Below are 114,764 nucleotides of genomic sequence, written 5' to 3' on the forward strand. Positions count from 1 at the left end.
CCGAGCCGGACCTGGATCCGCCAATATTCAACGCCCACCGGGTCGCCGCTTTCTGCGGCAGACGCGCGTCGGCCGTCCCGTCCGGCGGTCCTTCCTAGCCAGTGCTGGGGCTCGGTCTCGGGATCGACGAGCCAGATCTTGCCATCATGGCGGACGGCGAGAGGTTTGCCTGCCGGGCCGGTGCGGACGTGCAGCTCGCGGGTCTGGATGGGGGCTTCGGGCGCAAGGGTCATGGGGTGGCGTTCTTTCGTGGTGCGGCGGTGGGTTGGTGTCTAGGCGGCTTTGACGAGGGGGAGTTCGTCCCAGTGGGTGGTGTAGCGGGGGGAGAGCATGTCCCGTTTCATGGTCCAGTCCGGTCCGCCGCGTATCCCGGCGTGGCCCAGGCCAATGGAGCCGCGCCCGTAGCGTCGGGTCACGTCTTCCAGGAGGGTGCCTATATGGCGCTCCTCGTGCGGGTTCTCGAACACGGCCAGGGGCGCCTGATTGCCGGTGGGCCGGAGATCGGTGACCATGATTCCGGCCCTGGCGTACCTCACGCCCTCGTGGATGCGGGGGAGCAGGGCGTGGGCGGCCTTGGTGAGCACGACCGGGTCCGCGGTGGGGACCGGCAGGCGGACACAGGCGGACGGGTAGGAGGTCTCTTTCGGATTGAAGTGTGAGGTCCCGGCGAACGCGGTGAGGACTTTGGCCTGGAGTCCGTGTTTGGCCAGCCGCGCCGAGGCCTGCTGGCCGTAGACGCTCAGGACCTGCCGCATCGCGGCCGCGGTGGTGATGGGGTTGGCGAAGGAGCGGGAGAAGATGAGCTGGTCCCGCCCGATCCTTTCTTCCTCCATGGGGATGCACGGGGTGCCCTGCAGTTCCAGGACCGTGCGCATCATGACCACGGAGAAGCGGTCCCGGATCATGACAGGATCGGCCCGGGACAACTCAAGGATCGAATGGATGCCCAGGACATTGAGCCGCCTGGTCAAGCGGGCGGCGACGCCCCAGATCTCGACCACGGACAGGCTGCCCATCAGGGCCTCCCGGGCGGCGGCGGGCACGGAGTCCCAGTGGCAGACGCCTTCGAAAGCCGGGTTGTTCTTGGCCCATTTGTTGGCCAGTTTCGCGAGGGTCTTGGTCCCGGCGATCCCGACGCAGACCGGTACCCCGACGTGGCGCCGCACGGCTGACTTCATGGTCCAGCCCAGGGCCAGGAGTTCGTCCGGGGCGCCCTTGACGCCGAGGAAGGCCTCGTCGATGCTGTAGACCTCAAGCCAGGCCGAGTACCGGCCCAGCAGTTCCATTACCCGGGCGCTGATGTCGCCATAGAGCTCGTAGTTGCTGGAGAGGGCAACGAGTCCCCATTCCTTGGCGCGCGGGGCGAGCTTGAACCAGGGCTCGCCCAGGGGGATGCCGAGGGCCTTGGCCTCGGGGCTGCGGGTGACGGCGCAGCCGTCGTTATTGGACAGGACAACCACGGGCCGGCCCTCCAGAGCCGGATCGAAGGCTCTCTCGGCCGAGGCGTAGAAGCAGTTCACGTCCACGTGCGCGATCTGCGGCATGCGCCGTATCGGGGCGGGCTTAGACATGACCGGCCTCAGACATGGTGCAGGCAGCGGGTTGCGACGCCCCAGATGACCAGGTCCGAGACGGACGGAACCCGGATGTCCGGGTATGCCGGATTCTCCGCCTGCAGTACGACGCCGGTTCCCGTGACACGCAGCCGCTTGATGGTCAGTTCCCCGTCCAGGACGGCGATAACGACCGACCCGTCTTTGGGTTCCAGGGCCCGGTTCACGATGAGTTCGTCGCCGTCGCTGATGCCGGCGCCTTCCATCGAATCCCCGGACACGCGGACCACGTAGGTGCTGGTGATGTCCTTGATCAGGTGCTCGTTCAGATCGATCCGGCCGTCAAAGTAGTCCTGCGCCGGCGAGGGGTACCCGGCCGCGACGGGGACCGGGGAGATCAGCACCGACAGCAATGACATCCCCGCGTCTATCACGCGGGGCCCGACTAGAACGCCCACAACACACCCTCATTAGAATATATGTTCGATACATTCAGTGTAGTGGTGCGGGCCGACAAAAGAACGATGCCAGCATATTGCATCCGCCGTTTTGTCGGTCAGAAGCCTGAGGCAGCTCCGTACGCGCCTGGGCCGAGGCGTGTCCCGGCCACGCGCAGGGGTTGAGTGTTGGGTCGAAGTCCTCCGGAGGCTGACCATTCGCGGCCCGAGCCGCTCCGGGCCCGCGGGATGATCCAGCCCGGGGGCCTGTGCCGGCACCCCCCCCAAATATGCGCGCCGACACAGCCGCTCATCGAGCGGAGCTCCCTTGGGATCTGCGACAAGAGTAGGTGACCCGTAAAGAATAAACAAGACGGTCATCCGGTTTCTGCCGGGGACCCGTCCGATGAGCAGTGAGATCGTGGCAATCAAGGCGATCACGGACCCAGCCTCGTGGGTCGTGCGAATCTGTCAGTGCGCCGGTAGGGCTGGGATTGCGGTGGAAATGAGTCGGGAGAGTGTCCGGGCGTCCTCGTGAAAATCCTCGTGCAGGATCCCGGGCAGTAAGATCTCCCACATTTCTTCGATGCGCTGCATGACGTCCGCGCGGCCGGTGAGCACGCCGGAGACCAGCTGAACGCCGGTGAATGAGGCAACAAGGTATCGGGCGAATGCTCCGGCATCGACTGAGGGGCGAATCTGCAATTCGGTCTTGGCCCTCCCGGTCAGCTGTTCCATGACGGCGATCCAGTCCTCATAAGGGCCGCGTACTGGTGCGCCAAACGCCGTCGCCTCGAACGTCAAACGAATGCCTGCCCTGACAACTGGCTCGTGGACCAGCTGGAGACCGAAAGCGCGGCACATGAGGATCATTGTCGTCAGGGCTGGCAGATCCTCGGCAACGATCCTCTCACCTTCGGCTGCAGCGATCCGGTGCTGTTCCTCGATGACCGCCCGTGCGAGATCTTCCTTGGACTGAAAGTGGAAATAGAGTGCGCCCTTGGTTACCCCGGCCGCCTCAGACACCTGGGTCAGGCTGGTACTGCCGTAGCCGTGCTCCTCAAAGACTGCAGCGGCACCGATAATGATTGCCCCGCGGGTGGCTTTCGCGCGATCCTGAAGGACCATTTATGAACCTCGACTCCTACGTGAAAACCCAACTATATTGCCTGCATCAGTGCGAGCCGTTTCACCGCAGCTGGTAGGGGTGCTTAGGCGCCGGCGATGCCGTCGATGTCGATCGGCAGGTGGGAGGGTCCGCGGAGGAACGGGCTGGGCCGGTAAGGAGGCGGGTCGGACACCAGCCGCGGATTCTCCAGCCTGGTGGCGAATGCGGTGAGGGCGATCTGCGCTTCCAGCCGGGCCAAAGGCGCCCCAAAACACAGATGGACGCCGCCACCAAAGCCGAGGTGTTGGTTATTCGGCCGATCCGGGATGAACAGATCCGGGTCAGCGACGTGGGCGGGGTCACGGTTGCCCGCGGCCAGGACCAGAGTGAGGGAGGCCCCGGCGGGGATGGTGGTCCCGGCGATGTCGATGTCGTCGAGGGCGGTGCGGAAGGGCACAAAATGCACGGGCGGCTCGTAGCGCAGCAACTCCTCCACCAGCGGGATGACAAGGTCCGGGTTGCTGCGCAGCCGTTGCAGCTCGGCCGGGTGGCGGAGCAAGGTCAGCGCGCCGTTGGAGATGAGGTTCACGGTGGTTTCATGGCCGGCAATGAGCAGGAGGAGCCCGGTGCTCACCAGCTGATCGTCCGGCATCCGGCCTTCCGGGCCGTCGTCGGCGGCCATCGCGGAGAGGAGGTCGTTTCCCGGCGCCCGCCGGTGGGCGTCAACCAGTTCTTCCATGAATGCCCGCAGTTCCCGGCCGGCTTCGGCCCTCTTTTCTTGCTGTGTTTCGGGATCAAGGCCGGGATCCGTGGACTGCAGGGCGACGTCCACCCAGACCCGGAAACGCTGTTCGTCGCCCGGGGGCACGCCGAGCAGTTCGCAGATCACCGTGACGGGCAGCGGATACGCCAGGTCATCGACGACGTCGATCCGCCCGGGCGCCGTCATTTTGTCGATGAGGTCGGTGACAATGTCCGTCATCCTTGCCTCCATCCCGGCGACCCTGGCCGGCGTCGTGGGTGGTCCGAAATGCCGCATGGTCATCCGCCGAAACCTGTCGTGATCAGGGGGATCCATGCTGAGGAAGGTCGGTGACATGCCCGGGCCGCCCTCGCCGTCGCCGGTGGCGCCTGCAGCAGCGGCGGCCGGGTTCCGGTCGATGTCGGAGCTGACCCTGGGGTCATGCAGCAGGGCGGCGATTTCCGCGTAGGTGCTCACGAGGTAGCTTCCGTCCGCGAGCCGTGTCACCGGGGTCTTGCGGAGCTCGTCGTAAAAGGGGTAGGGGTTAGCCCGGTTGGAGTAGTCGAGGATCTGCTCCCATGTGCTGGGCTGGGTCATGGTGAAGGCTCCTTGGGTCTTGGGTCTTGGGTCTTGGGTCATTGGGCCGGTGGGCCGGTGGGCCGGTGGATGCCGGTCTCCGGGCGGCGCACTATGGCAGGCGGCGATCCGTGAGCCTGGCGCGTCGCTCGTTGGGATAGTGACCGGTCACGACGACGGTCGCGTCCTGGGTGGGGTTGACGGCGGGCTGGAACCCGGCCGGAACCGGCCGGGCATCGGCTGGCTGGTCAAGATGGTGGAAGGCCGGCGGGAAGGGCGCCGCCTGATCAATCAGCGCTTCATAGTGGTCGAGCCATTTGTTTTGGTTGAAGGCAACCGCAGCCACGATCCGGCCCTTGTAGCCATAGACCGCAACGAACCTCCGCTGGGCGACTGACCCCTGCATGATGGCGACCTGATCGGCGGCGGAGGGCACGCCGACGCTCTTGATTTCCGTGCCGAACTGAACCGACCAGAATTTCGGCACGGCAAGGTGCGGCCACCGTTCGGTCTCGTGGCTGACCATGTTGTGCGCTGCAACCTCCGCCTGGGAGATGGCGTTGCCCCAGTGCTCGGTGGCGAGAAATTGGTAGCCGAACATCGGCTGCGGCGCGCGCGCCACGTCCCCGGCGACGAAGACGTCGTCGGTGACCAGCCCGTTTACGTCGAAAGCGCGGCAGCCGGCGTCGCACGCGACGCCCCAAGGGCCGCTGGCCAGTCCGGAACCGTCGAGCCATTCGCCGTTGCGGACGGTCCCGAGCGCGGCGACGGCGACATCGACGTCGAGGGTGGTGCCATCGGACAAGTGGGCGCGGCACAGCTGCCCGGTGGCATCGCCTTCGAGCGAAACCACCCTCACGCCGCAGCGCAGATCCACGCCGTTCTCAACCTGCAGCTCTCCGGCGATGGCGCCGATCACACCGCCGAGCGCCGCGCCGAGCGGCGCCGGACCTGCCTCCGCCACGGTCACCGGCAGACCTAGTTCGCGGCACACCGAAGCGACTTCGCAACCGATGAACCCGGCGCCAATAACCAGGACCCGGCGAGGCCGCGCCGCCAGTAGCCGCCGAAACTTGGCCGCATCCTCCCGGGTCCGCAGGGTCAGGACTCCTGCCAGCGCCGCCTCGGCGATGTTCGGCCACGGCCGGGCCCGCACGCCGGTGGCGATGAGCAGTTTGTCGAATCCGATGCTGCTGCCGTCCGCGAGGTGCACCTTCTTCGCCGCCAGATCCAGGCTCGTGGCCGCCACTCCCAGCCGCCAGTCGGCGTCGATTGCCCGGCGGCGGGGCAACGAAGTGTCGTCGGACGGCACGGATCCTGCCAGGACCTGTTTGGACAGCGGCGGCCGGTCGTACGGTTCGTGCGTCTCGTCTCCGATGAGGGTCAGCGAGCCGGTGAACCCTTCCTCGCGCAATCGCTCCGCCGCGCGGAGACCGGTCAATGAAGCGCCAACGACGACGATCCTGCCGGATTGCTTGAACGTGTCCCCGTTACCAGCGATAACGGCTGCCGTTCGTCGGGTTTCCGTGGGGAGCTGCGGGCTGTCCGGCTCGTCTAGTTGGATGGCCTGTACGGGACATGCGGCGGCGGCCCGCCGGATCCGCTGGCGCTGCGCCTCGTCAGGGTCTGGATCGTAGGTGAGTGCCTCGTCTCCCTGAATAGTGAAGACGTCCGGGGCGAGGAAGGCGCACTGAGCGTAACCCTGGCATTTGGTGAGATCGACGACGAGCCTCATGCCGCACTTCTCCGTGGTTGAGGGACCCTCACGGGCTGCACCCACCCTGCGCCGGTGGGCTGGCGGCTCGTTCGTGAACCGGGCGGCTTAGGTCCTGTCCGGACTTCCGGGTGGGCGCGCCGGCCCGATTCCTGCTCGAGCGAATCGAGTCTAAGCCTCGTGGGTGGGGCCGCGGAAGAGGCCTGCGACCGGATCGTGCGGTCCGGAACTCGATCGGTCCGGGTTTCAAAATCCTGACGACCTGACCGAATCTGTCCAGGGTTAGGGCGTGCGGACGCTGTACTGGTGTTCGGGACGCCCGGTCGATCCGTAGCGGAGGTTCACCTCGATCGAGCCCTCGTCCACCAGAGCCGACAGGTACCGTTGGGCGGTGGCGCGGGACACGCCTACAGCGCTTGAAACATCGATGGCCGTCAGGACCCCCGGGGTTTGGCCCAGCGCGCTGAGGACGGCGGTCTCTGTCACCGAGCGGACCCGGGCTGTCTGTGTGTCCGAGGTGTGCAGCTGGCGCAGTGCCCGGTCGGCGAGGTCTTGGTCCAGGGCGGAACCTCCGGCCAGGAGGCGCCTGTAACGCGTGTATCCGCGCAGCCTGTCGGAGAGGTGTTTCTCCGAGAAGGGCTTAATGAGGTAGCCCAGGGCGCCTCGGCGCATGGCCTTGCGCAGGGAGGCCGCATCAGAGGCGGCGCTGAGAACGAAAGCGTCGACGTCGAGCCCGCGCAGTATGTCCAGCCCGTTGCCGTCCGGGAGGTAAATATCAATCAGGACCAGGTCGGGGCGGTATGTCTGAATGGCTTCGAGGGCCGCCCCGCCGGATCCGACAGGTTCCAATGCCGTGAAGCCCGGGGCGGCGTTGACGTACGTGGCATGAAGCCGGGCGACGTGGAAATCGTCATCGACGATCAAGACCCTCAGATCATCCTTCATGCGTGTTCCTTCCATCCGGTCGTGTCCAGTACTTGGGGGAGTCGTGCACAGAATACGGCTCCGGGTCCGCCGGGACTGCCGGGCGACACCACCCAGACGTCGCCGCCGCCGCTGCGGGCGATCTGGCGGGACAGGGCCAGGCCCAGCCCTTCGCCTTGTCCGAATTCCTGGTCGTTTGTTCCCCGGGGGACGTCCCTCCCGTCCGCGGCGGAGGAGGTCGAATAGCCTTCGGTGAACGGCGCCTCGCGGTCGTCCGCCTGCAGCCCGTCGCCGGAATCTGCCACCGTGATGTAGAGCGTGGTGTCCTCGCTGAGAAGTTCCACTTCCACCCATCGGTCCCGGCTGGCGCCCCGGACAGCTGCCGTAACGGCATTGTCCACGAGGTTCCCAAGGACTGTGGTGACGTTTTGCGGGTCCGCGACGGTCCCGGCGACCAGGGTTGATTCGCCCAGCCGCAGCGGGATCCCGACCTCAGCGGCGCGCAGCGCCTTCGCGCCGATGAAGGCCTGCAGATAGGTGTCCTCCAGCCGGCCGGCAAAGTCCACCGGGTATTTCAGCGGGCCTGATTTCAAGGTTTCCTGCAAGTAGTCGGCGGCCTCCGCGGGGCGCCCGACATTCAACAGGCCCGAGACGGCGTGCAGGCGGTTGGCGAACTCGTGCCGTTGTGCCCTCAAGGCGGTCGAGAGCGCCCCCACGGCGTCCAATTGACGGCTGAGGGCCTCCACGTCCGTCCGGTCCCGGACCATGAGTACCCAGCCGAGTTTCCTTCGGCCGCGCACCACCTTTCGGGCGGTCATGATCAGCACTGAGTCGTTCACCATCATTTGCACACTGCGTTGATCGTCGGCGTTCCCCGGTTCCAGCAGTGCCAGTACCCGCGGGGGGAGCCCGAGTTCGCTCAGCGTGCGGCCCGAGGTGTCTTCCAGGCCAAGGAGCCGGCGGGCCTTGTCGTTGCAGACGGTCACGTGCCCGTCTTCGGCGATGCCGATGACGCCTTCCACCACGCCGTAAAGCACCACCGCCTGGTCCTGTACGAGTTCACCAATCTCCGACGGCTCCAGGCCCAGCGTGTGGGTCCGCAGCCGGCGGCTCAGGAGCATCGTCCCGGCAGCACCAAAGGCAAGCGCAACCGCGGCGATCCCGAGGATGGGGAAGATGGCTGTCTGCAGCCCCGTCAATACGTCACTCGTGGAGAACCCCACGCTGACCTCTCCCACCACCGCCCGACCGTCGGCGGACCACACAGGCACCTTGGAGCGGACCGATGGTCCAAGGGTTCCGATCTCCTCGACGGTGATTTCCTGCCCGGAGAGTGCCGCGTCCGGGCTGGTGCTCACGGGCCGGCCGAGTTCAGCGGGGTTAGGGTGTGACCAGCGCATGCCGTAGCGGTCCGTGACCACAACGAACAATGCGTCGGTGCGGCTCCGCAACGTTTCTGCCAGCTGCTGGACGGCGCCGGTGCGCAGCCGGGTATTCGCAGGGGTGGACGCTGCGGCCGAGCCGGCGCCTAGTTCCCGGCGGACAATATCCTCCACCGCCATGCTCTGCGCGACGGCCAGGGATTTGGAGCCGATCTCCGCGCTGAGCCGCTGGTAGGACAACCAGCCGTAGACGCCGGCGGTGAGGACGACAACCACAACCACGACGGTCAGTTGCAGGACCAGCATCTTGGTTGAAAATGCCATTCCGGTCTTGTGCGCCGACCGGCGGTCGCCTAGCTCAGGGACAACTGTGTCCGCTGCTTCCACGTGATCCTCATTCAGTTCTTGCACCGGACCCCGGTGGTCCGGGACCACGTTAGGGCCATTGCCGCCTCCGGCACCAACCGGCGACTGAGCACAATGCGCAAAAGGTGCACAACGGGTTGATTGGGGGCAATGGCATAAAGCGCGACGCCCCGGCTTTTCGCCCGTACGGTCTTGTGAGGCAGCCCACAGGAGCGTCTTTCCGTCCCTGATGCGGCAGCAATGCAAAGTGACGAAGGAGACACCATGCCAGGTAACAAAGCGCCGCTGATTGAACTGAAGGCGGCAACGAAGAGATTTCCCAAGAACGGTGGCGGCATTCACACGGCCATCCGGGACGTGAACCTGTCGATAGCCCCGGGCGAGTTCGTCGCCGTCGTCGGCCCCACAGGTTGCGGCAAGTCCACCACCTTGTCGCTGATCTCGGGACTGCAGCCCGCATCGGAGGGGGAGACCTATGTTCGCGGAGACCGGGTCACGGGCATCCCGGCCGGGGTGGGGTACATGTTTCAGGCCGACGCGACGCTGCCGTGGCAGACGGTGCTGGACAACGTTGCCTCGGGACCGCGCTACCGCGGGGCCTCGAAGGCCGAGGCCCGGGCACAGGCACGGGAGTGGGTGCAGCGGGTAGGGCTGGGCAAGTTCGAAAAGTACTATCCGCACCAGCTCTCCGGTGGCATGCGCAAGAGAGTCGCCCTGGCCCAGACGCTGGTCAACGAGCCCGAAATCATGCTCATGGACGAGCCGTTCAGCGCTTTGGACGTACAGACGCGCCAGCTCATGCAGCAGGAGTTGCTGCGCTTGTGGAGCGGCAGCGACGCGGCGGTCGTCTTCGTCACGCATGACCTGGAAGAAGCCATCGCCCTGGCCGACCGGGTGGTGATCATGACCGCCAGCCCGGCCACCATCAAGGCCGAATTCAGGGTGGACCTGCCGCGCCCCCGCGACGTGGAAGAGGTCCGGCTGACTCCCGAGTTCCTCGCCATCTACCGCCAGGTCTGGGACAGCCTGCGGGACGAAGTGGAACAGGCCCGGGCCACGGCCGGGCAACCCGATGCAAAGTAAGCAATCAGTGAGGACAACGACGATGACGTCACCAACTATCAGCGCGGCCCCGCCCGTGGGGCCTGGCTATGCGCTCAGCGCGGAAAACGAGGCAACCCTGCTCGCCGGGGTACGCAAATCGAATCGGAACGCCGCCCTCAAGGTCTGGGCCCTGCGCGCGGTCATCGTTGCCGTGTGGCTCGGCAGCTGGGAACTGACCGCCACCTATGTCATAGACCCGTTCTTCTACTCCAAGCCCTCACTGATCTGGGACCGGCTGATCCAATGGTTCTCCGCCGGCACGCAGTTCGGATCCGTGTGGGAGAACATCGGCTACACCGTCCTCGAAGCGACCGCCGGCTTCGCCATCGGCACCGTCGCCGGGATTGTGCTGGGCGTCCTGCTAGGCCGCAGCCGTTACATGGCGCAGGTCTTTTCCCCCTTTATCAAGGCCGCGAACGCCGTCCCGCGCATCGTCCTGGCCGCACTGTTCATCATCTGGTTCGGGTTCGGGATCAGCTCCAAGATCGCCACAGTGGTGGTCCTGGTCTTCTTTGCCGTGTTCTTCAACGCTTTCACCGGAGCGCGGGAGGTGGACGGCAATGTGGTCAACAACGCCCGGATCCTGGGCGCCAGCAAACGCAAGATCCTCACCTCCATCGTGCTGCCCAGCGCGACCACCTGGATTCTGTCTTCCCTCCACACCGCCTTCGGATTCGCCCTCATCGGCGCGATCGTGGGCGAATACGCCGGCGCCAAGCACGGCATGGGCATGCTCATCGCCAACGCCCAGGGCACCTTCGACTCGGCAGGCATCTACGCCGGCATGATCATCGTCACCGTGGTGGCACTCCTGGCCGAATCCCTCATCACCACCGCTGAAAACAAACTCCTCAAATGGCGACCCTCTCAGGTCCAGAATCAGATCAAGGGAATCTAGAACATGAAAACGAAACTACAGCGACGTAGCGTCCAGGCATCAGCCGTCATCCTCGCCTTCTCAGTTGCCGCAGGCGTGAGCGGCTGCCAGGACTCGCGGGCCGCATCCGTTGACAGTGCAGCCACGCCGGAAGTCAACATCATTGTCGGCGGCCTCGAAAAGGTCATCTACATGCCCGCCAAGCTGGCCGAAGGCCTCGGCCTGTTCGAGAAGGAGGGCGTGAAGGTCAACCTGCTCGGAGAACAGTCCGGCGCCACGGCGGAGAACTCGCTCTTGACCGGCAACGCGCAGGGCGTCGAGGGGTTCTACGACCACACGATCGACCTGCAGGCCAAGGGACAATGCATCACCTCCGTAGTCCAGCTTGCCAACATCCCGGGGGAGGCCGAGGTCGTCTCCACCGCCAAAGCGGACGCGATCAAGGGCCCGGCAGACTTTGAGGGCAAGAACCTGGGCATCACATCCCTGGGCTCATCGACGGACTTTCTGACCCAGGCGCTGGCAGGACAGGCCGGTGTGAAGAGCTACACCCCGGCGAAGGTCGGCGCAGGCCAGACGTTCATCGCGGCGATGGACAATAACGGCATCGACGCCGGCATGACCACCGACCCGACCATCGCCCAGCTGGTGGAAACCGGCAAGGGCAAAGTGCTCGTCGACATGCGCACCGAAGAGGGGACCCGCAAGGCCCTCGGCGGCCTTTACCCCGCCGCATCCGTCTACATGAGCTGCGACTTCGTGCAGAAGAACCCCCAGACCGTGCAAAAGGTGGTCAACGCCTTCGTGGGTGCCCTCCGTTTCATCAACAGCCACACCGCCGCGGAGATCGCCGCCAAGATGCCAAAGGAATACGCCAACGCGGGGCAGGCCCTCTATGAAAAATCCATCAACGACACCAAGACCATGTTCAACAAGGACGGCATGATGAACGCCGAGGGTGCCAAGAACGTCCTGAGCATCCTCGACAAGTACTCGACCAACGTCAAGGGCAAGGCCTCCACCATCGACCTGGCAAAGACCTACACCACCGAGTTCGCAAGCAAGGTCCCGGCACCCTAGCCTGAAACAGATGCGCAAATAAACAGCCAAACAGCGGACCCCGTGCGCCGCCGTCCCACCGGACGGCGGCGCACGTTTTGGCGTCGCGGCCGCTTCGGGCAACGCGGGGGCATGCGCCCTGTTGAAGAATAAATCCAGTGCCTATTCTGTTGCTTAGGACTGCTCGACTCGCGGTCCACAGGCCGCCGGCACGTCCCGGGAAAGCCTTCCCGCTCCGGGGCCGTCTCGAAGAGGAGGCGTTGATGTCAAGTCCCGATGTCCCAACGCGGGGTCCGGCCAGGTCCGGCCCATATATCATCACCGGCATTCTCTTGGGCATCGCAATTGTGGTTCCGTTGTTTGTGCCCGCGTATTCGGTCGATGAGCCGCGGTTGGCCGGTATGCCGTTCTTCTACTGGTATCAAATGTCGTGGATTCCGATTACCTCGGCGCTGGTGGGGATCTCCTTCTGGATAGTTAGCCGGGAGGACCGCCGCCGGCGCGAAGCCGTGCGCGGCGTCACGAGCCCCGAGGAGGAGCCATGAGCGCCGGATCAGTACCGCTGGCTGCTCCGGACCGCCCTGTTAACGGTGTTGCACTCGCCATTGTGATCCTTCTTTTCGTCCTGGTGGCGGTTCTCGGGTTCTTTGCCGCGCGGTGGCGCCGCGGGGAGGCGACCGGGCTGCACAGCCTCGACGAGTGGGGCCTAGGGGGCCGGGGGTTCGGGACCTGGGTGACCTGGTTCCTGCTCGGCGGCGACCTCTATACGGCGTACACCTTTGTCGCCGTTCCGGCGGCAATGTGGGCCACCGGAGCCGTGACCGGCTTCTTCGCGGTTCCGTACACGATTGTTTTGTACCCGATTGTGTTCCTGCTGATGAGCCGGTTGTGGTCGGTCTCGCACCGGCATGGGTTCGTCACGCCGGCGGACTTCATTGGCGGCCGTTATGGCAGCAGGGCGCTTACCCTGGCCGTGGCGGTCACCGGGATCGTCGCGACCATGCCTTACATCGCATTGCAGCTAGTCGGTATCAAGGCCGTGCTCACGGTGTTGGGCGTGGGCAGTGCGGGGAACGTGCTGCTGACTGACCTGCCGCTGATCCTCGCCTTCGTGGTGCTGGCCGCCTATACCTACACGTCCGGCCTGCGGGCTCCGGCCCTGATCGCCGTGGTGAAAGATCTGCTGATCTATCTGGCAGTGATCGTCGCCGTGATTTACCTGCCGATCAAGTTCGGCGGCTGGGGCAATATTTTCGACTCCGCCGAGACGAAAATGGGTACGGTCAACCCGGCTACCGGCAAACCCACCGGGATTTTCATTCCCGGCGCCGCCAGCTACTCCGCCTACTGGACGCTGGCTCTGGGCTCGGCCCTGGCGCTGTTCATGTATCCGCACTCCATCACGGGAGTCCTGGCGACCAAGAGCAGGAACACGATCCGGAGGAACGCGGCCGTGCTGCCGCTGTACTCATTGATGCTGGGGTTCTTGGCGCTGCTGGGCTACGCGGCCATCTACGCGGGGACCAAGCCCATCGACCTGAACGGCGCAGTGAACCCGCAGCTGGTGGTGCCGCAACTGTTCCTGGACTATTTCCCGGCGTGGTTTGCCGGTATAGCCCTGGCTGCCATCGCCATCGGTGCCCTGGTCCCGGCCGCGATCATGTCAATCGCCGCAGCGAACCTGTTCACCCGCAACATCTATCGCGATCTGGTCAGGCCCGAAGCCACACCCCGGCAGGAAGCACAGGTCTCCAAGATCGCCTCGCTCGTGGTGAAATTCGGCGCACTGATTTTCGTCATTGCCATGGACCAGTCGGCAGCAATCAACATGCAGCTCCTCGGCGGCATCTGGATTCTGCAGACCTTCCCGGCGATTGTGGGAGGGCTCTACACACGGTGGTTCCACCGGTGGGCCCTCTTCGGCGGCTGGGCGGCCGGAATTATCTACGGGACCGTCGCGGCCTATAACGTCGTCAACCCGGTCACGAAAGCCAACTTCGGCGGCTCCATCGCCGCCATCCCGGGCACCAATATTCAGGTCTACATCGCTGTTGTGGCGTTTGCGATAAACCTCATCGTTGCCGCCATCCTGTCTCTGCTCTTCCGCGCCATCAAGCTCCCTGACGGGCAGGACATCACCCGTGCGTCGGACTACGGGGCAGACGAGAACGATCCGAAGGTGGCCCAGATCCAGCGCGAACTCCCTATCGCCGAGCCCGGAGGTCCCACATACTGATCACGCAGGATGATGTCCGGCACGGACGGGGCAAGCCCGAACTTTTTGGCAAGCGAACGGAATTCCGGTGAGCGGACTTGTGGACAACATCTTGAACGTCAGCCCGCTGCTGGCGCTGCTCATCGTGGGCCTGCTGGTCTTCGCCGAGGATGCCCTCTTTATCGGCTTCGTAATTCCCGGCGAGACCGCCGCTGTCCTTGGCGGGGTGGTGGCCAGCCGCGGGAACGTGCCCGTGTGGGCGATGATGGTCCTGGTTGTACTCGCCGCGGTCATTGGGGACACGGTCGGCTACGAGGTCGGCAAACACTTCGGGTCCAAATTCCTGAACCTGAGCGCCCTGAGCAAACGCCAGGCCAAACTGCAGAAGGCGCAGGACTTTCTGCGCCGCCGCGGCGGCATGGCCGTCTTCCTGGGGCGGTTTGTTGCGTTTTTCCGCGCCGTCATGCCAGCCCTGGCCGGTACCTCGCGCATGCACTACCCGAAATTTCTGGCCTTCAACTTCGCCGGCGGGCTGGTGTGGGGCGCCGGTTGTGTCCTGCTCGGATACCTGGCCGGGAATTCCTACGAGGCGGTCGCCAAGACCGTGGGACGCGACGTTACCGCCGTCGTGGTGGTGGCCGTGGTGATTGCCGTGATCATCTGGCGTATCCGCAGGGCCCGCGTCGAACGCAGTGCCGGCGGCGCGCCTCATACTGGCCCCGCCGACGACAGGACGGAACCCTGAGACGAGGCAACCGGTGTCCCGCGGGCGGGAGAATCCCCGCCACGGGATCTCTGCGCACATGACGGCGGGGCTGTCATGTGCGGGGAAACGCCGGCAATGGTGTACGTTGGCTACCCGTCAGAACAAAAACATTAGGAATGAGAGTCACCGCAGTGGCAACCGATTACGACGAAGTCCGATCCGACGTCAAGGAGTCGCAGGACCATTCCCTGCAGGCGCTGCAATCCGCCAACGCCCCGGATGCCCGCAGCGTTGTCCGTGAGCTGGATGAAGCCGACGCGTTTGATGACGCCCTCGTCCCCGGCGGGGAATTCGTCTCCGAGGAGCTCGTCGTACAGGTCATCCCGCAGGCGCAGGACGAGTTCACCTGCTACTCGTGCTTCCTGGTTCGGCACCGTTCTCAGCTGGCGCGGGAGAAGAACGGCCACGCATACTGCATCGACTGTGAGGGCTAGCACAGTGACCTCCCGCGTGTCCGGCGCCGGCGCGCTGCCGCGCAGCCCGCGGTACACAAGCGCCCAGGGCGGGTCCGCCTAATCCATGCTCCGCGTGAAACGCCTTGCTGTGCTCGGTCTGTTCGCGTTCTGCGTTATCACCGGGTTCTTGTTTTGGGCACTCCATCTGTCCGGTGGGGGTGCCGACGGCGCCCGGCCTGCGCCCCCGCGTGCGGAGGCGAAACTTCAAACGCTGTCCACTGGCATCACTTCCGCCGTAAACGTCACGCGGAGCGCTGATGCGCAGTGGCTCACCCGTGCCTCAGCGCGGACCGGCATCCCTGCCCGCGCACTGGAGGCTTACGTTGCGGCGGCCGGTATGGCCAACGAATCTGCTCCCGCATGCCGGATCGGCTGGAATACGGTGGCGGCCGTCGGCTTCGTTGAATCCGGTCACGGAACCTTCGGTGGTGGAAAGCTGTCAGCCACGGGCCAGGCGAGCGGGCCGATTGTCGGGCCGAGCCTGAACGGCGACGGCTTCGCCGCGGTCGCGGACACCGATGCCGGGGCACTGGATGGGGATGCGCACTGGGACCACGCCGTCGGGCCGATGCAATTCATTCCGTCCACCTGGCGGCTTTACGGGCGGGACGGGAACGGAGACGGGAAGGCCGACCCCTTCAACATTGACGACGCCGCGCTGACCGCCGCCTCGTACCTGTGCGCCCACGGCCGTGATCTGATCACCGCAGACGGCTGGACCGACGCCATCTTCTCCTACAACCAGTCTGATTCGTACGTGGAGCATGTCCGTGACCGCGCCGTCGCCTACGCGGCACAGGCGGGTCCGCCAGGGTAATCCACGGTGGTCCCGGTCAGGCGGACCCTCCCTCGGGTGACCGCGCTCCAACGTCGGGTTCGGAATCCGCCGGTGGGGGAGCGGGTCACCCTGCGGGCGGTATTGCGTCCGGCTTGGTGCGACGGGCCAGCGCAATCGCGCCGGCATTCGTGGCGACCACCAGGCTTATGCCCAGCCATTCGTGCGGGGCGAGGATCTGCCCCAGCACGATCATTCCGGAAAGGGCCGCGAGAAGGGGGTTGATGCTCATGAACACACCGAAGAAGGCCGGGCGGACGCGGCGGAGGGCAACAAGGTCCGCGGCGTAGGGGATGACAGAGCAAAGCACGCCGGCAAGGACCGAAAACAGGATTGCCGGGCCGGTCAGCGACCCTTGCAGAGCGACGAAGGCGGCCACCGGCAAGTAGAGCACCATGGAGACCAAGGTTGCGGCCGCCGGTCCCTGGAGGCCGGGCAGCCGTTGGCCGACCACCCGGTTGAGCACGATGTAGGCCGCCCAGCAGCCAGCTCCGGCAACGGCGATGCCGATGCCGAGGTAGTCGCTGGACGGTCCTGGCAGCACCAGAACGTACACGCCGGCGCCGGCACTCAGCGCGCAGAGCAGATCCAGCTTTGATCCGGAGCGAAAAAGGGCGATGGCCAGCGGACCAAGAAATTCCAGCGTCACGGCCAGGCCAAGTCCAATGCGCTGAATCGCGACGTAGAGGCATATGTTCATCAACGCGATCGTTCCGCCCAAGAGAAGCGCGGGCCACCACTGTCTCCAGGTGAAGCGATGGACGGGCGGCCGGGCGGCGGAGACGAGCACGGCCGCGGCCACGAGTTGCCGCACGGCGACCACCCCCGCAGGGCCGAGCACCGGAAACGCGAGGGCCCCGAGGCCCGCGCCGATCTGATTGCTGATCCCGCTGCCAGTCATGGTCAACAGCCCGCCAAGAACTCCGGGCGGGGACTGAGCCGGCTGGCGGCGGTCTTGGCCGAAGCCGTCCTCTGCAGATGCCTCCATGGTTCACAGTGTGGGGCCAATTTCCGTCACCAATAAATGCCTCCGCCGATCCTTCTATACGATGACCGTATGAATCTTGAGCTGCGCCATCTCCGGGCACTCGTCGCCGTCGACGAGGCCCGGACCTTCACCGACGCAGCCATCAGTTTGGGCACATCGCAGGCAGGTGTCTCCCGTGCTGTCGCCGCCCTGGAGAGCACTCTGGGGGTCCGTGTTTTTCAGCGGACCACGCGCAGCGTGACCCCGACCGCAGCCGGGCAGCGGATTATCGAACATGCACGGCGGGTCCTGAACGAGGCCAAGCTGCTGGAAGAGGCCGCCAGGGATCACGCCGGCGAGCTCAGGGTCGGCTACGCCTGGTCAGCGCTCGGCAGCCGAACCATAGCCCTGCAGCGCCGCTGGGAGGAGGTGAACCCGGGGGTGCAACTCATCTGGGTTCAGTCGAACTCGGCGGCTGCCGGTCTCGCCGACGGGTCGGTGGATCTTGCCGTCGTCCGGCGCCGCCTCCATGACCCCCGCTTCACTGAGTCGCCGATCGGAACGGAGCGCCGCTACGCCGCGGTGGCTGCGACCGATCCGCTGGCGCGACGCCGATTCCTGCGGATGGCGGATTTTGCCGGGCGTACAGTCGCCGTCGACAGCCGGACCGGAACCACGGTTGAGGATCTGTGGGGGCCCGAGGCAAAGCCGTCGTCCCTGCGTCCAATCCAGGGCGTGGACGATTGGCTGACGCTGATTTCCACGGGTAAGGCCATGGGCATGTCCTCCGAAGCCACCGCGACACAGTACCCACGTCCCGGGGTCGCCTACAGGCAGGTGCGGGACGCACCCCCGATACCGGTCTTTTTGGCGTCCTGGAAGGATGACCCGTCAGTTCTCCTGGCGGATTTCGCGCGTCTGGCCCGGGACGTATTTGCGTCCCCGCCCCCGCTTTAGTCCCGTCAGCCGGAGCCCTCGGCATCGAAGGCGTTCCGGTCGCCCGGCCGGCCTCGTTCTGTGCCGGCTGCCGGCTACTGGTCCGCTTCGGGGTGCTCACGGTTCCCCGGGATGCGCGAGGGCAGACCTGGGGCCGCGCCGTACCGGCGCAGCCGGCCCGGCCCGGCATTCGGGCTGCCGGACCCGGCCGGCACATCCGCGCCGGGGTTGCTGCCCGTCATGCCCTGGGCCTCGCTGTAAGTCTGCAGGCCGCCGTCGCGCTGGTAGTGGCGGTAAAGCCGGTCCTGCTCGTCAGGTTCGAGTCCGCCCTCGGGCTCGATGCGGGGCGCGTCCTTGACGAGGGCTTTGTTGTACGGGATGACGAGGTTCGAGCCGTCGATCCGTGCACCGTCCAGCGGGAAAAAGGATTCATGGCTGCCGAAGAGGCCGGTGGCCACGGTCGCCCAGCTTGGCCGGTCTGTCGCATCGTCCACGTAGATCTGGCCGATGCCGCCGATCGTGTCGCCGTCGACGCTGATGACATTGCCCTTGCTCTGGATCAGGCCATCAATATCTTCCCTGTTCAGCATGACCGTAGTTCCTTGGATTCCGTAGGGTGGATTCCGGGTGCCGGCCGCCGCCGTCGGCTCATTGCCGGGCGTCGGAGCCGACGCCGGGGTCTCAAGATCCAGGGCGGCTTCCGTGTTCTCGCCGGCCGGCCGATTCCAGGTCGCGACGATGCTGACCCCGCCCCCGTCATCTCGTTCCGTGGCGACGGTGATCTCCTCAGGAGGCGCTCCCATCCGCAGGAGCTCGTCCCGGAAGCTGGCCACGAGCGAGGACAGTGTGTCCTCGGTCCATTCTCCTGGCCGGACTCTGGTGGAAATTTCAACAGGCTCTGGCTGATCAAGCGTCACCGAAGTGACCTCCTTGTCGAGATAGCGGCAGCCGGGCTGCTCCTTTGTCCAGAGGCCGGACGTGACGACCTGAGGGCGAGGCGGCCGCTGATAGGCCGTGCCCTGCACGTGCCGTTCAGGTCTTTCAGGCGACCCCGCCAGTACATCCTGAAGCGAGAGCCAGGAAGCGGTGCCGCCGTGCCGCTCGTTCTAGGCGGACGGCGCGGCTGGCGGCACCGGGCGACCGACCGGCGAGGCGTCGGACATGGATCTGATGAAAGCCTGGTCCTGTGGCGAAAGCGGCAGTTGGCCGTTCCGATCCACTCCCGCCGGGCCTTCCGGGTGGGCGTTTGCCTGTAGGACCAGCTCGGTCACGTTCCGTGGGAGGATCACCATGCCGGGATTGGCGCGGAGCCATTCTTGCGTCTTTGGACTCAGTTTGTTCCATGCGCGTTCGATTAATCCGCTGCTCATTGCGCCTCCTCTGCGGCTGTCTTTATTGGCGGGATCGTCCCCCGCTAGGCCCTGCTACGCCCTGCTAGGCCCTGCTACGCCGGCCTGCAACCGCGCCGTAGATCACCAGGACGATGACGGCGCCGAGGATGGACAGGAGCCAGGTCCGCAGATCGAAGAAGTTGCCGAGGCCGCCGCCGAAGATCAGCGAGCCGATCCAGCCGCCGAGGATGGCGCCCACGACGCCCACGACGAGGGTGATCACCCAGCCGCCACCTTGCGTGCCGGGAAGAATTGCCTTGGCGATGGCCCCCGCGATGAGCCCGAGAATGAGAAACGCGAGAATCCCCATGACTGTACTTCCTTTCGACGTACCGGCCGCTGGATGCGACCGTAACCATGATTCAATCAGCATGCTTAGTAACGCGCAATACCCGGCGCCGTATGAATATCCGGGACTCCCGAGTGCGCCGCCGCACCCGCGCGCCCTCCCAGTGCCTGCCGGGATGCGGATGGGCGGCGGGCGCCCCTGCGGCCGTCAGGTCACGTAGTTCTCTGGCGCATCCGGTGACTGATTGCGGCCGCGGCTGACGTGGACTTTCGTGGCGGGCCCGCCCGGGTGCTCCGGAAGCTGAACCCGGATTTCCAGGACGCCGTCGATGTAACTGGCCACAACAGTTTCAGGGTTCGCGCCCCAGGGCATCGGGACGCTTCGAGAAAATTCCCCATAGCGCACTTCGCTCCGATAGCCGGGCAGATCCTTGACGTCCGGTTCCGTCCGCCGGGCGGTGATGTGCAGGGTCTCATCCGTGACGCTGATGTCTATGTCATGGTCCGGGTCGATGCCGGGGATATCGGTTCTGACGACCAAGGTGTTTCCGTCCCGGTACTCCTCGACTCGCAGACCGCCTTCCGCCTCGCCCTGCAGAAAGCGCCGGACCGGTTCGGGCACGTCAATGCCCGTGCGGCGGAAGAAATTTTCCATGAGTGTCCCCTTTGCTGATTGTGGCCCTGTCAGCCTGCCCCGGTATCACGTGGCGGGTTCCTATGGTGCCCGATGTTACAACTGCCGGGGTGGCCGCACCAGCGGTTGCGGCGCCGGGCAAGTGCAGCCGGCCAGCCGGCCAGCTGCCGTGAGCCGGCCGACTCAGTCCTTGGCAGTGTCCGGCCCCCGCCAGGGGTCAGGGCAGAATGATAAGCATGACCCTCACGACGTTCGCCCTCGTCCGCCACGGCCAGACGGATTGGAATGCGCAGCGCCGGCTGCAGGGCTCCACTGACATACCTCTCAACGACGTCGGCCGAGCGCAGGCGCGTGACGCCGTCGGCATTCTGTCCCGATATGAGTGGGATGTGATCGTGTCATCGCCTCTGTGCCGCGCCACGGAAACCGCCGACCTGATTGCCGCCGGGCTGGAGCTCCGGGTGACCCGGCGCGTGGCCGAGCTCACCGAGCGTCGCTTCGGAGCCGCCGAGGGGCTCCAGGACGGCGCGGAGCTGGACGCACTCCGCGTGCCCGGCGGATTCCGCGGCGCAGAAACCGAGGAGGAAGCGGCCAGCCGTGGGCTCGCGGCGCTGGAAGGGCTGGCTGAGGAATTCCGTGGCCGCCGCGTCCTGGTCATATCCCACGGTTCACTCCTCCGGCTCAGCCTCAATCGCGTCGCCGGCCGCCTCCTGGACCGCATCGACAACGCCGTGCTCAACCTGGCCCACCATCATGCAGTGAACGGCTGGCAGCTGGAATACTTCAACGGCGAGCGCGTCATGGCGGACGCCCGGAGCTGATGGGTGGCGGATGCGGTCAGGCGTCCCGGTGCCTTACTGCCGTGAGGGCGCCGGCCTAATTCAGTGGCGCCGCGTGGCCAGCCTAGGGGCGTCCGTTTACGAGTACCCGTCCCGACGTCGGCCGGTCCAGCCCCAGGATCATGCGCATGGTGGTGGACTTGCCGGCTCCGTTTGGGCCGAGGAAGCCGGCGCCGGGGGTCTTTTCCCGAATGGAACTATTGGAGCCCGGCAGTCATCTGAATGCGACGACCGTGTCGGTCGAGCCCGAGTTGCCGCTCGATATTCGCGAGGTGCTGGTGAAAGGCGGTGGACGGCTCCGTTTCGATGAAGCCGGCGCGCGCGTAGAAGGGGCCGTTCCAGGGGACATCGGAGTAGGTGCGCAAACTTAGGCACTGGTATCCGCGACGGCGTGCTTCGCTCTTCGCGGCCTCGACGAGTGCCCGGCCGTGTCCGCGCCGGCCATGTCCGGGCAGCACCGACAACTGCTCCAAGTGGGCCACCAAATCGCGTTCGAGGACGTGGACGAATCCGATAACAGCGCTTGCCTCGGCCTCTTGCGCGACCAGGATGTAACCAGGGACCGCCGCCCTCGACGCACCGGACGGGGCTGGCTCCCAACTGTCGGGGGTCAGCCAGTCGATGAGCAGCTGGTCGGCGGCGTTCTCTATCCGTTCGATCACCGCGTAGTCGGTGGGCGCAGCGAGTCGGATATGAAGGGTCACCGGGAAAGTCTATGTGTTGTCCAATAACCAGAGTCCTTGTGCTTCCGGCCTGGCCACGCCGCGTGTCCGGAACGGCATCAGGCGCCCAGGCTCCATCGTCGGGAAGCTCTGACGGTCACCGTGCCGTTGCGGGAATGCACTATCGTTCTCTCCATGCCCACAGCACTTTTGTCCGAGTCCGCGCCTGCAGGGCTACAGCCAGCGCAGGCCAGGCGGCCCGCTTTTCGCACGGACATTCAGGCGCTCCGGGCCGTGGCGGTCAGCCTGGTGGTGCTGAACCATTTATGGCCCGCCCGCCTAACCGGCGGATACGTGGGCGTGGACGTGTTCTTTGTCATCTCCGGTTACCTAATTACTTCGCACCTGAATAAGGAGCTCGCGGCAACGGGCCGTCTGCGCCTCATCTCGTTCTACGCCCGGCGGGTGAGACGACTCCTGCCGGCAGCATTCCTGGTGCTGGCAGCAGCCAGTGCGGCAGTCATGATCTGGCTTCCGTTTTCCCGCTGGCTGGCAACTGCCCAGGAAATTGTGGCCAGCGCCGTCTACGGCGAGAACTGGGTGCTGGCCGCTAAATCTGTCGATTACTCGGCGTCGACGCAGTCCGCGACGGTAGCCCAACATTATTGGTCCCTGTCGGTGGAGGAGCAGTTCTACCTGCTGTGGCCGCTGCTTCTGGTCGGTCTTTTCCTCCTCGCGCGCCGGTTGAAGCGCAGCCCGGAGATGGTGCTTGGACTGGGCATCGGTGCGTTGTGCGTCCTAAGCCTGATCGTGTCTGTGCTGATGACTGAGTTTGCCCACAACCAAGCCTATTTTGCTACGCCGGTCCGCGCATGGGAGTTCGGTGCCGGGGCATTGATCGCTGTGGCAGGACGCCGGCTCGCCTTCGGACGGACGGCGGCCAATCTTGCATCCCTGTCCGGGCTGGCCCTGATACTGCTTTCCGGTCTGTTCTTCACCGAGCAGACCGACTTCCCCGGCGTCGCCGCGCTTCTGCCCGTGCTGGGGACGGCACTCGTCATCGCCAGCGGGGGACGCGGACCCCTGATGCACGGCAAGGTGACTGCCCTGGGGCCCGTCCAGTATCTTGGCAATATTTCGTATTCGGTCTATCTGTGGCACTGGCCGCTCATTGTTGTTGCCCCGTTCGTACTGGACAGGCAACTGAGTTCGGTGGACAAGCTGGCAATCGTGCTGGTTTCGGCTGTCCTTGCGGCCGTCACCAAGGTCCTTGTCGAAGACCGGGGGCAGAAAGCCCGCATCCTCGCCCTCAGTAACCGCCGCAGCTTCCTGGCGATGGCGGCAGGCATGGCGATCATTGGCTGCATCGCGGCTGGCCAAACCTGGGCCTGGGGGATTCAGAGCGCCGCCGCAGAGGAGGCCAGTGCCGCCGCCGACCGGTCGCCCTGCCGCGGACCCAGGGCCATGGAACCGGACGCGCACTGCCCTAACCCCTTTGGGCCGGCCACCGTTCCCGACATGACGAAGGCGAACCAGTACTGGAATTTGGCGCCCGAATGCGGAGCGCCCCTCACGGCCCTGATGGCGGGCGGAACAAAGACGCACGTTTCGTGTGATTTCTCCGCCGGCAGGCCGAACCCCAAGGTTGTCTGGCTGGTGGGAGATTCCCACGCCCAGCAGTGGCAAGGCGCCATCTTTGCCCTTGCCCGGCAGCGTCATTGGCTCGTCAAGACGGCCATGCTCGGCGGATGCCCCGTGGCCGACGTTCGCTTCGTTGGTTATGAGGGCAAGACGGACCCGGCCGAAGCGAAGCGGTGCATGGACTGGTCCGCGGCCGTTGCCGACGCCGTGGCCACGGACCGGCCGGCCGCCGTCTTTTCCTCCGCATTCGCCCGGGATGAAAAAGTCGACGACGGCTCCGGGGCCCCGGAACAGCAGCAGTTCGGCGGTGGGTTCCAGCGGACATGGAAGAAGTGGACGGATCGCGGCGCCAAGGTTTACGTGCTGGCGGACCCTCCGTTGAATGCCGGGGTGAGAAGCGCGGACTGCGTGTCCTTGAAGGCGGCCGATCCGGCCCAGTGCGCTGTTCCGCTGGCGGTGGCGCAGCCGCAGGATCCGCTCACCCTGGCGACCCGGACTGCCCGAAATCCCGGTGTTTCCCTGATCGATCTGACGAGCTACTTCTGCGACCGCCGGGACTGCTACGCCGTAATCGGGGGAGTGGTTGTCTACTTCGACACGAACCATCTCAATGATGAATTCAGCGCGTTGCTTGGACCCATCCTCGGAAAGTCCGTGCCGTCAACAGGTTCCCTGGGCTAGCAGCCGGTCGCCCTGCCATAAGCCGTTCGCTTCCTACCGCAAATGACGGGGTGTCTCACACCCGGTCAAGAACAGACCCGGAATGTATCTGCGGAAGCGCCTCGAATGCTGGCTTCGCAAACCAATATCCCTGGAAGAGGCGGATGCCGGTTGCCTTCAGAACCAGGAACTCCGCCTCTGTCTCGATGCCTTCTGCGAGCACCGTGATGTTGAGTTCCTTGGCGATCCCGACGATGCCAGCAGCCACGGCCTGACGGACCGGACTGGTGTCGATTCCTCGGATGAGCTTCATGTCTATTTTGATCAGGTCTGGCTGGAAATCGACCAGGAGCCCCAGTCCCGCATGACCGGCACCAAAGTCGTCGATGGCGGTGGTGAAACCGTGCTTGCGATACTCGGTGATGATGTTCCTAAGATGAGCGGTGTCCGAGACCTCCTCGTTCTCCGTGAACTCGAACATGATTGACGACGTCGGAAAGCTGCACCGCCTGGCCGCAAGCAGCGTCGCGCGAAGACATGCGGCCGGTTCGTAGACGGCGTTCGGCATGAAGTTGATCGACAGCATCAACTCCTCATCCGCAGGGAACAGGCGCGACGCCAGCTCGATTGCCTTGACGCGGCAGTCTTGGTCGAAGCGGTACTTCTGCTCCGGTGAGACCTTTGACAGGACGTCATAAGCACCCTCGCCCGACAAGCCTCTGACCAACGCCTCGTAGCCCCAGACGCGGCCGGCAACGGCGTCGTAAATTGGCTGGAAGGCCATGCTGAATTCGAAGTCGAGTTTTGCAGATGCGCTGCAGCCGTCGCATGCCATGTGGGGTCCTCTCGCTGGTTTAGTCCACCGTATTGCAAGACGGATGCTGCCCACATCTTCGCAGTCCGGGTTGGGGGCCGCGTCCCAACGCACGCAGGCCCGGTCCGGGCTTTCACCCCTAGGCAGAAACTGAGAAAACGAGGGAATCCTGCCACTGCCCGCGGATGAGCTTGTCCGCTTTCCGCAACCCGTTGCGGGACATGCCGATTTTTTCCAGAACCCGCGCGGATGCAACGTTCCCAGGCCTGCACGTGGCCGTGATTTCCGACAAACCGAGCTCTTCCATGCCAAATCTCAGCAGGGATTCCGCCGCCTCGGTAGCGTAGCCCCGTCCCCACAAGCCCGGGGCGATCACGTATCCGAGGTCGCCCCTGCCGCCGGTCAGCGACAGGCCGACCGAGCCAATTGGATCGCCGGGCGGGACGGTTACGGCGAGGGTGAAGTTTGCCCGGTTCGGGTCACTTTGCGCGACTAGGCAGGTTTCGAGAAATGTCTTGGTGTCGGCTGTGGTGTTCGGTCCCCACTCAACGAATTTGGCAATTCGTTGATCGGAGGCGAAGGCATGTACCGCATCGAAGTCGTTCGCCGTGTATTCGCGAAGCAGGAGGCGTTCGGTGCGGAGCTGCATTCCCCCATCATGCCGGACCTGGGTGAGGGCTAATCCCGTGGCCCGCCGGCTTCGCAGCAGCCTCTCTGGCCAAACAGACAGCCGCCCTCCGCAGCGAGTCGCTTTACTCCAGCCGACGACGCGCTGCACGAGGGAACGCGCCCGACGCCTCCCGAGCAAGTGGGAAGATCCTGTTATGACTTCAGCAACCCCTGCACCCGACCCCGGCCTGGTGCCGGAACTTCTCATCACGGATCTCGACAAGAGCCTGGATTTCTGGTGCCGGCTCTGCGGGTTTGCGGTGCTCTATCACCGGTTCCACGAGGGATTCGCTTACCTCGCCAGGGGAACGGTTCACATCATGCTCGAGCAGGCAGGAGTGGGGCGTAACTGGATCACCGGTCCCCTCGAACACCCATTTGGGCGCGGGATTAACTTCCAGATTTCCGTTCCATCGATCGATCCGCTCGTCAAAGCTCTGGAGGCCGAGGGCTGGCCGCTCTTCTTGGCGCCCGAGACCACATGGTACAGAACCGGTGAGCACGAAGCCGGCGTCACACAGTTTCTGGTGGCAGATCCGGACGGCTATTTGCTCCGCTTCCAGCAGACCCTGGACCGAAGACCCGTCCCTCCAGGGTCGGCATGAGGAGCCACTGGACCTGGGGCAGAATCGCTGCGGGGTGAGAGTCAAGCCCCCTGCGCAGCCGGGTTTGTCCTGTGTGAGGACCACAGTTCCGCATGAGATAAGCAGAACGAGGGTAACGTCCGGCCGTCGCCTGACTTGTATGATCTGGTCATGGGGGTGCGGCCATGACTGAGGACCTGTTGGCCGGTCCGCGAGGACGGCGGTTCTGCCTAGCAGTTCTCACGGCCGCGCGACCAGAGACTTGGACGTTGGCATTTGAATCTGCAATGGCCCCCGGTGATCAGGGGCTTATGGATGAACTAGCCCGCGCCCTCGGCAGCGCTCATGCAATTGCGGTGGCGGAATCCGCCGGAGGTGCCCTTCTGCTGGCCGGGCTCGCGGAGGCAGTTAATTCCGCCCGTTACTGGCAGGAACCCGACGAGACTGACGAGTTGCTCCTGCAGCGTCCCGTCGTGACGGCCCTGGGCCCCGCTGCCGCTTTGCTGTCAGGTTCACTGGCGGCCTGGCTGCGCCCAAACTCGGTGGCTCTGGACCGGCAATGTTTCGTGCAATGGACTGATGGACAACAGCTGCAACCGCCCAGCTTCACTGGTGCCGGTGAAAAGCTGGCCCGCTGGAAAGCCTCTACTCTCGCAGACGAACGTCAGGCAGCGGACCGTCCAAGGGATCCGGCAGCTCTCTGGAGCGGACGGTGGTGGTCCACGCCGGCCCTGTCTGATCTGGTGACAACTACCAGGAGCATCACCGGGCTGGGGCCATGAAACTGATGCTGGTCGAAGACAGCCTCGGATGGAAGCGCGCCATGGTCCGGCCGCTCGCACCGGCCTCAGGGTCGCGTATTTACGAAATATCGGGGCCGGCGGCGTGGACGGCCCTTGTGGCCCGGTACCCGCTGGACGTCAGCCTTGCGAAGCGCCACGACTGGTGGCGAACTACGGGGGTGGACGGGTCATGGCTGATCCCCGACTGGTCAGCCGTTGCCGCGGACTACGACGGCGTTCACCTCACCGTCTCCGGTTATCTCACGACCGCCGGGAGATACCTCCCCGTCGGTCAGTCCGGCACGGTTTTCGCGGGCTGGAACCCTGACGAGACCTACTGGCTCAACGACGTACTCCGTCCAGGGACCGTCCCCTCAGAGTGGCACAGCAACGAGTCCCAACCGCCCGCATGGCTGGGCGCAGCCACCAGACGGTAATAAGCGAATCGGGATCCCGGGGGATCCGGTCGAGGTGAACGGATGGTGTATTTAGCCGTCACTTCTTCTGAACGAACCATGAATACCATTCGGTTCTTCGGAGGCGGGGGCTGTATTGTGCTGGAACTTCGTCCAGTCCACAGGTTGTGTCAAGGTTGGGCTGTCAGAGTTCTCCGGTGACAACAACAGAACTCCGCCCCGCAAGTGGCGACAAGCTCGCAGACATCCACCACTACGCCGTCGACCTGGTGGCGTCCCAGACCCCCGAAGAAGTCCGCGTAGGCCGCAATCTCATGCTGATCCTCAGGGGCAAGAACAGATAGTCCAGTGCGGGTGCCACCTGGCTCGCCCCTCATACGAAGAAGGACCCCGGACCGATGATCGGTCCGGGGTCCTTCCGTGGTGGTTAACTCAGCCAAAGCGGGCTTGAGGCCGGCTGCCGTTCAGCGGTGGTGCTTCAGCAGGTATTCCCGCCCGGTCAGGTGGCCAGGGCCACACCGGGATCAGGCGGGTTTAGTTGCAGACGACGGAGCCGCCGATCTGGGTGCAGCCGTGCCCACCGCCAGCCCCGCGGGCGAGGGAGTTCAGCCACCGAGGTGGACCTGGACACCGTACCGGTAGCTGTAGTCGATATATCCACCCTGGTAGATCTGTCGGACGCCGCCGCTGATCGCGTACTCGTCCGACGTCGGGTAGCCCAGCTTGCCGCGCTCGTAGCCGAGCCGTGCCCACGCTGCGCGGATTGCCCCGGTGGAGCTGTGTGCTCCGGTGGCCGGTGCCCAGTAGATCGCGCCACCCTGGTACCTCTGGTAGACGCCGCCGTTGATGAGGCCACCGATCTCATCAGAGGTGGGGTATCCCATCTTCCCGCGCTCATAGCCCAACCGGCCCCAGGCTGAGCGGATGCCGCCGGTGGACATGTGCGCTCCGCTGGCCGGCGAGTAGTAGATGGCACCGCCCTGGTACCCCTGGTAGACACCGCCGTTGTTGAGGGAGACCTCATCAGTGGTCGGGTAGCCCATCTTTCCGCGCTCATAGCCGTACTGGCCCCAGACACTACGGATGCCGCCGGTGCTCATGTGCGCTCCGCTGGCCGGCGAGTAGTAGATGGCACCGCCCTGATAGGACTGGTAGACGCCGCCATTGACGAGTCCGCTGATCTCATCGGTGGTCGGGTAGCCCAGCGGGCCGTTCTCGGCCGCAAACGACTGCCAGTCGGCGCGGATGCCGCCGGTGGACATGTGCGCCCCGGTGGCCGGCGTCCAATAGATGGCACCACCCTGGTAGGACTGGTACACGCCACCCTTGTAGCCGGGGATCTCCTCGGAGGTCGGGTAGCCCATCTTGCCGTCCTGGGCACCGAACTTCTGCCAGACGCTTCGGATGCCGCCCTTGACGATCACCGCTATGGATCTCGGGGAGGTGAAGATCCCGCCGTTCTGGAATTCCTGGGACGAGCCGCCGTTGGCCAGGCCGGTCGTCAGATCAGTGGTCGGGTAGCCCAGCGGACCCGCTTCGGCGCCCGAACCCGTCCACCGGTTGTACACCTCAGAGAGGTTCACGAACTTGTGGGCGCCGGTCGCGGCGGACTGGTAGATCCTTCCATTCTCGAACTGCTGGTAGCTGCCACCGCTGGGCAGGGTGATCTCCGCGCCGGTCGGGTTGCCGAGCGGGCCGGATGCACCGCCGGCGGCGTTCCATTCGGTGGCGATCGAACCGCTCACCGGCGGCGTGCCGGTTGTGAGCATGCCGTTCCGGAACTGCTGGGTGACGGTGCCGGTGGAGTCGGTGACCGGTGCATTGACCGGGTAGCCGTACTGGCCGGTGGCGCCGCCGGCGTTGTTCCACAGCGTTTCGATCTTCGGGTCAACAGGTACCGCGCCGGTGGCTGCGGACCAGTAGGCGTTGCCGCCAATGAAGGACTGCGAGCAGCCGCCGTCCGCCGCGCAGGTGATGGCGTGTGTGGCAGCTCCGAGCCAGCTGTTCGTCGGATCGCTCTGCATCGCGGTGAACACTGAGTTCATGTTCGTGAGCGCGCCCAACCCGTTCGGAGTACCCATGCCGGTCGGGCCGTCGTAGCCGTAGCTGCCCGTGCACAGGTAATGGGGCAGGCAGAGGTTGGTGGCGCCTGTGGTGACGTCGTTGAGTGCCGACGGCAGGGCGTAGGCGTAGCTGGCGGGGTTGCTGGTGCTTGTCGGGGCCAGGGCGCCGGCAAGAGCGGAGAGCCCGGCGATGAACGGTGCCGAGGCACTGGTGCCGCCCATGACGAGCCAGCCGCTGGTGTTGCTGTCCGGAGTGCTGTCATACACAGCCAGGCCGGTCCGGGGATCGGCGACGGCGGAAATGTCCGCCACGGTCCGGTTCGCACACCCGGTGTCCTTCTGCCAGGCGGGTTTCGTTGAGTAGGTCGAGCAGCCGCTTCCGGCACCCGTGGTGCTTCCGGCTGCGCCCCAGACGGTTTCTGCCCAGCCGCGTCCGGGCAGGCTGCTGCGGCTCAGGCTGGTTCCGCCGACGGCGGTGACTACCGGGGAGGATGCGGGGTATTCGGCCCCGTAGCCGGAGTCGCCCGCGGCGACCGTGATGGCCACGCCCGGGTGGGTGTAGTACGGGTCGAAGTTGTTCAGACCGGCCGACTCGGCGGCGCCGTAGCTGTTGCTGACGGCGACGGCTCCCATGCTGACCGCCGTGTTCACGGACGGGCCAAGGTCATTGAGGAGGTCGGAGTTCGCTTCGACCACGAGGATCCTGCAGCCCGGGCAGGCGGCGGAGACCATGTCGACGTCCAGGGACGCTTCCTGTGCCCATCCGGTGTTGACCGCCGGAAGCGGGGAGGCCGCGCCGGTCTGGTTGACCTTCTGGAAGCAGCCGTTCGCGCTGGTACATGCGGGCAGGCCGAACTTGGCCCGGTAGACGCCCAGGTCAGCTTCGAGGGTCGGGGCGTCGAACGCCACGGCGACGGCGACCGTGCGCGGCGCGGCCAGTGACACCGCCGGCACGTTGTAGGCCGAACGCAGCTCAGCCGGCCCGTAGCCCTGAGGGGGCGCTGTTGTGGTGAACGGCTGGGCACGGACGTTCCGGTTCAGGATCGCGGTGCAGGCCATCTGGAGCGGCTGGCTGGCGGAGCAGACGTCGTGGAGACCGCCGCTGTCCTGAGAAGTCACAGCCGGGGTCACAGCCGGGACGGCGGCGGAAGAGACCGGTGCCGATGCCAGGCCAAGGACGATCAGGCCCAGGACAGTGATGATGGAAGGCAGGGCTTTGGGCACGCCCGCGAAAGGTGTTTTCAAGTGAGAATCCCCCGAGTAAGGTCCGTGCCTCGCATGGTGCGGAACCGGACAGGGCTGAATGGATCAAAGTCGTAGCCCCGGGCAACAGAGTACGCGGGGGAAAGGTTCAGCGAAAGTGCCACTGACATGCAGATTCACTGGAAATCCCGATCGCAGCTCGGCTGCGACTGCCTACCGAGCGACACTGGGCCCAAACAGCGTCCTCAAAGTAGCGAGACCAGCCCGGCGCGAACCAAACCCCAGGAAAGCCAGCACCCCGGCCTTGTGAACCGGCTCCGCACGCGCGCCCCCATGTTTTTCGTCGCACTCCATACCGTCGCCTGCGCTGTGCTGGGCGCCTTGGTATCTGTCCCGGCAGCCGAGGCGGCCGTGCGTGGCCTGCGGAGCGTTCATTCCGGGAATACTGTGGTCGCGGACCTGCACCTGAGTGCCCGGTCGTGCCACATTCAGACCGTGAACAGCCGTGCCGGCCAGTACCACACCTAGTTGCCGCCTAAGAGCCTTCCGCTTCGATGATGGCTTCCGCCAACCTTCTTCTCGCTCCGGCCGGGAGCCCATCGTGTGCCAGATGAACCGCTCAGTGACGGGTGGTGATGTCCTCCGGGTTCCGTGTCAGCTGAGGGTCACGATGAACTTGCCGAGCACGTGGCCTTCTTGGCTTTTTGTTTGTGCGGCCCCGACATTTTCCAACGGGAACGTTTCCGCGACTGGCAGTCGGAACTTTCCTTGCTCGAACAGTGCTGCTGCTTCAGCGCGGGCTTCCGGTGCATGGCCTGGCCCCCGGCCGCCGGTGAACCGCACGCCGTACTTGGCCGCCGTGCTGTCAGCGATGGTGATGACCTTCCCGGCACTGCCCGTGAGCTCAATAAGCTCCGGGAGGATGCCGGAGCCCACCGCGTCGAAGGCGACATCGATGCCCTGCGGGGCGAGTTCCCGCACACGGCCGACCAGGCCGGGACCGTACGTCGTCGGGCTGGCGCCCAGGGAGCGCAGGTACTCGTGGTGCCCGTCGCTGGCGGTGCCGATCACAGTGGCGCCTGCAGCGAGGGCAAACTGCACTGCGGCCAGTCCGACGCCGCCTGCGGCTCCGTTGACGAGGAGAGTCTGACCCGGCTCCAAGGGCAGCAGGTTCAACGCCCGGCGCGCTGTTTCGGTCGCCATAGGGTATCCGGCGGCCTCTTCGAAGGACAGCCTCTCGGGCTTCTTCGCCCACTCGGCCAGTACGGCGTACTGCGCCGCGGCACCTGTGGCGGCGGCGCCGAAGACTTCGTCGCCGACGGCGACTCCGTCCACACCATCACCGACCTCGTCCACGACACCCGAGGCGTCCATCCCGACGCCGGCGGGGAAATCGATCGGCATCAGAGCTGCCAGCGCCCCGCTGCGGATCTTCCAGTCGATGGCGTTCACGCCTGCGGCACGAACGGCGATGCGGATCTGACCGGCGCGGGCATGGGGTTCTTCGATGTCGACGACCTTCAGGACTTCCGGGCCGCCATACTCGGTGAACTGAACAGCTTTCATGGCTTTCTCCCTGTCTAGGTCCCGGCTGAGTGCTTTTTCCATGATGCCCACGACAGTCATTGGGGGCAATGATGCCGGACTCATATACGCGCTCGTTTCCGCCTGCCCCTGCCTTGGTAAGGAAGCGGCCTGCACGGGCGTTACCCGTGCAGAAAAGCCTTTCTCGATGGGGCCCATTGCGGAGTGCCAAGCGGGCCAATCTTGCCATCGCTGACTGCCAGTGATCCCTGCAGCATCTGAGCAGTTGCAGGAGAGGTGGGGCAATTGAGTGGAAGCGAGCGTTGAAGCCCGGGCGCCGGCGGAGGGTCAGGTGTCGGGGATCTGTTCCGGGAATTCTTCCCGGTACACAAGGTAGTGCCGGTGGGTCAGGGCGAGGGTGCCGGTGAGCATTCGGTGCGGCCGGTAGAGGTGTTGGTAGGGATCCTGCACGATCGTGTCCGGGAGGTCTCTGGCTTTGAGCAGCAGCTCATTGACCTCATCCAGGGATTGAAGATGGAGTGTCCGACCGGGCTGGCGCACCTTCCAGGTCCACCCTTCGGCGGCGCCGGTGGCTGTTTCTTCGAGCATTTCGAAGAGGGACGCCAGAAATTCTGCGTCCGAGTCCGGCATCACCCGTTCCAGAGGGTATCTCCAAGGCTCCTTTTGCTGGGCGGTTTCCCAGGCCTCCCGCAGCCATCCAATATCCGCTGTCCCCGAGGGAGGCGCGAGCTTGAGGTTCCCATGTTTATCGCGGAGCAGCGGATAACGGCTGCCTGCCCTGTCGATGATGACTTCTGTCCGCGCATCGTATTCAGCGTCGCCGACCAGGGACTCGGGGGAAGGCGTGTACTCGAATATTCCGCCATTCATCACAATGAAATCCGTGTCGCCCCTCGCGGGTCCCGCACCGTCACCGACGGCGGACCACGGTAGCGCCGGTATCAACACCCGGGTTGCCCTCAAAATCCCCATGAGATCCTCCAAATCCCGATGACTGACTATGACACGTTTGGATGGCCCCGGTCCTTCCTGGGCCGGAAATACTTGACACGATTATGCCGGGCGACCAGTTATGCCGAGGGGGATAACACCTCGAGTCACCTGGCGTTTCCTCATGGCTACCACCCCAAGGCGGTGGCGAAAGCTAGACCCGCCAGCACCAATGACGCCGGGACCATGAGCCGTCGTTCGTCCCTGCTCTTTGACGCAAGGTTGGGCAGGACACTCAGCAACAGGTAGGCCGCAATTACCCACATCGCCACCACATCCGCTGGCGCTGGCAGGACCGTAACCAACCCGGACCTGTCAAGGGCCACGGCTGCAAAGGCGGCGTAGATCAGGATTGAAACGGCGCTGCCCACGCGCAGCCGCGCCGGAAGGACTTCGTCTTTGCCGCCCCAGGCGAAACGGCCGAGGGGAAGCCCGATGATGAGCAGCACCTGGAAGACGGCGAGGATGCCGAGCAGTGCGCAGAAGGCCAGAGGAATTGCCAGCGTCATGAGCTGAAGACTAGCGTCTGAGACAAGCCGTCCAGCCTCCCGACACCCTTTGCCCTACTGCGTCTCTATTCCGGGGGACCAGGTACCGACACGCCCAGACGGTGATGCCTGGTGAGAGCGGCGTCGACTTAGGCTTTCTCGGATGTCGGCGGGAGGTCGTGCCGTTTTATGAATCAGCGGGGTGGGTGCAGGTCTATGCCAAGGAACGATGTCTATCCCCGGTTGGATCAGAAGTCCGTTGGCGTGTCTCAGGGCGGCCCGAACTTGATCTGCTCCGCCAGGTGCGACGCGAGCACGTGGTCGAAGGATGAACGACGTCGCCAAGTCACTCGGGATGGTGCAAGCTCTCGACGGCGGCGGCTCAACAACGGCCGTTGCACGTCAAGATAGCAACTGCAGGGATGGCCGGCAGCCGTGGGCTGCCGGCCATCCCTGCGGCGATTGCGGATTGCGGTCAGAGACCTGCGACCCCGTTTGGCGAGCCGACGCCGGTGGGTCCGTCCCAGCCAGTGCCGGCGAGGCACCACTGCGTTGCAGGGCAGCTGCCCGTGGAACCTGACGCGACATCGTTGAAATTGCCGGTATTTGAATAGGGGAGCGAGTTGGCCAGCGTGGAGGAGTTGCCCGTGTTGCCGGAAAGTGCATACATAGCGGCGATCAGGGGCGAGGACAGGCTGGTGCCTCCGTACTGGGACCAGGACGATGCGGTGCTGCTGGTCGGCGCATAGACGGACAATCCGGTCTGCGGATCTGCGACGGCGGAGACGTCTGCAGAGGCGCGCTTACTGCAACCCGTGCCGAATGAGGCCGCTGCCGGCAGCGCCGCATTGACGGTGGAGCATCCGGATCCCGAGCCGGACCATGCAGACTCGCTCCACCCGCGGGCACTCGTGTCCTTGACCAAAGACGTGCCACCCACCGCTGTGACGTAACTCGATGAGGCGGGGTAGGACGATCCGGTGTAGCCATTGTCACCAGTGGATGCCGTCACGGCGATGCCGGGGTGGTTGTAGTAGGCGCCGTAGCTGGAGTCAGCGGAGTCGCCGCCGCCGTAGCTGTTGGAGATCGCTGCGACTCCCGGCTGCTTGGCTGCCGTAGCTACAGCCGTTCCGAGATTGGCCATGCTGGCAGTTGACGCCTGGACAACGAGGATCTTGCAGCCCGGGCATGCGGCGGAGACGGCGTCGACGTCCAAGGCCGTTTCGTCGGCCCAGCCCGAGTTGAACTGGGGAAGCTTGCTGCCGCCGGTCTGATTCATGATGGTGAGGCACTGGTTGCTGACCGTGCACGCCGGCAGACCAAACTGGGAGCGGTAAACGCCGAGGTCGCGCTCAAGGTTCGGATAACCGTAGGCGTCCACGATGGCCACGGTGCGCCCGCCCGGGTTGAGGCCCGCGATGTTGTAGGCGCCCTGAATATCAGTAGGGGTCTTGCCGGTGGACGGTGGCGTGGTGGATGCGGGCTGGACATGCCCACCCTGTGCTGCGTTTGCTGTGGCTGAGTCATCGACAAGTTTCAGCGCAAAGCACGATGCGTAACCGCTAGGGACGTCGGCGCAGACTCTCTTCGCATGCCAATTCGCGGACGGAGCAGGCTGGGCTACTGCCGCCGGGGCGACCGATGAGAGCGCACCCACCAACAGTAGTAATGTCCCTGAGACACTAAGAAGCTTCTTCACAAAATCTCCCTGAGGATCAACAAGATCCGTGTTGACAAAACCTGTCATCACGTCATGACAGAGTGTCGCACCAATTGCAACAATTGTCACTCAGGTATCTCCTGCCGCTTTGGTGTCACAGAAGCGGCCAGGGAGGATCGCGCTTTCCGGGACTTGGGCTTCGCAATCTCGATCACTCCGGCCGTTGCCCCGAGGGAAAGAGAACGAAGCCTCCCTACAGGAACCCGGTTCAGGACCACTCGGCGCGCCTTGCCGACGGGGAGAAGCTGGAGCTGGTGCTCGCGGCCATTGCCCATGCCGGCGGAGATCACGAGCACTCCTATTCGGGCGAACGAAGACGGAAGCATGACGCTTAATCCCGGGCGGTTGTGCGACGCGGGATTCTGTCGATCGAAGCGAGACAGTTTTGCGGGCGGGGTATACGCGAATTTCGGATTCCAGCATCTGTATGGGCTTTTTCGCGGCGGGGGATCGGGCCGAGGGTGTCGCGGTGGGGGACCGGCTTACGGGACGGACCTGCCGGGCCCGCTGCGGCGTCTGCAGATTGGATAAGTTTTGCAGGATCATCTTGAAGCGTTAGCCTCGTCGGGACTCTGCGACACCGACGGGTAGAGCAGCCATCGCTTCACGGAGTCCGGAGGCGCATGTAACTATGGGGCGTGGTCGACGAAGAACTCAGTGGAGCGTTGAGGGCCTACTCCGAGGCTTGTTATCAGTACCATCACGACGCGATGCTCCGGCGCGGGGAGGCTGTGCTGTCAGAGAAGGAGCGATTTTTGGCGGCGGTCGGCTCCGATCGAGGTCAGGAGTTGTGGGCCACTATCCGTGCATTGCAGGCTGAAGCGGACCGTGTGCCTGACCCGGGCGGACCGATTTCCAACTATGTTGACGCGCTTCATGCTTGGGCAACTACCCATCCCGAGGTTGACCCCCGCGAAATGGGCGCAATCACCTCCCCCTTGATCCGGGATCACCGGTAAGACACTCTGGCTACTTTGACGATGTGACGGTCAAGATTCCGCTCGAGGATGATATCCGTGGGTAACGGCATGCAAGCGACCCAATCCATGTCACTTTCCCCTACCACTGGACGAGTAAACCCCTCCTTGGTCTACCTGACCGGTGAGGGATCCTTCACCGGGCGCGCTTATCAGGTCCGACTTGCCGTGCGCCCGCGCTGCCTAGCGGGTGTTCCCAGACATCAAAGTGCCTCAGTTGCCTCGGAGCCTGTCTCCGTCAATGAGGTCGATTGCGTGGTCGTAATTCATCGCTAGGGTCGGCAATCCCACATCAAGCCGTCGTTGAGCCACATGGATAACCGAAACGCTTGTGTTCCTGCTTATCCGGACCGTTGGGAAGCCCTCTTCGACAACTTCCCAGTGGGCTCCCGGGATGATGTGAGTAAGAACGTCTCCGTAGAACATGCCAATGGCCCTAGCGAGTCCCGTTAGGTCCCCCTTGGCCTCCGGGTGCTCAATCAAGGCATCAATTACGACAAGGCCCTCGCGCGAGCGGGGAAGGGCCACCTCTTTCCCCCGGCAGTAGTTGAGGAGCCCGTCATAGCCCCCAACATTGGTTGGTGCAGGCGAGGGCTTATCCGGGGCAGGCTTGTACTCTGCATATCTCCGGGCCATCCCAGGAGGCAGCGACTGAAGCGGCTCTTCGGTATCGTCCCGGTCAGGCATGCCGTCATGCTACCCCGCCGTGTTCCTGGGGCAGAACCGGCTTACGGGCAGCACCTCCGGATGCATGGTGCTAGTGAGTAGGGTCTAGCTGTGAGCGATTACGACGCCAGGTTGGTTGACCTGTATGACCAAGACAATCCGGATGGACCGGACCACGACTTCTACCGCTCGGTAGCTGACGATTACGAGGTGAAGTCCATACTCGACATCGGGTGCGGGACTGGCATCCTGACAGCTACTTTCGCCCGAGAGGGACGCACTGTTGTTGGAATAGACCCATCGGAGACGATGCTTGCTTTCTCGCGACGTCGACAAGGAGCGGATACCGTGGACTGGATCCTGGGCGACAGTCGCGCCATCCCTCCCAAGCAATTCGATGTCGCGGTGCTGACCGGCAACGTTGTCCAGCACATCCTTGATCCGGAGTGGCAACGCACGTTGCGGGACCTTCGCGCTCATCTGCGAACAGGTGGAGTGCTCGCCTTCGACAGCAGGAACCCCACAGCCCGTGCTTGGGAAACCTGGGGGTCACAGGAACGCTCTCGCCGCGACACCCCACATGGGCCGCTCGTCGAGTGGGCAGACGTGTCCGAACCCGACGATGGCATCGTAACGGCCAGGTTCCACAACCAGTTCCTGCGAACCGGTGAAAGCGTAACCGAGACGGCGCGCTTCGCTTTCCGCCACGCTGACGCCTTTGGCCGGCAGCTGGCAGCAGTCGGCTTTGAGGTGGATGCCGTGTACCAGGACTGGGTTCGCACATCATTCACACCGGAGGCATCCTTCATGGTCTTCGTCGCACGCGCCCGCTGAAGGATCCTCAACCGGACAGCCTTGGGCGGTATTCGTCCGGTGAAGGGTTGGGGCATCGGCCAGCAGATCGGCTGGCTCAACGCCCTCGAACCGTCGGACGGCCGGCGTGAATAATCGGAGGCGTACTGGATGATTCTTAGGATAGATTTCTTTCATCCGGGCGGGTGTCCGGGCATGGAGGGGGACCATTGCAGACATCAAATGAGGGCTCGGTTAAGGGACAGCCGGACAACGGCTCAGGTCGTCAGGTGACGGCGTTGCCGGCCGTAACGCACCGGTCGGCATCGGCTCGTCCGGTGGCAGCAGTCGTGTGGTTATTCGCCGTCGGCACGCTGGTGTGGTTGCTGGTTGCAGGCGCTACCAGTGCCGCGATACACGCTGCGCCATGGCTGGGTCTGCTGTCCTGGTGCGTTTACACATCCCAGTGGCGGCCGTGCCTGCGCGTCGACGGCTCCGGGTTTGGGGTGATCAATGGTCTGCGCGACCACCAGATACCGTTCGGGACCGTCCGGGACATCGAAGTCAGTTACACCACAGCTATCTGGGCAGCCGGGAAGAAGTACGTGAGCTGGGGCGCCCCGACCCCGCCGTCCGCTTTCGGCTCTGGATTTCAGAATGTCAGAGACCTGAAGACTCGTCCATACACCATGCTTCCGAGCAATGAACGCATCAGCCAGCCTGAGATGAAGACCGGACGCGATGCCATCGTCGCCGCGTGGCAGGATGCGCGCCATGCCGGATTCGCCTCCACGAGCGAGGTTGTTGTATCCACATGGAACTGGCCGGTGATCGTCGTCGGGGTTCCCGTGATTTTTTCGGTGATCGCATCAGCCATCGTCTAGATGGGGACGGTCTTTAAGCGGTCGAATCCGTTGCCGAATCCGTTGCGGGCCGGCTTGGGGGAGTTGAACCACGATGAATGAGATCCGCAGCGGCGGCCTGATTAAAGGACGTACGGCCTTCGCGCTGCTGAGGTTGCGCTATTGGTGCACCACCGTGGCTCTGAGGGTTCAATGCACCACCCCGGCACTCAACGTGCTCGGGATTCCGCAGTCGTGGTTCACCAATTCCATCGTGGCGGCCATGGGCCTGGTCGTGATTCCGGTGATCGTGCTGATCAACTGGGTTGCGGTCAAAGTCCGGGCGGAGCAGAAGGCCGGTTACACCACGCTGAGGAACAAACTCAAAGAGCTGGAGCAGCGCGACCCGTACCTGGGTCGGGTCATCCGGAAACCGGGTGAGGAGTACCTGCAGCGGGCGGACTTCTTCGCGATCAGTCAGGCTGCCAAAGAGGAAGCGGAACGGCTGCCGCATCTAGTCGAGGCCAGCAGCACATATGCGCCAGGGGGACTGAATGACCTCGGGAAGCAGCCCGGGCGGAGCAATACATGGATGAGATCGGCGGTCTACGCATGTTCGTAAACAGCCGCACAAGAAACAGGGGGACCGTGGAAACGCAGCAAGGAACAGCACTGAACAGGGGTTGGAAGTTCGCAACAATCGCCGTCCTGCTCTCGGGAGGACTGGCTGCGTGCTCCTACGACGGACCGTCTCCGCAACCGGTCCCCTCAGAGATCGGCACTCCAACCGGGACAGCGAGGGCCGCCGGGGCCGACGTCGGAATACGGTCGGCGCTGGGGCCGGTGGTGTCCGACTCGTTCGGCAATGCGGACTTCTACACGACCCTCGCCGGGGACACGACTGAGATGGTGGCCCATTCCTTCCGGCTCTCCGATGCAAAGCTTGCTGAGTTCAACGATCTCGACCACGAGGGAACCCTGGCAACGGGGATAAGACTTCGCCTCATCCCCGCCCCCGGTCCGATCATCGGCGCGAAGGGAACAGCCGTCGTCGACGCCAAGGGCATCCCCATCAGCTACGTTGTTGCACCCAACGACACCATCGGCGGGATCACATACCGGTTCGGACTGACCGACGAGCAGCTGGCAGAAGCGAACAAGGTCGCCATCACCTACGAGAAGGGCGGCGTCTATTTTCTCCTCGCCGGGAAGCACCTGCGGCTGCAGAAGAACCCGGTCGACAGCCGGTCCGGCACCGGAGCCAGCGTCAACAATTCATTCGGTAAGACCATCTTCTACACCACCGTGGACGGCGACTCCCTCGACAGTCTGGGCTACATATTCCGCTGCAGCACCGCACAGCTGCTGCAATACAACCCGTCCCTGGCCACGGACCGGCACATCCCCGCAGGCACCAGGGTGAGGCTGATACCCGGTGAACTCAAGATCGACGGCGCCCGGGGCTCCTTCACCGCCGACGCGGCCGGGATCCCGCTGACCTACACCACCGCACCCGGGGACACCGAGATTCAGGTAGCGCTCCGTTTCGGTGTCACAGATCTGAGATCAGCGAACCGCCCGCTCACCGGCGGCGCAGGGGCCTGGTACGACCTCGCCCCCTCCCTGGATGAGTTCGCCCCCGGCCAGACCATCAGCCTCGACCTCAACAAGCCCATCAACAAATAGGCCCCTCCCGGCTCAGGAAACTCTTCAACAGACAGGGATAAATGACGGCGTAAAACAGCACCCGGCCGGGTTGGTGGCGCTCCGGAAACGTATCGGTCAGACTGGGCTGCCTCGGCGGCCCTAAGGGCCCGTGATTTTGATGCCGGCAACCGCACCTGTCCAGGCGCCGTTGTAATCATGGCGCAGGAGCTGGGCGCCGATGTATCCCTCTTGCAGTTGCACGGTGCGAGTCTGGGTCGCAGTGCAGTCGATCTCGAAGGTCTTGTCATCTACTCCGCCCACGGTCCGCTGGGTGAGGAAGATCCGGGCGTGAGAGATGCCGACGCAGGCCAGGGTGACGGTGTACGGGCCGGCGGTCTTCACGGTTGCGGCTCTTAGGAAGCCGATACTCGGACCGTCTGCGGGGCCGGAGCCGCCCAGCAGCACTCTGCCCGGCGCCTTTGCCAGTCGCTGTCCCAGCTCAGTGTAGTTGCGGGCTTCCACGGCCACCACTGCCGGATCCTTCGCGGGGACGGTGTATACAGGTCGTGGACTGACCCCTGCTGACGTTGGCGGCGGCCTTCCCTCGTCCTCGTATGAGCAGCCGGCCAGGCTCCCGGCCAAAAGTGTACTGATAAAGAGCGCCGCAAAGCCGTGGACTGTTCTTGTTCCCCCAGAACCAAGCATTGGCCGAGTCTACGGGCCGCCCGATGGGAGTCAAGTCATCCCACGGTGCGAGCGTGCGCCGGCCGGGGGATTGCACCACCACGACGGTGCCACACGTCGCCGCCCGACCGGTTTGGCGTAAACGGCGCGGCATCGGCGATCGGGTTACCGCCGGCCCGGCATCTCCCGGACCGACGGGGTGACAAGCCGTCCTCAGTGGGGCACCACTGCACGGCGAAGGATCCTTGACCGGACCACGATTTGGGATGCGCCGTTACGATCTTGCCGTTCGGGAGTAGGCTGCGCGTGGCCCCTTGATGCTTCCGGGCCAGACCGGTTTGCGTCAATGCCATTCCCATCTTCAACCGATAGGAGCGCTGACTTGGCCGGAATCCATGAGCCGAACGTGATTGATCTCGTGACACACAATCCCGCACGTGACGAGTACAAGCTCATCATGATCGAAGGGCGTCCATGGTCGGACGCACCCGAAATCTAGGACACAAGCTGTTCGGGATGGCTGGCTTATTGTCGGGTCTCGAGTCGTCGATGATCCAGTGCGTGGGCTACTGGAGTGAGCGCGGGCCAGAGGTCCGCTTCGCTGGCTTGAAGCTCCGGGGGCAAACGCTTCTCGGGAAGGCGGCGGCGTCTGGCGCATGGGCGCATGGAACCTTCGAGATACTCAACGGCTGCTAGCAACAGCGCGGAAGTGACGCCGCTCGGGCCGTCGGGCCAGATAGCACGTGCTTGGCCGTATTGTTCCAGGTCACCGGCTCAGATCCCGACGTCGACGGCCTCCTCGGCGCTCAAGCGCACAGCGCGTGGGCAGGACCGGGCTCGCCCAACCGCCAAAGGTCGCGTGCGATCGACAGCGGGGGCTCGTGATCGTAAATGATCCCATGAAGTCAATGATTGCCAATCTTCTCCGTATTGGGCCTATTTGATGGCGGATCATCCACGGCCAGGCACCTATGAGGGCTTCGTAGGCTGCTTGCTGGCCTGCCTTGCGACATAGGCTGTCGGAATGAGTGTCAGCGCAGCGCATGCAACCGTCTTCTACGACGAGATCGTCAAGAACGGTGAGGTGTGGGGGATCCGGGATGCAGGTGGCCTCCCGGCACCGCTCAACGGGGATGGTGATCGCAGCATGCCTTTCTGGTCCCTTCGGAGCAGGGCAGAGCGCGTTATCGCGGATGTCCCCGTCTACGGGGGATTCGAACCGATGGCCATCCCCGTGGAAGTGTGGCGCACTCGCTGGATAGACGGCCTTGAGAGTGACGGGATTCTCGTGGGCCTCAATTGGACAGGTGCTCGGGCGAGCGGTTTTGACTTCAGACCAGCGGAAGTGCGCACCCGCCTGGGCGCTATCGAGAGCAAGAAATGAACGTGGACAACGAGCCGAGGCAGCGGGTGGACCCCGCCGGCCGTTCTCCCCTCCACTACGCGGCACTGGAAGACGATCCCGGGGCAATAGCACGGTTGCTTGCCGAGGGAGCATTGCCTGACGTGGTGGACCGCCCAGGCTTCACACCGCTTCATCTCGCAGCCCAGGAATTCGCCCATACGGCGGCTGCCTCCCTGCTCGATGCAGGAGCACGAGTCGACGCGGAGAACGTCTTCGGCAACACACCACTTTGGGTCGCCGTCTTCAACTCCAAAGGGCGGGGTGAGCTGATTGGCCTGCTCCGCTCCCACGCTGCTGATCCGCTGCACGTCAACGCGAGCGGGCAGACACCGGTCGGATTGGCAAGGCTCATTGGTAACTACGACGTCGTGCAGTACTTCCAGGACATACCCGAATAGCAGCCTCGCGGCATTCCTGATATCGCTTCCTCATCGGCACGCTGGGGCCCCACCGGACGCGTCCTACCGCATGGGCATTCTGTCGGTGCTTTGATCCAGCTTCTTCGAGATTGTCGGCACCTCCGGACCGCGGAGGACGACGCTGTCGCCGATGCGAACCATCCCGGTACGGATCGTGTGGGCCTGCAAACCTAGATTCGTGTTGTGGTGTGTGCCGAGCAGTTTAAGGGTTTTCGGTTCGGCGGGGACTCCGCGTTGAGGCTGGTCGACCATCACGCAGCGGGGCATGCCGTGGCCAAGTTGTACGCGGACCTCGTCTCCGATGACCAGTTCGGCGCCTATCCAATGATCTTCCTGGAAAACCGGCTCGGTCCCGGTGTCGATGATGATGTTGGCTCGGAATCGACGCTCGTCCACCGGTAGTCCTGACAGGTCGGCGAGCGCTGCCAGGGAGGACGTTGTCACCAGGTGCAGTGGAGTCTCATCGTGGTGCTGGATTGTTGTTTCGGGGCGCAATATCAACTGCTGGTTAAAGACTTCGGAGAGCTCATGCGAGGCTGCGGCATCATCGGCGCGGAACCGGGCGCCGTCGGGGCTTACCAGTATTGGGACGTCGTGTTCGTCTTCGACACGGGAGGACCATTGCATCAGCCCGGGGACGGGACGAAAACGCCGGGTACGTTTTCCGCTGGCGATGCCCCCGTCTTCGGTGTAGATGGCCCACTTCCGATCGTGCTGCAGCCCACCCGCCGTTACGTTGGCGACACGCAGCACCTGACCGGCGGTCGATTTGACGGGGTAGCGGTACAAGGCTCGGATTGTTCCGATTAGCGTTCCCTCGTGTGTCATTCTGGCATCCTTCCACAAGCACGCTGGATGGCCCCCCTACCAGATACTCACAGACTGCAAACGGTTTTCATCGGCCGGGCAACAACTAGTGTCCGGTGCGGGATCGGCTACTGCGCATCCGACGATGGTCAGCTTCAGCCCACCCTGTATTTGAAGCCACGGTGCGATCCAACGAATCCCAAACGCTCATAAAAGCGATGTGCGTCCTGACGTGCCTCGTCAGAGGTGAGCTGCACAAGCGACGCCTCAAGGGCGGGGGCTGCACTTCCAGTAACCCACCGCATCATTGCTGATCCGATGCCGCTTGACCTGTTGTCGCTGCGGACTCGAACGGCTTCTATCAGAAGCCGAGTCGACCCTCGTCGGGCCATGCCAGGTATCCGTGTGAGCTGCATGGTCGCCAGGGGCTTGTCTGTCTCGTTCACGACCACGAGTAGGTCGTTGGAGGGGTCTGAAACGATCGCAGTCAATGCAGACCGGTACGCGGCGGCATCCGAAGCGCTGGCCTTGTCACCCCTCGTTGCGCTGATTGGGTCGTCCGCGAGAAGGAGCATCAGTGCCGTGAGGTCGTTGTCGGCAGCCCTGCGCAGCGTGAGTTCCCGAGTCTTAGCGCTGAGGATAACGGGTAAGTTCAGAGTACTAATCACTCTTTTAGTCTCCCATTTATCGCCCTGTGAGCCCCCGGTCAAGGGTCGGCTAACACGCAGCGTGAGCAGGTGCTTAGACAACAGCCCCCTTATCGAACTGCCGTGTCCGGGAAGATCGGCGCGGCAGTCCCCACGCCCAATACGCCATCATCAGGCCTGCGGTTGCCGCTCCTCCTGCGTAGGTCAGGGGCGAGGACCGTGAGCCGTCAGGTGTGGGGATCACTAGGGCGAGAACGACTGCAGTTATGGCCAGGACAACCTCCGCGGCCGCCTGCAGTAACCTTGCCCACTACTCGGAGCAGGCCAACCGGACGAGCTGAATGATTGGCAGTAGGAACAGGCCGAAGCTAAAGACCGGCCAGAAACCCAAGCATTTAGGACCTGAGCTACCCGTTGGAGTCTCCGGTAAAGGATCCCCTCAGGTGCTGAAGGGTGAGAAATAGCGCTGCGAAAGGGCCGCCATTTGTTACGCGAGTTACAGCCCAGGACAGCAACCGCGCGGAACGTGACGGTAGGCTTCCGCGGCACGCTGATCGACCGTCTAACGGGCGCGATTCGACAACCGACACCGGTCCCTTTGTCGTGGCATTGAGTTGTTCGTTGTCTTGTGCGCCAAGATGGCAGCATGCCCCTTAACGATCTGCTCACCAGCCTCCAGGAAGTTCCTCAGTCAGGTTCGCGAGACGCTTATCTACGGTTCGTGACCTTTGCCGGGGACGCGGCGTTGCGTCGCGACGGCGGCCCGGAGCATGTCACGGGGTCCTGCTTCGTCTTCTCGCCCGCATTCGATCGTGTTCTTCTGTGCTTCCATCGCAAGGGGCAGTTTTGGGTGCAGTTCGGCGGTCACATCGAGTCGAAGGACGCATCGGTGGCAGAAGCAGCGCAAAGGGAGGCCCGCGAGGAGTCCGGAATTGGCGACCTTGTCCTGCTCTCTACTGCGATCGTTGATCTTGACCGGCACGATCTGCACGCGGGATTCTCATGCACCGCCCACTGGGATGTTGGATACGCTGCAACCATCGACCCTAATGTCGAGATCGCCGTGAGCGACGAAAGCGACGACGTCCGGTGGTTCCCAATCGATGAATTGCCAGATCACGTGCCAACAGGCTTCGGCGCGCGGTTGGAACACGTCCGGCGCAGGGCAATCACCCTGAGTCACTGATCGGTTGACGCATCGCACGCGAGCCGCCGTCGTCGTCCGCTGGGATTCTCCAACTGTCCGACGATACCGTCGGCATCGTGCTCCTCAGACTTTGAGTGTCCCGGTCATCCAATCTTTGAGGTAGCGCATGACGGTCGGGGCGACCCACACCCGGCTGTCATCCATGTGGTTCTAGGCGTAGGCCTCGTGATTTCCACTAAGAGACGGCGAACTGTTCGCCGTTGCCCGGCCGGATGGAGGAGCCCTTACGGCTGCATCCGTTTCTGCGCTTCCTCACCAAGGGCAGCGGCGATCTGCTGGTGGCCGGCGGCGTTGGGATGTATGCCGTCGGTGGCCAGGTAATGGGTTTCGTCGTAGGCGTAGTCGGGGCCTTTGAACGCCGCGCGCAGGTCGACGTACGCCGACCCGGTCTGCGCTGCAACTTCCCGGATCACCGTGTTGACCTTGTCGGTGACGCTAGCCGCCGCGTCCACGTAGGCCTGGCCCTGCTGGTGTGCGTACTGGCCGCCGAGCCAGACGCTCCAGTAGTCCAGCAGGACTACCGTCACGGCATGGCCGGCGGTGAGTTCGTGTACGCGGTGCACGATGTTGTGCAGGTTCACGTTGAGGTCCGTGATCTTGGGCTGGTAGCAGGCGGCGTCGGTTCCGCACGAGCTGGAAGGCGCGACGTCGTTCGCCCCCACTTCGATCTCCACCAGGCGCGCCGCCTTGACCGCGTCGATCGGAGCGCTTGCGCTGCTCAGCTGGTCAAGAACGTCGACGCTGATGAATCCGGCGACCGCCTCGTTTGAGGCCGTGACCGCGGGTCCGCCCGGTAGCGACAAGTCCGAGGCGCGCAGTTGCGGGTAAGGCGTGCAATCGCAGGCGGTGCCCGCCGGGATGGAATCACCCAATGCGGCCAGCGACCACGTGGGGGTGGGGGTGGTGGACGGGCTGGCCGCCGGTGAGGTGCAATCTGCCAGCACGAGCGTCAGAAGTCCCAGTGTGAGCAACGCCAACCCTCTGGCGATCCGGTGCCTGCCCACGCCGGATCCTGGTGCCAGGAGTTGGCGCCGGGAACGAAACGATGGCGGGCGGCCCGCTGTACCGGCCATAAAACGAGTCTACGCGCGTCGTGGGTCCTCGCCGCGGTTACCGGCGTCGATTCCCAAGGCTGCGGCCCTGAGCGGATGGTCGCGGGTCAGCCGTCATTCAGGGTACAGGAGCGCACAAGCTCAATGGTTTACTGCACGGTATTGTCCCGCCCGACAGCCACACGAGACTCGTGAAGCGTGCTCGCGAAATGGGGTGCGTGCCCCATATTGAGCGTCCAGGCTGCCGTCCGAGGAATCACATCGATGGGAGGACGTTGTCTTTGCCGAGGCTGGTGCGGGGGCGCCAGCCGCCTTTGCCGTTGCCGGGGTAGAGCCAGAGCGTGCCGGTCGTGTCGCGGGCGAAGGTGTCCATGGTGCCGTCGCCGTTGAAGTCCCCCGCCCCGAAGATCGCCGCCATGCTGTTCCACCCGATGCCGACTTTGGTGCGGGGGAGCCAGCCGCCTTTACCGGTGCCGGGGTAAAGCCAGAGCGCACCGGCGGCATCGCGGGCGAGCAGGTCGGGATGGCCGTCACCGTTGAAGTCACGCGGTGCTATGAGCACGGTCATGGTATTCCATCCGATGCCGACTTTGGTGCGGGGGAGCCAGCCGCCTTTACCGGTGCCGGGGTAAAGCCAGAGCGCACCGGTCGTGTCGCGGGCGAGCACATCCGCGGCGCCGTCGCCGTTGAAATCACCGGCGCCGAGGATCGACGTCATGATGTTCCAGCCGATACCGACCTTGATGCGTGGTTGCAGGCCGCTGTTGCCGTTGCCGGGGTAGAGCCAGAGCGCGCCGGTGGCGTCACGGGCAAGGAGGTCCGCCTTGGCGTCGCCGTTGAAGTCGCCGGGGAAAACGGTTGCGGTCATGTTCGGCCATCCCGGGGACAGGATTCTGACGGAGACCGGGGTGCCCGTCAAGTTCCCCGCTTCCACAGCAAGCTCGCCGTCCGCATAGCGGAACAAGAGGTCGGCGATGCCGTCACCCGGTGAAATCGCGCCACGCGCCGATTGTGGTCGATGGCACGGTCGAGGCCTTCACGACGGTGATGGTCAACGCCGACGCGGCGGCGTCCGGGACGATCCCGTTACTGGCAGTAACGCCGAACGTCGAAGTTCCAGGCACGGTTGGCGTACCCGAGAGTGTGCCGGTGCGGCCATCGAGGGACAAACCCGCAGGGAGCGAACCGGAGGAGACCCTGTAGCCCGGCGACGGCAAGCCTCCCGCGGTGAACTGATAGGCGTAGGGCACGCCGACTGTTGCCGCCGATGGTAGGACGGCGCTCATCGCAGGACCAAGGTTCACAATTGAAACGTTGCCCCCGCCGGGATTTGTCACCACCGCCCTGGATCCGTCGGGAGTGACGGCCACGCCTGACGGGCTCGTGCCGGTCGGGAATGTTCCGAGGAGTTTGCCGGACGCCACCTCGACGAGAGAGAGTTCGTTGCTTCCGGCCTCGGCCACAAGCGCGCGGGCGCCCGCGGCGGTGAGTGCGATACCGGCAGGGCTCGAGCCGACTGGGACGGTGCTGACCCGGTTGGTGGCAATGTCAATGATCGAGATGCTGTTGGTCCCGGTGTTGGTGATCAGGGCCTTCGACCCGTCCGGTGTGACGGCGATGCTGCGCGGGCCTGTTCCGACGGGGATGGTTGTCACCACCTGATCTGATGCGGTCGCGATCACGGATACGGTCTTATCTGAGGAGTTGGCGACGAACACCCGCGACCCGTCCGGTGTGAACGAGACTGCCACCGGCTGCACCCCGACCGGGACTACGGCTTTTAGGGAAGCGGATGCGACGTGGATGACGGCCACCGTTCCTTCCCCGGCATTCGTCACATAGGCTTTCGCGCCGTCGGGGGTGAAAGCGACCCCGGAGGCGCCCCAGCCCGACCCGACAGGTATCGTGGCGGACAGCGTGCCGGTTGCGGTGTCGATCACGGATACCGTGTTGTCGCCGCTGTTAGTCACGTAGGCCTGGGCGCCGTCAGGTCGTACAGCCACCCCGCGGGGGCCGGGCCCGACAGCAATGGTCGAGCGGACCGTTTCCGCCCTCGGGTCAAGGACGGAGATTGAGTTGCTGCCTTCGTTGGTGACGTAGGCCGCGGCCCCGTCGGGGCTGATGGCGACTCCCGCCGGGTGCTGCCCGGTGTCCATGCCGGCCGGATAAGGGTTCGAGGATCCGAGTTGCAACGGCGGCAGGGAATAACCGGCCGTTCCGTCCCGAAGGCGGCGATTGACCCCGTGCCCCCAACCCCATACGGACCGGTCGGTCGCCATGGCATACACCGATTCGTCCTCCGGGAAAATGTCGGTGACGGCGCCCAGGCCTGGAACCCGGACGGGGACGGTCGAACCCGCAGAGTTCCCGTAGCCCGTGCCGAATTCGTCCAGGCTGCCTTCGCCGCAGCCCCAGATGCTGCCGTCCGTTTTGACCGCGTAAATGGCCCGGCCGAAGCTGTTCGGTGAAACCCTATCGACGCCGGTGAGTCCCGGGATGGGCGCCGGCGCGGCAGACGAGGGGAAGGGGGTTGTCCTGCCGAGGACACCGAAGGTGTTGTCCCCCCAGGACCAGACTGTGCCGTCGGTCTTAACCGCAAACGCCGAATCGGGGCCGCCGTCGCGTGTACTGGTACTGACGCTTTTGACACCGGAAAGACCGGTGACGGGCGCGAAGTGATCGAACGAAGTGGTGTCCGTCCAGAGCGTTCCGTCGGACTTCAGCGCGTACACGGTCGCGGGGGCGGCGCGGGCCACCAGCGACCGGATGCCGGAAATATGGGGGATTGCGGCGGCCGGCAAGGGAGAGTTATAGCCGGATAGGCCGCCCCAGCTCCAGAGCGTGCCATCGATCTTGAGCGCGAAAATGACGCCTCCTGGGCTAGGGGCGAGCGATTTCACCCCGACTAACCCAGCGACCTGGACCGGCGTCGAGGAATCGCGGACCGTCGCGTTGCCCAGTTGGGCATAGTCATTTCTGCCCCACGCACTGACGGTTCCGTCCGCCTTGACGGCGAATACTGAATCGCCGTCGACAGTCAACGCCCGGACCCCGGTGAGTCCGGGCACCTCGCGAGGGGAAAGGCAGGTGGGGGTGGTGCCGGTGCCCAGCTGCCCGTAGGTGTTGTTCCCCCAGGCCCAGACCGTGCCGTCGGCCTTCAGCGCGTACTGGGATCCGTCATCGTTGACACTCATGGACACTACACCGGTCAGGCCCGGTATCGGGGTGGGGGAGAGGGCCTGCCCTGTGGTGGATCCGTCCCCCAACCCTCCGTAGGTATCGCCTCCCCACGCCAGAACGGTCCCGTCGGCCTTTACCGCGTACTTCGCGTAGTGCCCTTCTACGACAGAGCGGGCTCCCGTCATCAGGAGCGGGAGCGCTGCCGCAGGGGACGCCTGGACGGACAGGGGAGTGGTGAGGACCGAAGATGCACCCCGGTAATCCGTGAGCGCAATTACGGGATGGGCGGTCCCGGGAGCGGTCGGGGTCCCGGCCAGGACCCCGGTTTGAGGATCGAGCGTGATCCCGCCCGGGAGGGTGCCACTCGAAATAGACCAGGTATACGGGCCAAACCCACCCTTCGCGGCCAGAGCAACGTGATAATGCTGCCCGACGATACCGTCGGGAACCGCAGTGGTGCTGATAACCGGTGCATCGTTTGGTGTCGACGATGACGGCGTCGGCGACGCGTCTGCCGCGGGCGTCGCTGCCTCGGTCGGCGTCGCAGTGAGGCTGCCGGAGGCAACGACGAGACCGCCGCATAGAACTACAGTCAAAATCGCGCGACTCATCGCGCCGGAACCAATCCCCACGGGACCACTTTCACCAGAAGAATTCAGGTCCAGGGGGAGATTGCAAAGTCAGTCGCCCCCAACACACCGACTTGATGAAAGAAACCTAAACTCCAAAAAGTGTTCGCACAAGCAACTATCTAAAAATATTTCACCCAGGCATCGCCGCGGCCCGCGCGTGCTGGATGTTAACCACATCACCGGACCGTCCGCAGCACTCAACTAACCGCTCGGGACCGCCATCGACCAGTCCCGGGTCAAAAAGTCGCGGGTGTGGGTTTGGAAATCCTGAACAATGCCGCCGAAGGGGGCGACTTCAGGGGTAGTTGGATTGTGGTGATTATTCCGACTTGAAGCTGAGCGAATCGGGGCCGCTCACCCAGAAAAGTGTGCCGTTGGCGTATGTCATTGCAATGGGGCGTTTCAGGAATTCCTGTAGCCACGATTGGTAGTCACCAGCAGCGCCCACGCACCCTGCTGCGCCCACGGCGATCCTTCCGACGGTGAGAGTGTTCCCCCTGATGGTCACCGGGGCGCTGAATGGGGAGCATGGTGCGCGTATGGCCAGCTGCAGCCCGCCATTGACGGACGTGAGTTGAATTTTGACAGCTCCGGCCGCGGCCCAGGGCAGGGCTTTACCGTCCGAGGAGGCAGCGACGCTGTTGTAGGTGATGCACGGTGCGGCGGGCAGGAAGTGCGCGCACGCCTCCGTCGGCGGGGCTGAGGTGGCCGGGATCGGCGTAGCTGCCCCCTTGTCGGCCAGTGCTGTTGCTGAGAGCACCGTGGTTGGGGCGGGTGTTGGCGTGCCCGGGCCGCCTAATGGGGTCGCTGCGCATGAGGCCACGAGCAATGACGCTAGTAGAACTGAAATGTTGATTGGCAGATGCCGGCTGCGATCCATTGTTCCCCCTTGAGAATGAACGCTGAACCTGAGCATAGGTGTCCGACCCGTGTTTGTCGTTAGGTTGGGGTAATGAATTCTACCTGCCCGTTTTGGCGTCCGCTAATTATTGGTACGAAAAATTGTCAACGTATTGAACGATAAATCCAGTACTAAATATCCCCCTTGAGTGGGGGGCCGGTGGACAATGAGGCCATGAACACAGCTGAAGCAATATTCGCGGCGGTCGTGATCGCGGCCTTGATCGCGACCGCCATCTACTTCGTCGTCGTTTACCGAAAGAAAAGGGGCGCCGTCAACAAGCATCCTCACTTTGATCCACGCGCCAGCCGCAGCCGTGATCTGGGCAATAACGGCGGCAGCAGCCTCAACGCAACGAGGGCCAACGGCGGCTACAACGGCGGGGGCGGGCTCCCGGGCTGAAAGACGTGAGGGGGAGTGCCATCAAAAGCGCTAGCGTACGCACGCATAAGGTGAGGCCATGAATCCCGCCTCCCGGCACCACCTGCAGAACACCCTGAGGACTCTGGCTCTACCGGCAGCGATCGTCGGGCTGATCGTCGGCCTAGTGGGACGTTTCCAGGTCCAATAAGGCCTCACACGGTCGGGCCGGTGCCGTTCGCTGCCCTCCCGCCGCGAGGCGCCACACTCAGGGTGACCGTCACCGCGTCACCGTTGCCGAACCGCTCCTGCGTGCGGACGTCCTTCTTTACAGGCAGCACGTACGCACCGTTGCGTGGCAGGAGCGAGGTCTCCCATTCGGTGCCACCGATCCGCGCGGACACCGGGATGGCACCCCACCCGTAAGTGGCCGTCGCTGCTTGGGCCCTGACGTAGTCACACACTTCAGCAGGCAGCGACAACCAGTAGAAAGGCGCCGGTCCACGCCATTCAAACAATTCCGCACTGAAGGTCATGTCCACGTCAGGGAACGCTAGTGGTCGAAGGCAGCTTTATCAACGTTCTTTGCTGGACTCCTTCTGCCCGCCACACCGTGACCGACACGCGCGGAACGGGCGCGGGGGACGGCCAACGCGATTCCGGTGACGAGATGCGCAAACTACTACTTGACATAATGTTGATTATCGGCACTGTATAATCAGTCGAAAGGGGCTGATTATCATGCGGGCCGCCGTGCCACGAGTTCCACATCCAGGCGTCCACACATCTAGGCAGCTAAGCAGTCCGGCCGTGCCGCGTCGGCAGCAGCACGAGTCACCGGAACGCAGTGCAACGCCCGGCGCCGGCTCAGGAATATGTCCGCGGCGCGTGTGTTGTCGCCCACCAACCAACTGGTGATTCGAATACCGAATGTTTCTCGGGATCCGGAACAAAATTCCAGAGGCCCGGCTGCTGGCTAGGTTGACATAAGTATCCCGATTCAGCGGCAAGGTGCCCTGAGGCGGCCGCGGGCTTTCCAGAGCCGCTCAGTGCAACGGGCGCCCGCTTTAACGCACGGTTCGTTCCGCGGAACTCGGCGGAGGCCAGCCACTGCACGTTCACTGCGTGCTGGCCGAGCAACTTCCCGCCGCCGGCGGCTACAACGCCCAGTCGGCGTCGTCGTACGGGCGGCCCCGGAAATGAGCGCGGAGGTACTCCCCCACCACGGCAGCCCCCAGATCCCCGGTCTCGGGCGCGACCACCCGGCCGTCGATCCGGCGGGCCATACGTTGGACAAACCGCTCAAGTCCCGGATCATCCCCGAGCCGGAAGAAGGTGGCCTGCGTGCCGGCACGCCCAAGGCGGTCGAGCTCGGCGACCGTAATGCGGATGGTCTCGGTGTCCGGCGGCCAGGCGAACCACGATTCGCCGTCGGCCAGCAGGTGCGCGGTGGGCTCGCCGTCGGTCACCACGAGAAGGACCGGCTGCATGGTCGGGTGCTGGCGGAAGAATCGACCCGCCAGCAGCAAGCCGTGATGCAGGTTAGTCCCCTGTTCCCGCAATGCCGGCAGGGCCGTGAGCTCGCCGATGTCCATGGTCTGCGCGTAGCGGCCGAAGGTGATCAGCTGCAGGCGGTCCCCGCGGAACCGGGTGGATATGAGGTGATGCAGGGCCAGTGCCGTCCGTTTCATCGGCACCCAGCGGCCCTCGGCCGCCATCGAGAAGGACACATCGGCGAGCAAGACGACGGCGGCCTGGGTGCGTGCCTCCGTCTCCGTCACCTCGATGTCGTCTACAGCCAGGCGGAGGCCGTGGCGGGGATCCCCGCCGTCGGCGATGGTGCGGCGGATCGCATTTGTGATGGTCCGGGTGACGTCCCAAGGCTCGGCGTCGCCGAACTCCCACTGGCGGCTGGAACCGGTCTGTTCCCCGGCTGCCCCGGCCGCCCGGGTGTCCCGGCCCCCTTGCCGGCCGGACAACTGCCTGGCGGTGTCCCGCAACAGCGCCCTGCCGAGCCGGCGCATGGCCTGCGGTGAGAGCCGGAGGTCGCCATCCGCCCCGCGCCGGAGGTAGCCCCCGTCCTGCATGGCCCGTTCGATTTCTGCGAGGGTGCGGGCCGTCACCGCGGCGTCCTGTCCGAGCTGCCGGGCGAGGGCGTCCAGGTCCAAGTCGTCGAGCCGGGAGCCGTTGTAGGACTGGGAAAGCTGTTCGGCCAGCTCGTCCAGTTCGGCCAGGTCTTGGAGCACACCGGTGCCGTCGCCGAGCCCGAGCCCCTCTTCGCCCTCGAATCGTTCGGAGCCGGTCCAGTCCTCGCCGGGGCGCAGGGCCTGCAGGTTGGCATCGAGCTGGCCGAGCTGGGCCATGAGTTCGGGCGAGCCGAACGCCTGGGCGGAGAGTTGCATGAGCTCTTGGCGCTGCTCGGCGGACATGGATTGCAAGAGCCGCTGGGCGGCGGCCCCACGCTGGGCGAGAGCGTCCACGAGTTCCTCGACGGACTGCGGGTTCTCCGGGAAGAACTGGCCGTGCTTGGCCATGAATTCCTGGAAGTCCGCGTCGGTGTCCTCGCCGCGCCGATGCTTGTCGAGGAGTTCGTTGAGGTCCTGCAGCATCTCGCTGACGGCCGCGCGGTCCTCATCCGTGGCGCCCTCGAGCGCCTCTTTCATCCCGGCGAACCGCTGGTCCAGGATCTCGCGGCCCAGCAGGTCCTTGATCTGCTCGTAGGCCTCCCGGGCGGTGCTCGACTGCCAGTCATAGGAGGCAAGCTCGTTGACCGCAGCCGCCGTGGATTTAGGCAGGTTCTGCAGCTGCATCTCCCGGAAGGCCCGGTCTGTGTCGTCCATCCGCACGTCGCGGGCGAGCTGTTTGCGCTCCTCCAGCACCGCAGTGTCAAGGAGCTTCTGGACCTCGTTGAGGGTGCCGTCCAGCCGGTGGCGGTCCAGCAGTTCATTGCGCCGCTGCTGGACGCGGCCGGCGAGGTGATCAAGGCCTTCCCGGTTACGGCCGCCGCGCCGCAGGTACTCCTGCAGGGCTTGGCGGGGCGAATATCCGGCCATGACGTCCTCGGCAACAGCATCCAGCGCCTCCGCCAGGTCCACCGGCGGGGCGAGCGGGTCCGGTCCTCCCGCGTACCGGCCATAGCGGGACCGGTTATGAACGCTCATGGGCCCTCCTCTATTCAGTCGAAGAACTACCCGGCCTGGGAACTGCCTAGCCGTAGATGGTGGCCTCGTCGTCGGAATCCTTGGAGATCCGGCGGGCGAGGTAGAGACCCTCCAATGCGAGTTCGACGGCGGCGGCGCGCTGCCCGTCGCTTCCCGCGCCCAGGCGCTCACTGATGTCGTCGTAGAGCCGCGAGCCGTTGAGGGGCGGGAGATTCTGGAGGAACTCCCGGGCGGTGACCAGCTCCCCGGTGGTCACCGTGGTGTGGCCGTCGAGCGCAGCGACGAGCGGACCCATGTCGATGCCGTGGAAATGCGCCCGCACGGCCTCCGCGGTAGCCATGCGCAGGAGATGATCAAGGATGTCCTGTTCCCGGCCCTCCTCCCCCGACTCGAACTCGATCTTCCCGGCGAGGACTTCCACCGCGGCGTCGAGGTCGATGATCCGGGCCACGGCCTCGTCCTCGCCGCGCACACTCGCCCGGCGCAGGGCCGCCGCTGCGACGGTTTCGGCGCCAGCGATGGCGAACCGCGCGGACACTCCGGAAGTCTGGTTGATCGCCGGGGACTGCCGCAACGCCCGGGTGTAGCGGGCCAGGATCTCCAGGATGACCGGCGGCACGCCGGCCACCAGGTGCCCCTCCTGCCGGATGACGGCGACCTCGTCGTCGAGCTCTATCGGGTAATGGGTGCGGATCTCAGCGCCGAAGCGGTCCCGCAGCGGGGTGATGATCCGGCCGCGGTTGGTGTAGTCCTCCGGGTTGGCGGACGCGACCACGAGGACGTCCAAGGGCAGCCGGAGCACGTAGCCGCGGATCTGGATGTCGCGCTCCTCCATCACGTTGAGCATCGAGACCTGGATCCGCTCGGCGAGGTCGGGCAGTTCGTTGATCGCGATGATCCCCCGGTTGGAGCGCGGGACCAGGCCGTAGTGGATCGTTTCCGGATCCCCGAGCCGGCGGCCCTCGGCCACCCGCATGGGGTCGACGTCGCCGATGAGGTCGGCGACGGAGGTGTCCGGCGTCGCGAGCTTCTCGACATACCGTTCCGAACGGTGGCGCCACGCCACCCGCAGCCGGTCCCCCTCGGTGAGGGCAAGGGCGCGGGAGTGCTCCGTGATGGGTTCGTACGGGTGTTCGTTCAGCTCCGAGTCCTCGATCACCGGCGACCACTCATCCAGCAGCCCGGCCAGGGTGCGCAGGAGCCGGGTCTTGCCCTGCCCGCGTTCGCCGAGCAGCACGACGTCGTGGCCGGCGAGCAGCGCCCGCTCGAGCTGGGGCAGGACCGTCCGGCTGAATCCGAACATCCCGGGCCACGGATCCCGGCCAGCGGCAAGGGCCGCGAGCAGGTTGTCGCGGATTTCGCGGCGCAGGTCCTTGTGAACGTGGCCGGAGGCACGCAGTTCACCAACAGTGAAGATATCGGGGCGATCACTCACTCCTCTACGTTAGTCCTCGACGGTGCGGGGAATCGAGAGATTTATCCAGATTTCCAGCTCACCGGGCATCCGCGCGACTTACCGCTGCGCGGCTCCCCCGCCCCTCGCAAGCTCGGGCGGGGCCCCTGCCGCTACGCTTAGTCCTGATGACTGCAGCAACGCCGCCGGCATCGCCGGCACCGACGTCCGGGCCTTCCCCTGAGCGACAGGGCACGCTCCTGCTTCTGGTGCGCCACGGGGAGACGCCGACGACGGGCACGGTGCTGCCGGGGCGGGCACCGGGACTGCATTTGTCGGACCGGGGCCGTGCCCAATCCGAACGGGTGGCGGAACGGCTCGCGGGCTTGCCCGTCGACGCCATCTATTCCTCGCCGCTGGAGCGCGCCAGCGAGACGGCGGAGCCGACGGCGGCCCGCGCGGGGCTGGACGTGAACGCCGACGCCGGGCTGCTTGAGTGCGATTTCGGCGACTGGACCGGCGCCGCGATCGCCGACCTGGCGGCCTTGCCGCAGTGGCAGACCGTGCAGCACAGCCCGTCCACGTTCCGCTTCCCGAACGGCGAAAGTTTCACGCAAATGCAGGCCCGGATCGTGGGAACGGTGGAGGCCTTGCGCACGGCCCACGCCGGAGGCGTCGTCGTATGCTTCTCCCACGCCGATCCCATCAAGGCTGCCGTCGCCCATGCCCTGGGCACGCACCTGGACCTCTTCCAGCGCATCGTCATCAGCCCGGGCTCGGTGTCGGCCATCTCGTTCGTGGAGGGTCAGGCACCCGTGGTGCTCATGGTGAATTCGACCGCGGAACCACTCAGTGGGCTGAGGACGCCGTGAAAAGGGATGAAAAGTGTCCGGCCGGGAGCTGAGCCTGCTCACCGAAGGCCGCATCGAGCTTCTCGGACTGATCCCGCGCAGCAGCAACGAGACGTTCCTCGTCCAGGTCTCCCGCGGGGACGACGCCGCGTACGCGGTCTACAAGCCGGAGGCCGGGGAGAGGCCGCTGTCCGATTTCGAGCCCGGGCTCTATCGGCGGGAACGGGCGGCCTACCTGCTCAGCGAATCCCTGGCGTGGGGACTCGTGCCGCCAACGGTGATCCGCGAGGAAGCGCCCCTCGGGATCGGTTCGCTGCAGTGGTTCATCGAGTGCGACTTCCAGGAGCATTACTTCACGCTGTACGAGGGCGCCCCCGAGACCCACCGCGAGCTGGCGCGGATCGCCCTGTTCGACTACATCGCCAACAACACCGACCGCAAGAGCGGTCACGTGCTGCGCGGTCTTGACGGACGGGTGTGGGGCATCGACCACGGGCTGTGCTTCTCGGCAGACTTCAAACTGCGCACCGTGATCTGGGACTTCGCCGGTGATCCCGTCCCCGGGAACCTCCTTGAGGACATCGCGCCGCTCGCTGAGGCCGTGCCGCCAGATGTGGCCGGGCTTCTCGACCATGCGGAAGTCGCAGCCCTGCAGCGCAGGGTGCGGCGCTTGCTGCGTGAGGGGGTGCTGCCGATTGACCGCACCGGCATGCGCTATCCGTGGCCGCTGGTTTAGGCGAGGCACGAACGTGCTGCGGGCCGGCCCCGTGGGGAGCCGGCCCGCAGCTGTAGGTCAGCCGCCGGATCATCCGATAGCCGGACCCCGGCCCGGCCGCGGGTCAGGCGGAAATCCGGTCTGTCAGGCTGGCCCGGGCCTCACGGACGGCCGGTACGCCGTCGCCGTACTGGCCGTACAGCCAGTCGTTGTACTGCAAGTCGTTGTCCTTCCGGCTCTTGAAGAGCAGATTGCGCAGTGTCCGGGCTAGTCCGGACACGTGCCAGGATTCACCCCAGACGCGGGCGGTGCGCTGGACCCGGGCCGTGCGGCCGGCACGGATGGTGTTGAACTCCTTGATCGCGCCGTCCCAGGCTTCCGGGTTGACGCCTCCCTGGGTGAAGACGGTGCCATTGGTGGCGTCTTGCAGCACGGCGGCGTCCTCGAGCGCCTGGCAGGCGCCCTGGGCGAGGTACTGGAGCATCGGGTGCGCGGCGTCGCCCATCAGCACCATTCGGCCGGCAACCCAGTTTTCGATCGGATCGCGGTCGTACATGGGCCAGCGGATGCCGGTGGCCAGGTTCTTGAGCGCTTCCTGAACGGCCGGGACACAATCCTTGTACGCGGCCTCTAGCTCGTCCACACCGCCGTACTGCTCTTCGCCGCGTTCGAACGAGGCGGACTTGAAGACGGCCACGGTGTTCAACAGCTCGCCCTTGCGCAGGGGGTACTGCACGAGGTGGCAGTCCGGTCCGAGGTAGACGATCACGTCTTCGAGATCGGCCTTGGGCGTGTTTTCGGTGATCGGGACGGTGCCGCGGTACGCGACGTAGGCCGAGGGGACGGGCTCATCGTTGGCCACGAGCGGACGCAGGGTGGACTTGAGTCCGTCGGCGCCGATCACGACGTCGGCCTCGTAGTCCACGCCCGCTGCGGTGTGGGCAACGCCGCGGCCGTTGACGGTTTCAACGCTCTCGACCATGACGTCGTTGACGAGCTTGACGCCCGCCGCCTCGCAGCCTTCGAGCAGGACCCGGTGCAGGTCGCTGCGGTGGATCACGACGTACGGCGCGCCGTAGCGTTCCTCGAATTCCCCGCCAAGGCTCTGGCGGGTGAGCTCCTCGCCGGTGACGGCGTCGCGGAAGACCAGGTGCTTGGGCTGGACGCCGATTTCCAGCGCCTTTTCCAGCAAGCCCCAGCGCCGCAGAACGCGGGAGGCGTTCGGGGCCATCTGCAGGCCCGCGCCGACCTCGCCGAATTCGGGGGCCCGCTCCACGAGGGTGACGTTGGCGCCGTTTTCACGCAGCGCGAGGGCTCCGGCCAGTCCGGCCATTCCCCCTCCGATGACGAGGACATCGGTGGACGTGGCGTGCTCAGACATTGCTTGCTCCTGTTGATGTAAGTGAGGGTGAGGTTGAGAGTTTGGACTTGAGTTTGAGGCCGACGGCGGCCAGCAGTACCGCGGCGATGGCGGCTGCACCGGCGAAGGCGAGGAAATTGGAATTGACGCCCAGTCCGGCGGCCAGCAGGAGGCCACCGATCTGGGGTGCGGCGACGGCGCCTATGCGGCCCGTCCCCAGGGCCCAGCCCAGCGCGGTTCCGCGGAGGTGTCCGGGATAGTGACTTGCGACGGCGGCGATAATCAGGCACTGCGTGCCGTGCGTGCCGACCCCGGCGAGGACCAGCATGAGGTACACGATCGTCACGGGCGGACCGGTCACGAGGACCACGAGGGCTCCGGCGGCGACGGCGGCAGCCGCGATCGCCGTCGGGATCGGACCAAAGCGGGTCCCGGCCCAGGCCGTGATGACCGAGCCGGCCACCGCACCCAGGTTGAGGGCGAGGGCGAACGTCAGGGCGGAACCGAGGTTGTAGCCGGCCAGTTGCATGAGGTTTGGCAGCCACGTACCGAGTCCGTACCAGGCGAACAGGGTGGCGATGGTCGCCACTGCGAACAGCACGCTTACCCCTAGGTACGGGGCGCGGAGCAGGGAGGAGAAGCCGGCGGGCTTCTTGATCAGGTGGCCCGGGCTGGAGGCCTTGTGAGCCGCCTCGCCAGGTGCACTGCCTGCCGCGCTGACCGGTGCCAGGGTCTCCGGCAGATATTTCAGTCCGAGCGGCACCACGACCATCAGGGCCAGCACCGCTACGAGGAACATGGACTGCCAGCCGAACGCCGGGATCAGCTGGATGCCGACCAGGGCGGCGATGGATCCGCCAATCGGGACGCCGGACATCATCAAGGTGGCGACGGTGGAGCGCCATTTGGGCGTGACGAGTTCGGCCACGAGCGCATTGGCCGAGGGCACCAGCCCGCCGAGTCCAATGCCGGCGAGGAGCCGCAGGACGCCGAAGACCGGGGCACTAGGGGCGAACGCGCAGAGGATCGTGAAGATCGAAAAAACGATGGCACAGCCCAGGATGGTGCGGCGCCGGCCCCACGAGTCGGCCATGCGGCCGGCGAAGATCGCCCCGATCATCATGCCGACGAAGGCCATGGAGCCGATGGTTCCGGCCGTGGCCTTGTTCAGGCCCCAGCCGGTCCCAGAGATCAGGGAGGACTGAACGGTGCCGTAGACAATGAGATCGTAGCCGTCGAAGACCACCAGGAGCCAGCAGACGAGGACGGCCGCGGCCGAGCCTTTGGAAAACCGCGATGCAGGCCCATCGGCGGTAGTGGGGCGGGCCAAGCCCGGTGTCGGCCGCTCCGGCGCTGCAGCGGAAGGTGTGTGATTCATCCCACTACTGTCATGGAGATTGCAGACGAACAACAATACAATTCTGATGTGCAGAACAACTCGCCAACCAAGTCCACCCGGAAGCCCGTCCAAAAGCGGCCGACCTATTCCATCGAGGCGGTGGATAATGCGCTGCAACTCCTGCAGCTGCTCCGCGACGGCGGCGCGCTGCGGCTCAAGGACGCCGCCGCCGAGCTCGGCGTAGCCCCCTCCACCGCCCACCGGCTCCTGGCGATGCTGGTCTACCGGGGCTTTGCCGTGCAGGATGAAAACCGCCGCTATGTTCCCGGGGCGGCCATGGGGGTCGGGCCGGCGGGCCTGAGCTGGACCAGGCTGCTGCGCTCGCTCGCCCAGCCGCACATGGAGCTGCTCTCGGCTCAACTGAACGAGACCGTCAACCTCATGGTGCGGGTGGGCACCAAAGTTCGCTTCCTGGCCACGGTGGAAGGGAACAACGTGTTGCGCATTGGTGACCGGCAGGGCACGGTCATGCCCGCCAACAGGACGTCGGGCGGCAAGGCCATGCTTGCCGAACTGGAACCCCACATGATCGACCAACTCTTTCGCAGCAACAATGCCGAAATTGGCGGGGACACCATTCCCGCCGCCGAGTACCCGGCGTTCCTGCGCGAGCTTGAGTCAATCCGCAGCAACGGCTTCGCGGCCAATTTCGAGGGGACGGAGGAGGGGGTGAGCGCCCTCGGGATGGCCCTGCATAACCGGCACGGGCACGTCGTCGGTGCACTCAGCGTCGCCACCCCCTCGACCCGCTTCCGCCGGGTGTTCGACGCCGGACTCGTCCCCGCGCTGCGGGAAACCTGCCGGCAGCTGGAGATTGACATCGCGGCCAATCCGGCAGATCCGGAGTAGGCGCAGCCGGGAATCCGACGTGACAGGCAGATAATTCTGACTGACAGAATATGTTGGGGGTCACACGCCCGGCTCCGTAGAGTCGAACTACGCCAAGAACTGTTCACCTACCGAGGAGGCCCACGTGTCCATCAGCGCCGAGAACACGACCCATGAATCAGTGGCCGCGGGGCACGTTGCTCCGGAGCCGACGCCCGAAGAAGCCGCGCAGCTCAAGGAGCTGTACCGGGACTTTGATCGGGAGAACCTGATCCCGCTGTGGACCGAGATCGCGGATTTGATGCCGATGGTCCCGAGCCCGAAGGCGGTGCCCCACGTGTGGCGGTGGAGCGACCTGTACCCGCTGGCCGCCCGCGCCGGGGACCTGGTCCCGGTGGGCCGCGGCGGGGAACGCCGTGCCATCGCCCTGGCGAACCCGGGCCTGGGGAACACCCCGTACGCCACCCCCACCCTGTGGGCGGCCATCCAGTACCTCGGCGCCCGCGAGACCGCCCCCGAACACCGCCACTCGCAGAACGCCTTCCGCTTCGTCGTCGAGGGAGAGGGCGTGTGGACGGTCGTGAACGGGGACCCGGTGCGGATGTCCCGCGGCGACTTCCTGCTGACCCCGGGCTGGAACTTCCACGGCCACCACAACGACACCGATGAGCCGATGGCCTGGATCGACGGGCTGGACATCCCGTTCGTGCACTACGCCGACGCCGGGTTCTTCGAGTTCGGCACCGAACGCGTCACCGATGAGGCCACCCCGGACATCTCCCGCGCCGAACGGCTCTGGGCGCACCCGGGCCTGCGCCCGCTCTCCGGGCTGGATGACACCACGAGCTCCCCCATCGCGGCCTACCGCTGGGAATACACGGACCGGGCCCTGACCGAGCAGCTGCTCCTCGAGGACGAGGGCCACCCGGCCACGGTCTCCCAGGGCCACGCCGCCGTGCGCTACACCAACCCCACTACCGGCGGGGACGTGATGCCGACCATCCGGGCCGAGTTCCACCGCCTGCGCGCCGGCGCCTCCACCGAGTCCGTCCGCGAGGTCGGTTCCAGCGTGTGGCAGGTCTTCGAAGGATCCGGCTCGGTGGTCCTAAACGGCGAAACCCGGACCCTGGCGAAGGGTGACCTGTTCGTCGTCCCGTCCTGGGCCGCCTGGTCACTGCAGGCAGACACCGAATTCGATCTCTTCCGCTTCAGCGACGCCCCCATTTTCGAACGGCTGAACTTCAACCGCACCTACATCGAAGGACGCACCAAGTAATGAGACTCCTCACCCTCCGCACCCCCGCCGGCAATAAGGCTGTCCGCCAGGACGGCGACACCCTGACCGAGATCGACGGCTTCGCCGACGTTGGGGAACTCCTCCGCACCCCGGGCTGGGAAGCGACCGCAAAGGCAGCGGCCGGCGCCACGCACCCGGCCGAGGGCGCGGACCTGGACGCCGTCGTCCCCTCCCCCGGCAAGATCATCTGCGTGGGCCACAACTACCGCAACCACATCAAGGAAATGGGCCGGGAAGTCCCCGAGTACCCCACCCTGTTCGCCAAGTACCAGGAATCCCTGATCGGCCCGAACGATGACCTGGCCCTGCCGCAGGAATCCGACGCCGTCGACTGGGAGGCCGAACTCGCCGTCGTGATCGGCAAAAAGGGCCGCCGGATCAGCGAGGCCGACGCAGCGGACCACATCGCGGGCTACGCCGTGCTGAACGATGTGTCCATGCGGGACTACCAGTTCCGCACCATCCAGTGGCTGCAGGGCAAGACCTGGGAAAAGTCCACCCCCTTCGGCCCGGCCCTGGTCACCAAGGACGAATTCGCCGCCGGCCCGCTGATGACCTCCGCGGTGGACGGCGAAGTCCAGCAGCAGACCCCCACCGGCGACCTCGTCTTCACCCCCGAGTACCTGGTGTCCTATATCTCCACCATCATCACGCTGAACCCGGGCGACGTGATCGCCACCGGCACCCCGGGCGGCGTGGGTCACGCCCAGGACCCGAAGCGCTACCTCCAGGAAGGCCAGGTCCTGGTGACCACCATCGAGGGACTGGGCCAGCTGAAGAACCGCGTCATCAAGGAAGCCTGATGGTTGCCCGCCATGACCTGACAACGGACCCGGAGCTGCTCGCGGCCCTGCTGCAGGCACGGCGCGGCACGGCGTTCTTTGCCCGCAAGCTCAACGAGCTCTCGGATGCGGACCTCGACGGCGACTCGCTGCTGCCGGGCTGGACCCGCCGGCACATCACGGCGCACATCGGCTACAACGCCCGGGCCATCGCCCGGCTGGTTGAGTGGGCTGCCACCGGCGTCGAGACCCCGATGTATCCCTCCACGGAGGTCCGGGACCACGAGATCGACTTCGGCGCCACGCTGAGCCCGATCGCGCTCCGGCACCTCTTCGACCACTCCGCCGTGCACCTGAACGTCGAATGGCGGGACCTGCCCGGGGACGCCTGGCACCACACAGTCCGGACCATCCAGGGCCGCGAGGTGCCCGCCACGGAAACGGTCTGGATGCGCAGCCGGGAAGTCTGGATGCACGCCGTCGACCTCGCCAACGGCGCGGCCTTCGGGGACATCCCGGAACCCGTGCTCGAACGGCTCCTGAAGGACATCACCGGCGCCTGGAAGACCCGCGGTACCGACAAGGACCTCGTCCTCAAAGTCACGGACCGGAACCTCACCTTCGGGGACACGACGTCGGAATCCCCCGCCATCGTCTCCGGACCGCTGGCCGCCGTCGTCGAATGGGCCGCCGGCCGGGGCAGCGGCGGCGTCACCGCCGCCGGGCCGGGCCGTGCCGCCCTAAACAGCACGGTGCCGGCCGCGCCGAAGTGGATCTGAGCCCGTCGCAGCCCTGATTGCGCCGCAAGGAAGTCGCAGCCTGGGCCGCAGCTTCTGGATGCAGGCAGCGGTCAGCGGAGGTGCTGATCCGGGTCCGAGCCTTCGCGGCGGGACCCGAAATAGTTGACCGGGAATACGCAATCCTCGATAATAGTTGAAGCTTCAATAAACATCCTTGCGTCAACTTCCCCCAAGCAGGAGCTTTCATGCGTATCCCCGAGACATCCACGGTCGTGGGCGACCCTTCCCTGAGCGCTTCACCGGAGGTGGCGACGGCCGGTTCCTCCGACCCGGCGGCGCCGCTGGTGGTGCTGCTGCATGGCCGGGGCTCAAGCGAGCGTGACATCATTGCCCTCGCCGACCAGCTTCCACCCGATGCCGCCTATGCTGCAGTACGGGCGCCGATTGCCGAGGGCGGCGGCTACGCGTGGTTTGCCAACCGCGGCATCGGCCGCCCGGTTGCGGAGTCACTGGCCGCTGGCATGGCATGGTTCCGGACCTGGCTCGACGCCGTTGCCCCCGACGGCCGGCCGGTAGTGCTGGTCGGCTTCAGCGGCGGTGCAGCATTCGCTGGCGGACTGGTGCTTGCGGATCCGCAACGTTTTTCCGGCGCGGCCATTCTGTACGGCACCCTGCCGTTCGACGCCGGAGTCCCCGTCACCCCGGCCCGGCTGGCTGGTGTCCCGGTATTCGTAGCCCAGGGTGATCAGGACAGGGTCATTCCGCCAGAGCTGCTGGCGCGCACCTGGCAGTACCTGCTGACCGACTCGGCAGCGCCTGCCTATGCCCGTCGCGACCCCGGGGGGCATCACATCAGCCCCCGGACGCTCGGCGAACTCGGGGGCTGGATCCACGAGCGTTTGTCCTTCCTTGGCCGCCCGGGAGCAGCCGTCCGCACCGCCAGCAGCGTTCATTGGGCACAGCTGCCGGAGGGGCACCTGCCCGTCCGGGCTGGTCAGCGTCCCGCGGTGTCGTGGACGATTCCGCAGGAGCAACTCAGTGACAATGCGCCGCTGGACCTTCAGGAAAGATTGTTCTCACAGATTCGTTCCCTGGCAGGCGTCTCGAGCTCGCAGTCCGCGATCTCGGTGCCCGGTGCGCGGGGCTTCATGGTGACGCCGCCGCTTGGTGCCCCCGCGGATGCGTTCCTGGTTCGTTCCGCCGGTGAGTTTGCCCACCAGCATCCGACGCGCGACGGCTCGCTCCATCTGGCGCTGCCGCCGGAACTCGTCGCGGATGCAGTGGCCAAGGGCTGGGCGGTGTCCCACCCTCTGGCCGGCATCCGGTTGGCCCGAGGCATGGTCATGGTCTACGGGCCCCGCGACGAGAACGAGCTGCGCGTCGTCGCGGCCTTGGTGGCGACCAGTCACGCGTACGCCATGGGCGGCATCGCTGATGCCTCCTAGGGGCTAGTGCGGTTGAGCCTCGCCTACCCCTCCGGTCAGGATTCCCGGCCCGGTGCGCGGCCCTGTGCCTGGCGTTTCACGCTGCGGCGCGCTCGGGAGCGCGCCGCAACCTTGCCCAATCGCGCCTGGATTGAGAGCAAGCCGCCAGCTCGCCACCGCCCTGGACGACGTTCCCGTGGTCGGCTCAGGTCCTGTGGCGATCGCCGATTTCGCGGGCCGCTACTTTGATTTTTCCAAGAGCTCCCCGGGGCTCGCCCGACTCACGTGTTGGGAGGGGCTTGAGCTGGGACACCCGGTCGGTGCCCAGGCGCGCGCCCTCCGCTCGGCGAATAAAGTGAGTGAGATCCGCGGTGCACTCCCCACAGCGAGTGAGGCGGCAGCGGAAGACCTGCTGCTGACCATCGTCGCGCTGTGCCACGCCTGGGTGTCGAGCCCCAATGTCCCTCTGGTGATCACCGGAACGCCGGACGAGGAACGAAGGCGGGTGTCGATCATGCGAACCAGCGAACTGCTCGCTCTCGACGCCGCGGCCCCGTAATGGACCAGGAAATGCCCCGTCGGCGAAGGGGCTCTTCCTGGTCCAAGCTCGCTGTCTTTCGGCGGCCCGGCCCGGCCCAGCCCGGGGAGACGATTTGGGGCGTACCCCGCTTAACCTTCAGCGCACAGCAGGTGATACCAGTTGTCGGCCAGCACCTCGAGGGCATGCTCGCGGTTTGGTTCGAACTTGCGTCGCGTCCAGAGCGTGGCCACGTAGTCGAGCGCGGTGAAGGCGAGGGTTCCGCGGATGTGACGCGTCTCCTCCGAGAAGCGCCCGGCCAGCTGCATGCCGCGGACGAGATCGGAAATGACCTCCTCATGCCATCCGTCGACCATGGAGCGCACCTCACGATCGACGGCGGCAGCCTCGTCGAGCACATCGAGGTAGGGACGGAAGACCGGCCACAGCACGGCCCGCGACTCCAGCCAGGCCAGGATGCCCGGCAGCTCCCCCGCCCGCACCACGTCAACGAGATCGGGAGCGGTGGATCCGCTCCCCGGGGCGTCCGCACGGTCCAGCACGGCGTTCACACGCGCCATGAAATCCCGCATCAGATCAGCACGTGAGGGGTAGTAGGCGTAGAAGGTCGCCCTCGTGGTGCCGGCCGCCGCGGCGATCTCGTCGATGGTGGTGGTGGCGTAACCCTTCTCGGTGAAGAGTTCGAGGGCCCGCTCCACGATCATGTCGCGGGTGAGCTTCTTCTGGGCTTCTCGCAACGACGACATGGATCAATCCTAGCGGTGATGTGGCCTCAAACCCGGGCGGGCGACACCGGACGCAGCGCGGCCGGCCCGGCGTCGGCCAGCCGGCGGAGTTTGGGGATCGGGATCCTGTAGTTGACGGCGGCAGCGGTCCCGTAACCGTCAGGGTTGTCCCACCGCAGGAGCACCGACCCGTCCTCCCGGCCCGGCTCGCAATAATCGGGGGCGCCCTCCACCGGCGTGAAGCCGACCGATTTGAGCGACAGCCCGAAGCCCTCCGTCCAAAAATAGGGCTGGAAGTTGAACTCGGGTGCGGCGTCGCCCTGAAGCAGGCCGGCAGCCGCGACCTTCGCCTGGTCGATGGCGCTCGTCCACAGCGGAACCCGCTGCACGCCGCGTCGGGTCGGGAAGAACGCGACGTCGCCGGCCGCCACGATCTCCGGCCGGAGCCGGCCACGCGAGTCGACGCGCAGCGACCCCTCGGTGAGCAGATTGGAGCCCGCCAGCCAGCCGATGTTCGGCTCATCGCCGACGGCGGTGACCACGAGATCCGCCTCCAGTTCGGTGCCGTCGGCCAGGACAACCCTGGCGCCGGCACCGTGACCGGCAAGTCGGGCCTTCCCGCCGCCCACCACCCGCAGTCCGCGCCTGACGGCGGCGGCAGTGAAGAGACTAGCCAGATGCCCGCCCAGCTGACGCGACAGCGGCTTGGCGTCCGAGACGAGTGTGACCTCGCAGCCCACGTGCAGGCAGCCGGACGCGACCTCCATGCCGAGCGGTCCCCCGCCGATCACTATGACCGAGGGGCGCGATGCGAGGCGTTCCCTGAGAAGGATCGCATCCTCGATGGTGCGCAGGGTGAACTCCCGGGGTGAGTCGTCCTGGTGCGGTCCGGCGGCTCCCTGCCCGTCGGCGAGGCGCTTCGCGCGGGAACCGGAGGCGATGACGAGGCCGTCATACGGCAGGCCACCGCCCCCGTCCAGGAGTACCCGCCGGGCCTCGACGTCCAGGCCCGTGGCGCTCACGCCGAGCAGCTCCTCTGCTTCGTGGGTCGGTGCCGGGAGTACATGCGCCTGGAGGGCGTCGTCGCCTTTTCCATTCACACTCGTCCCGTCCACACTGTGCAGCAGCGCCTTGGACAGGGCGGGGCGGCTGTAGGGGTGGTGCCGCTCGGCGCCCACAATGGTGAGCTCGCCGTCGAACCCGGCCGAGCGCAGCGAGTCACAGGCCGTCAGCCCGGCAATGCCGTTGCCGACCACCACGATCCTGCGCATCGTCATGCCGCGGCCAATCGGAGCGCGGCGACGGGGCAGACCCGGACCGCCGACCTGGCAGCATCGAGGTCCGGGCCGTCCACCTCCGGCACATCAATGACCAGCTCGCCGTCGTCGTCGAGGTGCATCAGCTGCGGTGCGGCTTCCTCGCAGAGGCCGTGCCCCTCGCAGCGGGGCCGGTCCAGTTCGATCCTCATGCTGACACCACCTTTTCGAGGTTCAACTTCTCGAAACTCCGCGTGATGTTGCTGGGCTCGCGGAGTTCGCCGGAGACGGTCAGCGATTTCACCCTGCGGGCCAGGGCCTCGATGATGGCATGCGCTTCCAGCTTCGCCAGGCCCTGGCCGGCACAGCCGTGCGGTCCGTAGCCGAAGGACAGGTGGTCCACGGGGTTGCGGATGATGTCAAAGGAGTCAGGGTTCCCGTAGTGGCGCGGGTCCCGGTTGCCGGCACCGAAGAGGATGCCCACTTGGGCGCCGGCGGGAATCGTGACTCCGTCGATTTCCACGTCTCGGGTGGCTTTGCGGCCCCAGATGTGGACCGGTGCCCAGTAGCGCAGCACTTCGGCAAAAGCCGCGGGGACGAGGTCCGGGTTCTCCCGGACCAGCTCGAACTGCTCCGGGTGGCGGCCGAACAGCGCGACGATGTTCCCAATCGAGGCGATGGTCGTGTCGACGCCGGCACCCAGGTACTGGTGGATGATGTGGCCCGCCGAGCCCTGGGGGATGTCGCCGCGCGTCTCGGCGTCGAAGATTCCGCGGCCGATTGAGCCGGGTGCGAGGTCGTCGGCGGTGACCGAGGAGCACCAGCCGTAGAGCTCGCCGGCGATCGGGAAGCTCTCCTGAGTGCGCTGGTTCAGCGGGCCGATGACCTGCATCGCGGCCTGGCCCCAGCGCAGCATGTTGTCCTTGACGTGTCCGCTGAAGCCAATGAGATCGGCAACTATTTCGATCGGGAAGGCCCGGGCCAGCGCGTCGATCGCCTCGAAGCTGCCGCTGGCGGCGAGCTCTGCCACGAGCTTGTCTGCCTTCTCGTCGATGGTCACCTTCAGGCCGCGGAGTGCGCGGGGGGTGAGATTCTGCGACAGCGTGGCGCGGAGCTGCGTGTGCGTAGGCGGGTCAGAGGCCAGCGAGGTGCCCTGCAGCGCCTCGTTCACCATGAGGTTGAAGCCGATGCTGGTGGATGAGAAGGTCTCCGGATCGCCGAGTGCGTCGCGGATGGCGTCGTAGCGCGTCAGGACGTACAGGTCGTTCTTGGGCAGGTGGACCACGGCGGCCTGCTCGCGGAGCGAGGCATATGTGGGATACGGGTCAACAAGGATGCGGTCATCCCAGATGTCGATGTCGGATTCAGTGGGTGCAGTCACGGTGTTCTCCTTTTTGAAGGATCTGTGGTGTGAAGGATCAGTGGTGTGAAAGATCGGTGGTGTGAAGGATCAGTGGCGTAAGGATCATGGCGGGGCCGGGAGCCGTCAGTCTCAGACGGCGGCCTCAGCGTTCGCTTCGGTAGTCTCCGCGATGTCGTCGGTCGTGGGTGCCGAGGAACGTGCGGAGATGAAGAGGGTAAGAACGGCGGAGAGCGTCGCCGCGATGCCGGCGGTGAGGTAGACAATCCGGAAGCCCTGGCCGAGGGAGGTTCCCGCCGCTCCCTGGATTTGCTGCTTCGCGGCGGTGAGGGACTTGACCATGGCGTCGACGGCATCGGCAGGTGCGCCGCTCGCGGTTGCGTGGCCGGAGAACTGCGCGATGACGCCATCCCAGCCTGAGAGGTAGCCCAGTGGCGGCACGTTCGACAGCCCGGCGACGGCGTCGGCCGGTAGTCCCGCCCCGCTGAGGATTCCGGCGAGGGGTTCTGCGAACACGGTGGCTCCGATTCCGAACGCGATGGCTGAGCCGATGACCGGGCCCAGTGCGAAGCCGAGGTCGCGCAGGAGGTTGGTCGTGGCAGAGGCCATGCCGATGTGCTGCGGCTGGACAGTGTTGATGGCGACGGCGGTGATGGAGCCGACCGTCAGCGCGAAGCCGATGCCCAGCATCAAGAGCGGCGGAATGAACGCCGTCCAGGGCGTTCCGCCGAAGGCCTCCGGCGTGCCCAGGGCGAACGTCGACAGCCAGTAAGCGGAGAGAGCCATGAATGCGAAGCCCGCCGTGAGCACCCAGCGCGGGGCCACGTGGTGGATGAGCCAGCCCACCACTGGGATGAAGGCGAATGCCGGGCCCTGGATGAAGACGAACAGCACACCGACCTTCCAGGCTTCGGCGAGGGCAAGTCCGCCCACGGCGACACTCGTGCTGAAACACACCGCAAGGAAAGCGAACATGCCCGTCACCGCGACGATCCCCGTGATCGAGTAGGCGCTGTTCCTGAACAAAGAGAGGTGGATGAGCGGCTGCTTGGTCCGCATCTCGATGACGACGAAGACGATCAGGAGGAGGCCGCCTGATACATAGCTTGCGATCACCTCAGGACTGCCGAAACCGGCGTCGACCGCCTGCACGGTAGCGAAGAGGACGGCGATCAGGCCGAGCGCGAGGGTAATCTGGCCGGGCAGGTCCAACTTGCGTCCCTCGGCGGCTGCGGAGTCCTTCGCCCGTACCGCAACGATGAGGACGGCGACGGCGATCGCGGCGGCAATGTAGTACGCCACGCGCCAACCACTGAAGACGTTCGGCGCGCCTGCCGAGGGGCCGGCCACGGTAAAGGCCTGGGCGGTCAAGCCCGCCAGCATCGGGGAGATCACCGCGCCCAGCGACAAGAACCCGGCCCAGGTGGCGATAACTTTCGCCCGGGCGCGATGCTCCGGGGTGATCGCCGCGATCATGGACAGTGAAATGGGGAAGAGTATGCCCGCCCCAATGCCGCCGACCGCCTGCGCCGCAATCATCATTTCGGTGGTGGAGGCCATCGCCGCCAGGACCGAGCCGGCCACGCTGACCAGGGCGCCCGCGTAAAGCAGCTTCTTCCGGCCGAACATGTCGCCCAGGAGTCCCCAGCTGAGCTCGAACACCACGATGCCCATCATGAACATGCCCGCGATCCAGGTCAGGCCCGCGCCCGAGGTATGAAACTCCACGGCAAAGGTGCCGTTGAGGGCTCCCGGCAGGGCGTTCGTGATCTGGGCGAGTGTGACAGCGCTGTAGGCGGCCACGAAGGTGGCTCGTACAGAACCGCGGCTCGGCGCTGAGCTCGCCGGCGCAGTGGTGGTTTGACTCATCGATGAAACTCCTTTGTTTCGGTGGGCTCTCCGGTAACGCGCCAGAACTGGTGCCCTGCGGGCAAGTGCGGCAGACCGGCGGTAGATGTGGCGTCCCCCACAGTTTGATATCTAGGTTTACACGATGTCAAGACTATGTACGCAACGTCGGCTTCATGAACATCTCATAAAAATCAGTCTGACTATTTCTTTGACACGATGTAAAGAAATATGTGATGCTGAAGCACCGCAAGGGAGCGACGGCGATTGCCAGGCTCCGCGGCGCCCTCCATTCAGAACCCGAACTTCTAGGGAGAATCCACGTGAGTCACCCCACACCCGCCTTGACCGGCGACGCAGTCCACGCCCCGGCCGGGCAAACCGTCAATACGGTCCTGGGTCCGGTCCCTGCGTCCGACCTGGGGGTTGTCGCGGTCCATGAGGCCTTGTTGTCGGTGCTCCCCGGCGCCCAGTACGCCCCGGATATCTCGATGGACCGGGCGGAGATCTTCGAGGCCCTGGCCGCCAAGCTTGCGGACTTTCGCGAGCACGGCGGGCGGACGATCGTCGACAGCACCGGTATGTTCCACGGGCGCGATCTCAGGCTCTACGAGGCGCTCTCGCGCTTTACCGGTGTCCACATCGTCGCCTCCACGGGCCTGGGTCCGGAGGAGGAACTCGGCGGGTACTTCCTGACGCCGCAGACCAACCCGCCCACGCCTTGGCCGGCCGAAAAGTTCGGCGATCTCTTCGGCAAGGAGGTCACTGAGGGGATGGTGGTTCCCCGGGTCGAGCGCCGCGCCGCCGCCGGCATTGTCGCCACAACCGCCGGCCGCACCGGCATGACCCCGACGGAGGAAAGCCTGTTCCGCGGCTCCGCCCGCGCCGCTAGGAACACCGGCGTCCCTGTCTCCATCCGCTTCGGCGCCGATGCCCTGCACGATCTGGACATCGTTCTGGATGAGCAGATCGAGCCCGACCGGGTGCTCGTCGGGGACCTGGACCGCAAGGATGCCGCCGGCTTCGCCGTCGAGGTGGCCGGCCGCGGAGCCTTCGTCGGCATCGACCACGTGGGCCTGAACGACCACACGGACTACCTGACCGACCACGATCGCGCCGCGCTGGTTCTCGAGCTCGTCAAGGCCGGCCATGCCGGCAAGATCATCCTTTCGGGCAACTCGATCGGCGTGGCGAAGGGCCTGCCGGAGTACAACCTGCCCTACAGCCATGTCCTGACCACGTTCGTGCCTTTCCTCAAGGCCAACGGCCTGAGCGAGGAAGACTCCCGGCGCATCCTCGTGGACAACCCGCGCCACCTGCTGACCGTGCGCTAAGCACGCGTCCTCCCGCCACAACAACCTTTTGAACCCCTGAGGTGAACTAAATGACCAAGGTCAACACAGTGCTGGGAACCATCCCGGCCGAAGAACTGGAAATCGTGGCGGTCCACGAACACATCGGCTACGGAATGCCCGGGTCCGAGTTGGACACCAAATGGTGGAAATCGCCGGAGCAGGCCTACGAGGAGACCGTGCCGAAGCTGCGGAAATTCCGCGAATACGGCGGCGGCACTTTCGTGGATGCCACAGGTATCTGCAACGGCCGCGACGTCGACTACTACAAGTCCCTGTCCCGGAAGATAGGCGTGCACATCGTGGCCTGCACCGGATTCGTCGGCGGCGACACCGCACTTCCGCACTTCTCCCGCGCCACGGTGGACTACCTCGCAAAGGTGTTCATCCACGAGATCACCGTCGGTATCGGCAACACGGGCGCCAAAGCCGGCGTCATCAAGGTCGGCGTCAGCCGCGGCGGTCGAATGACGGACCTGGACAAACGCATCTACCGGGCCGCGGCCCGCGCCGCCGTCGTCACCGGGGCGCCGGTCCTGACCCACCTGGCCGTCGACCCCGAACCGGCAGTGGAGATCTTCAAAGAGGAGGGCCTCCCCCTGGACCGCGTGCTTTTCGGCCACGCCGACGACGGCCTGAACGCTCCCGTCACTCCGCACGATTGGATCTACGAGCAGGGCGGCCGAATCGGCTTCGATACCTTCGGGTACGACCTGGAGCTGCCGGACCCGCCGTTCTGGGGCCGCAAGCGTGCCGAGCGCATGGACCACTTCGTCAAGCTCGTCAACAAGGGTTATGCGGACAAGCTCCTCGTTTCGGCCGACGCCAACTGCAGTCCCCTGGGCTGGCCCGGCGTGAAGGGCCACACGATCAACTACATCTTCGAGGACATGATCCCCGACATGCGGGCGGCCGGCATCGACGACGCCACACTCAAACTCCTGCTGGAGGACAACCCGGCGGACTTCCTGTCGCTGCAGGCCTGAGCTGCGGACAGGCCACCACGCCTTACCCGTGCGCCTAGACGTCGCCGGGGCCACGAAAAAGCCAAGAAAGAGATGAAACCATGAAGGCTGAAGAGATAAAAAACCTCAAGATCGCCATCGTCGGCGCAGGCTACGGCGGCGCTGCCGCGGCCAAGGCCCTGAGCCTGCTCGGTGCAGACGTCAAGGTCTACGAGCAGGCTCCCCAGATGGGCGAGGTGGGCGCCGGCATCGGCCTGCGTCCCGCCACCATGGCCCGCTTCCGCCAATGGGGGATCTTCGACGCGGTCGCCAAGGTGAGCTCGGCGAGCGACTACTTCGAAATCCTCACGGCCACCGGCGAGCCGATCATGAAGGACACCTGGCCTGAGTTCGGCGAAGAGAAGCAGACGTACCTCATCCACCGCCGCGACTTCATCGAGGCACTTCTGGGCGTGCTCCCTGAGGGCATGGTGCAGCTTGGCCACAGGTTGGAGTCGATCGAGGACAGGGGCAGCCGATCCGTCCTGACCTTTGCCAACGGGGAGAGCGTCGAGGCGGACCTGGTGGTCGGCGCCGACGGTATCAAGTCCGCGGTGCGGGAGCAGCTCTTCAGCGACAAGGGCCCGGTTTTCTCCGGCGAACACGCCTACCGGGTGGTGATCTCCGCCGACGACGCCCACGGGATGGTGGTCGACGATAACCTGCGGATGTACATCGGCAAGGGCACCAAGGTCTACCTGCTGCCGCTGCGCCACCGCAACCAAATGTCCTTCGACATTACCGCCCTGAACCCGGACGGGACCTGGGCACCCGCCATCACGAAGGAAGAACTCCTCAAAACTGTGGAAGGTTTCGACGAGCGGATCGTGGCGATCGCCGGCGGCCTGGACCCGGCCACCGTGAACATCCGGGCGGTCTACGACATTGACCCCGTGGACACCTGGCACACCGACTCCGTTGTCCTGATGGGAGACGCGGCCCATTCCATGCTGCACCACCAGGGCCAGGGCGCGAACTCCGCCATTGAGGACGCCGGGGCTCTGGCGGATGCGCTGGCCGAGGCCGGTTCGGTCAAGGAAGCGCTGGCCCTGTTCCAGGCAACCCGCAAGCCCGTCACGGACGAACTGCAGCGCATCTCGCGGCAGGGGTGGTCCGAGGAAGAGGTCAACGACGTCTTCCCCGGTCAGAAACCTGCGTCCCAGAACCCCGCCAGCGTAAAAGCACCAGCAGAGTCGAAGGGCTGAACGCCATGACCATCCATCCCGAAATCGCCAAGATCCTTGCCACCTTGCCCGCACCCGATGGCTCCCCCCTGAACCCCGAGGCCATGCGGGCCGGCGAGGCCGCACAGGTAGCCCCGCTGGAGGAACGTCGCCCGCTGCACGCCGTCCAGGACGCCATGGCAGTGACGGCGTCGGGAGAAGTGCCCGTCCGGATCTACACCCCGGTCGAAGCCGACGCGTACGGAGTGCTGGTGTACTTCCACGGCGGCGCATTCTTTCTGGGCAGCCTGGAGACCCACGACCACGTGGCACGGGCGCTGGCCAAGGAGTCCGGCTACAAGGTCATTTCCGTCGGTTATCGTCTGGCCCCCGAGGCCGCATTCCCGGCTGGCCTCGACGACTGCTACGGGGTGGTCCGCTGGGCCGCCGCGCAGGGCGGCAGCCTGGGCTGGGACGGGAAGAACCTCGCCGTCGCGGGCGACAGCTCGGGCGGCAACTACGTGGCCGCCGTTACCGCGAAGGCCCACGACGACGGGTTCGCCTCCATCTCGCACCAGGTTCTGTTCTACCCGTCGCTGGACCTGGACTTCGACGTCAACCGCTACGCGTCGCTGCGAGAGAATGCCGAAGGATACGGACTGGAAACGGCGGCCCTGTTGCCGTTCAACGCCTTCTATCTTCAGAGCGGGGCGGATCCCGCGGATCCGCTGGTCTCCCCCATCAAGCGCATGGACCTCACCGGGCTGCCGCCGGCCTTGATCATCACTGCCGAGCACGACCCCCTCCGGGACGAGGGCGAGCTCTACGGCCTGCGCCTCAGGGAGGCCGGCGTCGACGCGGCCGTCAGCCGCTACGAACGGGCCAACCACGGCTTCGTCCAGAACTTCTCCTGGATTCCAGAGTTCTACGGGGCGATCGAAGAGACCGCCGCCTTCCTCAACGGGGGCGCTGGGCTCAAAGGCGGCGCAGGGCTTAACGGGGGCACGGCACAATGACCGAGTCAGTCGCCGTTCATCCCCTGGTCTCCCCGTGGGGCCGGTTCGGTCTCTACAGCTTCTTCATCGACGCCCCCGAGCCCGCCATCGTCGACACGGGGATCGCGACGTCGCCGGCCGAAGGGATGGTGCCGGCGCTGGAGGCGATCGGCCGCCGGATCGAGGACGTCCGCTGGATCCTGCTGACCCACGGACATATCGACCACATCGGCGGCGCGTACGCCCTGTGGGAGCTCACCGGACGGCGAGCGCAGGTGGTTATCCATGAGGGCGACGCGCCCTTGCTGCGCTCGCGCCGGGCCCACGTGGATGAATACCTGTCCGGGCGGGCGCACTATCTGCATGACCCGGACGGCGAGGCGAAACTGACGGCGGCCACGGCCGCGGTCATCTCGGGCGAGATGGAGCCCACCCTGCTGGTGCGGGGTGGAGAGACCATCTCGCTCGGCGGCGACGTCACCGTCTCGGTCCATTCCATTCCGGGCCATACCCCCGGTTCGGTCGCCTATGTCATCGACGGGCAAAACGGCGTCTTCGTCGGCGACGCCGTCCAGGTCCACGGTGCGGCAAACGGCTTCCCCGGCTTTGTGGACCCGGCCGGCTACCGCTCCAGCCTGCGGTACATCAGCGATGAGCTGCGTCCGCGGCATCTTTACCTGGGACACCCGTACCGCCGCGCGGACGGCACCCCCTACGGCGTGGAGCTCGACGCCGTTCAGGCCCGGGAAGCGCTTCAGGAGAGCCTGGCGATCGAAGCCCGTGTCAATAACGCGGCCTGTGGGTGCCTGGCTGCCGGGCTGCAGGAGACGGACTCGCCGTACTCGCCCTTCGCCCGTGTAGCCGAGGACCTCGGCTACGCCGGAGACCCCGGCCTGGAACCGTCCCCGTTCTTCACCACACTCCACGGCTACAGCACGAGCCTCGACCACTTGATAGACGATGAGGAGACAAGCACCCATGGATGACTTCCAGTTACTGGACGCAGGCGGGGAGAAGATTGCCGTCCGTAAGGACCTCCGGGTCCCGATGCGCGACGGCGTTGAGCTCGCCGCGGACGCCTACCAGGGCGTCGTCGACAAGCCGCGCCCGGCGCTCGTTGCCCTGAGCCCCTACGGCAAGGAACTGCAGGCTCTGGCCCTGACCACCCCGCCGCAGCGGCGACCCAGCCCGATGTGGGACGGTTGCATTGAAGCCGGCGACATCGCCCGGATCGTCAAGGAGGACTACGTCCACGTTATCGGCGACCTGCGCGGTTCCGGGCACTCCGGGGGCGGGCACATCGGCAATTACAACGCTGGAGGTGTCTCACTGGGCCAGGACGCGTACGACTTCATCGAGTGGGTCGCCGAACAGCCGTGGTGCGACGGCAACGTCGGCATGGTGGGCATCTCCTACTTCGGCTCCATGCAGGTGCTGGCCGCTGCCGAGCGCCCGCCGCACCTGAGGGCAATCTTTGTCTCCGGCGGCCACTACGACTTCTACGAGACCACCTACCACGGCGGCGTCATGTGGTTCATGCCGCGCGCCGCCCGCGAGGGCCGAGGCGGCGACTCCGGCTGGGCGTTCACCGACGGCGTCAAGTCCCGGATGATCGAGACGTACTCCCCCGGGGAACTGAAGAAGCTCGTCACCAAGCGTCTGGAGGATCCCGACGTCGCCGCGTGGCCCAACCTGGTCCATGTCCTGAACTACCCGAAGAACCACGAGGCCTGGTTCGACATTGTGATGAACGAGCTGGATGGGGACTGGTACGAGGAGCGCAACCCCATCACGCTGGCACCGAACATCGACATCCCGGTGTGGGTACAGCTCGACCAGGGCCGAGGCTGGACCTTGGACGGCACGATCGAGCTGTTCAACGCACTGAAGGGACCGAAGAAGCTGGACATCGGCCCCTACCCGCCGATGCAGTCCCGCCCCTTTATTGAAGAACACGACAAGATGTTCCGGTGGTACGACTACTGGATCAAGGGCATCGACAACGGTGTCATGGATGAGCCGGCCGTAAGCGTGTTCGTGGAGGGCTCCCGCGAGCTCGTGACCGCCGAGGAATGGCCGCCCAAGGATATCGAGTACACCTCCCTCTACCTGCGCCCGCGGCACAAGCTGTCCAGAGAGCCCGAGCTCATGGGCGCCGAGTACGCGGCCCCGGACGGTTTCTACCAGGCGCCGCTGACGGTGACCGACAAGGTGGAGATCATCAGCTGGTCCACCCCCGCGTTCGAGGAGGACACGGAAATGATCGGCACCGGCGCCGCACACATCTTCGCCGAGATCGACCAGCCGGACACCAACTTCATCATGCGGCTCTGGGACTATGCCCCCAACGGCAAGCGGCAGCTCATCACCAGCGGCTACCTCAAGGCCTCGCACCGCGAGCTCGACGAGCGCAGCACCGAAGGCAGCCCGGTGCACCCGCACACCCGCTCCGTTCCGGTGGAACCCGGGACGATCGAGGAGTACGTGCTGCGCCTCTACCCGTTCGCGAACACCTTCAAGGCCGGCCACACGCTGACCGCAGAGCTGTCCAACGACGAGCCGCTGGCCGACGAGCACAACGCGCTGCTGCCGCCGGACGCCTTCCACCTCCCAGTGGGCCGTCCCGTCACGCACAAGATCTACCGCGACGCCGCCCACCAGTCCCGGCTGGTCCTGCCATTCACGGCACGGTCCGCGGGCAAGCCTGCCAAAGGACAGGCAGGCAGCAGCCAGGCGGTCTGATTCCGGCGGCCCGGACGATTCCGAGGGGTGCCGGGCGCGCTCCCTCCCGGTTGCACCCCGGAAACACGCCCCGGGACGGGGGACGCGCCGGCCGATTGCGCGTGCCGGGCCCGGCAACTGGGCTGGAGCGCGGCTTCGACATCCAAATCCGACCAGAGCAGAATGAGCCGCGGGCGGTTGTGCTACATTTCGGCGCATGATCTCGCACCCGGCAAACCATCAGACGGACGGGCCCGCCGCGGCCGCTATCGGGCTGCTGGCGAGGCAAGGCTACGACGCAACCTCCGTTGACGAGCTGGCGGACGCCGCGGGCATGAGCCGCAGCACGTTCTTTCGGAAGTTCGGGTCAAAGGAGGACGTCGTCTTCGCCGACCACGAGCGGATCCTGGCCCAGGTGACGGACCGCCTGGCGGAAACGACGCAGGAACCACTCGCAGCGATCGAGGACGCGGCGCTGCTGGTGTTCAATCACCACCTGCGGAACCGGACCACCTCGCGTGCCCGGTACGAGCTCATGCAGACCGTGCCTGCCCTCCGGGACCGGGAGCTGGTCACGTCCCACCGGTACGAGCGGGCGTTCCTCCTGCACCTGGTCGATAACCTTCCAGACGGCGAGCATCGTGAATACAAGGCTGTTTCCTTCGCCGCCGGCGTCGTCGCCGTGCACAACGCCTTCCTGCGGCGGTGGCTCCGCTCCGCCCAGGACGTCCAGGAAGAGGCGGCGGCGGACCGTGAGAGGGTAGCGGCTCTCGCGGGTGAACTCCACGCCCTCTCCGGGATCTTCCGGCCGGCATTGCTGGATTCCGCGCCCGCCGCCCACCCTTCCCCGGCCGTCGTCGTCACTGTTCTGGCCGCGGGCGCGGACAAGGACGCAATCCTGCAGGCAGTCCGTGAGGCCCTGCCGTGAATCCCCGGCGCGTTGTGAAACTAAGTTCCTTGACGTGGAACTAAGTTTCACTGCATCCTTAGTCAATGTGGTGTGAGCCACAGAACGTGGGCTGCCTAGGCCCGACGCCGAGACAGAGGACGAACAATTGACGACGACGTCACCCCGCTCCGGGTTCATCGCGGCAGAGACCGCGACCGAGTTCCCGGCCGGCACCGTAGAACCTGATTACGTCCTGACCGAGTCCCTGGGCACTGACCCCGCGTCCGTGTTCGCCGGTATCAGCGACGACGACCGCGGCTACTGGGACCGTGCCCGCCACTTCGTGCAGAACGAGGTGCTTCCCGTAATAGACAGCTATTGGGAGCGCGCCGAATACCCGCTGCACCTGCTCAGGCGCCTCGGCGAACTGGACCTGCTGCGCGACGGAGTTCAGGTGGACGGGTTTGCCCCGATGAGCAGGATGGCTGCCGGCCTCGTGAACATGGAGATCAGCCGCGGCGACGGTTCCGTGGCGACGATGATCGCGGTTCAGGGCGGACTCGCCCTGCGGTCCATAGCGGAGTGCGGGTCCGCCGGGCAGAAGGAACGGTGGCTTCCGGCTGTCGCCACCGGCACCGAATTCGCCGCGTTTGCATTGACGGAGCCCACGCACGGCTCGGACGCGGTGGCCCTGGAATCCACGGCCACCGCCACGGACGGCGGGTTCCTTCTGAACGGCGAAAAGAAATGGATCGGCAACGGCTCCATCGGCGGAACGAGCGTGGTGTGGGCCAGGGGCGGGGACGGCCAGGTGCATGGCTACCTGGTTCCCCAGGACTCCCCCGGCTACACCGCCACGACGATCGAAGGCAAGCTGGCCTTGCGCGCCATCTGGCAGGCCCACATCCGGCTTGACAACGTTTTTGTGCCCCAGGAGAACGCCCTCCCGGGAGCACGGTCCTTCAAGGACACGGCGCGTGTGCTGCTGGCCACCCGGCTGGGCGTCGCCTGGTCCGCCGTCGGGCATGCCACCGCCTGCTATGAGACCGCAGTGCAGTACACCCAGCAACGCCTGCAGTTCGGCCGGCCGCTGGCCGCGTCCCAAATCGTGCAGGAAAGACTGGCCCGGATGCTCAGCGAGCTGGCAACGATGCAACTGATGGTGGTTCAGATGACCCGCCTCGACGAGGACGGCCTGCTTACCCCGGAACAGGCATCACTTGCCAAGTACACCTGCACCCGGACTGCCCGGGCGATTGCCTCCAACGCCCGGGATCTCCTGGGCGGCAACGGCATCCTGCTCGCCAACCGCGTGGCCAGGCACCTCGCCGACATCGAGGCCATCCACACCTATGAGGGCACCGAAACGATGCAGGCGCTGATCATCGCGCGCGGCATCACCGGCATCTCCGCCTTCGCCTAACCGGCGCCGTGCCCGTCACCCCGAAAGGACTTCTCATGAACCAGAACGAAAATATCCCTGTCATCCTCGGCGGCGCCCGGACCCCCTTCGGCCGGTTCCGCGGCGGTCTCACGCCCTTCTCCTCCAGCGAACTGGGGGCCCACGCGATCCGGGCCGCGCTGGACCGGGCCGGGGTCGCCCCCGATCAAATCGGTGCCGTGATCGTCGGCCAGGTCATCCAGGCCGGCGCCGGCCAGGGACCCGCGCGCCAGGCCAGCCTCGCAGCCGGAATCGGCTGGGACGTGCCGACGGTGACCATCAACAAGCTCTGCCTGTCCGGCCTCACGGCCGTCATCGACGCCGCCCGGATGATCCGTGCGGGGGAAGCCGACTTCATCGTCGCGGCCGGCCAGGAATCGATGACCAACGCCCCGCACCTTGTACCGGGGCTCCGCGCCGGCGTCGTCATCGGGGACGCCCCGATGCTCGACTCCCTGAACCACGACGGCCTGCAGGACCCGGTGAGCGGACAACTAATGGGCGCCGCCACCGATGCCGGCAACGCCGAGCGCGGCATCGGCCGCGCCGAACAGGACGCCGTCGCGGCCCGTTCCCATCAGCGCGCCGAAGCGGCCCGCGCCGACGGCGTGCTGGCGGAGGAAATCGCCCCGATCCAAGTGCCCCAGCGCAAGGGCCCCGCGGTGACCCTGGAGCACGATGAGGGGATCCGCCCGGACACCACCGCGGAGTCCCTGGCGCAACTGCGCCCCGCCTTCTCGAAAGACGAAACGGCAACCATCACCGCAGGGTCTTCCTCCCCGCTCTCCGACGGCGCCGCAGCGCTGGTGATCGCCAGCAAGGCGGCAGCCGAGGCCGCAGGGCTCGAGTGGATCGCCGAAATCGGTGCCCACGGCCAGACTGCGGGGCCGGACGGGTCCCTGCATTCCCAACCCGCCCGTGCCATCGAACGGGCCCTCAAGCAGGAGGGCCTCACCGTCCAGGAACTGGATCTCGTCGAGATCAACGAAGCCTTCGCTTCCGTGCTCCTCCAGTCCGCCAATGACCTCGGCATCGACCCGGCCGCCATTAACGCCGAGGGCGGGGCCGTAGCCCTCGGCCATCCGGTCGGAGCGTCGGGCGCGCGTTTGGTCCTGCACCAGGCTCTGGCCCTCAAGCGCCGCGGCGGAGGCATCGGCGTCGTCGCCCTCTGCGGCGGCGGCGGCCAGGGCGACGCCCTGATCCTGAAGGCATAACCATCCCAACGAAGAAGCAGGCCATGATCACCAACAACCCCGCAGACGGCTTCGCAACAATCTCCGTTGCAGCCATTCTGGCCGAATCCGCCCGAAGGACGCCGGAGAGCGTCGCACTGATCGTCGGTCAGGACAAGACCACCTACGCCACGCTCTGGCGTGAGACCCGGGCCTACGCCGGGGCGCTCCGCGCGCGCGGCATCGGCCCCGGCGCTGCCGTCGCCGTCCTGATCCCCAATGTGCCGGACTTCGCCCGGGTGTACTACGCCATCCTCTCCCTGGGAGCGATCGTGGTCCCGGTGCACGCCCTGCTCAAGGCGCGCGAAATCGACTACGTGCTCCAGGACAGCGGCGCCCGGATGTTGATCTGCGCCGCCCCGCTGCTGACGGAAGGCGCTGCCGGTGCAGCCAGCGCCGGGGTCGATCTATTGACCGTGATGGCGCCCGACGGCGGGGCCCTGCCGCGGCTGGAGGACGAGGCGGCCGAGTCCCAGCCAATCGACACCTACGTCCCCTGCCGGCCCTCGGATACGGCGACCATCCTGTACACCTCCGGCACCACCGGCAAACCCAAGGGGGCCCTCGGCACGCACTTCGCCCTGGTGGAACAGACGTCCGTCCTGCTGACGTCGGTCATGGACTTCAAACCTGGCGACGTCCTCTTCGGCGGCCTGCCGCTGTTCCACACCTTCGGCCAGACCGTTGTGCTCAACGCCGGGCTGCGCGCCGGCGCGACCATCGTCCTGCTGCCCCGGTTCACCGGCGAGGGCGCACTCAATCTGTTGGCCGAGCACAACGTCAACATCTTCGTCGGCGTGCCGACCATGTATGTGGCGCTCCTGGAGGCGGCCAAGGCACTTCAGGTCCGGCCGGCCGCCCTGCGCTACGGCATCTCCGGCGGGGCATCCCTTCCGCTGGCCGTTATGGACAAGTTCCGCGACGTGTTCGGCGTGGAAATCCACGAAGGCTACGGTTTGACCGAAACATCCCCCGTCGCCGCGTTCAACCACGTCGGCGCACCACCCCGGCCGGGCACCATCGGGGTGGCGATTTGGGGCGTCGACATTGAAATTGCCCGCGCCGAAACGGTCGAGAGCATCGAGCTGCTGCCCCGCGGCGAACTTGGCGAGCTGGTGGTCCGCGGGCACCTCCTCATGAAGGGATACCTGAACCAGCCCGAGGCGACCGCCGAGGCGGTCGTCGACGGCTGGTTCCGCACAGGCGACCTCGGTACCAAGGGCGACGACGGCTACCTGACAATCGTGGACCGCAAGAAGGACATGATCATCCGGAACGGCTACAACGTCTACCCCCGCGAGGTCGAGGAAATCCTCCTCACCCACCCGCAGGTCGTCAGCGCCGCCGTTTACGGCATCCCGCACGACGTCCACGGCCAGGAAATTGCGGCCGCGATCGTGCTTGATGCGGGAGCCACGGCCACCGAGACGGAGCTGATGGAGTTCGCTAGCGCGCAGCTCGCGGCGTACAAGTACCCGCGTGTCATCAGGCTGCTCGCCGAGCTTCCCCTCGGTCCCAGCGGAAAGATCCTGAAACGAACGCTGGCGGCCGAGCCGGTCGGGTCCTAAAGACCGCATCCTAAAAGACCGCATCCTAAAAGACCGGGCGGGCCGCCGGCGGCATACACGCGACTCCGCAGGCTCCACCGATGCATCGCCCCCAGACAAGGACTCCCGACATGACTGAAACCAGACGCCAGGGCTACACCACCATTGACGTTCCCGTGCGCGGCGGGCTTCTGCATGCCGCCATCTGGGGAGCGGACAATCCTTCGGCCCCCACCATCCTTGCCGTGCACGGCGTGACTTCCTCGCACATGCAGTGGGCGGTCCTGGCGGACGCCCTGCCCGGCGTCCGGATCATCGCGCCGGACCTGCGGGGGCGGGGACGCAGCAACGCGTTGCCGGGACCCTTCGGCATGGCCGCCCATGCCGAGGACCTAGCGGCCCTTCTCGATGCAGCCTCCGCCGGCCCTGTCGTGGTGCTCGGGCACTCCATGGGCGCGTTTGCGGCGCTGGTCCTGGCCCACGCCCATCCGCATCTCGTCAGCTCGCTGGTCCTGGTGGACGGCGGGCTTCCGCTCCCGCTGCCGCCCGGGGTCAGCGTGGACGACGCCATCGGCGCCATACTCGGGCCCGCGGCCGCCCGCCTGTCGATGAGCTTCCCGGACGTGGACACGTATCTGGGCTTTTGGCGCCGCCACCCCGCCTTTGCCGGCAACTGGAACGGAGCCGTCGAAGCGTACGCGCGGTACGACCTGGAAGGGGAAGCTCCGACTCTTCATCCCTCCACCGCCATCGAGGCAATGACCGAGGACTCACGGGACCTCCTTGCCGGGAACTCCGTGGTCCGCGCCCTCCACGAATTGAACCATCCCGCCGTCCTGCTGTGGGCGCCGCGCGGCCTCCTCAACGAATCCCCCGGTCTCTACACCAGGGAAACCGTCGACGCCTGGAGCCGTGGACAGGCATCACGGCGGGCCGAGCTGGTACCGGATGTGAATCACTACACGATCGTCATGGGGAGCGCCGGGGCGGCCCGGGTGGCCACCGCGGTCAGCGGCGCCCTGGACACCGCCCACACCTAAGCCCGGCCCGTACCTTAACGGGGCCTACGCCCAACGCCGGACAGCGTCGCCCGGTCAGCGGGCCGGTCAGGCGCCGACGTAGGCCGCGAGGTGTTGGCCGGTAAGCGTGGAATGGCTGGCCACGAGGTCCGCGGGGGTGCCTTCGAAAACGAGCATGCCGCCGTCGTGACCGGCTCCGGGGCCGAGGTCGATGATCCAGTCGGCGTGCGCCATCACCGCCTGGTGGTGCTCGATGACGATCACGGACTTGCCGGAGTCGACGAGGCGGTCCAGCAGGCCGAGCAGGTTCTGGACGTCGGCCAGGTGCAGGCCCGTGGTGGGCTCGTCGAGGACGTAGACGTCGCCCTTCTCGGCCATCTGGGCGGCCAGCTTGAGCCGCTGCCGCTCGCCGCCGGAGAGGGTAGTGAGCGGCTGGCCGAGAGTCAGGTAGCCCAGGCCGACGTCGGCCAGCCGGTCCAGGACCTTGTGGGCTGCCGGCGTCTTCGCTTCGCCGACGTCAAAGAATTCCTCCGCCTCGGCCACCGACATCGCGAGTACCTCGGCGATGTTCCGGCCGCCGAGCCTGTACTCCAGCACCGAAGCCAGGAAGCGCTTTCCATCGCATTCCTCGCAGGTGGATTCGACGGTGGCCATGACACCCAGATCGGTGTAGATCACCCCGGCGCCGTTGCACGCGGGGCAGGCGCCCTCCGAGTTGGAGCTGAAGAGCGCCGGTTTCACGCCGTTTGCCTTGGCGAACGCCTTGCGGATCGGGTCCAGCAGCCCGGTGTACGTCGCAGGGTTGCTGCGCCGCGAGCCACGGATAGCCCCCTGGTCGACCACCACCACGCCGTCGCGGCCGTCGATGGAGCCGTGGATCAACGAACTCTTCCCGGAGCCGGCGACCCCCGTGACCACGCAGAGCAGCCCGAGCGGGATGTCGACATCCACGTCCTTGAGGTTGTGGGTCGACGCGCCGCGGATCTCCAGGGCGCCGGCGGACGGACGGACCGAATCCTTAAGTGCGGCCCGGTCGTCGAGGTGGCGGCCGGTGATCGTGCCGCTGTCCCTCAGCCCCGCCACGCTGCCTTCGAAGCAGACTGTCCCGCCCCCTGTGCCGGCGCCGGGGCCGAGATCCACCACGTGGTCGGCGATCGCGATCATTTCCGGCTTGTGTTCCACGACGAGCACGGTGTTGCCCTTGTCCCTCAGCTGGAGCAGCAGTTCGTTCATCCGCTCGATGTCGTGGGGATGCAGGCCGATCGACGGCTCGTCGAAGACGTACGTGACGTCGGTGAGAGAAGAGCCCAGATGGCGGATCATCTTGGTGCGCTGCGCCTCTCCCCCGGACAGGGTGCCGGCCGGCCGGTCCAGGGAGAGGTAGCCCAGCCCGATGCCCGCGAAGGAATCGAGGATGTGCTGCAGGCCTGTCAGCAGCGGCGCCACGGACGGCTCGTCCAGACCGCGGACCCACTCGGCCAGGTCGCTGATCTGCATCACGCAGAGGTCCGCAATGTTCTTGCCCTGGATCTTCGCGGACCTGGCCTCCGGGCTGAGCCGCGTGCCGTTGCACTCGGGGCAGTCCTGAAACGTGATTGCGCGCTCCACGAAGGCCCGGATGTGCGGCTGCATCGCGTCGACATCTTTGGAGAGCATCGATTTCTGGATCTTCGGAATCAGGCCCTCAAACGTCAGGTTGATGCCTTCGACCTTGATCTTGGTCGGTTCCTTGTAGAGCAGGTCGTTCAGTTCCCTTTTGGTGAACTTCGCGATCGGCTTGTCCATGTCGAAACCTGCGCCGCTGAAGATGCGGCCGTACCAGCCGTCCATGCTGTACCCGGGGACGGTCAGTGCGCCCCCGCGGAGCGACTTGGCATCGTCGTACAGCGCCGTCAGATCGAAGTCGGAGACCGAGCCCATGCCCTCGCATCGCGGGCACATGCCGCCAAGGTAGACAGCATCGTGGACGACGTTCTTCTCGACTCTGCCGCCCTTCTCGGTGCTCATCACGCCGCTCGCCTTGCGCGTCGGAACGTTGAAGGAGAACGCAGTGGGCGGACCGATGTGCGGCTGCCCGAGCCGGCTGAAGAGGATGCGAAGCATGGCATTGGCGTCGGTGGCGGTGCCGACGGTGGAGCGGGGGTTGGCGCCCATCCGCTCCTGGTCGACGATGATCGCCGTCGTGAGGCCTTCGAGCAGGTCGACGTCGGGCCGCGCCAGCGTCGGCATGAAGCCCTGCACGAAGGCGCTGTAGGTCTCGTTGATCATCCGCTGCGACTCCGCGGCGATGGTGTCGAACACCAGCGAGCTCTTGCCCGAGCCGGAGACGCCGGTGAACACCGTCAGCCGGCGCTTCGGGATCTCGAGGCTGACGTCCTTGAGGTTGTTCTCGCGTGCGCCCTGCACGCGGATCAAATCATGGGTGTCGGCAACATGCTGCTCGGGCGACTCCGTGTCCATCCCCGTGGCCGTGCTCATGGTCTCTCCATCTGTAAGCGGGGCCGCCTGCGCGGCCTCCCTGAGTGTCGCTGTGCTCTATCTAACCAGTCGGGGATCCAATCAGCCCGGAATCCAACACGCCCAACGCAGTCCGGCGGCGCCGGTGTTGCCGGCGCGTTCGGCGGCGGACTCAGCGCTGCTGCTGGAACGGCTCCTGAATCCGGATCAGGTTGCCCGCGGGATCGCGGAAGGCACAGTCGCGGACCCCATAGGCCTGGTCGGTCGGTTCCTGGACCACTTCGGCGCCGCCGGCCTGCAGCCGGTCGAAAATCCCGTCGACGTCGGTGGTGGCCAGAAGGACCCGGGCGTAGGTGCCCTTGGCGATCATCTCTGCAATGGTGTGGCGTTCCTCGTCCGTGATGCCCGGGTCCGCGGCCGGCGGCTCCAGCACGATCGAGGTGCCCGGCTGGCCGGCGGGGCCCACCGTGATCCAGCGCATGCCGCCGTACCCGACATCATTGCGGACTTCAAAGCCGAGGATGTCACGGTAGAAGGCGAGGGAGGCGTCGGGGTCGGTGTGCGGGAGGAAACTCGCGTGAATGGTGATGTCCATGGCCTTCATGCTAGCTGCGGCTCGGTGGCAGGCGCTTCTCGATTCCTGACCGGTCTGGTCACCTGTTTCGCCACACAGGACGGCATCCCCGCCGTCGCGCTCGCCGCCTGACGCCGGTACACGCTCGGCGGCACGCCCACCAGTTCGGTGAAGCGGCTGCTGAAGGTTCCCAGCGACAGGCAGCCCACCGCGAAGCACACCTCGGTGACGCTGAGGTCGCCCAGGCGTAGCAGCGCCATCGCGCGTTCGATGCGCCGGGTCATCAGGTAGCTGTATGGAGGTTCGCCATAGGCCAGGCGGAATTCGCGGCTGAGGTGACCGGCGGACATGTGGGCGCCCCGGGCCAGGGCCTCGACGTCCAGCGGCTGCGCATACTCCCTGTCGATCCGGTCGCGGACACGGCGCAGCCGCGCGAGGTCGTGTAGGCGCTGCTGGTCCCGTAGCTGTGGATCCGGTTGCTGTTGAAGCGGGGCGGGAATGCTGGTCACATTTGAGATCGTGCTACGCGTCGGCGGTGTTGTCCAGTGCAGCCGGCGTCCCGAATCTGCGGCTCATCCATTGTCTTTGACCCCGGGCTCACTGAGAATGAACCATGACGGTCTACCTGAGGTCTCTGGAAACTGCAGTCCCGCCAACCATCCTGATCCAGCCCGAGGCCAGGGCCGTGTTCGCCGCCCAGCCGGGCCTGACGCGGCTCGGCTCCCGGCTGGTCAACACGTGCTTTGACTCCGCGGCCATCGACACCCGGCACACGGCGGTGCAGGAACTCACCAAGGACAGCCGGGCGGAAGATCCCCAGTTCTTCGACCCGGCGACGGGCCTGCTCCTCAGCCCCAGCACCCGGGTCCGGAACGACATCTTTGCCACGGAAGCCACCAAGCTCTTCATCGAGGCCGCCCAAAAAGCCTTGGACGCCTGCCCGGGAATCGATGAACGGGACATCACGCACCTTGTCACCGTTTCCTGCACAGGATTCTTTAATCCCGGCCCTGACTACAAGATCGTCCGGGCTCTGGGGCTGAATCCTGCCGTGCAGCGGTACCACCTCGGTTTCATGGGGTGCTACGCCGCCTTCCCGGCGCTCCGGGCCGCGAAGTCCTTTTGCGAGGCTGATCCCGGCGCCGTGGTGCTGGTGGTCTGTGCCGAGCTTTGCTCGCTCCACGTCCGTACCTCCAATGATCCGGACACCATCATGGGATCGGCGCTGTTTGCCGACGGTGCCGCGGCGGCCATTGTCACCGCCCGGGATATCCCCGGCGAGGCCGCGCTGTTGCGGCTGGACCACTTCGAGACCGTCCTGACGCCCGTCGGGGAAGAATCCATGGCATGGAACATCGGCGACGAAGGCTTCGAGATGGTTCTGGGAAATTACGTTCCGCACATCATCGACGACCACATCATCGGCGCCCTCGAACCGCTCCTGTTACGTGACAGCTCCCTGCGCGGCCTGCCATACCGGGACATCCAGCACTGGGCCATCCACCCGGGTGGCCGGAGCATCCTGGACAAGGTTCAGGCCAGGCTGGACCTCAGCGATGAACAGCTGGTCCCCGCGCGGGAAACCCTCCGAAACTTCGGCAATATGAGCAGCGCCACGGTCCTGTTCGTCATCAAGCACATCCTGGACCTGCCGGCCGCCGACGACGGCCCGGACAACAACACCGCCGGCGCCGGAGGGGAACGGATCTGTTCCATGGCGTTCGGGCCGGGCCTAACGGTGGAAACGGCCCTCTTTACCCGGCTGCCGGCATCGCGTGCCGCCGAACCGTCACGCCTGAAGCGTTCGGAGTCCCCCGCCCCCGGTACCGGGCGTGAAGAAGCGCAGCCGGTATCGGCGCGGGCCTGAAAGCGGTCAAACTGAAACCGTTCAGCCCCAAGTCGCCCAGAGCCTGGTCGTTCAGCACCCATGGCCCTGAGCGATTTCGCGTGGCATTTCTGCGTGACCGTGCCTCCGACGCCGTCGAGGAAATGGACCTGCCCGGCTGCGATCCGGGCCGCCTGGAGCGCACCTATGCCCAGTTTGCGCTGGTGAACCGCGTGGTCGCCGGCTGGCGTGGCATCTATCGGAAGGAAGTGCGGCCGCGGCTCTCCAAAGACTCCCCCACCTCGCTGCTGGACATCGGTTGCGGCGGCGGAGACGTTCCGGTGTTACTGGCCCGGTGGGCCGCCCGGGACGGGCTGCGCCTCGAAGTCACGGCCATTGACCCGGACCCGCGGGCAAGCCTGTTTGCCAGGGCCCGCCATGCGTCCTCGGGAGTTGCCTTTCGTCAGGCCGCCGCCGCTGAACTCGTCGAAGAGGGCCGCCGGTACGATCTCGTGGTCTCAAATCACGTGCTGCACCATCTTGACGGGCTGGACGCCTTCCTGGCGGAGTCGGCCCTGTTGTCCCGCGGCGTGGTGATCCACAACGACATCCGCCGCAGCCCCGCCGCCTACGCGCTCTTTTATGCCGCTTCCTGGGTGTTCACCGGCTCCTACATCCGGCAGGACGGCCTGACCTCGGTCCGGCGCAGCTACACCGCAGCCGAGCTGGCCGCCGCCGCGCCCCGGGGCTGGACAGTGACCCGGCACGCTCCCTTCCGGAACGTGCTGCGGGTGGACACCGCGTCCGGCGACCACCCGGAAGGGCCCGCTCCCCGTGCCTGACGTGCTGATCATCGGCGCCGGGCCAGTGGGACTCTACATGGCTGCGCTTCTGCTGCAGGAGGGAGTGGACGTGCAGGTCCTGGAGCAGAGAAGCACCCCGGAAGCGCATTCGCGGGCCATAGGCATCCATCCGCCGGCGCTTGCCGCGCTTGCACGGGCCGGCGTTGGGGAGGCCCTGATTGCCGAGGGCGTAAGGATCCGCCGCGGGGTTGCGCTGGCTGGCGGGAAGGCGCTGGCGGAGATGACCTTTGCCGGCGTCTCGGCCCGCTTCCCGTTTATCCTCTCGCTCCCGCAGGGACGGACGGAGGCGCTGCTGGAGCGGCGCCTCAATGATCTCGGGGACGGCGCCTTGCACCGCGGCGTCCGTCTCACGGGCCTGTCGGACGACGGCGGCCAGGTCACGGTTGAGGCCGTCTCCCGGTTCGGTGCCGTCCGGTATGCCGCGCCGCTGGTCCTGGCGGCCGACGGCGTGCGCTCCCCGGTGCGGACCCTGCGGGGCATCGGCGTGCGCGCCAGGGACTACCCGGACAGGTACCTCATGGGAGACTTCGCGGACCAGACCGGCTTCGGCCCGGACGCCGCGCTGTTTCTGTCCGGCGAGGGCATCGTGGAGTCGTTCCCCCTGCCAGGGCAGCTCCGCCGCTGGGTGGTCCGGCTCGGGGCCGGCGACTGCGCTGCCGGCGCTCCCGCTGCCGACGACGTGGCCCAGCGATGCGGCGACGCCGGGTGGTTAGCGCAGTGCGTGCGTGAACGGACGGGGTTTGAGATCGACGCCGGGACCAACAGCATGCTCAGCAGCTTCGGCGTCCGGACCCGCCTGGCCCGCCGCATGGTGGCCGGCAGGATCGTCGTGATCGGGGACGCGGCCCACGAGGTCAGCCCCATCGGCGGACAGGGCATGAACCTCGGTTGGCTCGATGCTGCGGCGCTGGCACCGATCGTCACGGCCGCGGTGCGCGGGGAGGACGTGACTGATCCGATCAAGACATTTGAACGGACCCGGCTGAAGGCGGCAGGCAGGGCGGCACGCCAGGCCGAAATCAACATGGCCCTGGGCCGGCCGCTCCCGGACCGCCTCCTGGCGCTGCGGAACCGTGCCATTTCAGGGGTGGCCGCGGTGCCGGCCGCGAATTCCATGATCGCCCGCCGCTTCACCATGCATTGAGGGTTTCCCCAAAGGGGCGGCCACTGATGATCGTGGCCAATCTTGACGATCAGGTGGCACCGAATGAGAGTTGAGCCGGAGGTACATGCTTTGTCGACGGAACAGAATCTGCTCACCGAAATTCTCGCGGCCCTGCCCGGCCTCGACGGGAGGGACCTCACCTTCGCCACTGAAGGCGGCCTGCCCTCGGTGTTTCCCGTTTCCGAACTCGCCACCAGCGCCCTCGCCGCGGCGGGCCTCAGCGCAGCGCGATTCACCGGTTCCGGACGAGTGGCCGTGAATCGTATGCTCGCGTCGGCCTGGTTCGCCAAATCGATCTACCCGGCGGGCTGGACCCTGCCGTCGCCCTGGGACCCGATAGCCGGTGACTACCCAACCCGGAACGGATGGATCAGGCTACATACCAACGCTCCACACCACCGGACAGCCGCCCTCTCAGTTCTCGAGAGTGACAACAGTCCCGAGCACGTCGCTGCCGCCGTTTCGGCCTGGGACGGTGACGAGCTCGAATCGGCGATCATCGCCGCCGGAGGCTGCGCTGCCGTCATGCGCACACCCGAGGAATGGTGCAACAGCCCACAAGGCCTCGCCGTGGCCGCGGAACCCCTGATTGCCTGGCAGGATCACGGACCAGGCCCAGCCCGTCGGCAGTCGGGCATGACCAGCCGGCCGCTCGCCGGAGTGAGGGTCCTGGACCTGACTCGAGTCCTTGCCGGACCGGTCGCGACACGCTTCCTTGCCCTGCTCGGCGCCGATGTCCTCCGCATCGACCCGCCCGGCTGGGACGAGAGCATCATTCCCGAAGTCACGCTCGGCAAGCGCACCGCCCGTCTTGACCTCACCCTGAGCGCCGACCGCACATCGTTCACCGACCTGCTCGCGACCACGGACGTCATCGTCCACGGCTACCGGCCCGGCGCGCTCGAGCGTCTCGGCTTCGGAGCACAGGAACGCCAGCAGATTCGCCCCGGCCTCGTCGATATCTCCCTCGACGCCTACGGCTGGAGCGGACCCTACGCCGGCCGCCGCGGCTTCGACAGCCTCGTCCAAATGAGCGCCGGCGTCGCCCACGCCGGCATGGTTGACACCGGCGCGGACCGCCCCGTTCCGCTCCCGGTCCAGGCACTGGACCATGCCACGGGATACCTCGCGGCTGCAGCGACCCTCGTCGCCCTCACCCACCAGCGCGGCACAGGTACGGGACGCTCAGCCCGGCTCTCCCTCGCCCGCACCGCCCACCTCCTCATGCCCTACCGCGGCGAAGGCAACCACAGCCCGTTTCCTGTCCTGGATGAGGAGGACTTCGAGCCCGGGCAGGAAGTCACGAGCTGGGGGCCCGCAAGACGACTCCGCCAACCCGTCCACATCCAAGGCATCGACCTGCTCGCCGGACCGGCACGCCGTCTCGGTCTCGACCAGCCGCAATGGCGGTGAAGACACCGGCTGCCGCTTGACGCACAGGCCGGCCGCCAGAGGCAGTCCGGCACCGGACCGTTTCGCCGACGCCGATGCCGACCGCCCATTGCCGGACACCGCAGCCATGGGCTCGAGACCTCGCGAGGCAGCATCTAGCGGTACTCGGTGCGTTGCCACGAGCCGGCGAACCGGGTGACGGGCCCCGGAATAGACTGTGGGCATGGATGGCCTTCCTTGGGCACGCACGCGTCGTATCCTGTTGCGGATGGCGGCTGCCGTGACCGTGCTCGGCATTGCAGCGTCCTGCAGCGCAGGGACCGGTGGCGGTTCCGCAGACACAAACTCCCCGGCGCCGACGGCGACGCCCTCCGCGACGACAGCCACGACCGCGGCCGCAGGGCCGGTGACCGCCGAGATCAGCCAGTTCCGCGACAACTACAGCAAGCAGATCATCGAAATCCAGCTCACGAACAACACCGGCCGTGCCCTGATAGCCGTCGGCGCGGCACTGACCAGCCCTCTCTTCGGGGCCCCGATCACGTGGGCTGCCCCCACCGGCGGGATCGAGCTTCCGCCCGGACAGGCGAAGAGCCTGCCGGCACCACTGCCCGCACCGGTCTGCGGCGGCCCGGCAGCACCTCCATCCGGGCCGGGAGCCACTTCCGGCGCGTCGGGGTTGGCGCGTGTGTCGCTGCGGCTGGCAACGCCGGGAGGAACCGTACCCGGCCCGGCTGCGGCCGATACGACGGCCGCAGACCCGTTCGGCGTCCTGGCCCGGAACAACGCTGAGATGTGCCTGGCCGTGGAAGCCTCGGCGGTGGCTACGCTCAAGCTGGCCCCAGAACTTGAGGTCGCCGCGGACGGGCGGACCGCCGTCGTGCGCATGCTGGTGACACCGCACCCCGCGAGCGGGCCGGCAGATACCGGCACGCCAGGCGCCGGAGAGCTTGTGATTGACAGGATCGGGGAAACGACCCTCCTGGCGGAGGCTCCGGTTGCCCCTTGGCCGCGTGAGCTGACGCTCAGGGCCGGCGGCCCCCCGATGGAATTGCGGCTCGGTATCCGGCCGGCCCGCTGCGATCCGCATGCCGTGGCCGAGGACAAGGTGGGCACACTTCTTCCACTGCAGGTGCGGGTCGCGGGCAGGGAGGGCGTCCTGAAGGTCGGCGCCGGCGGCCAACTTCGCGGCCGGATCTACGATTTTGTTACAACTGCGTGCGGTCGCCAGTAGTCTGAGGGCATGTCCTTTGACGCCAGGCCCACCGATTTCAGCGCCGCCCGGATCCGCGAGACCGTCCAGGAGATTCTGGGGGCGGGTATCCTTCCGTCGATTGTCCAGGCGGGGCATCCGGTGCTCCGGCACGTCGCGGCGCCTTTCGAAGGGCAGTTGAGCGACGCCGAACTCGGGCACCTCATCGATCTCATGCGCAGCGTGATGCATAAGGCGCCGGGTGTCGGCTTGGCGGCCCCGCAGCTGGGGATTCCGCTGCAGCTCGCAGTCCTGGAGGACCAGTTCGCCGTCGACCCCGACGTTGCTGCGGTCCGCGGCCGCGAGCCGCTGCCGTTCTTTGCCATGCTGAACCCGCGCTATCAGCCGGTCGGCAGCGGCGCCGTGGCGTTCTATGAGGGCTGCCTGTCCATCGGCGGCCTGCAGGCAGCGGTGCTGCGGCCGGAATCGATCCGGCTGAACTTCACGGCGCCGGACGGCACGGAACTTCAGCGGCCCTTCTCCGGGTGGCAGGCGCGGATTGTCCAGCACGAGACGGACCATCTGCGTGGGATCTTGTTCCTTGACCGGGCCGAGCTGCGCTCCATCAGCAACAACGCCGAATACGCCTCCCGCTGGGCCCAGCCGGACATCACCCGCGCCCGGCAGGAACTCGGGTTCCTGCCGGACCCGACGGAGTTCTAGGGCCGCGTGCCCGGATTCCCTGCAGTAGGCAGGTAACGGGCCCACCACTTCAGGATTTCATCGAACCTCTGCTTGCGGTGGTGCGGCGTTCCCGAGCGCGACAGCTCATGGTTCTCGCCCGGGAAGACCAGGAACCCGGTTTCGACGCCCAGCTGCTTGAGGGCGGTGAAGTACCGCTGGCCTTGCTCCACGGGGCACCGGAGGTCCTCCTCGCTGTGGATCACCAGCGACGGCGTCCGGACATGCTGCACGCGCGCCATGGGACTCTGGGCCGCCACGACTTCCGCCGAGGTGCCGGTGTATTCGTCGCCGAAGAACCAGCCGATGTCGGAGGACCCGGTGAAGCTCACGGGATCCAGGAAACCGCGCTCCACAATGGCCGCACGGAAGCGGTGGTCGTGGCTGATGGTCCACGCCGTCAGGTAGCCGCCATAGGATCCGCCCATGATGCCAACATTGCCGGCGTCCAGCTCCTCGAACTTCGCCACAGCCCCGTCCAGGAAGGCCAGGACGTCCTGCATGTCCACGGTTCCCATCCGCTCCTTGATGGACCGCCCGTGGTCCTGGCCGTAGCCGGCCGAACCGCGCGGGTTACACATGAGCACGGCGTAACCGGCGCCGGCGTAGACCTGTGCCTCGTCGAACAACGCCACGTTGAACTGGGCAAACGGCCCGCCGTGGATGTTCAGCAGCACCGGGTGCGGGCCGGGGCCGGCCGGCCTGACGAGCCATCCGTGGACCGGGTACCCGTCGGCCGAGGGCAACGTCAGCTCCTGCGGCTCGGTGATGCCCGCCACGCTCCGAAGCGGCGCGGAAAAATCCGTCACGCGGCGCAGCTGCCCGCCGCCGAGGACCGCAACATCCCCGGCCGTTGACGCGTCGCTGAAACTCACCACGAGTGCCCCTCCGCCTTCTGCGGCTCCGGTCACCACCCGGTTGCCTTCCATATGGACGCTGTGGCCGCCTGTCGCGCCGAATTCGTGCAGCTCCACCGTTCCCCGCGCGTTGTTCAGAACCAGGGCGCCGGCGGCGCCGCGCAGCTCGATCCGGCTGCCGCCGGAAAGGTCCACGGTCTCGACATCGCTGAGAACTGTGGCATCGCCGCCGGCGGCGGGCATGGCGTACAAGGCGGTGTTCCTGGCGACGAAGTCCCGGCCGGATGCGCCCAGATCCTGGGCCAGGAAGAACAGCCACTGCCCGTCGGCGGACTGGCGCACGGCGCTGACGGTCTGCCGTCCGGTATTGGCGGGCATGACGGCCTGTGGTTCGCCGCCGGCGGTGGGGACCGCGTAGATTCCGCTCGCCAGATCGGAATCCCGGCCCTCATGGAGGGCCGCGGTGAAGTAGATGGTGCCGCCGTCGGCGCTGAAGCTTGCGCCGTTGTGGTCGGCTCCCCCGGTGGTGAGTTGCCGGGCGGCCGGCAGCGGGCTGGCGGCCTGTTCCGCGGAATCGGCCGGGGCGGCGCCGAGGGCCTTCAAGGCGCGTCCGGTCGGGGCCACCCGTGGTTCGGCGTCGAGCTGCGGGACTTCGACCAGGAACAGCTGCAGGGGCTTGTCGGCCGTATAGCCCGTGCCGTTCATCCGGTATTGGAAATCGGTGATTAGCCGGGCGTCCTCGCTGCCCGCACCGACGCCGTCGACGCTGCCGTAGCGGCCCTCCTCCGGGTTCCTGGCGCCGAAGACAACGGCCCGTGAATCCGGCGACCAGGCAAAGGAGCTGACCCCCAGCGGAGCGTCCGTCAGAGGCTGGGGTTCGCCGCCGGTTGCTTCCACTACGTACAGCTGCGGCTTCCCGCCCGCCGCGGCACGCAGGAATCCAAGGATCCGGCCGTCCGGGGAAAAGTCCGGGGCCGTGTCACGGAAACCGCGCGTCAGCCGGCGCGGCCGCCTCCCCTGATCCATGGGGTCCTGATCCTTGGCGTCGCCGTCTGCGGCGTTCGGGTCTGCTGGGTTCGGGCCTGTCGGGTTCGGGTCTGCTGGGTTCGGGCCCAGGGGGACGGTCCACAGCTGCCCCACGTAGGCGTCGGCATTGAAGTCCGGGCGGGTCACGGACACCACGGCGCGTGACCCGTCAGGGTGGACGGCCGGGGCGGAGACGGAATTGAGCAGCGGCAGATGTTCAGATTTCACGCTTGCGAGCCTAGCCCGTGGTGCCCCCACTGTGAAACACCTCACGTCCCCCCGGTGCGGCGCGGTCACGCGCGCCGCGCGCATTCCCGGCCCCTGGTCCGCGCTTAGGATGAAGGTATGCCTCCCGCCGCCGATTTCCCCCTGCTGTGCCCGGTGTGCCGGGACAGGCTCCGGTCCGGCGACGACGCTACACGGACGCTCGTGTGCGGCGCCGGCCACAGCTTCGATGCCGCCAAGCAGGGGTATTTCAACTTCCTGGTGGGCAAGGGCACCGTGTTTGAGGCGGACACCGCGGACATGGTGGCGGCGCGCTTCGACTTCCTGTCCGCAGGGCATTATCAGCCGCTGGCCAGCGCCGTTGCGGAGCTGGCCGCGCCGGCCCTGGCGCGCTCCGCCGGCAAGCGGCCCACGGTGCTGGATGCCGGAACAGGTACCGGCCACTACCTCAGGGCCGTGCTGGACCGCGCGAAACAAGACCGTGCGAAACAAGACCGTGCGAAACAAGACCCCACCGCCCAAGAACGGGCCGAACAGCAACGGCCCGAACAGCAGGGCGGGGCGCCTGACGGTTTTCCGCGGGAAATCGGTCCGGCGCAGGCAATCGGGCTGGATATTTCCAAGTTCGCCTTGCGCCGGGCCGCCAGGATGAACCCGGAAGCGTTCAACGTGGTCGGAGATGTCTGGCAGCCGCTGCCAGTCGCGGACCACGCCGCCGACGTCGTGACCGTGGTCTTTGCCCCGCGCAACGCCCCCGAGTTCGCCAGGGTGCTCCGCCCCGGCGGGCGCCTGGTGGTGGTCACGCCACGGCCCGGCCATCTGGAGGAGATAGCCGGCCAGGCCGGGCTGCTCGGAATCGAGCCGGCCAAAGACGAACGCCTTGCGGTGTCCCTCGGCAAACACTTCACTCCCGCCGGGTCACGGGACCTGGACCTGGCGTTGTCGCTGGACCCGCGCGACGTCGCCAACCTTGCCCTCATGGGACCGGCCGGCCACCATCTGGACCGCGCCGCGCTCGCTGCCCTCGAGGCCAGCCTCCCTGCACGGACCTCGGTCTCGGCCCGATTCCGGATCAGCGTCTTTGAACCGATCCCCCGGGCAGTCCGCCAGAACCCGACTTAAAATCCGGAACCGGGTCTGCACCCGGGATACTGCGTGCCGGCCCGTCCCGTTTCCGGCGCCGGCCGAACCCCGGGTAATCGATCCGGCAAGTAACGACTTGGCCACTTTGGCCACCAATTCCCGGCTTCAGGTCCCAGCGATTACCGTTCCGTTTAGGATGGAATAACAGTTACTGGGGAGCTGTGCCCTTCGCTCCCGGAACTCAAGGGGGAATAGATGTCTGAATGGCTCGTCGAGAATTGGTGGGCGCTCTGGCTCACGCTCTTTCTCCTGTTTGCCGTGGTCGAGATGATCACCTTGGACCTGTTCTTCATCATGCTCGGAGGTGGCGCCCTCGCCGGACTGGTGGCGGACTTCGCCGGCGCGGATCTGTGGCTGCAGATTATTTCCTTCTGCGTGGTATCCCTGCTCATGATCGGCTTCGTCCGGCCGGTGGCCCTCAAGCACCTCCACAAGGGACCCGCGGACCGCCGCAGCAACATCGAAAGACTCATTGGCGAACCCGCCGTTGTGATGGAACCCGTGAGCGAAAACGGCGGCCTTGTCAAGATCGGCGGCGACGTCTGGAGCGCCCGGTCCGAGTCCGGAGTGCTGGCGGCCGGGCAGCAGGCCGTGGTCAGTGCCATCGACGGTGCCACCGCGATTGTGGCTCCGCAGCCGGAGCAGGCAATCCAGTAACGGCAGCAAAACTTCCTGCGGGCAGGAAAGCAGCAAATCGCGGACCCGCCCCGGCGAAACCAAAAACAAACTATCTGGGGAATTGGTGATGTATGGATATCGCAGTCGCAATTGTGCTGCTGGTACTAGTTGTGTTCGTAATTATTGTCCTGGTCCGCTCGGTCCGGATCATTCCGCAGGCCCGGGCCGGCGTCGTTGAACGGCTGGGCAAATACCAGCGGACCCTGAATCCCGGCCTCACCCTGCTCATTCCGTTCGTGGACCGTTTGCTGCCCCTGCTGGACCTGCGTGAGCAAGTGGTTTCCTTCCCGCCGCAGCCTGTCATCACCGAAGACAACCTGGTGGTTTCGATCGACACAGTGGTCTACTTCCAGGTCACCGATGCCCGGGCCGCGACTTACGAGATCGCCAATTACATCCAGGCTGTGGAGCAGCTCACCACTACGACGCTCCGAAACGTCGTCGGCGGGCTCAACCTCGAGGAAGCGCTGACGTCGCGCGACCAGATCAACGGCCAGCTCCGCGGGGTCCTCGACGAAGCGACCGGACGCTGGGGCATCCGCGTTTCCCGGGTGGAGCTCAAGGCGATCGATCCGCCCCACTCCATCCAGGATTCGATGGAGAAGCAGATGCGCGCCGAACGCGACCGCCGGGCCGCCATCCTGACTGCGGAAGGCACCAAACAGTCCGCGATTCTCACGGCCGAAGGCCAGCGGCAGTCCTCGATCCTGAAAGCCGAAGGCGACGCCAAAGCCGCGATCCTGCGCGCCGACGGCGAGGCACAGGCCATTCAGAAGGTCTTCGACGCGATCCACAAGGGCAACCCGGACCCGAAGCTGCTCGCCTACCAGTACCTCCAGACCCTCCCGAAGATCGCCGAGGGTACGTCGAACAAACTGTGGATCATCCCCAGTGAAGTTGGCGAGGCGCTCAAAGGGATCGGCAGTGTCCTGGGCGCCGGTACGATGCAACAGGGTACGGCGCCACACGACACAGCGACACACGACACAGCGCCACAGCAGGCATCGACGTCGGAGGTTACCCCGCAGTCATCACCCAACGGTGCCGAGGGCCCGGGGAGCCGACTCTAGGCATCCGTTTCCCGCAGTCCCCCACGGGCCCCTGCGCCGACCCTTCCGGCCGGCGCAGGGGCCCGTCCGCTTCCGTTTAGGCCAGGCGCGTAGTCCTTGCGCAATACATGCCCTCGGGTTACTCGCTTTACCTCGGGCGCAACACTCCCGTATACTTGAATATTTGTCCGGCCGGTTCAGCCGTCCGGAACAAAAACGCTTCGTGCAGCGTTGATTCCAATGACGTGCCAAACAGTTTTTGTCCACTGGTGGCTGTCCTCTGGCCCGGAAACACGGGCCGGTACAGGGCAACGCAGTGCAACCAGATATCCGGCCCCTGACGGTCCCCGGATAACGCAGGGCTGGACCCTGCGAACCGAATAGAGGGAGAAAAGATGAGCGATCGCAGCCTGCGGGGTATGCGCCTTGGCGCACAGAGCATGGAGACCGAATCCGGCGTCGAACCGGCTCCGCGCCAGCGGGTTGAATACCGTTGCGAGGACGGCGAACAGGTGTTCGTGACGTTCTCCTCGGAAGCCGAAATCCCCCCGGTTTGGGTTTCGAAGACGGGCAAAGAGGCCTTGCTCGTGGACGGCGAACGCCCCGTCAACAGCAACGAAAAGGCAGTGCGCACACACTGGGACATGCTGCTGGAACGCCGCAGCCTCCCGGAGCTTGAGCAGATCCTCGAAGACCGCCTCACGATCCTGCGCGAACGCCGCGGCGAACGGCGCTCGGCCTAGGCGGCCAGCGCATCAGCTGAAACCGCCAGTTAAAGAGGATCGGGCCCGCAGTAATGCGGGCCCGATCCTTTTTTGTTGTGTGGAATTGCTGCCCCGGGCGGGAACCCGCCAGGTCTGCTAGGCGTCCTTCTTGCCCCGGAGCTTGTTCCAACGGGCAGTCAGGCCCCACTTGGTGACGTTGATCATGGCTTCCACCACGATGTTGCCGCTCATCTTCGAAGCGCCCAGCTCGCGCTCAACAAACGTAATGGGACGCTCCACGATCGTCAGGCCCAGCTTGGCCACGCGCCAGGCCAGATCCACCTGGAAGCCGTAACCGACCGAGTCCACGGCATCCAGATTCAGCTTCTCCAGAGTGGTTCGGCGGAAGGCACGGAAGCCGCCGGTGACGTCTTTGATCTTCACGCCGAGCATGATCCGGGCGTAGGTGCTGCCGACCCTGCTGATGGCCTGCCGGTACAGCGGCCAGTTCACCACGCTGCCGCCGGGCACCCAGCGCGAGCCCATGGCCAGGTCAGCGCCTTGCTCCACGGCCTCGATCAGCTGCGGCAGCTGCTCGGGCTGGTGCGAGCCGTCGGCATCCATCTCGACGAGGATGTCGTAGCCGGCGTCCAGGCCCCACTTGAAGCCCGCGATGTACGCCGCGCCGAGTCCGGCCTTCCCGGCCCGGTGCAGGACGTGGACCTGGCCGTCTGCTGCGGCCATGTTGTCCGCCAACTGCCCCGTGCCGTCGGGGCTATTGTCGTCGACAACCAGCACATCGGAGTCCGGCACGGATGTGCGCAGGCGGCCGAGTGTCTTGGGCAACGATTCCAGCTCGTTATAGGTGGGGATGATGGTGAGGACACGCACAGCGAGGCCTTTCCTTGAAGGGAGCGGTCGGAGCGCCGGCAGAAAGTGTTCTCCATTGGCTGGCGCAACTTCCCATTATAGGGACTTGCGCGCCCTTGACGGTCCGCAAGGCCCCGCCGGGCAGGTCCACCCGCTTCGGGCCAGTTCCGGCGGGCCGCGAAATGTGGCGCCGGAACCGTTTTCTTCTGCGAAGTAGACCCGCCCCCTCGGGGCGTCCGTGGTCATGACCAGTAAAGCTCCCGCGGGTGCGGCAACCTGGAATGTACCGGGGACTGCCGGAGCCTGCGCCGTACGCAACCCTCCGTTGACCCTCAATGCTACGGGGGCGCCCCGATCTGTCAACCGAGCCGTGACCTGCCGTTTTGTTCATCGCCCCAGCTCAGGCTCCGGTCCAGGCTCGCCATGTTTCGGCCCCGTCAGCCCGATGACGCGCACGGCCGACGGAACCGGATGCCGGCCGGCACAGCGCCCGACGGCGGCAGGATCAGGCGCCGAGAGCCCCGCTGGCGTACAGTTCCTGGCCATCACGCACGGTCTGGAGGCAGACAGGATCGCTGCCCGTGTCCAGCGCCGGCAGGAGCGGCGTGCGGGCGCGGGGATCGGTGCTCCACGACTGCACCCGGCCGTCGGCAACCTGGACCATGAGTTCCTCGACCTCCCAGACCGCGAAGCTCGCCGGAGCCCCGGGCACGAGCTGCCCGGCCATGGGATTCCGGTAGCGTGCAGCACGCCAGCCGGCGCGCGTGTGGCCAAGGAACGCGGCACGGGCCGAGATCCGTTCTGCCGGATTGGTGTGCTCCAGGCAGGCACGCACGCTGGACCACGGCCGCAGCGGCGTGACGGGGCTGTCGCTGCCGAAACAGATCGGCACACCTGCCGCGTAGAGGCTTGCGAAGGCGTTCATGCCCGACTGGCGGGAGCCGAGGCGCTGCTGGTACAGGCTGGCCCCGCCGCCCCATAAGGCGTCGAAGACCGGCTGGGCGCTCACCGTGACCGAATAGCGGGCCAGCCGGCTGATGGCCGCAGGATCTGCCAGCTCGACGTGTTCGAACCGGTGACCCGCGGCGCGGACGCGCTGCTCCCCCACCTCGGCCGCCGCAAGGTCCAAGGCGTCCAGGGCGGCGTCCAGCCCGGCGTCGCCGATTACGTGGAACCCTGCCTGGATGCCCAGCAGCGAACATGCCGCCAGATGCGCGGCCGCCTCGGCCATGGAGAGGTACTGGCTGCCGCGCTCACCCGGAGCGTCGGCATAATCCGCGCGCAGGGAAGCTGTCCGTGAGCCGATCGAACCATCGATGTTGAGGTCTCCCGCGAGGCCCAGCACCGATGCGCCCAGCCCGTCCAGGATGGCCCGGGCGTGATCCGCCGAGGTGCCAAGCTCGCCCCAATATGGCAGGATCTCCGGCACCCCGGGGGCGCCAGCCGTGCTTGGCCCCGCTGCAGCGCCGGCGTTGTTCCAGGCCGCCGCGACCTGCAGGTCCTCGACGCTGCCAATGTGCGGGGCCGCCATCTCGGCGAGGGCCACGTACCCGTTGGCGGCCGCCTCGGTGAGGGCACGATGCTGGTAGCGGCGCAGGTCGCCGGCCGGAAGCCGGCGCGCTGCCAGCCGGGCAGCGGTGTGCGCGCCGCGTTTGACCTGGCTGCCGGCGGCGTAGCCGTCCAGTCCGTCCAGCCGTGCCGACGCCGCCAGCGAGCTTGAGACGAGGGCCGAGTGGGCATCCACCCGGGACAGGAAGACCTCGCGGCCGCCTGCTGCACGTTCGAGCTCCTCCCGGGACGGCAGGGCGGGATCGGCCCAGGTGGCCTCGTCCCAGCCGTGGCCGAGCACCGTGCCGCCCGCGCTGGAAGCGGAGGCAGCGGCGACGGCGTCCAGCAATTCGGCGGCCGAGCGCACGCCGGCAAGTTGCAGTCCGTCCAGCGCAATTCCGGTTTCGGTCAGGTGGACGTGGGAATCGACGAATCCGGGGGCCAGGAGTGCCCCCTGCAGATCAATGACGTTCATGGAGGAGTCCGCAATGGAGGTGGCGGCCTGCTCGGAGCCGACCCACGCGACGGTGTCGCCGTCGACCAGCATGGCTGTGGCGAAAGGATCAGCCGCGGTGTAAACGGAGCCGTTGCGGTACAGCGTGACGCTGCGGGGGGCGGGGGCGGCCGGCGAATCGGTCATGGGGCGGGAACTCCTTGTAACTGGTGGCCGGTCCAGCGCCGGCAGGTTCGAAATACTAGGCAGGTTCGAAATACTCGGAAGGCTCAGGGGAATGTTGCGTTGACGGCGCTGGGCCGGCATGGCCGGCGCCCCGTGCTCCCGCAGCTACGCCACGGAGGAATAGGCCACGACGCCGCGCTTGATGAGTTTGATGGCCTCCGCGCACAGCCGGGACACCCGGGGGTCCAGGTTCGGGATGTCGGCGAGCTGATCCAGGAGGTCAATGACTTGCTTCACCCAGCGGACAAAATCGCCCGCGGCGAGGTCTGTGCCGCTCAGAACTTCCTGCAGGTGCCGGCCCTTGGCCCATTTGAACATCGGCCAGACGAGGCCCAACTCGGGCTCGCCGGTGAGCGGCAGTTTGCTCGCTTCCTCCACGTCTTCGAGCGCGGACCACTCGCGGACCACGGTGTCTACCGCGGATTCCAGTGAGATGCTCGGCATCTTGGGGCGCAGGCCGCGGTCCTCACGTTTGGCCTGGTACACCAGGGCACTGGCCAGGGCGGCGATCTCAGCGGCGTCGAGGTCGTTGAAAGCGCCCATCCGCAGGGACTGCGAAATCAGCAGGTCCTTTTCGCCGTAGATCCGCCGCAGCCGCTGCCCGTCCGCACTGATGGACAGCACGCCGGTGTCCGAGGTTTCCAGGTAGCCGTAGCCTGTCAGGACCCCGCACACGCGGTCAAACGTCTTCGCGATCGTGTTCGTCCGGCCTTGAATCTGGCGGATGAGCCCGTCCGTTTCCTGGCGGAGCTTCCACCAGCGTTCGGACCAGCGGGCATGGTCTTCGCGTTCACTGCAGCCGTGGCACGGGTGCGCGCGCAGTTCCCGGCGCAACTCGGCGATCCGCTTCTCCTGGTTGGGTGCGGCAGCTGACCGGCCGAAGTCGTCGTCGCGGCGCGGCGGCGCCGGCGGCCGGTGTTCGCGGATGGCATTGCGCACCGAGGACGCCAAATCACGGCGCGACTTGGGAACCTTGGCGTTGAATGACTTGGGAATCCTGATTCGGGTGATCGGCGCCAACGGACCTTCGACGTCGTGCAGGCCGATCCGGCGGAGCTGGTTGTCCAGCGTCATGACGGCAGGGCGGGGCTCCCGGGACTCGTGGTCGGAGCTGAGCACCACCGCCAGGCCCGGCGACTTGCCGCCGGGCACATCCACCACGTCGCCCGGCAGCAGCCGGCTCAGCGAGTCCTCGGTGAGGGACTTGCCGGCCCGGGAGGTGGTCCTGGAAGCGGCCTTTTCGGCGTCGGCAAGGGCGCGCCGGAGCCGTGCGTATTCGGTGAAATCCCCAAGATGGCAGGTCATTGCCTTGCTGAACCCGGCGAGGGATTCCTCCCGGCCCTTGACCTGCCGGGCCAGTCCGACGACTGAACGGTCCGCCTGGAACTGCGCGAAGGACGATTCGAGGATCTCGCGGGCGCGGGGCCGGCCGAACTGTGCCAGGAGGTTGATGGACATGTTGTAAGTGGGCCGGAAGCTCGAGTTCAGCGGGTAGGTCCGCCGCGACGCCAGACCGGCCACGGCGGCGGGGTCGGTGCCCGGCTGCCAGATCACCACGGCGTGGCCTTCGACGTCGATGCCGCGGCGCCCTGCACGGCCCGTCAGCTGGGTGTACTCCCCCGCCGTGATATTCACGTGCGCTTCGCCGTTGAACTTGTCCAGCTTCTCAAGCACGACGCAGCGGGCGGGCATGTTGATGCCAAGGGCCAGCGTCTCGGTGGCGAAGACGGCCTTGACCAGTCCGTCGACGAACAGCTTTTCCACCACCTCCTTGAAGGTCGGCAGCATGCCTGCGTGGTGCGCGGCGAGACCGCGCAGCAGCCCGTCCCGCCAGCTCCAGAAGCCCAGCACGTCCAAGTCGTCCGAGGGGATGTCCTGGGCGGCTTCGTCGACGCGTTGGGCGATGATCTGCTGTTCGCGCTCGGTGGTCAGCCACAGCCCGGCGGAGACGCACTGGGCCACGGCGGCATCACAGCCGGCCCGCGAGAAGATGAACGTGATGGCAGGCAGGAGATCCTGCCGGTCCAGGCTGGCAATGACCTGGGGCCGGCTGGCCTTTCTCACGGGGCTGCGCTGGCCGCCCGGAGCCTCGTCCTGCTGGCCGCGCTGGCTTCGCTGCTGGCGCTGGTTCCGCCCGCCGTGGCCGAACCGGCCCCGGAAGTTCATCTGGCTTTCGGCCCGCGCCATGGAGAGAAGTTCGGGGTTGACTTCGAAGCCGGTGCGCCCGGGCAGCTCCGCCGCGCGGGCGGCCGCGTCCTCACTGCCAGCGCCCTCCCCGGCCGGGGCGATCTCGTCAAAGCTGGTATCGCCCGCGAACAGGTCCACGATCTTCCGGCCCACCATGACGTGTTGCCACAGGGGCACGGGACGGTGTTCGGAGACGATCACGTCGGTCTGCCCGCGGACGGTGTCGAGCCAGGCACCGAATTCCTCGGCGTTGGAGACCGTGGCGCTGAGTGATGCGACCTGGACTTCGCTGGGCAGGTGGATGATGACTTCCTCCCACACGGCGCCGCGGAAACGGTCGGCCAGGTAGTGGACCTCATCCATGACCACAAAGCCGAGGTCGTCGAGGGTGTCCGAATCCGCATAGAGCATGTTGCGAAGTACTTCGGTGGTCATGACCACCACGGGAGCGTCCCCGTTGATGCTGGTATCGCCGGTGAGCAGGCCCACCCGGGCGGCGCCGTATTTGGCGGCCAGCTCGGCGTACTTCTGGTTGCTGAGGGCCTTAATGGGCGTGGTGTAGAACGCCTTGAGCCCGCGCTGGAGGGCAAGGTAGATGGCGAATTCGCCGACGATCGTCTTCCCGGCTCCGGTGGGTGCTGCCACCAGCACGCCCCGGCCTGCCTGCAGCGAAAGGCACGCCTCGCGCTGGAAGTCATCGAGCTCGAACTCAAGTGTGCGGATGAAGCCGCCCAGATAGGTCTTGGCTTCGGCGGCCCGCTCTAGGCTGGCGCGGTAACGTTCGGACGGTGACTCCGGCCCGGGGTGTGACGACATGCTTCCAGCCTAATGCGCCGAAGCCTAGAGATTCTCCAGCTCGGAGCTGGGGGTTGCCTGGTCGGCCGTGGCCTCGGTCTCGGCGGCGCGTTTGACGGCGCGTCGTTCGCGCCGGCGGTCGTTGAGCAGGCAGAGGCCGATCGCGGCGAAAAAAAGCGCCAGCATGGGCACGGCCAGGTAGAACATGCTCGTGGCGTCGGCGCCGGGCGCGGCCATCGCGGCGAAGAGGCACACCAGGAACACGGTAATCCGCCAGCTCTTCAGGAGCTGGCTGCCCTTGATGAGGCCGGCCAGGTTCAGTCCGAACAGGACCACCGGGAGCAGGAACGCGACGCCGAAGGCCAGCAGCAGCCGCAGGACAAAGGTCAGGTACACCTGGGCGCTGATGAAGTTGGAGCCGCCCGACGGCGTGAACTCGGTCAGGACGCGCACGGCGTTCGGCAGCACCATCCAGGCCAGCAGGACGCCGCCTACAAACAGTGGCACGGCCGCGGCGACGAAGGACAGGGCCACGCGCCGTTCCTTCTTGTGCAGCCCGGGGACAATGAAGGCCCACAGCTGGTAGAGCCAGACGGGGCTGGCGATAATCAGGCCCAGGAATACGGACACCTGGATCATGAGGTCGAACGAGCTCGCGACGCCGTCAAAGTTCAGGGTGGCCTGACGGCCCTGCTGTTCGTTCAGGTCGCGGATCGGCTTGGTCAGCGCAGCCAGAAACGGCTGGTAGACCAGGAAGCCCAACACGGTCCCGATGACGACGGCGATTGCCGCCTTGAAGAGCCGGTTGCGCAGCTCTTTCAGGTGGTCGAGGAGCGCCATCCTCCCCTCGGGGTTCGATCGACGACTCATGGTTACTGCCATGCGGTCTTAGGCGCGGGTCGACGGCGGAACGTCGGTTCCGTCGCCCGTGCGGCTTTCCGGTGCGCCGGTCTGCGGGTGGTTAACGACGCGGCCTTCGACAGGATCGGAACCATCCTTGGCGTCCGTGGTCCCGTCTTTCTTCATTTCCCGGACTTCCGACTTGAAAATGCGCATCGACTGGCCCAGGCTGCGGGCCATGCCCGGCAGCTTCGGTGCAGCGAACAGCACCAGTGCCAGAACGATGATGATGATGAGATGCCAGCCTTCAAGCCTCATGTCAGGAGGTCCTTTCGTTTGAATACATCCTATGTCTAACCCAGTTCGATGTCGCGCAGCGTCTGGGGCTGCCCGCGGTCCTGCCTGCGCTGGATGCGGCGCAATCGACGGGCGTTTTGCCGGGCAATTTTGGATGCAAGGTAAGCATGACGCATCCGGGCAGGCGAGGCAAAAACTGCGTCGCCGGGAGCCGGCCGGGGGGCTTCATGCACACCGTTCTCCATGGTGGTGCCGGCGCCGCCTGTGGCGGATCCGGCGCCGTGGGCCGCCGGGGAAGGAAGGCGGGAGAACCGGTCTGTTGCTTCACCCAATTCCCGGAGCGTGGTCGTGAATTTTCGGAACAGCCGCACGCCGAGCACCACATAGAACAGCAGCGACAGCGCGACGAGCGCTATCCAAATTAGGATCCAGGACCACCAAGGCATGCTGATCAGTCTATCGGGCGGGCCGGTGAGACCTCGTATTGCGCCAGGGCAGCGGCGAGCCACTCCCGGGACGCGTCCGCGAGTGCGCCTGGCTGCAGGATACGCACCATGCCGCCGTGCTGGGCCACGAACATCGGCAGCCAGTCCGTGCTTCCGAACCGGATTTCCGCGAGCATGCCCCCGCCGGGCAGGGCCGCGGTCCGTTCGGCATAGTAGTCGTCGGCCAGACCCGTGCCCCGGGGCGCCAGTTCCACGACCACCAGGGAGTCGTCGTCATTGGGTGTGAACAGCTTCACCGGGAACCCGTCCAGCGGTTTCGCCGTCCCGGCCGCCGGCCGGCCGTTGGGAGCCAGGGCTTCAATCCGGTCGAGGCGGAAGTTCCGCAATCCCAGCGCGGAATGGCAGTAAGCCTCGAGGTACCACGTGTTGTCCAGGGAATAGAGCCGCAAGGGGTCCACATCGCGTTCGGAGACGGCGTCGCGCTGGGGCGAGAAGTAGGTCAGGTGCAGCTGAGCCCCGGTCCGGATGGCCGCGCGTGCGGTCTCGAGGATGGCGGAGTTGCCGGGAGCCACCTCGGGGCCGGACAGCGCGGCCGCCTTGAGCCCCTCCTCCCCCGCCGCGGCCAGAAGTTTGAGCGTCACCGATTCCAGCGCGCCGCCCTCAGCGAGTTCAGGCAGGCCATTGAGCGTCTCCAGACCCGTCAGGAGCGCGCACGCCTCGTCAACGGTGAAGCGGACGGGGCGGGTCAGGTCCAGGGCCTGGGTGATGAAGACGTGGTCATCGTCCCACTGGATGTCCAGCAGATCGTCGGGATAGCCTTCCGGCAGGCCCGAGCAGATCAGGATCCGCAAGTCGTCTTCGAGTTCCTTGCGGGTGACCCCGAACTTGGCGGCTATCTCGCTGATATGCAGTCCCTGGTTGTGGACAAGGAACGGAACCAGCTGCAGCATCCGCTTGAGCTGGTCCTCCGAGGTGCGGCTGCGGGCCCGGACAGCGCGCCCGGCCGCGGGGAACACCACGTCCGGAACCGGCCGGGCGGCGAACTCCGCGGCCGCGGTGAGGCGGCGGCGAACGGCGGCGGCAAGTTCCGGTGGCGATTCCACCTTGACCCGGGGGCCGTAAGAGGCCAGTTCCTCGCCGAGCGTCTCGGCGTCCCGGAAGGGCACCAGGAGACGGTCGGTCCCGGCGGCGGGACCGGCGGCTTCCGCTGCGGATCCCGGCTGGGTCAGGGCCCGTTTCCGGAGCCCCAGCAGGCGCCCGTGTTCGACGTCGACGACGGCGGTCTGTACGGGCAGCTCGGCAAGGCCGGCGAGCTCGGCGCGGACGTTGAATCCGGCCGGAGACGCGAACGTGTCCTTGTCCAGCACGGTCACGGCGGAGGTCAGGCGGGAGAGCCGGAAGAACCGCTTATTCCCCCGCGTACGGTCGTGGCCCACGAGATACCACTGCCCGAAGCGGCTGCCGAGGCCCCAGGGTTCCACCAGCCGGACCTCTTCATTGCCGGTGCTGCCGGCGAGGTACCTGAAACTGACCGGGTGCTGGGCGTGGATAGCGGCCACCAGGTCTTCAAAGGCCTGGCCGGCGGGACGGATGCGTGGCTGGACCCCGGCGGGGAGCTCGGCGTCGACGAGGCCGCCGGCAGCCTGCAGCTTGCGGACCGCGTCTACGGCGGCGGAGCCGAGGGCTGCGTGCTCCCAGAGCTGTGCCGCGAGGATGAGCACCGTGCACTCCTCGGGCGTAAGGCTGACATCGGGCAGCCGGTTCGATTCCTTGCCGATCCGGTAGCGGGTGGTTGCCGGGTCATCGGAGCCCCAGCCCTTGTCGGTCACGGTCTCGACCTCGAAGCCAAAATGGCGCAGCTCACCTTTGTCGCGTTCGAACATGCGGCCAAAGGCGACATCGCTGCTGGTGGTGTCGTGGTAGACCTTTTCCCGCAGCTCGCTGCGGCGCAGGCCGTACTTGGTGTCGAGCAGGGCGATGAGCAGGTTCAGGAGGCGTTCTGTACGTGAGGCGGACACCTCGCAAGGGTACTAAAGCCGATCCCGGAAAATGACGAAAGCGCGGCAACAGCCGGAAGAACTTTTCCGATTGTTACCGCGCCTGCGCCCGCAGGGCAAATCAGCGGGCTGATTCAGCCGGGCTGCTGAATTTGCGTAGGTTCCGTCCCTTAGCGGACGGCGACGAGGTCCACGACGAAGATCAGGGCTTCGTTGGGCCCGATCGCTCCGCCGGCGCCACGCGCACCGTAGGCCAGTTCGGAGGGGATTTCGAGGCGGCGGCGGCCGCCGACTTTCATGCCCAGCAGGCCCTGGTCCCAGCCCTGGATGACCTGGCCCACGCCGACCCGGAAGTCCAGCGGTGCGCCGCGGCCCCAGGAGGCGTCGAATTCTTCGCCGGTGGACCAGGCGACACCCACGTAGTGGGTGGACACCGTGTCGCCGGCCTTGGCCTCAGCGCCGTCGCCTTCGATCAGGTCGGTGATGACCAGTTCGGTGGGGACGTCTCCTTCGGGGAATTCAATTTCCGGCTTCTCGCGGTCGAGGTCGCGCTGTCCAAATGACATGGTTGCTCCTTTGGGGGTGACGTGTGGTGGATGCGGTGGATTACTTGACGCCGAGGATGTCGACGACGAAGACGAGGTCGCCCTTCGCGTCGCCCTGGCCCTTATCACCGTAGGCGAGGGCCTTCGGGACCACCAAAAGCACGCGTGAGCCGACCGTCTTGCCGGTCAGGCCCTGGGTCCAGCCCTTGATGACGCCGGTAAGCGGGAAGGTCGCCTTCTTGCCGCGATCAAAGCTGGAATCGAAGATCTTGCCGCTGGCCAAGGCAACGCCCACGTAGTTGACCGTGATGGTGTCGGAGGCCTTGACAGCCTGGCCCTTGCCCTTGATGAGATCCTGTGAGATCAGGGCGGTCGGTGCGTGAACGCCTGCGACCGAAATCTCGGGCACGCCCTTGGCGTTGTCCTTCACCGTCGGCAGCCCTGCCGGCGGGGTGACCGCGTCGCCCTCAGGCTTGTCGAGAACCGGGGGCGCGTCCTTCGCAGCGAGAATCTTGACGATCAGCAGCTGTGTGGGCTTGGCGGCGGCGCCCTGGGCCGCGGGCTGGCTGGGGACGGCCAGGGCGAGGTGGGAGCCAACCTTGGCGCCCACGAAAGCGTTGTAGATCACCGGGCTGCTGCTCTTGAGCTCGTCATTCAGTTCCAGCGGCTCGGGATCGTTCGGGAACGTGTCTTCGAGAGTGGAGCCGTCGGTGCCGTTGAAGGCCACGATGGAGATGTCGGCGATCTGGTTGGCCTTGACCCGGTCTCCGCTGCCCTCGGTTACCACCTTGACGGTGGGTTCCTTGACATCGATCGGCTTGGTGAACTCGACCCCGGGGGCCTTCTTGTCACCCTTCTCCGTGAGTTTGACCGAGTCCAGCTTCGAGGTGTCACCCGCGGATTGGCTGGTGGGCTCCGGAGTGGAGGTCGCTTGGCCGCCCCCGCCGCCGCCACAGGCGGTCAGCAGCAGCAGTCCGGGAAGAAGAATTGCTAATATTCGGCGCACTTAGAAACTTTCGTCGGGGCAGTGTGGACTCAGAGCCGATCGGTTTCCCGCGGCAAAGAAAGCAGCGGCCGCAAGGCGGCCCTACTTCAGACTAACGTGCGAAGCTGGGTATCAGCCCATCGAGTCCAGGAGCGCATCCACCCGCTCGTCCACGCTCCGGAACGGGTCCTTGCACAGAATGGTCTGATGCGCGCGGTCGTTGAGCTTCAGATGGACCCAGTCCACGGTGTAGTCACGGCCCAGCTCCTGGGCCCGCCGGACGAAGTCGCCGCGCAGTTTGGCCCGCGTCGTTTGCGGCGGCGCATCCACGGCGTCTTTGACGGCGGTGTCATCCACTACCCGGCGGGCGGCCCCGCGGGCCTGCAGCAGGTAGAAGAGCCCGCGGCTGCGGGAAATGTCATGGTACGTCAGGTCCAGCTGAGCGATCCGGGGCGCGTCCAGGCCCAGCCCGTGCCGTTCGCGGTAGTTGTCCATGAGCTTCTTCTTGATGGCCCAGTCCACCTCGGTGTCGATCGTGCTCGTGTCACCGCTTTCGATGGCATCCAGGGTGCGGCCCCAGAGATCCAGAATCAGCGGCACATGCGGGTTGTGCGCACCTTGTTCGGCCACGAACGCCGTCACCTTGGTGAGGTACTCGCGCTGGATTTCCAGGGCCGTGAGCTGACGGCCGTTGGCGAGCCGGACCAGTGCCCGGCCACTGAGGTCATGGGAGATTTCCCGGATGCTGCGGATCGGGTTTTCCATCCGCATGTCGCGCATGATCACCCCGGCCTCGATCATGCGCAGGATCAGGTCCACCGTGCCGATCTTGAGCATGGCCGTGGTCTCGGACATGTTGGAGTCGCCCACGATCACGTGCAGGCGCCGGTAGAACTCGGCGTCCGCGTGCGGCTCGTCCCGGGTGTTGATGATGGGCCGGGAGCGGGTGGTGGCCGAGGAGACGCCCTCCCAGATGTGGTCGGCGCGCTGGGAGAAAGCGAAAGTGGCGCCGTGCGGGGTCTTCAGAATCTTTCCGGCCCCGGCAATCAACTGACGGGTTACAAGGAACGGAATCAGGATCTCGGCGAGCCGGGAAAACTCGCCGCGGCGCGGGATGAGGTAGTTCTCATGGCTGCCGTAGGAGTTCCCGGCGGAGTCGGTGTTGTTCTTGAACAGGTATACGGTGCCGTTGAAGCCCTCCGCTGCCAGCCGCTCCTGGGCCTCGTCCACCAAGTCGCAGAGAATCAGCTCTCCCGCGCGGTCGTGAGCAATCAGCTGGGCGAGGTCGTCGCACTCAGCCGTGGCGTACTCCGGGTGCGAGCCCACGTCCAGGTACAGGCGCGAGCCGTTGGTCAGGAACACGTTGGAGGACCGGCCCCAGCTGACCACCTTACGGAAGAGGTAGCGGGCTACTTCCTCCGGCGCCAGCGGCCGTGACTCCGGGCTTGAATAGGAAATTCCGAATTCGGTTTCGATGCCGAAAATGCGCTTGTCCATTTCACTTCTCCTCAGCCAGCAGTGCCACGATGTCCGCGTCCTCCAGGCGCCGGAAGGCCCGGCGGGTGCCGCGGCTGGTTTCCGAGCCGCGGTCCAGCACCGCGACCTCGAGCGCGGATGCGGGCAACGTGGTTGTTTCCTTGTCCGCCACGAGGCCGGCGAGAGCCAGCCGGATGGCGCCGGCGAAGTCGAGCTCGCCCTGCCAGCCGGCCGCGACTGCCTCGGACACCTTGTCCGCCTGGCCACCCATCACGATAAATCCGTGTTCATCGGCAATGGAGCCGTCAAACGTGAGCCGATACAAGTGGTCCGCTTCCTGGATCGGCGCGACTTCAGCCACGGCCAGTTCCACCTCGAAAGGTTTCTGCTCGGCAGTGAACACCGCCCCCAGGCTCTGCGCGTAGACGCTCGCAAGGCCGCGCGCCGTGACGTCCTCGCGGTCATAGGAGTAGCCCCGGACATCGGCGTACCGCACGCCTGCTTGCCGCAGGCTTTCAAACTCGTTGTATTTGCCGACTGCGGCGAAGGCGATTTTGTCGTAGATCTCGCCGATCTTGTGCAGCGACGGGGACGGGTTTTCCGCGACGAGGGCAATTCCGTCCCGGCAACTGATGACGACCACCGAACGCCCGCGGGCGATGCCTTTCCGCGCGAAGTCCGCACGGTCCTTCATTAGCTGTTCGGGCGAGACATAGAACTGCTGGGTCATCTTAGGCCTCCCGCGCAGCGACGGTGCGGGACTCGATGACACGGCCGGCGACGGCGGCGAGGTCGCGGTCCGGCACCCGTAGGGCGCCTGTCCGGCCCACGACGTAGACCACGGGCCACAGCTGCCGGACCGGATCCGGGCCACCCGTGGCGGAGTCGTCGTCGGCGGCGTCGTACAGGGCCTCGACGGCCACTGCCACGGCGTCCTGCTCCGAGAGGCCGGGGCGCCACAGCTTCTTCAGCGCGCCGCGGGCGAACATCGAACCGGAGCCGACGGCGTGGTGCTCCTGCTCCTCGTACCGGCCGCCCGTGACGTCGTAGGAGAACAGCCTGCCGAAACCGGCGGGACGGTCGAATCCGGCGAACAACGGCACAACGGCGAGGCCCTGCATGGCCATGGGCAGGTTGCCCCGGACCATGGCGCCAAGCCGGTTTGCCTTGCCGTCCAGGCTCAGAAGGGTTCCCTCGATCTTCTCGTAGTGCTCCAGTTCGACCTGGAACAGCCGGGTGATATCGAGGGCGATTCCGGCGGTGCCGGCGATGCCGAGCACCGAGTACTGGTCGGCGGGAAAGACCTTCTCGATGTGTCGGCTGGCGATCACGTTGCCCATCGTGGCGCGGCGGTCCCCGGCCATTAGCACTCCCCCGGCGTAGGTCATCGCCACGATGGTGGTCCCGTGCGGGGCCTGCAGGGGCGACGCGGGGTGCGCTGCGGTGGCGGGCAACTGGTTGAACGGGACTTGGCCGAAGGGCATCAAATCGGGCCGTTCGCGCTGCAGATGCTCGGTGAATGAGGACGTCGCGTCGGCTGCTACG

104 protein-coding genes and 2 pseudogenes (2 of these 106 only partly in view) are annotated in these 114,764 nt (G+C 66.1%); 51 read left to right on the top strand and 55 right to left on the bottom strand.

Features of this window, described 5'->3' with window-relative positions:
• The 8 genes from C8D78_RS02425 to C8D78_RS02460 all read right to left on the bottom strand — a co-directional run.
• Positions 1-233, bottom strand: partial view of a hypothetical protein gene (locus C8D78_RS02425; RefSeq protein WP_120950265.1) — the 5' portion only. The gene continues 88 nt to the left of window position 1, outside the view; only the first 233 of its 321 coding nucleotides appear in the window; the start codon lies at positions 231-233; the stop codon falls past the left edge of the window.
• 39 nt (positions 234-272) lie between these two features.
• Positions 273-1,544 (bottom strand): Y-family DNA polymerase, encoded by a 1,272-nt coding sequence (locus tag C8D78_RS02430; protein WP_120950266.1) that lies wholly within the window; start codon positions 1,542-1,544, stop codon positions 273-275.
• A 35-nt stretch (positions 1,545-1,579) separates the two neighbouring features.
• Positions 1,580-2,011 carry a LexA family protein gene (locus C8D78_RS02435; RefSeq protein WP_120950267.1) on the bottom strand — a complete coding sequence of 144 codons (432 nt, stop codon included), beginning with the start codon at positions 2,009-2,011 and terminating at the stop codon, positions 1,580-1,582.
• 450 nt (positions 2,012-2,461) lie between these two features.
• A complete protein-coding gene (locus C8D78_RS02440; protein ID WP_120950268.1) occupies positions 2,462-3,118 on the bottom strand; it encodes a ScbR family autoregulator-binding transcription factor in 657 nt (218 codons plus the stop codon).
• Between the two features lie 83 nt (positions 3,119-3,201).
• On the bottom strand, positions 3,202-4,437 hold the full coding sequence (locus C8D78_RS02445) for a cytochrome P450 (protein WP_120950269.1): 1,236 nt from the start codon (positions 4,435-4,437) through the stop codon (positions 3,202-3,204).
• Positions 4,438-4,528: 91 nt separating this feature from the next.
• Complete coding sequence (locus C8D78_RS02450; RefSeq protein ID WP_120950270.1) at positions 4,529-6,151, bottom strand: FAD-dependent oxidoreductase; 1,623 nt, start codon at positions 6,149-6,151, stop codon at positions 4,529-4,531.
• Between the two features lie 261 nt (positions 6,152-6,412).
• Positions 6,413-7,075: a response regulator gene (locus C8D78_RS02455; protein WP_120950271.1), complete on the bottom strand. Its 663-nt coding sequence runs from the start codon at positions 7,073-7,075 to the stop codon at positions 6,413-6,415.
• Positions 7,072-8,760 carry a sensor histidine kinase gene (locus C8D78_RS02460; RefSeq protein WP_120950667.1) on the bottom strand — a complete coding sequence of 563 codons (1,689 nt, stop codon included), beginning with the start codon at positions 8,758-8,760 and terminating at the stop codon, positions 7,072-7,074. The genes C8D78_RS02455 and C8D78_RS02460 overlap by 4 nt, the downstream gene beginning before the upstream one ends.
• Before the next feature lie 306 nt (positions 8,761-9,066).
• Here C8D78_RS02460 and C8D78_RS02465 point away from each other — a divergent pair, with 306 nt between their 5' ends.
• The 8 genes from C8D78_RS02465 to C8D78_RS19910 all read left to right on the top strand — a co-directional run bounded on the left by C8D78_RS02465 (position 9,067) and on the right by C8D78_RS19910 (position 16,095).
• Positions 9,067-9,885 carry an ABC transporter ATP-binding protein gene (locus C8D78_RS02465; RefSeq protein WP_120950272.1) on the top strand — a complete coding sequence of 273 codons (819 nt, stop codon included), beginning with the start codon at positions 9,067-9,069 and terminating at the stop codon, positions 9,883-9,885.
• Between the two features lie 22 nt (positions 9,886-9,907).
• Positions 9,908-10,804 carry an ABC transporter permease gene (locus tag C8D78_RS02470; RefSeq protein ID WP_120950273.1) on the top strand — a complete coding sequence of 299 codons (897 nt, stop codon included), beginning with the start codon at positions 9,908-9,910 and terminating at the stop codon, positions 10,802-10,804.
• 3 nt (positions 10,805-10,807) lie between these two features.
• Positions 10,808-11,863 carry an ABC transporter substrate-binding protein gene (locus C8D78_RS02475; RefSeq protein WP_120950274.1) on the top strand — a complete coding sequence of 352 codons (1,056 nt, stop codon included), beginning with the start codon at positions 10,808-10,810 and terminating at the stop codon, positions 11,861-11,863.
• 242 nt (positions 11,864-12,105) lie between these two features.
• Complete coding sequence (locus C8D78_RS02480) at positions 12,106-12,387, top strand: DUF3311 domain-containing protein (RefSeq protein WP_120950668.1); 282 nt, start codon at positions 12,106-12,108, stop codon at positions 12,385-12,387.
• Positions 12,384-14,078, top strand: a complete 1,695-nt coding sequence (gene mctP, locus C8D78_RS02485) for a monocarboxylate uptake permease MctP (RefSeq protein ID WP_120950275.1) — start codon at positions 12,384-12,386, stop codon at positions 14,076-14,078. Before C8D78_RS02480 ends, mctP begins: the two co-directional genes overlap by 4 nt.
• A gap of 67 nt (positions 14,079-14,145) precedes the next feature.
• Positions 14,146-14,802, top strand: a complete 657-nt coding sequence (locus C8D78_RS02490; RefSeq protein ID WP_120950276.1) for a DedA family protein — start codon at positions 14,146-14,148, stop codon at positions 14,800-14,802.
• 152 nt (positions 14,803-14,954) lie between these two features.
• Positions 14,955-15,257, top strand: coding sequence for a DUF4193 domain-containing protein (locus C8D78_RS02495; RefSeq protein WP_120950277.1), 303 nt, complete (start codon positions 14,955-14,957; stop codon positions 15,255-15,257).
• 358 nt (positions 15,258-15,615) lie between these two features.
• Positions 15,616-16,095 carry a lytic transglycosylase domain-containing protein gene (locus tag C8D78_RS19910; RefSeq protein ID WP_244208207.1) on the top strand — a complete coding sequence of 160 codons (480 nt, stop codon included), beginning with the start codon at positions 15,616-15,618 and terminating at the stop codon, positions 16,093-16,095.
• Between the two features lie 85 nt (positions 16,096-16,180).
• On the opposite strand, the gene C8D78_RS02505 is transcribed toward C8D78_RS19910, so the two are convergent.
• Entirely contained in the window at positions 16,181-17,101 is a 921-nt protein-coding gene (locus C8D78_RS02505) for an EamA family transporter (protein WP_120950279.1), read from the bottom strand.
• A 69-nt stretch (positions 17,102-17,170) separates the two neighbouring features.
• On the opposite strand from C8D78_RS02505, the gene C8D78_RS02510 reads away from it, so the two are divergent.
• The gene (locus tag C8D78_RS02510; protein WP_120950280.1) at positions 17,171-18,037 is read left to right on the top strand and encodes a LysR family transcriptional regulator; all 867 of its coding nucleotides are present in this window, start codon (positions 17,171-17,173) and stop codon (positions 18,035-18,037) included.
• A gap of 74 nt (positions 18,038-18,111) precedes the next feature.
• Here C8D78_RS02510 and C8D78_RS02515 read toward each other — a convergent pair whose 3' ends face one another.
• From C8D78_RS02515 to C8D78_RS02530, 3 genes are all read right to left on the bottom strand, one after another.
• On the bottom strand, positions 18,112-18,933 hold the full coding sequence (locus tag C8D78_RS02515) for a PRC-barrel domain-containing protein (RefSeq protein WP_147429527.1): 822 nt from the start codon (positions 18,931-18,933) through the stop codon (positions 18,112-18,114).
• Positions 18,934-19,450: 517 nt separating this feature from the next.
• Positions 19,451-19,717 (bottom strand): GlsB/YeaQ/YmgE family stress response membrane protein, encoded by a 267-nt coding sequence (locus C8D78_RS02525; RefSeq protein ID WP_120950283.1) that lies wholly within the window; start codon positions 19,715-19,717, stop codon positions 19,451-19,453.
• Positions 19,718-19,903: 186 nt separating this feature from the next.
• Positions 19,904-20,350 (bottom strand): Hsp20/alpha crystallin family protein, encoded by a 447-nt coding sequence (locus C8D78_RS02530; protein WP_120950284.1) that lies wholly within the window; start codon positions 20,348-20,350, stop codon positions 19,904-19,906.
• A 215-nt stretch (positions 20,351-20,565) separates the two neighbouring features.
• On the opposite strand from C8D78_RS02530, the gene C8D78_RS02535 reads away from it, so the two are divergent.
• Positions 20,566-21,150: a histidine phosphatase family protein gene (locus C8D78_RS02535; RefSeq protein WP_120950285.1), complete on the top strand. Its 585-nt coding sequence runs from the start codon at positions 20,566-20,568 to the stop codon at positions 21,148-21,150.
• An 85-nt stretch (positions 21,151-21,235) separates the two neighbouring features.
• Here the strand turns inward: C8D78_RS02535 and C8D78_RS02540 are convergent.
• Together C8D78_RS02540 and C8D78_RS02545 are read right to left on the bottom strand one after the other, a co-directional pair.
• Positions 21,236-21,337 (bottom strand): annotated as a pseudogene (locus tag C8D78_RS02540) (ATP-binding cassette domain-containing protein); the annotation flags it as partial.
• Between the two features lie 28 nt (positions 21,338-21,365).
• The gene (locus C8D78_RS02545) at positions 21,366-21,872 is read right to left on the bottom strand and encodes a GNAT family N-acetyltransferase (RefSeq protein WP_120950286.1); all 507 of its coding nucleotides are present in this window, start codon (positions 21,870-21,872) and stop codon (positions 21,366-21,368) included.
• A 153-nt stretch (positions 21,873-22,025) separates the two neighbouring features.
• Between C8D78_RS02545 and C8D78_RS02550 the strand changes: the two genes are divergently transcribed.
• Positions 22,026-24,152, top strand: a complete 2,127-nt coding sequence (locus C8D78_RS02550) for an acyltransferase family protein (protein WP_120950287.1) — start codon at positions 22,026-22,028, stop codon at positions 24,150-24,152.
• Positions 24,153-24,207: 55 nt separating this feature from the next.
• Here C8D78_RS02550 and C8D78_RS02555 read toward each other — a convergent pair whose 3' ends face one another.
• Both C8D78_RS02555 and C8D78_RS02560 read right to left on the bottom strand, forming a co-directional pair.
• The gene (locus tag C8D78_RS02555; protein WP_120950288.1) at positions 24,208-24,966 is read right to left on the bottom strand and encodes an EAL domain-containing protein; all 759 of its coding nucleotides are present in this window, start codon (positions 24,964-24,966) and stop codon (positions 24,208-24,210) included.
• Positions 24,967-25,084: 118 nt separating this feature from the next.
• On the bottom strand, positions 25,085-25,594 hold the full coding sequence (locus C8D78_RS02560; protein WP_167467834.1) for a GNAT family N-acetyltransferase: 510 nt from the start codon (positions 25,592-25,594) through the stop codon (positions 25,085-25,087).
• A gap of 175 nt (positions 25,595-25,769) precedes the next feature.
• Between C8D78_RS02560 and C8D78_RS02565 the strand changes: the two genes are divergently transcribed.
• From C8D78_RS02565 to C8D78_RS19645, 3 genes are all read left to right on the top strand, one after another.
• Positions 25,770-26,219 (top strand): bleomycin resistance protein, encoded by a 450-nt coding sequence (locus C8D78_RS02565; protein WP_120950290.1) that lies wholly within the window; start codon positions 25,770-25,772, stop codon positions 26,217-26,219.
• A 757-nt stretch (positions 26,220-26,976) separates the two neighbouring features.
• Positions 26,977-27,417 carry a hypothetical protein gene (locus C8D78_RS02570; RefSeq protein ID WP_120950291.1) on the top strand — a complete coding sequence of 147 codons (441 nt, stop codon included), beginning with the start codon at positions 26,977-26,979 and terminating at the stop codon, positions 27,415-27,417.
• Positions 27,418-27,593: 176 nt separating this feature from the next.
• Positions 27,594-27,740: a hypothetical protein gene (locus C8D78_RS19645; protein WP_167467835.1), complete on the top strand. Its 147-nt coding sequence runs from the start codon at positions 27,594-27,596 to the stop codon at positions 27,738-27,740.
• 261 nt (positions 27,741-28,001) lie between these two features.
• On the opposite strand, the gene C8D78_RS02575 is transcribed toward C8D78_RS19645, so the two are convergent.
• From C8D78_RS02575 to C8D78_RS02610, 6 genes are all read right to left on the bottom strand, one after another.
• A complete protein-coding gene (locus tag C8D78_RS02575) occupies positions 28,002-30,704 on the bottom strand; it encodes a hypothetical protein (RefSeq protein ID WP_147429529.1) in 2,703 nt (900 codons plus the stop codon).
• A 612-nt stretch (positions 30,705-31,316) separates the two neighbouring features.
• Positions 31,317-32,228 carry an NADP-dependent oxidoreductase gene (locus C8D78_RS02585; protein WP_120950669.1) on the bottom strand — a complete coding sequence of 304 codons (912 nt, stop codon included), beginning with the start codon at positions 32,226-32,228 and terminating at the stop codon, positions 31,317-31,319.
• Positions 32,229-32,534: 306 nt separating this feature from the next.
• On the bottom strand, positions 32,535-33,077 hold the full coding sequence (locus C8D78_RS02590; RefSeq protein WP_120950294.1) for a hypothetical protein: 543 nt from the start codon (positions 33,075-33,077) through the stop codon (positions 32,535-32,537).
• Positions 33,078-33,325: 248 nt separating this feature from the next.
• On the bottom strand, positions 33,326-33,706 hold the full coding sequence (locus C8D78_RS02595; RefSeq protein WP_120950295.1) for a hypothetical protein: 381 nt from the start codon (positions 33,704-33,706) through the stop codon (positions 33,326-33,328).
• Between the two features lie 454 nt (positions 33,707-34,160).
• Positions 34,161-35,384 (bottom strand): S53 family peptidase, encoded by a 1,224-nt coding sequence (locus C8D78_RS02600; RefSeq protein WP_120950670.1) that lies wholly within the window; start codon positions 35,382-35,384, stop codon positions 34,161-34,163.
• Positions 35,385-36,595: 1,211 nt separating this feature from the next.
• Positions 36,596-37,069 (bottom strand): DUF6278 family protein, encoded by a 474-nt coding sequence (locus C8D78_RS02610; protein WP_120950297.1) that lies wholly within the window; start codon positions 37,067-37,069, stop codon positions 36,596-36,598.
• 90 nt (positions 37,070-37,159) lie between these two features.
• Here C8D78_RS02610 and C8D78_RS02615 point away from each other — a divergent pair, with 90 nt between their 5' ends.
• The 4 genes from C8D78_RS02615 to C8D78_RS02630 all read left to right on the top strand — a co-directional run bounded on the left by C8D78_RS02615 (position 37,160) and on the right by C8D78_RS02630 (position 40,368).
• Positions 37,160-37,882 carry a class I SAM-dependent methyltransferase gene (locus tag C8D78_RS02615; RefSeq protein WP_120950298.1) on the top strand — a complete coding sequence of 241 codons (723 nt, stop codon included), beginning with the start codon at positions 37,160-37,162 and terminating at the stop codon, positions 37,880-37,882.
• Between the two features lie 188 nt (positions 37,883-38,070).
• The gene (locus C8D78_RS19560; RefSeq protein ID WP_208641849.1) at positions 38,071-38,724 is read left to right on the top strand and encodes a hypothetical protein; all 654 of its coding nucleotides are present in this window, start codon (positions 38,071-38,073) and stop codon (positions 38,722-38,724) included.
• A gap of 73 nt (positions 38,725-38,797) precedes the next feature.
• On the top strand, positions 38,798-39,304 hold the full coding sequence (locus C8D78_RS02625; RefSeq protein ID WP_120950300.1) for a hypothetical protein: 507 nt from the start codon (positions 38,798-38,800) through the stop codon (positions 39,302-39,304).
• A 26-nt stretch (positions 39,305-39,330) separates the two neighbouring features.
• A complete protein-coding gene (locus C8D78_RS02630) occupies positions 39,331-40,368 on the top strand; it encodes a LysM peptidoglycan-binding domain-containing protein (RefSeq protein ID WP_167467836.1) in 1,038 nt (345 codons plus the stop codon).
• A gap of 120 nt (positions 40,369-40,488) precedes the next feature.
• Here the strand turns inward: C8D78_RS02630 and C8D78_RS02635 are convergent, their stop codons facing one another.
• A complete protein-coding gene (locus tag C8D78_RS02635; protein WP_244208208.1) occupies positions 40,489-40,860 on the bottom strand; it encodes a hypothetical protein in 372 nt (123 codons plus the stop codon).
• Between the two features lie 1,177 nt (positions 40,861-42,037).
• Here C8D78_RS02635 and C8D78_RS02645 point away from each other — a divergent pair.
• Positions 42,038-42,397 carry a DUF2750 domain-containing protein gene (locus C8D78_RS02645; protein WP_120950304.1) on the top strand — a complete coding sequence of 120 codons (360 nt, stop codon included), beginning with the start codon at positions 42,038-42,040 and terminating at the stop codon, positions 42,395-42,397.
• A gap of 2 nt (positions 42,398-42,399) precedes the next feature.
• A complete protein-coding gene (locus tag C8D78_RS02650) occupies positions 42,400-42,816 on the top strand; it encodes an ankyrin repeat domain-containing protein (protein ID WP_244208209.1) in 417 nt (138 codons plus the stop codon).
• A 63-nt stretch (positions 42,817-42,879) separates the two neighbouring features.
• On the opposite strand, the gene C8D78_RS02655 is transcribed toward C8D78_RS02650, so the two are convergent.
• Positions 42,880-43,665, bottom strand: a complete 786-nt coding sequence (locus C8D78_RS02655; protein WP_120950306.1) for an MOSC domain-containing protein — start codon at positions 43,663-43,665, stop codon at positions 42,880-42,882.
• A gap of 134 nt (positions 43,666-43,799) precedes the next feature.
• Complete coding sequence (locus tag C8D78_RS02660; RefSeq protein WP_341867107.1) at positions 43,800-44,219, bottom strand: GNAT family N-acetyltransferase; 420 nt, start codon at positions 44,217-44,219, stop codon at positions 43,800-43,802.
• Between the two features lie 718 nt (positions 44,220-44,937).
• Here C8D78_RS02660 and C8D78_RS02665 point away from each other — a divergent pair.
• A complete protein-coding gene (locus C8D78_RS02665) occupies positions 44,938-45,477 on the top strand; it encodes an NUDIX hydrolase (protein WP_120950308.1) in 540 nt (179 codons plus the stop codon).
• Positions 45,478-45,722: 245 nt separating this feature from the next.
• Here C8D78_RS02665 and C8D78_RS02670 read toward each other — a convergent pair whose 3' ends face one another.
• The 4 genes and pseudogenes from C8D78_RS02670 to C8D78_RS02680 all read right to left on the bottom strand — a co-directional run bounded on the left by C8D78_RS02670 (position 45,723) and on the right by C8D78_RS02680 (position 50,326).
• Positions 45,723-46,571, bottom strand: coding sequence for an SGNH/GDSL hydrolase family protein (locus tag C8D78_RS02670; RefSeq protein ID WP_120950309.1), 849 nt, complete (start codon positions 46,569-46,571; stop codon positions 45,723-45,725).
• Positions 46,572-46,806: 235 nt separating this feature from the next.
• On the bottom strand, positions 46,807-47,418 hold the full coding sequence (locus tag C8D78_RS02675) for an FG-GAP repeat domain-containing protein (protein WP_120950671.1): 612 nt from the start codon (positions 47,416-47,418) through the stop codon (positions 46,807-46,809).
• A gap of 3 nt (positions 47,419-47,421) precedes the next feature.
• Positions 47,422-47,484: pseudogene (locus C8D78_RS20165) on the bottom strand (hypothetical protein); the annotation flags it as partial.
• A 46-nt stretch (positions 47,485-47,530) separates the two neighbouring features.
• Positions 47,531-50,326, bottom strand: coding sequence for a beta-propeller fold lactonase family protein (locus C8D78_RS02680; RefSeq protein ID WP_167467837.1), 2,796 nt, complete (start codon positions 50,324-50,326; stop codon positions 47,531-47,533).
• Positions 50,327-51,437: 1,111 nt separating this feature from the next.
• Between C8D78_RS02680 and C8D78_RS02690 the strand changes: the two genes are divergently transcribed.
• Complete coding sequence (locus tag C8D78_RS02690) at positions 51,438-51,665, top strand: hypothetical protein (RefSeq protein ID WP_120950311.1); 228 nt, start codon at positions 51,438-51,440, stop codon at positions 51,663-51,665.
• Between the two features lie 173 nt (positions 51,666-51,838).
• Here the strand turns inward: C8D78_RS02690 and C8D78_RS02695 are convergent, their stop codons facing one another.
• The 3 genes from C8D78_RS02695 to C8D78_RS02705 form a co-directional block, all read right to left on the bottom strand.
• Positions 51,839-52,159 carry a DUF1905 domain-containing protein gene (locus C8D78_RS02695; RefSeq protein WP_244208210.1) on the bottom strand — a complete coding sequence of 107 codons (321 nt, stop codon included), beginning with the start codon at positions 52,157-52,159 and terminating at the stop codon, positions 51,839-51,841.
• Positions 52,160-52,780: 621 nt separating this feature from the next.
• Complete coding sequence (locus C8D78_RS02700; RefSeq protein ID WP_120950313.1) at positions 52,781-54,784, bottom strand: vWA domain-containing protein; 2,004 nt, start codon at positions 54,782-54,784, stop codon at positions 52,781-52,783.
• 46 nt (positions 54,785-54,830) lie between these two features.
• Complete coding sequence (locus C8D78_RS02705; RefSeq protein ID WP_120950314.1) at positions 54,831-56,219, bottom strand: sigma 54-interacting transcriptional regulator; 1,389 nt, start codon at positions 56,217-56,219, stop codon at positions 54,831-54,833.
• A gap of 146 nt (positions 56,220-56,365) precedes the next feature.
• On the opposite strand from C8D78_RS02705, the gene C8D78_RS02710 reads away from it, so the two are divergent.
• Together C8D78_RS02710 and C8D78_RS02715 are read left to right on the top strand one after the other, a co-directional pair.
• Positions 56,366-57,049: an MSMEG_4193 family putative phosphomutase gene (locus tag C8D78_RS02710; protein WP_120950315.1), complete on the top strand. Its 684-nt coding sequence runs from the start codon at positions 56,366-56,368 to the stop codon at positions 57,047-57,049.
• Between the two features lie 13 nt (positions 57,050-57,062).
• Positions 57,063-57,764, top strand: a complete 702-nt coding sequence (locus tag C8D78_RS02715; RefSeq protein WP_120950316.1) for an SCO1664 family protein — start codon at positions 57,063-57,065, stop codon at positions 57,762-57,764.
• Between the two features lie 103 nt (positions 57,765-57,867).
• Here the strand turns inward: C8D78_RS02715 and C8D78_RS02720 are convergent, their stop codons facing one another.
• Complete coding sequence (locus C8D78_RS02720) at positions 57,868-59,124, bottom strand: FAD-dependent oxidoreductase (protein WP_120950317.1); 1,257 nt, start codon at positions 59,122-59,124, stop codon at positions 57,868-57,870.
• On the bottom strand, positions 59,117-60,481 hold the full coding sequence (locus tag C8D78_RS02725; protein WP_120950318.1) for an MFS transporter: 1,365 nt from the start codon (positions 60,479-60,481) through the stop codon (positions 59,117-59,119). Before C8D78_RS02725 ends, C8D78_RS02720 begins: the two co-directional genes overlap by 8 nt.
• A 48-nt stretch (positions 60,482-60,529) precedes the next feature.
• Between C8D78_RS02725 and C8D78_RS02730 the strand changes: the two genes are divergently transcribed.
• The 6 genes from C8D78_RS02730 (at position 60,530) to C8D78_RS02755 (ending at position 66,132) form a co-directional block, all read left to right on the top strand.
• Positions 60,530-61,351 (top strand): IclR family transcriptional regulator, encoded by an 822-nt coding sequence (locus C8D78_RS02730; RefSeq protein ID WP_120950673.1) that lies wholly within the window; start codon positions 60,530-60,532, stop codon positions 61,349-61,351.
• A 124-nt stretch (positions 61,352-61,475) separates the two neighbouring features.
• Positions 61,476-62,606 carry a cupin domain-containing protein gene (locus C8D78_RS02735; RefSeq protein ID WP_120950319.1) on the top strand — a complete coding sequence of 377 codons (1,131 nt, stop codon included), beginning with the start codon at positions 61,476-61,478 and terminating at the stop codon, positions 62,604-62,606.
• Positions 62,606-63,430: a fumarylacetoacetate hydrolase family protein gene (locus C8D78_RS02740; protein WP_120950320.1), complete on the top strand. Its 825-nt coding sequence runs from the start codon at positions 62,606-62,608 to the stop codon at positions 63,428-63,430. The genes C8D78_RS02735 and C8D78_RS02740 overlap by 1 nt, the downstream gene beginning before the upstream one ends.
• Positions 63,430-64,188 carry a maleylpyruvate isomerase family mycothiol-dependent enzyme gene (locus C8D78_RS02745; RefSeq protein WP_120950321.1) on the top strand — a complete coding sequence of 253 codons (759 nt, stop codon included), beginning with the start codon at positions 63,430-63,432 and terminating at the stop codon, positions 64,186-64,188. The genes C8D78_RS02740 and C8D78_RS02745 overlap by 1 nt, the downstream gene beginning before the upstream one ends.
• Positions 64,189-64,394: 206 nt before the next feature.
• Complete coding sequence (locus C8D78_RS02750) at positions 64,395-65,594, top strand: luciferase domain-containing protein (RefSeq protein ID WP_120950322.1); 1,200 nt, start codon at positions 64,395-64,397, stop codon at positions 65,592-65,594.
• Between the two features lie 130 nt (positions 65,595-65,724).
• Positions 65,725-66,132: a hypothetical protein gene (locus C8D78_RS02755; RefSeq protein ID WP_120950323.1), complete on the top strand. Its 408-nt coding sequence runs from the start codon at positions 65,725-65,727 to the stop codon at positions 66,130-66,132.
• A gap of 110 nt (positions 66,133-66,242) precedes the next feature.
• On the opposite strand, the gene C8D78_RS02760 is transcribed toward C8D78_RS02755, so the two are convergent.
• The 5 genes from C8D78_RS02760 to C8D78_RS02780 form a co-directional block, all read right to left on the bottom strand.
• Entirely contained in the window at positions 66,243-66,857 is a 615-nt protein-coding gene (locus tag C8D78_RS02760) for a TetR/AcrR family transcriptional regulator (RefSeq protein ID WP_120950324.1), read from the bottom strand.
• A 26-nt stretch (positions 66,858-66,883) separates the two neighbouring features.
• Positions 66,884-68,113: an NAD(P)/FAD-dependent oxidoreductase gene (locus C8D78_RS02765; RefSeq protein ID WP_120950325.1), complete on the bottom strand. Its 1,230-nt coding sequence runs from the start codon at positions 68,111-68,113 to the stop codon at positions 66,884-66,886.
• Complete coding sequence (locus C8D78_RS02770) at positions 68,110-68,304, bottom strand: ferredoxin (protein ID WP_120950326.1); 195 nt, start codon at positions 68,302-68,304, stop codon at positions 68,110-68,112. Before C8D78_RS02770 ends, C8D78_RS02765 begins: the two co-directional genes overlap by 4 nt.
• Positions 68,301-69,473: a cytochrome P450 gene (locus C8D78_RS02775; RefSeq protein ID WP_120950327.1), complete on the bottom strand. Its 1,173-nt coding sequence runs from the start codon at positions 69,471-69,473 to the stop codon at positions 68,301-68,303. Before C8D78_RS02775 ends, C8D78_RS02770 begins: the two co-directional genes overlap by 4 nt.
• 111 nt (positions 69,474-69,584) lie before the next feature.
• Positions 69,585-71,321, bottom strand: a complete 1,737-nt coding sequence (locus C8D78_RS02780) for an MFS transporter (protein WP_120950328.1) — start codon at positions 71,319-71,321, stop codon at positions 69,585-69,587.
• A gap of 302 nt (positions 71,322-71,623) precedes the next feature.
• On the opposite strand from C8D78_RS02780, the gene C8D78_RS02785 reads away from it, so the two are divergent.
• From C8D78_RS02785 to C8D78_RS02835, 11 genes are all read left to right on the top strand, one after another.
• Positions 71,624-72,634: a phosphotriesterase family protein gene (locus tag C8D78_RS02785; RefSeq protein ID WP_244208211.1), complete on the top strand. Its 1,011-nt coding sequence runs from the start codon at positions 71,624-71,626 to the stop codon at positions 72,632-72,634.
• A gap of 50 nt (positions 72,635-72,684) precedes the next feature.
• Positions 72,685-73,638, top strand: coding sequence for a phosphotriesterase family protein (locus tag C8D78_RS02790; RefSeq protein WP_120950330.1), 954 nt, complete (start codon positions 72,685-72,687; stop codon positions 73,636-73,638).
• 80 nt (positions 73,639-73,718) lie between these two features.
• Entirely contained in the window at positions 73,719-74,861 is a 1,143-nt protein-coding gene (locus C8D78_RS02795; RefSeq protein ID WP_120950331.1) for an FAD-dependent oxidoreductase, read from the top strand.
• Positions 74,862-74,866: 5 nt separating this feature from the next.
• Positions 74,867-75,835: an alpha/beta hydrolase gene (locus tag C8D78_RS02800; protein WP_120950332.1), complete on the top strand. Its 969-nt coding sequence runs from the start codon at positions 74,867-74,869 to the stop codon at positions 75,833-75,835.
• Positions 75,832-76,800, top strand: coding sequence for an MBL fold metallo-hydrolase (locus C8D78_RS02805; RefSeq protein ID WP_120950333.1), 969 nt, complete (start codon positions 75,832-75,834; stop codon positions 76,798-76,800). The genes C8D78_RS02800 and C8D78_RS02805 overlap by 4 nt, the downstream gene beginning before the upstream one ends.
• Complete coding sequence (locus C8D78_RS02810; protein ID WP_120950334.1) at positions 76,793-78,556, top strand: CocE/NonD family hydrolase; 1,764 nt, start codon at positions 76,793-76,795, stop codon at positions 78,554-78,556. Before C8D78_RS02805 ends, C8D78_RS02810 begins: the two co-directional genes overlap by 8 nt.
• A gap of 196 nt (positions 78,557-78,752) precedes the next feature.
• On the top strand, positions 78,753-79,463 hold the full coding sequence (locus C8D78_RS02815; RefSeq protein ID WP_120950335.1) for a TetR/AcrR family transcriptional regulator: 711 nt from the start codon (positions 78,753-78,755) through the stop codon (positions 79,461-79,463).
• A gap of 127 nt (positions 79,464-79,590) precedes the next feature.
• Positions 79,591-80,847, top strand: a complete 1,257-nt coding sequence (locus C8D78_RS02820; protein ID WP_120950336.1) for an acyl-CoA dehydrogenase family protein — start codon at positions 79,591-79,593, stop codon at positions 80,845-80,847.
• Positions 80,848-80,882: 35 nt separating this feature from the next.
• A complete protein-coding gene (locus tag C8D78_RS02825) occupies positions 80,883-82,079 on the top strand; it encodes an acetyl-CoA C-acetyltransferase (protein WP_120950337.1) in 1,197 nt (398 codons plus the stop codon).
• A gap of 23 nt (positions 82,080-82,102) precedes the next feature.
• Positions 82,103-83,665 carry a long-chain-fatty-acid--CoA ligase gene (locus C8D78_RS02830; RefSeq protein ID WP_120950338.1) on the top strand — a complete coding sequence of 521 codons (1,563 nt, stop codon included), beginning with the start codon at positions 82,103-82,105 and terminating at the stop codon, positions 83,663-83,665.
• 110 nt (positions 83,666-83,775) lie between these two features.
• Complete coding sequence (locus tag C8D78_RS02835) at positions 83,776-84,684, top strand: alpha/beta fold hydrolase (RefSeq protein WP_120950339.1); 909 nt, start codon at positions 83,776-83,778, stop codon at positions 84,682-84,684.
• Between the two features lie 66 nt (positions 84,685-84,750).
• Here the strand turns inward: C8D78_RS02835 and C8D78_RS02840 are convergent, their stop codons facing one another.
• From C8D78_RS02840 to C8D78_RS02850, 3 genes are all read right to left on the bottom strand, one after another.
• Positions 84,751-87,141 carry an ATP-binding cassette domain-containing protein gene (locus C8D78_RS02840; protein WP_120950340.1) on the bottom strand — a complete coding sequence of 797 codons (2,391 nt, stop codon included), beginning with the start codon at positions 87,139-87,141 and terminating at the stop codon, positions 84,751-84,753.
• Between the two features lie 151 nt (positions 87,142-87,292).
• Positions 87,293-87,715, bottom strand: coding sequence for a VOC family protein (locus C8D78_RS02845; protein WP_120950675.1), 423 nt, complete (start codon positions 87,713-87,715; stop codon positions 87,293-87,295).
• Between the two features lie 5 nt (positions 87,716-87,720).
• Entirely contained in the window at positions 87,721-88,203 is a 483-nt protein-coding gene (locus C8D78_RS02850; RefSeq protein ID WP_425266667.1) for a helix-turn-helix transcriptional regulator, read from the bottom strand.
• Between the two features lie 104 nt (positions 88,204-88,307).
• Here C8D78_RS02850 and C8D78_RS02855 point away from each other — a divergent pair, with 104 nt between their 5' ends.
• The 6 genes from C8D78_RS02855 (at position 88,308) to C8D78_RS02880 (ending at position 94,854) form a co-directional block, all read left to right on the top strand.
• The gene (locus C8D78_RS02855) at positions 88,308-89,561 is read left to right on the top strand and encodes a type III polyketide synthase (RefSeq protein ID WP_120950341.1); all 1,254 of its coding nucleotides are present in this window, start codon (positions 88,308-88,310) and stop codon (positions 89,559-89,561) included.
• 122 nt (positions 89,562-89,683) lie between these two features.
• Entirely contained in the window at positions 89,684-90,361 is a 678-nt protein-coding gene (locus C8D78_RS02860; protein WP_244208251.1) for a class I SAM-dependent methyltransferase, read from the top strand.
• The gene (locus C8D78_RS02865) at positions 90,354-91,526 is read left to right on the top strand and encodes an FAD-dependent oxidoreductase (RefSeq protein ID WP_120950342.1); all 1,173 of its coding nucleotides are present in this window, start codon (positions 90,354-90,356) and stop codon (positions 91,524-91,526) included. Before C8D78_RS02860 ends, C8D78_RS02865 begins: the two co-directional genes overlap by 8 nt.
• 90 nt (positions 91,527-91,616) lie before the next feature.
• A complete protein-coding gene (locus tag C8D78_RS02870; RefSeq protein ID WP_208641850.1) occupies positions 91,617-92,960 on the top strand; it encodes a CoA transferase in 1,344 nt (447 codons plus the stop codon).
• A 202-nt stretch (positions 92,961-93,162) separates the two neighbouring features.
• Entirely contained in the window at positions 93,163-94,173 is a 1,011-nt protein-coding gene (locus C8D78_RS02875; protein WP_244208212.1) for a hypothetical protein, read from the top strand.
• 9 nt (positions 94,174-94,182) lie between these two features.
• Positions 94,183-94,854, top strand: coding sequence for a peptide deformylase (locus C8D78_RS02880; RefSeq protein ID WP_120950344.1), 672 nt, complete (start codon positions 94,183-94,185; stop codon positions 94,852-94,854).
• Here C8D78_RS02880 and C8D78_RS02885 read toward each other — a convergent pair.
• Entirely contained in the window at positions 94,851-96,983 is a 2,133-nt protein-coding gene (locus C8D78_RS02885; RefSeq protein WP_120950345.1) for a S9 family peptidase, read from the bottom strand. The two genes, C8D78_RS02880 and C8D78_RS02885, sit on opposite strands and share 4 nt — an antisense overlap.
• A 117-nt stretch (positions 96,984-97,100) precedes the next feature.
• Here C8D78_RS02885 and C8D78_RS02890 point away from each other — a divergent pair, with 117 nt between their 5' ends.
• The 4 genes from C8D78_RS02890 to C8D78_RS02905 all read left to right on the top strand — a co-directional run bounded on the left by C8D78_RS02890 (position 97,101) and on the right by C8D78_RS02905 (position 100,593).
• Positions 97,101-98,102, top strand: coding sequence for a putative RNA methyltransferase (locus C8D78_RS02890; RefSeq protein WP_120950346.1), 1,002 nt, complete (start codon positions 97,101-97,103; stop codon positions 98,100-98,102).
• A 216-nt stretch (positions 98,103-98,318) separates the two neighbouring features.
• Positions 98,319-98,780 carry an NfeD family protein gene (locus C8D78_RS02895; RefSeq protein WP_120950347.1) on the top strand — a complete coding sequence of 154 codons (462 nt, stop codon included), beginning with the start codon at positions 98,319-98,321 and terminating at the stop codon, positions 98,778-98,780.
• 92 nt (positions 98,781-98,872) lie between these two features.
• Entirely contained in the window at positions 98,873-99,871 is a 999-nt protein-coding gene (locus C8D78_RS02900) for an SPFH domain-containing protein (protein ID WP_120950348.1), read from the top strand.
• Positions 99,872-100,245: 374 nt separating this feature from the next.
• Positions 100,246-100,593, top strand: a complete 348-nt coding sequence (locus C8D78_RS02905; RefSeq protein ID WP_026266329.1) for an RNA polymerase-binding protein RbpA — start codon at positions 100,246-100,248, stop codon at positions 100,591-100,593.
• Between the two features lie 117 nt (positions 100,594-100,710).
• Here the strand turns inward: C8D78_RS02905 and C8D78_RS02910 are convergent, their stop codons facing one another.
• The 12 genes from C8D78_RS02910 to prcB all read right to left on the bottom strand — a co-directional run.
• Positions 100,711-101,445: a polyprenol monophosphomannose synthase gene (locus C8D78_RS02910; protein WP_120950349.1), complete on the bottom strand. Its 735-nt coding sequence runs from the start codon at positions 101,443-101,445 to the stop codon at positions 100,711-100,713.
• 484 nt (positions 101,446-101,929) lie between these two features.
• Positions 101,930-103,612 carry an amidohydrolase gene (locus tag C8D78_RS02915; RefSeq protein WP_120950350.1) on the bottom strand — a complete coding sequence of 561 codons (1,683 nt, stop codon included), beginning with the start codon at positions 103,610-103,612 and terminating at the stop codon, positions 101,930-101,932.
• A 144-nt stretch (positions 103,613-103,756) separates the two neighbouring features.
• Positions 103,757-106,654 (bottom strand): DEAD/DEAH box helicase, encoded by a 2,898-nt coding sequence (locus C8D78_RS02920; RefSeq protein WP_120950351.1) that lies wholly within the window; start codon positions 106,652-106,654, stop codon positions 103,757-103,759.
• Positions 106,655-106,678: 24 nt separating this feature from the next.
• Positions 106,679-107,473, bottom strand: coding sequence for a twin-arginine translocase subunit TatC (gene tatC / locus C8D78_RS02925; protein WP_208641870.1), 795 nt, complete (start codon positions 107,471-107,473; stop codon positions 106,679-106,681).
• Between the two features lie 48 nt (positions 107,474-107,521).
• Positions 107,522-107,791, bottom strand: coding sequence for a Sec-independent protein translocase subunit TatA (gene tatA, locus C8D78_RS02930; RefSeq protein ID WP_120950353.1), 270 nt, complete (start codon positions 107,789-107,791; stop codon positions 107,522-107,524).
• Between the two features lie 35 nt (positions 107,792-107,826).
• Positions 107,827-108,216: a hypothetical protein gene (locus C8D78_RS02935; protein ID WP_120950354.1), complete on the bottom strand. Its 390-nt coding sequence runs from the start codon at positions 108,214-108,216 to the stop codon at positions 107,827-107,829.
• 5 nt (positions 108,217-108,221) lie between these two features.
• A complete protein-coding gene (locus C8D78_RS02940; RefSeq protein WP_120950355.1) occupies positions 108,222-110,234 on the bottom strand; it encodes a helix-turn-helix transcriptional regulator in 2,013 nt (670 codons plus the stop codon).
• A gap of 149 nt (positions 110,235-110,383) precedes the next feature.
• On the bottom strand, positions 110,384-110,779 hold the full coding sequence (locus tag C8D78_RS02945) for an FKBP-type peptidyl-prolyl cis-trans isomerase (RefSeq protein ID WP_120950356.1): 396 nt from the start codon (positions 110,777-110,779) through the stop codon (positions 110,384-110,386).
• A gap of 40 nt (positions 110,780-110,819) precedes the next feature.
• On the bottom strand, positions 110,820-111,764 hold the full coding sequence (locus C8D78_RS02950) for an FKBP-type peptidyl-prolyl cis-trans isomerase (protein WP_120950357.1): 945 nt from the start codon (positions 111,762-111,764) through the stop codon (positions 110,820-110,822).
• Between the two features lie 111 nt (positions 111,765-111,875).
• Positions 111,876-113,240 (bottom strand): Pup--protein ligase, encoded by a 1,365-nt coding sequence (gene pafA, locus C8D78_RS02955; protein ID WP_120950358.1) that lies wholly within the window; start codon positions 113,238-113,240, stop codon positions 111,876-111,878.
• A gap of 1 nt (position 113,241) precedes the next feature.
• Entirely contained in the window at positions 113,242-113,949 is a 708-nt protein-coding gene (gene prcA, locus C8D78_RS02960; RefSeq protein WP_120950359.1) for a proteasome subunit alpha, read from the bottom strand.
• A gap of 1 nt (position 113,950) precedes the next feature.
• A protein-coding gene (prcB, locus tag C8D78_RS02965) for a proteasome subunit beta (protein ID WP_120950360.1) crosses the window boundary here: on the bottom strand, positions 113,951-114,764 show its 3' portion. It continues 23 nt past the right edge of the window; the window shows 814 of its 837 coding nt (coding positions 24-837); its start codon lies beyond the right edge, outside the window; the stop codon is at positions 113,951-113,953.

Origin of the sequence: Arthrobacter oryzae, from assembly GCF_003634095.1 — a bacterium.
GTDB lineage: Bacteria > Actinomycetota > Actinomycetes > Actinomycetales > Micrococcaceae > Arthrobacter > Arthrobacter oryzae.

What these genes read in the sequence shown, in the direction of transcription:
- C8D78_RS02550 (WP_120950287.1), top strand. Translation starts at nt 22,026, where the DNA reads ATGCCCACAGCACTTTTGTCCGAGTCCGCGCCTGCAGGGCTACAGCCA.
- C8D78_RS02455 (WP_120950271.1), bottom strand. Translation starts at nt 7,075, where the DNA reads ATGAAGGATGATCTGAGGGTCTTGATCGTCGATGACGATTTCCACGTC.
- C8D78_RS02670 (WP_120950309.1), bottom strand. Translation starts at nt 46,571, where the DNA reads ATGGCCGGTACAGCGGGCCGCCCGCCATCGTTTCGTTCCCGGCGCCAA.
- C8D78_RS02430 (WP_120950266.1), bottom strand. Translation starts at nt 1,544, where the DNA reads ATGCCGCAGATCGCGCACGTGGACGTGAACTGCTTCTACGCCTCGGCC.
- C8D78_RS02610 (WP_120950297.1), bottom strand. Translation starts at nt 37,069, where the DNA reads ATGCCTGACCGGGACGATACCGAAGAGCCGCTTCAGTCGCTGCCTCCT.
- C8D78_RS02480 (WP_120950668.1), top strand. Translation starts at nt 12,106, where the DNA reads ATGTCAAGTCCCGATGTCCCAACGCGGGGTCCGGCCAGGTCCGGCCCA.
- C8D78_RS02745 (WP_120950321.1), top strand. Translation starts at nt 63,430, where the DNA reads ATGGTTGCCCGCCATGACCTGACAACGGACCCGGAGCTGCTCGCGGCC.
- C8D78_RS02935 (WP_120950354.1), bottom strand. Translation starts at nt 108,216, where the DNA reads ATGCCTTGGTGGTCCTGGATCCTAATTTGGATAGCGCTCGTCGCGCTG.
- C8D78_RS02690 (WP_120950311.1), top strand. Translation starts at nt 51,438, where the DNA reads ATGAACACAGCTGAAGCAATATTCGCGGCGGTCGTGATCGCGGCCTTG.
- C8D78_RS02465 (WP_120950272.1), top strand. Translation starts at nt 9,067, where the DNA reads ATGCCAGGTAACAAAGCGCCGCTGATTGAACTGAAGGCGGCAACGAAG.
- C8D78_RS02800 (WP_120950332.1), top strand. Translation starts at nt 74,867, where the DNA reads ATGACCATCCATCCCGAAATCGCCAAGATCCTTGCCACCTTGCCCGCA.
- C8D78_RS02695 (WP_244208210.1), bottom strand. Translation starts at nt 52,159, where the DNA reads ATGACCTTCAGTGCGGAATTGTTTGAATGGCGTGGACCGGCGCCTTTC.
- C8D78_RS02915 (WP_120950350.1), bottom strand. Translation starts at nt 103,612, where the DNA reads ATGACCGATTCGCCGGCCGCCCCCGCCCCCCGCAGCGTCACGCTGTAC.
- C8D78_RS02880 (WP_120950344.1), top strand. Translation starts at nt 94,183, where the DNA reads ATGTCCTTTGACGCCAGGCCCACCGATTTCAGCGCCGCCCGGATCCGC.
- C8D78_RS02760 (WP_120950324.1), bottom strand. Translation starts at nt 66,857, where the DNA reads ATGTCGTCGTTGCGAGAAGCCCAGAAGAAGCTCACCCGCGACATGATC.
- C8D78_RS02665 (WP_120950308.1), top strand. Translation starts at nt 44,938, where the DNA reads ATGCCCCTTAACGATCTGCTCACCAGCCTCCAGGAAGTTCCTCAGTCA.
- C8D78_RS02890 (WP_120950346.1), top strand. Translation starts at nt 97,101, where the DNA reads ATGCCTCCCGCCGCCGATTTCCCCCTGCTGTGCCCGGTGTGCCGGGAC.
- C8D78_RS02535 (WP_120950285.1), top strand. Translation starts at nt 20,566, where the DNA reads ATGACCCTCACGACGTTCGCCCTCGTCCGCCACGGCCAGACGGATTGG.
- C8D78_RS02525 (WP_120950283.1), bottom strand. Translation starts at nt 19,717, where the DNA reads ATGGGGATTCTCGCGTTTCTCATTCTCGGGCTCATCGCGGGGGCCATC.
- C8D78_RS02790 (WP_120950330.1), top strand. Translation starts at nt 72,685, where the DNA reads ATGACCAAGGTCAACACAGTGCTGGGAACCATCCCGGCCGAAGAACTG.
- C8D78_RS02900 (WP_120950348.1), top strand. Translation starts at nt 98,873, where the DNA reads ATGGATATCGCAGTCGCAATTGTGCTGCTGGTACTAGTTGTGTTCGTA.
- C8D78_RS02845 (WP_120950675.1), bottom strand. Translation starts at nt 87,715, where the DNA reads ATGGACATCACCATTCACGCGAGTTTCCTCCCGCACACCGACCCCGAC.
- C8D78_RS02815 (WP_120950335.1), top strand. Translation starts at nt 78,753, where the DNA reads ATGATCTCGCACCCGGCAAACCATCAGACGGACGGGCCCGCCGCGGCC.
- C8D78_RS02505 (WP_120950279.1), bottom strand. Translation starts at nt 17,101, where the DNA reads ATGGAGGCATCTGCAGAGGACGGCTTCGGCCAAGACCGCCGCCAGCCG.
- C8D78_RS02805 (WP_120950333.1), top strand. Translation starts at nt 75,832, where the DNA reads ATGACCGAGTCAGTCGCCGTTCATCCCCTGGTCTCCCCGTGGGGCCGG.
- C8D78_RS02440 (WP_120950268.1), bottom strand. Translation starts at nt 3,118, where the DNA reads ATGGTCCTTCAGGATCGCGCGAAAGCCACCCGCGGGGCAATCATTATC.
- C8D78_RS02835 (WP_120950339.1), top strand. Translation starts at nt 83,776, where the DNA reads ATGACTGAAACCAGACGCCAGGGCTACACCACCATTGACGTTCCCGTG.
- C8D78_RS02510 (WP_120950280.1), top strand. Translation starts at nt 17,171, where the DNA reads ATGAATCTTGAGCTGCGCCATCTCCGGGCACTCGTCGCCGTCGACGAG.
- tatC (WP_208641870.1), bottom strand. Translation starts at nt 107,473, where the DNA reads ATGGCGCTCCTCGACCACCTGAAAGAGCTGCGCAACCGGCTCTTCAAG.
- C8D78_RS02905 (WP_026266329.1), top strand. Translation starts at nt 100,246, where the DNA reads ATGAGCGATCGCAGCCTGCGGGGTATGCGCCTTGGCGCACAGAGCATG.
- C8D78_RS02840 (WP_120950340.1), bottom strand. Translation starts at nt 87,141, where the DNA reads ATGAGCACGGCCACGGGGATGGACACGGAGTCGCCCGAGCAGCATGTT.
- C8D78_RS02560 (WP_167467834.1), bottom strand. Translation starts at nt 25,594, where the DNA reads ATGCAGCTCCGCACCGAACGCCTCCTGCTTCGCGAATACACGGCGAAC.
- C8D78_RS02740 (WP_120950320.1), top strand. Translation starts at nt 62,606, where the DNA reads ATGAGACTCCTCACCCTCCGCACCCCCGCCGGCAATAAGGCTGTCCGC.
- C8D78_RS02585 (WP_120950669.1), bottom strand. Translation starts at nt 32,228, where the DNA reads ATGAAAGCTGTTCAGTTCACCGAGTATGGCGGCCCGGAAGTCCTGAAG.
- C8D78_RS02765 (WP_120950325.1), bottom strand. Translation starts at nt 68,113, where the DNA reads ATGACGATGCGCAGGATCGTGGTGGTCGGCAACGGCATTGCCGGGCTG.
- C8D78_RS02565 (WP_120950290.1), top strand. Translation starts at nt 25,770, where the DNA reads ATGACTTCAGCAACCCCTGCACCCGACCCCGGCCTGGTGCCGGAACTT.
- C8D78_RS02445 (WP_120950269.1), bottom strand. Translation starts at nt 4,437, where the DNA reads ATGACCCAGCCCAGCACATGGGAGCAGATCCTCGACTACTCCAACCGG.
- C8D78_RS02855 (WP_120950341.1), top strand. Translation starts at nt 88,308, where the DNA reads ATGACGGTCTACCTGAGGTCTCTGGAAACTGCAGTCCCGCCAACCATC.
- C8D78_RS02875 (WP_244208212.1), top strand. Translation starts at nt 93,163, where the DNA reads ATGGATGGCCTTCCTTGGGCACGCACGCGTCGTATCCTGTTGCGGATG.
- C8D78_RS02595 (WP_120950295.1), bottom strand. Translation starts at nt 33,706, where the DNA reads ATGACGCTGGCAATTCCTCTGGCCTTCTGCGCACTGCTCGGCATCCTC.
- C8D78_RS02920 (WP_120950351.1), bottom strand. Translation starts at nt 106,654, where the DNA reads ATGTCGTCACACCCCGGGCCGGAGTCACCGTCCGAACGTTACCGCGCC.
- C8D78_RS02450 (WP_120950270.1), bottom strand. Translation starts at nt 6,151, where the DNA reads ATGAGGCTCGTCGTCGATCTCACCAAATGCCAGGGTTACGCTCAGTGC.
- C8D78_RS02590 (WP_120950294.1), bottom strand. Translation starts at nt 33,077, where the DNA reads ATGAATGGCGGAATATTCGAGTACACGCCTTCCCCCGAGTCCCTGGTC.
- C8D78_RS02470 (WP_120950273.1), top strand. Translation starts at nt 9,908, where the DNA reads ATGACGTCACCAACTATCAGCGCGGCCCCGCCCGTGGGGCCTGGCTAT.
- tatA (WP_120950353.1), bottom strand. Translation starts at nt 107,791, where the DNA reads ATGAGGCTTGAAGGCTGGCATCTCATCATCATCATCGTTCTGGCACTG.
- C8D78_RS02700 (WP_120950313.1), bottom strand. Translation starts at nt 54,784, where the DNA reads ATGAGCGTTCATAACCGGTCCCGCTATGGCCGGTACGCGGGAGGACCG.
- C8D78_RS02770 (WP_120950326.1), bottom strand. Translation starts at nt 68,304, where the DNA reads ATGAGGATCGAACTGGACCGGCCCCGCTGCGAGGGGCACGGCCTCTGC.
- C8D78_RS02895 (WP_120950347.1), top strand. Translation starts at nt 98,319, where the DNA reads ATGTCTGAATGGCTCGTCGAGAATTGGTGGGCGCTCTGGCTCACGCTC.
- C8D78_RS02830 (WP_120950338.1), top strand. Translation starts at nt 82,103, where the DNA reads ATGATCACCAACAACCCCGCAGACGGCTTCGCAACAATCTCCGTTGCA.
- C8D78_RS02555 (WP_120950288.1), bottom strand. Translation starts at nt 24,966, where the DNA reads ATGGCATGCGACGGCTGCAGCGCATCTGCAAAACTCGACTTCGAATTC.
- C8D78_RS02945 (WP_120950356.1), bottom strand. Translation starts at nt 110,779, where the DNA reads ATGTCATTTGGACAGCGCGACCTCGACCGCGAGAAGCCGGAAATTGAA.
- C8D78_RS02570 (WP_120950291.1), top strand. Translation starts at nt 26,977, where the DNA reads ATGAAACTGATGCTGGTCGAAGACAGCCTCGGATGGAAGCGCGCCATG.
- C8D78_RS02720 (WP_120950317.1), bottom strand. Translation starts at nt 59,124, where the DNA reads ATGTCTGAGCACGCCACGTCCACCGATGTCCTCGTCATCGGAGGGGGA.
- C8D78_RS02530 (WP_120950284.1), bottom strand. Translation starts at nt 20,350, where the DNA reads ATGGAAAATTTCTTCCGCCGCACGGGCATTGACGTGCCCGAACCGGTC.
- C8D78_RS02750 (WP_120950322.1), top strand. Translation starts at nt 64,395, where the DNA reads ATGCGTATCCCCGAGACATCCACGGTCGTGGGCGACCCTTCCCTGAGC.
- C8D78_RS02710 (WP_120950315.1), top strand. Translation starts at nt 56,366, where the DNA reads ATGACTGCAGCAACGCCGCCGGCATCGCCGGCACCGACGTCCGGGCCT.
- C8D78_RS02660 (WP_341867107.1), bottom strand. Translation starts at nt 44,219, where the DNA reads ATGCTCCTTCTCGCGGACGACCCAATCAGCGCAACGAGGGGTGACAAG.
- C8D78_RS02655 (WP_120950306.1), bottom strand. Translation starts at nt 43,665, where the DNA reads ATGACACACGAGGGAACGCTAATCGGAACAATCCGAGCCTTGTACCGC.
- C8D78_RS19910 (WP_244208207.1), top strand. Translation starts at nt 15,616, where the DNA reads ATGGCCAACGAATCTGCTCCCGCATGCCGGATCGGCTGGAATACGGTG.
- C8D78_RS02460 (WP_120950667.1), bottom strand. Translation starts at nt 8,760, where the DNA reads ATGGCATTTTCAACCAAGATGCTGGTCCTGCAACTGACCGTCGTGGTT.
- C8D78_RS02645 (WP_120950304.1), top strand. Translation starts at nt 42,038, where the DNA reads ATGAGTGTCAGCGCAGCGCATGCAACCGTCTTCTACGACGAGATCGTC.
- C8D78_RS02795 (WP_120950331.1), top strand. Translation starts at nt 73,719, where the DNA reads ATGAAGGCTGAAGAGATAAAAAACCTCAAGATCGCCATCGTCGGCGCA.
- C8D78_RS02675 (WP_120950671.1), bottom strand. Translation starts at nt 47,418, where the DNA reads ATGACCGCAACCGTTTTCCCCGGCGACTTCAACGGCGACGCCAAGGCG.
- C8D78_RS02825 (WP_120950337.1), top strand. Translation starts at nt 80,883, where the DNA reads ATGAACCAGAACGAAAATATCCCTGTCATCCTCGGCGGCGCCCGGACC.
- pafA (WP_120950358.1), bottom strand. Translation starts at nt 113,240, where the DNA reads ATGGACAAGCGCATTTTCGGCATCGAAACCGAATTCGGAATTTCCTAT.
- C8D78_RS02810 (WP_120950334.1), top strand. Translation starts at nt 76,793, where the DNA reads ATGGATGACTTCCAGTTACTGGACGCAGGCGGGGAGAAGATTGCCGTC.
- C8D78_RS02860 (WP_244208251.1), top strand. Translation starts at nt 89,684, where the DNA reads ATGGACCTGCCCGGCTGCGATCCGGGCCGCCTGGAGCGCACCTATGCC.
- C8D78_RS02725 (WP_120950318.1), bottom strand. Translation starts at nt 60,481, where the DNA reads ATGAATCACACACCTTCCGCTGCAGCGCCGGAGCGGCCGACACCGGGC.
- C8D78_RS02475 (WP_120950274.1), top strand. Translation starts at nt 10,808, where the DNA reads ATGAAAACGAAACTACAGCGACGTAGCGTCCAGGCATCAGCCGTCATC.
- C8D78_RS02625 (WP_120950300.1), top strand. Translation starts at nt 38,798, where the DNA reads ATGAATGAGATCCGCAGCGGCGGCCTGATTAAAGGACGTACGGCCTTC.
- prcA (WP_120950359.1), bottom strand. Translation starts at nt 113,949, where the DNA reads ATGACCCAGCAGTTCTATGTCTCGCCCGAACAGCTAATGAAGGACCGT.
- mctP (WP_120950275.1), top strand. Translation starts at nt 12,384, where the DNA reads ATGAGCGCCGGATCAGTACCGCTGGCTGCTCCGGACCGCCCTGTTAAC.
- C8D78_RS02780 (WP_120950328.1), bottom strand. Translation starts at nt 71,321, where the DNA reads ATGAGTCAAACCACCACTGCGCCGGCGAGCTCAGCGCCGAGCCGCGGT.